The organism is Streptomyces sp. NPDC046805 (genome assembly GCF_040645355.1).
GTDB lineage: Bacteria > Actinomycetota > Actinomycetes > Streptomycetales > Streptomycetaceae > Streptomyces.
Genome location: NZ_JBEYYC010000023.1, coordinates 1 through 114509, shown reverse-complemented (window position 1 = coordinate 114509; position 114509 = coordinate 1). Strand labels below are relative to the sequence as shown.

95 protein-coding genes and 1 pseudogene (1 of these 96 running past the window's edge) are annotated in these 114509 nt (G+C 71.6%); 36 read left to right on the top strand and 60 right to left on the bottom strand.

The genetic code is table 11. From position 1 onward, the window contains the following. Window positions 1-33 carry the start of a GNAT family N-acetyltransferase gene (locus ABZ910_RS24135; RefSeq protein WP_361368695.1) on the bottom strand. It extends 822 nt beyond the left edge of the window, so only the first 33 of its 855 coding nucleotides appear in the window; it begins with the start codon at window positions 31-33; its stop codon lies beyond the left edge, outside the window. 192 nt (window positions 34-225) lie between these two features. After that, complete coding sequence (locus ABZ910_RS24130) at window positions 226-960, bottom strand: chaplin (RefSeq protein WP_361368693.1); 735 nt, start codon at window positions 958-960, stop codon at window positions 226-228. A 356-nt stretch (window positions 961-1316) separates the two neighbouring features. On the opposite strand from ABZ910_RS24130, the gene ABZ910_RS24125 reads away from it, so the two are divergent. Further along, window positions 1317-3026, top strand: a complete 1710-nt coding sequence (locus ABZ910_RS24125; RefSeq protein WP_361368692.1) for an alpha/beta fold hydrolase — start codon at window positions 1317-1319, stop codon at window positions 3024-3026. 1 nt (window position 3027) lies between these two features. Here ABZ910_RS24125 and ABZ910_RS24120 read toward each other — a convergent pair whose 3' ends face one another. The 6 genes from ABZ910_RS24120 to ABZ910_RS24095 form a co-directional block, all read right to left on the bottom strand. After that, window positions 3028-3798, bottom strand: coding sequence for an alpha/beta fold hydrolase (locus tag ABZ910_RS24120; protein WP_361368690.1), 771 nt, complete (start codon window positions 3796-3798; stop codon window positions 3028-3030). Between the two features lie 61 nt (window positions 3799-3859). Beyond that, the gene (locus ABZ910_RS24115; RefSeq protein WP_361368688.1) at window positions 3860-5026 is read right to left on the bottom strand and encodes an alpha/beta fold hydrolase; all 1167 of its coding nucleotides are present in this window, start codon (window positions 5024-5026) and stop codon (window positions 3860-3862) included. After that, entirely contained in the window at window positions 5023-7416 is a 2394-nt protein-coding gene (locus ABZ910_RS24110) for a thioester reductase domain-containing protein (protein ID WP_361368686.1), read from the bottom strand. The genes ABZ910_RS24115 and ABZ910_RS24110 overlap by 4 nt, the downstream gene beginning before the upstream one ends. Window positions 7417-7476: 60 nt before the next feature. Then, the gene (locus ABZ910_RS24105) at window positions 7477-21507 is read right to left on the bottom strand and encodes an SDR family NAD(P)-dependent oxidoreductase (protein WP_361368684.1); all 14031 of its coding nucleotides are present in this window, start codon (window positions 21505-21507) and stop codon (window positions 7477-7479) included. A gap of 235 nt (window positions 21508-21742) precedes the next feature. Then, window positions 21743-23530: a fatty acyl-AMP ligase gene (locus tag ABZ910_RS24100; protein WP_361368682.1), complete on the bottom strand. Its 1788-nt coding sequence runs from the start codon at window positions 23528-23530 to the stop codon at window positions 21743-21745. Window positions 23531-23838: 308 nt separating this feature from the next. Beyond that, window positions 23839-24198: a hypothetical protein gene (locus ABZ910_RS24095; protein WP_361368681.1), complete on the bottom strand. Its 360-nt coding sequence runs from the start codon at window positions 24196-24198 to the stop codon at window positions 23839-23841. A 454-nt stretch (window positions 24199-24652) separates the two neighbouring features. Here ABZ910_RS24095 and ABZ910_RS24090 point away from each other — a divergent pair, with 454 nt between their 5' ends. Beyond that, complete coding sequence (locus ABZ910_RS24090) at window positions 24653-26077, top strand: SpoIIE family protein phosphatase (protein WP_361368679.1); 1425 nt, start codon at window positions 24653-24655, stop codon at window positions 26075-26077. Window positions 26078-26096: 19 nt separating this feature from the next. Here ABZ910_RS24090 and ABZ910_RS24085 read toward each other — a convergent pair whose 3' ends face one another. Then, window positions 26097-27596 carry a hypothetical protein gene (locus tag ABZ910_RS24085; protein WP_361368677.1) on the bottom strand — a complete coding sequence of 500 codons (1500 nt, stop codon included), beginning with the start codon at window positions 27594-27596 and terminating at the stop codon, window positions 26097-26099. 249 nt (window positions 27597-27845) lie between these two features. Between ABZ910_RS24085 and ABZ910_RS24080 the strand changes: the two genes are divergently transcribed. Next, window positions 27846-28982 carry an aminoglycoside phosphotransferase family protein gene (locus ABZ910_RS24080; RefSeq protein WP_361368676.1) on the top strand — a complete coding sequence of 379 codons (1137 nt, stop codon included), beginning with the start codon at window positions 27846-27848 and terminating at the stop codon, window positions 28980-28982. Window positions 28983-29393: 411 nt separating this feature from the next. Further along, window positions 29394-31373 (top strand): peptidoglycan recognition family protein, encoded by a 1980-nt coding sequence (locus ABZ910_RS24075; protein ID WP_361368674.1) that lies wholly within the window; start codon window positions 29394-29396, stop codon window positions 31371-31373. A 15-nt stretch (window positions 31374-31388) separates the two neighbouring features. Here the strand turns inward: ABZ910_RS24075 and ABZ910_RS24070 are convergent, their stop codons facing one another. From ABZ910_RS24070 to ABZ910_RS24050, 5 genes are all read right to left on the bottom strand, one after another. Further along, window positions 31389-31886: a hypothetical protein gene (locus tag ABZ910_RS24070; RefSeq protein WP_361368672.1), complete on the bottom strand. Its 498-nt coding sequence runs from the start codon at window positions 31884-31886 to the stop codon at window positions 31389-31391. 65 nt (window positions 31887-31951) lie between these two features. After that, window positions 31952-34834 (bottom strand): AAA family ATPase, encoded by a 2883-nt coding sequence (locus ABZ910_RS24065; RefSeq protein WP_361368733.1) that lies wholly within the window; start codon window positions 34832-34834, stop codon window positions 31952-31954. A 154-nt stretch (window positions 34835-34988) separates the two neighbouring features. Beyond that, entirely contained in the window at window positions 34989-35231 is a 243-nt protein-coding gene (locus ABZ910_RS24060; RefSeq protein ID WP_361368671.1) for a DUF397 domain-containing protein, read from the bottom strand. 114 nt (window positions 35232-35345) lie between these two features. Continuing rightward, window positions 35346-36059: an alpha/beta hydrolase gene (locus tag ABZ910_RS24055; RefSeq protein WP_361368669.1), complete on the bottom strand. Its 714-nt coding sequence runs from the start codon at window positions 36057-36059 to the stop codon at window positions 35346-35348. A gap of 37 nt (window positions 36060-36096) precedes the next feature. Continuing rightward, window positions 36097-36969: an alpha/beta hydrolase gene (locus ABZ910_RS24050; protein WP_361368667.1), complete on the bottom strand. Its 873-nt coding sequence runs from the start codon at window positions 36967-36969 to the stop codon at window positions 36097-36099. A gap of 186 nt (window positions 36970-37155) precedes the next feature. On the opposite strand from ABZ910_RS24050, the gene paaK reads away from it, so the two are divergent. Beyond that, complete coding sequence (gene paaK / locus ABZ910_RS24045; RefSeq protein ID WP_361368665.1) at window positions 37156-38454, top strand: phenylacetate--CoA ligase PaaK; 1299 nt, start codon at window positions 37156-37158, stop codon at window positions 38452-38454. Window positions 38455-38486: 32 nt separating this feature from the next. Here the strand turns inward: paaK and ABZ910_RS24040 are convergent, their stop codons facing one another. Beyond that, window positions 38487-39983 carry an acyl-CoA synthetase gene (locus ABZ910_RS24040; protein WP_361368663.1) on the bottom strand — a complete coding sequence of 499 codons (1497 nt, stop codon included), beginning with the start codon at window positions 39981-39983 and terminating at the stop codon, window positions 38487-38489. A gap of 111 nt (window positions 39984-40094) precedes the next feature. Between ABZ910_RS24040 and ABZ910_RS24035 the strand changes: the two genes are divergently transcribed. The 3 genes from ABZ910_RS24035 to ABZ910_RS24025 all read left to right on the top strand — a co-directional run bounded on the left by ABZ910_RS24035 (window position 40095) and on the right by ABZ910_RS24025 (window position 45227). Further along, window positions 40095-42491, top strand: coding sequence for a penicillin acylase family protein (locus ABZ910_RS24035; RefSeq protein ID WP_361368662.1), 2397 nt, complete (start codon window positions 40095-40097; stop codon window positions 42489-42491). A gap of 104 nt (window positions 42492-42595) precedes the next feature. Beyond that, window positions 42596-43204 (top strand): hypothetical protein, encoded by a 609-nt coding sequence (locus ABZ910_RS24030; RefSeq protein WP_361368660.1) that lies wholly within the window; start codon window positions 42596-42598, stop codon window positions 43202-43204. Between the two features lie 226 nt (window positions 43205-43430). Further along, the gene (locus ABZ910_RS24025) at window positions 43431-45227 is read left to right on the top strand and encodes a serine hydrolase (RefSeq protein WP_361368658.1); all 1797 of its coding nucleotides are present in this window, start codon (window positions 43431-43433) and stop codon (window positions 45225-45227) included. Between the two features lie 25 nt (window positions 45228-45252). On the opposite strand, the gene ABZ910_RS24020 is transcribed toward ABZ910_RS24025, so the two are convergent. The 3 genes from ABZ910_RS24020 to ABZ910_RS24010 form a co-directional block, all read right to left on the bottom strand. Further along, a complete protein-coding gene (locus tag ABZ910_RS24020; protein WP_361368657.1) occupies window positions 45253-46035 on the bottom strand; it encodes a class I SAM-dependent methyltransferase in 783 nt (260 codons plus the stop codon). A gap of 6 nt (window positions 46036-46041) precedes the next feature. Then, on the bottom strand, window positions 46042-47634 hold the full coding sequence (locus ABZ910_RS24015) for an NAD(P)/FAD-dependent oxidoreductase (protein WP_361368655.1): 1593 nt from the start codon (window positions 47632-47634) through the stop codon (window positions 46042-46044). Window positions 47635-47788: 154 nt separating this feature from the next. Beyond that, entirely contained in the window at window positions 47789-48163 is a 375-nt protein-coding gene (locus ABZ910_RS24010; protein ID WP_361368653.1) for a ferredoxin, read from the bottom strand. A 117-nt stretch (window positions 48164-48280) separates the two neighbouring features. Between ABZ910_RS24010 and ABZ910_RS24005 the strand changes: the two genes are divergently transcribed. Continuing rightward, window positions 48281-48646 carry a DUF6479 family protein gene (locus ABZ910_RS24005; protein WP_361368651.1) on the top strand — a complete coding sequence of 122 codons (366 nt, stop codon included), beginning with the start codon at window positions 48281-48283 and terminating at the stop codon, window positions 48644-48646. A 48-nt stretch (window positions 48647-48694) separates the two neighbouring features. On the opposite strand, the gene ABZ910_RS24000 is transcribed toward ABZ910_RS24005, so the two are convergent. Beyond that, on the bottom strand, window positions 48695-49150 hold the full coding sequence (locus ABZ910_RS24000) for an RpiB/LacA/LacB family sugar-phosphate isomerase (RefSeq protein ID WP_361368649.1): 456 nt from the start codon (window positions 49148-49150) through the stop codon (window positions 48695-48697). Window positions 49151-49287: 137 nt separating this feature from the next. Between ABZ910_RS24000 and ABZ910_RS23995 the strand changes: the two genes are divergently transcribed. Further along, on the top strand, window positions 49288-50238 hold the full coding sequence (locus ABZ910_RS23995) for a GNAT family N-acetyltransferase (protein ID WP_361368647.1): 951 nt from the start codon (window positions 49288-49290) through the stop codon (window positions 50236-50238). A 78-nt stretch (window positions 50239-50316) separates the two neighbouring features. Here the strand turns inward: ABZ910_RS23995 and ABZ910_RS23990 are convergent, their stop codons facing one another. After that, window positions 50317-51105 carry a GNAT family N-acetyltransferase gene (locus ABZ910_RS23990; RefSeq protein WP_361368645.1) on the bottom strand — a complete coding sequence of 263 codons (789 nt, stop codon included), beginning with the start codon at window positions 51103-51105 and terminating at the stop codon, window positions 50317-50319. Between the two features lie 203 nt (window positions 51106-51308). Beyond that, complete coding sequence (locus ABZ910_RS23985; protein ID WP_361368643.1) at window positions 51309-52046, bottom strand: leucine zipper domain-containing protein; 738 nt, start codon at window positions 52044-52046, stop codon at window positions 51309-51311. Window positions 52047-52322: 276 nt separating this feature from the next. Between ABZ910_RS23985 and ABZ910_RS23980 the strand changes: the two genes are divergently transcribed. After that, the gene (locus tag ABZ910_RS23980) at window positions 52323-54140 is read left to right on the top strand and encodes a glycoside hydrolase family 15 protein (RefSeq protein WP_361368642.1); all 1818 of its coding nucleotides are present in this window, start codon (window positions 52323-52325) and stop codon (window positions 54138-54140) included. Between the two features lie 78 nt (window positions 54141-54218). On the opposite strand, the gene ABZ910_RS23975 is transcribed toward ABZ910_RS23980, so the two are convergent. Genes ABZ910_RS23975 through ABZ910_RS23965 form a run of 3 tightly spaced genes read right to left on the bottom strand, consistent with a single transcriptional unit; the run spans window position 54219 to window position 57071 of the window. Next, window positions 54219-55439, bottom strand: a complete 1221-nt coding sequence (locus tag ABZ910_RS23975; RefSeq protein ID WP_361368640.1) for a cytochrome P450 — start codon at window positions 55437-55439, stop codon at window positions 54219-54221. Between the two features lie 13 nt (window positions 55440-55452). Next, window positions 55453-56847: an FAD/NAD(P)-binding oxidoreductase gene (locus tag ABZ910_RS23970; protein WP_361368638.1), complete on the bottom strand. Its 1395-nt coding sequence runs from the start codon at window positions 56845-56847 to the stop codon at window positions 55453-55455. Then, complete coding sequence (locus ABZ910_RS23965; RefSeq protein WP_361368636.1) at window positions 56844-57071, bottom strand: ferredoxin; 228 nt, start codon at window positions 57069-57071, stop codon at window positions 56844-56846. Before ABZ910_RS23965 ends, ABZ910_RS23970 begins: the two co-directional genes overlap by 4 nt. A gap of 668 nt (window positions 57072-57739) precedes the next feature. Here ABZ910_RS23965 and ABZ910_RS23960 point away from each other — a divergent pair. Then, window positions 57740-58279: a manganese efflux pump gene (locus tag ABZ910_RS23960; protein WP_361368634.1), complete on the top strand. Its 540-nt coding sequence runs from the start codon at window positions 57740-57742 to the stop codon at window positions 58277-58279. Between the two features lie 87 nt (window positions 58280-58366). Here the strand turns inward: ABZ910_RS23960 and pqqE are convergent, their stop codons facing one another. From pqqE to ABZ910_RS23915, 9 genes are all read right to left on the bottom strand, one after another. Continuing rightward, the gene (pqqE, locus tag ABZ910_RS23955; RefSeq protein WP_361368632.1) at window positions 58367-59509 is read right to left on the bottom strand and encodes a pyrroloquinoline quinone biosynthesis protein PqqE; all 1143 of its coding nucleotides are present in this window, start codon (window positions 59507-59509) and stop codon (window positions 58367-58369) included. Next, a complete protein-coding gene (pqqD, locus tag ABZ910_RS23950; protein WP_361368631.1) occupies window positions 59502-59831 on the bottom strand; it encodes a pyrroloquinoline quinone biosynthesis peptide chaperone PqqD in 330 nt (109 codons plus the stop codon). The genes pqqE and pqqD overlap by 8 nt, the downstream gene beginning before the upstream one ends. 5 nt (window positions 59832-59836) lie before the next feature. Continuing rightward, window positions 59837-60535: a pyrroloquinoline-quinone synthase PqqC gene (gene pqqC / locus ABZ910_RS23945; protein WP_361368629.1), complete on the bottom strand. Its 699-nt coding sequence runs from the start codon at window positions 60533-60535 to the stop codon at window positions 59837-59839. 4 nt (window positions 60536-60539) lie between these two features. After that, the gene (gene pqqB / locus ABZ910_RS23940; RefSeq protein ID WP_361368627.1) at window positions 60540-61427 is read right to left on the bottom strand and encodes a pyrroloquinoline quinone biosynthesis protein PqqB; all 888 of its coding nucleotides are present in this window, start codon (window positions 61425-61427) and stop codon (window positions 60540-60542) included. Between the two features lie 116 nt (window positions 61428-61543). After that, a complete protein-coding gene (gene pqqA, locus ABZ910_RS23935; RefSeq protein WP_361368625.1) occupies window positions 61544-61639 on the bottom strand; it encodes a pyrroloquinoline quinone precursor peptide PqqA in 96 nt (31 codons plus the stop codon). A 46-nt stretch (window positions 61640-61685) separates the two neighbouring features. Further along, a complete protein-coding gene (locus ABZ910_RS23930; RefSeq protein ID WP_361368623.1) occupies window positions 61686-63386 on the bottom strand; it encodes a PQQ-dependent dehydrogenase, methanol/ethanol family in 1701 nt (566 codons plus the stop codon). Between the two features lie 13 nt (window positions 63387-63399). Next, complete coding sequence (locus tag ABZ910_RS23925; protein WP_361368621.1) at window positions 63400-63861, bottom strand: MSMEG_3727 family PQQ-associated protein; 462 nt, start codon at window positions 63859-63861, stop codon at window positions 63400-63402. Window positions 63862-64103: 242 nt separating this feature from the next. After that, window positions 64104-66296, bottom strand: a complete 2193-nt coding sequence (katG, locus tag ABZ910_RS23920) for a catalase/peroxidase HPI (protein ID WP_361368731.1) — start codon at window positions 66294-66296, stop codon at window positions 64104-64106. A gap of 136 nt (window positions 66297-66432) precedes the next feature. Next, complete coding sequence (locus ABZ910_RS23915; protein ID WP_361368619.1) at window positions 66433-67824, bottom strand: LytTR family transcriptional regulator DNA-binding domain-containing protein; 1392 nt, start codon at window positions 67822-67824, stop codon at window positions 66433-66435. A 215-nt stretch (window positions 67825-68039) separates the two neighbouring features. Here ABZ910_RS23915 and ABZ910_RS23910 point away from each other — a divergent pair, with 215 nt between their 5' ends. The 4 genes from ABZ910_RS23910 to ABZ910_RS23895 all read left to right on the top strand — a co-directional run bounded on the left by ABZ910_RS23910 (window position 68040) and on the right by ABZ910_RS23895 (window position 70737). Further along, on the top strand, window positions 68040-68540 hold the full coding sequence (locus ABZ910_RS23910) for a DDE-type integrase/transposase/recombinase (RefSeq protein ID WP_361368617.1): 501 nt from the start codon (window positions 68040-68042) through the stop codon (window positions 68538-68540). Window positions 68541-68692: 152 nt separating this feature from the next. Beyond that, window positions 68693-69688 (top strand): dihydroxyacetone kinase subunit DhaK, encoded by a 996-nt coding sequence (gene dhaK, locus ABZ910_RS23905; RefSeq protein WP_361368615.1) that lies wholly within the window; start codon window positions 68693-68695, stop codon window positions 69686-69688. A gap of 46 nt (window positions 69689-69734) precedes the next feature. After that, window positions 69735-70334 carry a dihydroxyacetone kinase subunit DhaL gene (dhaL, locus tag ABZ910_RS23900; RefSeq protein ID WP_361368613.1) on the top strand — a complete coding sequence of 200 codons (600 nt, stop codon included), beginning with the start codon at window positions 69735-69737 and terminating at the stop codon, window positions 70332-70334. Further along, a complete protein-coding gene (locus tag ABZ910_RS23895; RefSeq protein ID WP_361368612.1) occupies window positions 70327-70737 on the top strand; it encodes a PTS fructose transporter subunit IIA in 411 nt (136 codons plus the stop codon). Before dhaL ends, ABZ910_RS23895 begins: the two co-directional genes overlap by 8 nt. Window positions 70738-71004: 267 nt before the next feature. Here the strand turns inward: ABZ910_RS23895 and ABZ910_RS23890 are convergent, their stop codons facing one another. The 3 genes from ABZ910_RS23890 to ABZ910_RS23880 all read right to left on the bottom strand — a co-directional run bounded on the left by ABZ910_RS23890 (window position 71005) and on the right by ABZ910_RS23880 (window position 74175). Next, the gene (locus ABZ910_RS23890; RefSeq protein WP_361368610.1) at window positions 71005-71571 is read right to left on the bottom strand and encodes a PadR family transcriptional regulator; all 567 of its coding nucleotides are present in this window, start codon (window positions 71569-71571) and stop codon (window positions 71005-71007) included. 42 nt (window positions 71572-71613) lie between these two features. After that, complete coding sequence (locus ABZ910_RS23885) at window positions 71614-73629, bottom strand: NADPH-dependent 2,4-dienoyl-CoA reductase (protein WP_361368609.1); 2016 nt, start codon at window positions 73627-73629, stop codon at window positions 71614-71616. A 171-nt stretch (window positions 73630-73800) separates the two neighbouring features. Then, on the bottom strand, window positions 73801-74175 hold the full coding sequence (locus ABZ910_RS23880) for a hypothetical protein (RefSeq protein WP_361368608.1): 375 nt from the start codon (window positions 74173-74175) through the stop codon (window positions 73801-73803). Between the two features lie 394 nt (window positions 74176-74569). On the opposite strand from ABZ910_RS23880, the gene ABZ910_RS23875 reads away from it, so the two are divergent. Then, window positions 74570-76636, top strand: a complete 2067-nt coding sequence (locus ABZ910_RS23875; RefSeq protein WP_361368606.1) for a SpoIIE family protein phosphatase — start codon at window positions 74570-74572, stop codon at window positions 76634-76636. Between the two features lie 230 nt (window positions 76637-76866). After that, window positions 76867-77547: a hypothetical protein gene (locus tag ABZ910_RS23870; protein WP_361368604.1), complete on the top strand. Its 681-nt coding sequence runs from the start codon at window positions 76867-76869 to the stop codon at window positions 77545-77547. Window positions 77548-77561: 14 nt separating this feature from the next. Here ABZ910_RS23870 and ABZ910_RS23865 read toward each other — a convergent pair whose 3' ends face one another. Further along, entirely contained in the window at window positions 77562-78398 is an 837-nt protein-coding gene (locus ABZ910_RS23865) for a putative protein N(5)-glutamine methyltransferase (RefSeq protein ID WP_361368602.1), read from the bottom strand. A gap of 181 nt (window positions 78399-78579) precedes the next feature. Further along, entirely contained in the window at window positions 78580-79713 is a 1134-nt protein-coding gene (locus ABZ910_RS23860) for a hypothetical protein (RefSeq protein WP_361368600.1), read from the bottom strand. Window positions 79714-79830: 117 nt separating this feature from the next. Here ABZ910_RS23860 and ABZ910_RS23855 point away from each other — a divergent pair, with 117 nt between their 5' ends. The 5 genes from ABZ910_RS23855 to ABZ910_RS23835 all read left to right on the top strand — a co-directional run bounded on the left by ABZ910_RS23855 (window position 79831) and on the right by ABZ910_RS23835 (window position 83648). Continuing rightward, window positions 79831-80274: a MarR family transcriptional regulator gene (locus tag ABZ910_RS23855; RefSeq protein WP_361368598.1), complete on the top strand. Its 444-nt coding sequence runs from the start codon at window positions 79831-79833 to the stop codon at window positions 80272-80274. 41 nt (window positions 80275-80315) lie between these two features. Continuing rightward, window positions 80316-80921 (top strand): sulfite oxidase-like oxidoreductase, encoded by a 606-nt coding sequence (locus ABZ910_RS23850; RefSeq protein ID WP_361368596.1) that lies wholly within the window; start codon window positions 80316-80318, stop codon window positions 80919-80921. Beyond that, entirely contained in the window at window positions 80914-81669 is a 756-nt protein-coding gene (locus ABZ910_RS23845; RefSeq protein WP_361368595.1) for a ferredoxin reductase, read from the top strand. The genes ABZ910_RS23850 and ABZ910_RS23845 overlap by 8 nt, the downstream gene beginning before the upstream one ends. Before the next feature lie 246 nt (window positions 81670-81915). Next, window positions 81916-82500 carry a hypothetical protein gene (locus ABZ910_RS23840; protein WP_361368593.1) on the top strand — a complete coding sequence of 195 codons (585 nt, stop codon included), beginning with the start codon at window positions 81916-81918 and terminating at the stop codon, window positions 82498-82500. Window positions 82501-82679: 179 nt separating this feature from the next. After that, window positions 82680-83648 carry an acetylxylan esterase gene (locus ABZ910_RS23835; RefSeq protein ID WP_361368591.1) on the top strand — a complete coding sequence of 323 codons (969 nt, stop codon included), beginning with the start codon at window positions 82680-82682 and terminating at the stop codon, window positions 83646-83648. Between the two features lie 78 nt (window positions 83649-83726). Here ABZ910_RS23835 and ABZ910_RS23830 read toward each other — a convergent pair whose 3' ends face one another. Beyond that, window positions 83727-84638 carry a hypothetical protein gene (locus ABZ910_RS23830; protein WP_361368589.1) on the bottom strand — a complete coding sequence of 304 codons (912 nt, stop codon included), beginning with the start codon at window positions 84636-84638 and terminating at the stop codon, window positions 83727-83729. Window positions 84639-84943: 305 nt separating this feature from the next. Between ABZ910_RS23830 and ABZ910_RS23825 the strand changes: the two genes are divergently transcribed. Further along, the gene (locus ABZ910_RS23825; protein ID WP_361368587.1) at window positions 84944-86110 is read left to right on the top strand and encodes a serine hydrolase domain-containing protein; all 1167 of its coding nucleotides are present in this window, start codon (window positions 84944-84946) and stop codon (window positions 86108-86110) included. Window positions 86111-86190: 80 nt separating this feature from the next. Here ABZ910_RS23825 and ABZ910_RS23820 read toward each other — a convergent pair whose 3' ends face one another. After that, window positions 86191-86916 (bottom strand): class I SAM-dependent methyltransferase, encoded by a 726-nt coding sequence (locus ABZ910_RS23820; protein ID WP_361368585.1) that lies wholly within the window; start codon window positions 86914-86916, stop codon window positions 86191-86193. A 391-nt stretch (window positions 86917-87307) separates the two neighbouring features. Here ABZ910_RS23820 and rho point away from each other — a divergent pair, with 391 nt between their 5' ends. Further along, window positions 87308-88462 carry a transcription termination factor Rho gene (gene rho, locus ABZ910_RS23815; protein WP_361368583.1) on the top strand — a complete coding sequence of 385 codons (1155 nt, stop codon included), beginning with the start codon at window positions 87308-87310 and terminating at the stop codon, window positions 88460-88462. Then, window positions 88407-89498, top strand: a pseudogene (locus ABZ910_RS23810) (serine hydrolase); the annotation flags it as partial. The gene rho and the pseudogene ABZ910_RS23810, both read left to right, overlap by 56 nt. A gap of 50 nt (window positions 89499-89548) precedes the next feature. Here the strand turns inward: ABZ910_RS23810 and ABZ910_RS23805 are convergent. From ABZ910_RS23805 to ABZ910_RS23750, 12 genes are all read right to left on the bottom strand, one after another. Further along, window positions 89549-90895 (bottom strand): glycosyltransferase 87 family protein, encoded by a 1347-nt coding sequence (locus tag ABZ910_RS23805; protein WP_361368581.1) that lies wholly within the window; start codon window positions 90893-90895, stop codon window positions 89549-89551. Further along, window positions 90892-92286 carry a polyprenol phosphomannose-dependent alpha 1,6 mannosyltransferase MptB gene (mptB, locus tag ABZ910_RS23800; RefSeq protein WP_361368730.1) on the bottom strand — a complete coding sequence of 465 codons (1395 nt, stop codon included), beginning with the start codon at window positions 92284-92286 and terminating at the stop codon, window positions 90892-90894. The genes ABZ910_RS23805 and mptB overlap by 4 nt, the downstream gene beginning before the upstream one ends. Before the next feature lie 120 nt (window positions 92287-92406). After that, window positions 92407-93345: a glutaminase gene (locus ABZ910_RS23795; protein ID WP_361368579.1), complete on the bottom strand. Its 939-nt coding sequence runs from the start codon at window positions 93343-93345 to the stop codon at window positions 92407-92409. A 65-nt stretch (window positions 93346-93410) separates the two neighbouring features. Further along, entirely contained in the window at window positions 93411-94820 is a 1410-nt protein-coding gene (gene aspA, locus ABZ910_RS23790) for an aspartate ammonia-lyase (RefSeq protein ID WP_361368576.1), read from the bottom strand. Window positions 94821-94937: 117 nt separating this feature from the next. After that, a complete protein-coding gene (locus ABZ910_RS23785) occupies window positions 94938-95954 on the bottom strand; it encodes an asparaginase (RefSeq protein ID WP_361368573.1) in 1017 nt (338 codons plus the stop codon). Window positions 95955-96021: 67 nt separating this feature from the next. Continuing rightward, complete coding sequence (locus ABZ910_RS23780; RefSeq protein WP_361368728.1) at window positions 96022-96699, bottom strand: FadR/GntR family transcriptional regulator; 678 nt, start codon at window positions 96697-96699, stop codon at window positions 96022-96024. Between the two features lie 206 nt (window positions 96700-96905). Beyond that, the gene (locus ABZ910_RS23775) at window positions 96906-97742 is read right to left on the bottom strand and encodes an undecaprenyl-diphosphate phosphatase (protein WP_361368570.1); all 837 of its coding nucleotides are present in this window, start codon (window positions 97740-97742) and stop codon (window positions 96906-96908) included. 72 nt (window positions 97743-97814) lie between these two features. Further along, window positions 97815-98189 carry a fluoride efflux transporter CrcB gene (gene crcB, locus ABZ910_RS23770; RefSeq protein WP_361368568.1) on the bottom strand — a complete coding sequence of 125 codons (375 nt, stop codon included), beginning with the start codon at window positions 98187-98189 and terminating at the stop codon, window positions 97815-97817. Then, window positions 98186-98593, bottom strand: a complete 408-nt coding sequence (locus ABZ910_RS23765; RefSeq protein ID WP_361368565.1) for a DUF190 domain-containing protein — start codon at window positions 98591-98593, stop codon at window positions 98186-98188. The genes crcB (ABZ910_RS23770) and ABZ910_RS23765 overlap by 4 nt, the downstream gene beginning before the upstream one ends. Next, complete coding sequence (crcB, locus tag ABZ910_RS23760; RefSeq protein ID WP_361368563.1) at window positions 98590-99051, bottom strand: fluoride efflux transporter CrcB; 462 nt, start codon at window positions 99049-99051, stop codon at window positions 98590-98592. Before crcB (ABZ910_RS23760) ends, ABZ910_RS23765 begins: the two co-directional genes overlap by 4 nt. A gap of 169 nt (window positions 99052-99220) precedes the next feature. Beyond that, window positions 99221-100201: an SMP-30/gluconolactonase/LRE family protein gene (locus ABZ910_RS23755; RefSeq protein ID WP_361368560.1), complete on the bottom strand. Its 981-nt coding sequence runs from the start codon at window positions 100199-100201 to the stop codon at window positions 99221-99223. Between the two features lie 55 nt (window positions 100202-100256). Beyond that, window positions 100257-100544, bottom strand: a complete 288-nt coding sequence (locus ABZ910_RS23750; protein WP_361368557.1) for an ArsR family transcriptional regulator — start codon at window positions 100542-100544, stop codon at window positions 100257-100259. Window positions 100545-100894: 350 nt separating this feature from the next. Between ABZ910_RS23750 and ABZ910_RS23745 the strand changes: the two genes are divergently transcribed. Further along, on the top strand, window positions 100895-101245 hold the full coding sequence (locus ABZ910_RS23745; protein ID WP_361368554.1) for a VOC family protein: 351 nt from the start codon (window positions 100895-100897) through the stop codon (window positions 101243-101245). A gap of 73 nt (window positions 101246-101318) precedes the next feature. Next, on the top strand, window positions 101319-101732 hold the full coding sequence (locus tag ABZ910_RS23740; RefSeq protein WP_361368551.1) for a MarR family transcriptional regulator: 414 nt from the start codon (window positions 101319-101321) through the stop codon (window positions 101730-101732). A 59-nt stretch (window positions 101733-101791) separates the two neighbouring features. On the opposite strand, the gene ABZ910_RS23735 is transcribed toward ABZ910_RS23740, so the two are convergent. Beyond that, on the bottom strand, window positions 101792-102904 hold the full coding sequence (locus ABZ910_RS23735; RefSeq protein WP_361368548.1) for a hypothetical protein: 1113 nt from the start codon (window positions 102902-102904) through the stop codon (window positions 101792-101794). A gap of 43 nt (window positions 102905-102947) precedes the next feature. Then, the gene (locus tag ABZ910_RS23730; RefSeq protein ID WP_361368546.1) at window positions 102948-103355 is read right to left on the bottom strand and encodes an SseB family protein; all 408 of its coding nucleotides are present in this window, start codon (window positions 103353-103355) and stop codon (window positions 102948-102950) included. Window positions 103356-103660: 305 nt separating this feature from the next. Between ABZ910_RS23730 and ABZ910_RS23725 the strand changes: the two genes are divergently transcribed. Next, window positions 103661-105076 (top strand): family 2B encapsulin nanocompartment shell protein, encoded by a 1416-nt coding sequence (locus ABZ910_RS23725; RefSeq protein WP_361368543.1) that lies wholly within the window; start codon window positions 103661-103663, stop codon window positions 105074-105076. A 50-nt stretch (window positions 105077-105126) separates the two neighbouring features. On the opposite strand, the gene ABZ910_RS23720 is transcribed toward ABZ910_RS23725, so the two are convergent. Then, complete coding sequence (locus tag ABZ910_RS23720; protein WP_361368540.1) at window positions 105127-106104, bottom strand: pyridoxal-phosphate dependent enzyme; 978 nt, start codon at window positions 106102-106104, stop codon at window positions 105127-105129. A 60-nt stretch (window positions 106105-106164) separates the two neighbouring features. Beyond that, a complete protein-coding gene (locus ABZ910_RS23715; RefSeq protein ID WP_361368537.1) occupies window positions 106165-106605 on the bottom strand; it encodes an Lrp/AsnC family transcriptional regulator in 441 nt (146 codons plus the stop codon). Window positions 106606-106684: 79 nt separating this feature from the next. Here ABZ910_RS23715 and ABZ910_RS23710 point away from each other — a divergent pair, with 79 nt between their 5' ends. The 5 genes from ABZ910_RS23710 to ABZ910_RS23690 all read left to right on the top strand — a co-directional run bounded on the left by ABZ910_RS23710 (window position 106685) and on the right by ABZ910_RS23690 (window position 110267). Beyond that, the gene (locus ABZ910_RS23710; RefSeq protein ID WP_361368535.1) at window positions 106685-107380 is read left to right on the top strand and encodes an AzlC family ABC transporter permease; all 696 of its coding nucleotides are present in this window, start codon (window positions 106685-106687) and stop codon (window positions 107378-107380) included. After that, window positions 107373-107699 (top strand): AzlD domain-containing protein, encoded by a 327-nt coding sequence (locus ABZ910_RS23705; RefSeq protein WP_361368532.1) that lies wholly within the window; start codon window positions 107373-107375, stop codon window positions 107697-107699. Before ABZ910_RS23710 ends, ABZ910_RS23705 begins: the two co-directional genes overlap by 8 nt. A gap of 34 nt (window positions 107700-107733) precedes the next feature. Further along, on the top strand, window positions 107734-108531 hold the full coding sequence (locus tag ABZ910_RS23700; protein ID WP_361368531.1) for a thioesterase family protein: 798 nt from the start codon (window positions 107734-107736) through the stop codon (window positions 108529-108531). Between the two features lie 94 nt (window positions 108532-108625). After that, window positions 108626-108892 carry a DUF1876 domain-containing protein gene (locus ABZ910_RS23695; RefSeq protein WP_361368528.1) on the top strand — a complete coding sequence of 89 codons (267 nt, stop codon included), beginning with the start codon at window positions 108626-108628 and terminating at the stop codon, window positions 108890-108892. 61 nt (window positions 108893-108953) lie between these two features. After that, window positions 108954-110267 carry a phosphoribosyltransferase family protein gene (locus ABZ910_RS23690; RefSeq protein ID WP_361368525.1) on the top strand — a complete coding sequence of 438 codons (1314 nt, stop codon included), beginning with the start codon at window positions 108954-108956 and terminating at the stop codon, window positions 110265-110267. A 16-nt stretch (window positions 110268-110283) separates the two neighbouring features. Here the strand turns inward: ABZ910_RS23690 and ABZ910_RS23685 are convergent, their stop codons facing one another. The 4 genes from ABZ910_RS23685 to ABZ910_RS23670 form a co-directional block, all read right to left on the bottom strand. After that, the gene (locus ABZ910_RS23685; RefSeq protein ID WP_361368522.1) at window positions 110284-110913 is read right to left on the bottom strand and encodes a CBS domain-containing protein; all 630 of its coding nucleotides are present in this window, start codon (window positions 110911-110913) and stop codon (window positions 110284-110286) included. 108 nt (window positions 110914-111021) lie between these two features. After that, window positions 111022-111465: a universal stress protein gene (locus tag ABZ910_RS23680; RefSeq protein WP_361368519.1), complete on the bottom strand. Its 444-nt coding sequence runs from the start codon at window positions 111463-111465 to the stop codon at window positions 111022-111024. Between the two features lie 147 nt (window positions 111466-111612). Further along, a complete protein-coding gene (locus ABZ910_RS23675) occupies window positions 111613-111753 on the bottom strand; it encodes a hypothetical protein (RefSeq protein WP_361368516.1) in 141 nt (46 codons plus the stop codon). Window positions 111754-111924: 171 nt separating this feature from the next. Continuing rightward, window positions 111925-112611, bottom strand: coding sequence for a TetR/AcrR family transcriptional regulator (locus ABZ910_RS23670; RefSeq protein ID WP_361368513.1), 687 nt, complete (start codon window positions 112609-112611; stop codon window positions 111925-111927). Window positions 112612-112710: 99 nt separating this feature from the next. Between ABZ910_RS23670 and ABZ910_RS23665 the strand changes: the two genes are divergently transcribed. Then, window positions 112711-114297, top strand: a complete 1587-nt coding sequence (locus ABZ910_RS23665) for a methylmalonyl-CoA mutase family protein (protein WP_361368510.1) — start codon at window positions 112711-112713, stop codon at window positions 114295-114297. Window positions 114298-114327: 30 nt separating this feature from the next. Then, window positions 114328-114509: carboxyl transferase domain-containing protein (locus tag ABZ910_RS23660; protein WP_361368507.1), on the top strand; the 182-nt coding region annotated here is incomplete at its 3' end.

Here is a 114509-nt window from a genome sequence, read left to right as displayed (position 1 = left end):
GACGACGAGGTCCTGGGGGGCCGGAGAGGTCATCGGTGCGCTCCATTCCGTGGGGTGCCGAGCGGCCGCGCGGCGATCTTCAACAAGGCTCCCCAGGAGGCTACTTCACCCGTTCCTTCTCGAACGGGTTATTGCGTAAGGCCCTTGACCTGCGTCTTACGGCGAAGTCCCCACCGGTGGTGAGGTGTCCGGTGGGGACTTGCGTGTGGGGCGCGGGGCCCCGGGTCAGCGCTCGCGCCTCGGGTTGAACCGTCGGTAGAGAGCGACCCCGGTCACCAGCAGCGCGGCGCTCCCGGCGACGGCGGGCCCGGTCAGGTCGGCCCCTGTGTGGGCGAGGGAGACCCCGATCGGCGGCGCGACGGCGCGGGGCGGGGTGGGGGTCGGGTACGCCCTGGGCGGCGCGGACGGCTGCGGGGTGGGGATCGCCGGGTGGCCGCCGGAGGTGTTCACGGACTGGTTGCCCGTGACGGCATTGCCGATGCCGACCACGTTCACACCGTTGCCGCTCACGTTCACCGGCAGGTCCACCGGGAGCTGAATGCCGTTGCCGGAGAGCACGCCCGGTGAATCCGTGGTGCCGCTCTGCGCGGCCGCCCCACCGGAGGACACGGCCGCCCCACCGGAGGACGTAGCCGCCCCACCGGAGGACGCGGCCACGCCGCCAGTGGACGACGTTGCCGCCCCGCCGGAGGACGCGGCCACGCCGCTGCCGGCACCCGCGCCCTCGTTGGTGCAGCTGTTGCCCGCGGTGGGATTGAGGAGTCCCACCACGTTCACGGTGTTCCCGCACACGTTCACCGGCGCGTGCACCGGGAGCTGGACGGTGTTGCCGGAGATCACCCCGGGCGAACCGGCCGCTGAGCCGATCGCGGAGGAATCGGCCTGAGCCGGCATCGTGATGGCCATCGCGCCCGAGGCGGCGGCGACGGCGATCACACCGTTTCGGGTAACCCGTCTCATAGGTTCCCTGCCTTCCAGAACATGGTCGCGGGCACTCGCCCGCACCGGATAAAACGCAGGCCACCCATCCGAGTTATGGCCAATCTGCCTTTCACCCCATCGAGTGGCGTGGATATCGAACCGATCGCAAAGCTGTCGAACACTCGCCGCCTGCCCGGCGGCGGTCCGCCGACCTCCGGTCACATCCACCGCCCTCCGCCTCCGTCCGCCGCCTTCCGGCCGTCGGCCTCTCATCGACCGCTCTCCGAGGAGTCCCACCCGGCCCCCCCGCCTCCGGAGGCGTGCTCGCCGGGGCCCGCATAAGGTGATCGAGGGCGCTGTCCCCGGTCCGCTGCGGCGCGTCCCTGGAGGCATCGATGCTGGCCAAGCTGTCCATGCGGCCCGCTGTCCGACGCTGTGCGGCCGCCGGAGCCGTCACGCTGGCCCTGCTGGCGGCGGGCCTGCCCACGGCCGTCGCGGCTCCGGCCCAGCCCGACCTGTCCCGCTTCTACCGCCAGAAGGTCTCCTGGTCGGCCTGCGAGGGCACCGGAAAGTCCAAGGACCTGCAGTGCGGAAAGGTGACGGTCCCACTCGACTACGCCAGGCCCGCCTCGGGCACCCTCGACATCGCACTGGCCCGGTACCAGGCCACGGGGAAGTCGCAGGGCTCCGTACTGCTGAACTTCGGCGGCCCGGGCGTCGCAGGCATCAGCACGCTCGCCTCCGCCCCCAAGGACTACCTGGGTCTGACCAACGGCTACGACGTGGTCACCTTCGATCCGCGCGGCGTGGGCCGGTCCTCGCCCGTCCGATGCGGCGACAGCCCCGGCGGCGCCCCCGCCCCGCAGCAGCAGGACACCGGAAAGCTCGACACCAGGGACCCGCAGGCGGTCCTGAAGGAGCTGCGGAAGGTCGCTGCCGAGTGCACCGCGCACTCCGGGTCCGTCCTGGCCCACATAGGCACCGTGAACGTCTCCCGCGACCTGGACGTCATCCGCCAGGCCCTCGGCGACAAGAAGCTGAACTACCTCGGGTTCTCCTACGGCACCCGGCTCGGCGCGGTCTACGCGGCCCAGTTCCCCGGCAAGGTGGGCCGCATGACGCTGGACGGGGTGGACAGCCTGACCGAACCGCTGTCCGAGCAGGGACTGACGGGCGCCGAGGCGCAGCAGACCGCGCTGGACGACTTCCTGGACTGGTGCGTCAAGGACCTCGCCTGCCCGTTCGGGCAGGACCGGCGCCGCGCCGGGGAGCAGGTCGTCCACCTGGTGCACTCGCTCGACAAGGATCCGGTGTCCAGCGCGTTCGGCGGCAGCTTCACCGGTCAGGACCTGGTGGGCTCCATCGGGCAGGGTCTGTACAGCGAGAAACTGTGGCCGACGCTCGAACGGGCCGTGGCCCAGCTGATCGAGGACGGGGACACACGCGGGGTGGAGATCTTCGCGGCCAACGGCATGGCGCTGCCCGGTGGCATCGCGCCCCCCGGCGGCACGACGCCCTCGGCGACCGGCGCTCGCACACCGGCGCCCAGCCGCACAGCGCCTTCCGCCCTCACAACCGTCCCCGGTCGCACGGCGCTGCCCACCGGCCAGGGGCCCGGCGGCGGACTCGTCAGCCAGGACGACGTCCCACCCGACAACCTCGCGGCCGCGCTGATGGCGGTCAACTGCGCGGACGACCCGGACCGCGCCGGCGCCGCACGGCTCACCCAGAACATGGACCGGCTGCGTGCCGCGTACGAGCAGGCGTCGCCGGTCTTCGGGCAGTACCGGCTGACGCAGACGCTGATGTGCTACGGCCGCCCGAGAGGCACCGACTTCATCCGCGAGCAGGTCAAGAACCTCGACACGCCGAAGATCCTGCTCGTCGGGACACGCGGCGACCCCGCCACGCCGTACCGCTGGACCGAGGAGACGGCCGCGCGGCTCGGTCCGTCGGCCGTGGTGCTCGACAACAAGGGGCCCGGCCACACCGGCTACGAGTCGTCCAAGTGCGTGCACCGCAAGGTCGACGACTTCCTGCTGTACGGCTCCCTTCCGGCCAACGGAAGCTCCTGCGGGAGCGAGTCCACCGTGGGGACCGGCTGAGTCACGACACGAAGCGGTCCACCGCCTCGGTCAGCTCGGCCGGCTTCTCCACCGGCAGTTCATGGCCCGCGTCGATGATGCGGACCACCGCGTCCGGGTAGGCCTTGGCCATCCGGAGCATCTGCCGCACCGGCAGTTGGATGTCGTGGTACCCGTGGACCAGCAGAGTGGGGATGCGGATCTCGCCGACCCGGTCGAGGACGTCGAAGGCCCGCATGGCGCCGTACAGCGTCATGACGACCTCGCGCGGGGTGTCCGCCGAGGCCCGGATGTACTCCCTTATCTCCTCGCGTGGGTAGCCGGGCGCGAAGGCGCGCTGGATGTTGGCGGCGACGAACAGCTTGAAGGGGACGAGGGTCGAGGCGGCCATCAGCAGAGCCCGGCCCCGGCTGTAGGTCATGCGGCTGATGGAGTCGACCAGGACCATGCGCTCGACCCGTTCGGGGTGGGCGAGCGCGATGGTCTGGGAGATCATCCCGCCCATGGAGTGACCGACGAGGACGCAGCGGTCGATCTTCAGGTGGTCGAGCAGGGCGAGCACGTCCCGCGCCAGTTCCTCGATCGTGCGCACGCCCGCCCCGCTGCTCTCCCCGTGCCCGCGCAGGTCCAGCCTGATCACCCGGCGCGTGTCGGCGAAGTGTGCCATCTGGTGGTCCCAGCGGTGCCGGTCGGCCGTCCAGCCGTGGATGAACACCAGGGGCACCCCGCCTCCGTCGCGGGGGCCTTCGTCGTCGTACGCCAACGCTGCGCCGTCGAGATCGAGTTGCGGCATGAGGCCTCCTGAGGCGCGGTCCGGTTACTGACCGGTACGGTACCGGGTGCGCCACCCTCCGTCACCGTCGCGCACGGAGGGAGTCGAGGAAGTCGAGGATGTGGCCGAACACGTCGAGGGCGGCACCCCGGCCCAGGAACGTGTCGAGGTGTCCGTAGCCGGGGATCTCGGTGTACGTCACGTCCAACTGCGGCTGCCGGCGCGCCAGTACGTCGTGGCAGAGCCGCTGCGAGTCCAGCCACAGTCCGTTCTCGCTGCCCGCGAGGAGCAGCACGGGAGTGTCGATGCGGGCCGCCGCGTCCAGCGCGTTGGGCGGCAGCGCCCGGTAGCGGTGGTCGGTGTCGTGCCAGCGCACGACGGTGCGGGCCAGTTCGATCCGGCGCAGGTGCGGCAGGATCCACAGCGGGGCGGGGCCGAGGAGTTCGGCGAGCCGCTCGTGGGTCGCGTCGGACAGGTTCCCGTGCACGAACAGCGAAGCGCCCGTCCCCCAGGCGGAGTTGCGCAGGATCTGGCAGGTGGGGTCCGGGCAGTCGGCGTTGCGGGCGGCCAGGGCGAACAGCGGGGTGTACCGCGACCGGAGGCCCACCTTGCGGAAGTCGACCGGGATGTGGTCGATCCGGGTCCTCAGCAGCTCTCCCGCCACCGTCATGCGCAGCGAGGTCCGGCCGGCGAGTTTGGGGGTCAGGAACACGCCCTGGGACACCACGCCCGCGAGGCCGGGCACCAGTCCGGCCGTCATGCTCAGTGACAGCGCGAGCGAGCCGATGCAGTGGGCGACCACGAACAGCGGCCGGTCTGCGATGCGTTGGCGGACACGGGCAACGGCCTCGGGGATGTCGTACAGGGCCACGTCGTCGTACGTGTAGCGGTGTCCCGTCTCGTTGTACGGGAGCCGGCAGCTGCCCCGCCAGTCCAGCAGCCAGGGCTCGTAGCCGTTGTCGAGCAGGACGTCGACGAGGTTGCGGGTCTCGGGCAGCAGGAACATGTCGGCGGACGCGGTGTGCCCGTGCAGGAGCAGCACGGCGGGGCGGCCGGCGCCGTCATCAGTGCCGTTGGTGCCGACGCGGGTCAGGCCGAGTCGGACACCGTCGCTGGTACGGAACGGGATCTCCTCGACGGCCGCCGGGGCGAGCCGGTGCCGTAGGGGGCGCAGGGTCGCGGTGGTGCGGACTGCCCGGAGCGCCGAACCCTGCTTGTTCGTCCGGGAGTTGCTGGCCCTGAACATCATGGATGGCGCTCCGTGGTGGGAGTGGGCGTGGGAGTGGGCGTGGGAGTGGGCGCGCTACGGCGCAGGTCGAGGAGGTCCGCGGCCGCCCGGGCGAACGGGCCGAGCAGGCCGCGGCCGATCTCCCGCCCGAACCAGGCGAGCCACGTCAGCTTGGCGGCCCGCCGCTCCCGGTCGGTCAGGCGCGGGTCGACCTTGATGCCGTCGATCTGGTCGCGGACGTAGGAGCCGGCGGGCACGACGACCTCGCCGAACAGGCGCGCGGGCTCGCCCGCGCGGCCGATCTCGACGGTGAGGGTGCGGGTCTGCCGCCACAGGTCCCGGCGCGCACGGGCGTGCTTGCGTCCCTCCAGCCACCACCTGCCGCCGCCCACATCGCGCAACTCCAGTCGGTAGCGGAGCAGTTGATGCCGCAGACCGTGTTGCTCCGGGATGCCCTCCTCGGGCCGTACCCATACATCGCCGGACTCGACGGTCAGCGGCGCGGGATGGATCGCCGGGCACGTCACCTCGCCGGTGACGTCGATCCGCCGCTCCCTGACCAGCTGGTACATGCTCGCGATAGAGAGGGTGAGCGCCATCGAGCAGGGTGTCCGTGTGTCGGCGGCGCCGTCTGCCGGGCCCACGGCTCCCTCGGTCGTCTCGGAGAACCACAGGTAGGGCTGGTCGCCCCTGCCGGGGAGCCGGGCCAGGCCGTCGTCGGCGAGCTTCTCGAAGGTCCTCAGTTGCGCCTGGGCGTCGTAGCGGGTGGCGGGCGGCAGGCCGAGGGCCGCGACGAGGGCCGCGGTGCGCTCGCCCTCGGCCGCCGGTCCGTGCAGCGTGGCCTCGCACAGCTTGAGGGCGGTGGGGCTGCGCAGCACCCTGCCCAGGAAGGCGAGTTCGGGGACGGGGTCGGCGTCGAGACGGGACAGGGTGTCCGTGCGCCACTCGTCCCAGCCCTGCACGCGCACGGGCATGCCGCCGAGCGCCATGTCCCGTACGACGTCGTCGCGGGTGCTGGGCACTCCGGTCAGGTGGTAGTCGAAGCCCCACGCGTCGGGCTCGCGCACGACGGCGGCCGCGACCCGGCTCACCCAGTCCACCGGGGCCGCGTTCAGGTGGCGGAACGCCGGTACGGTGCGGAAGCGGCCGAAGGCCGAGATCAGGCCGCTGCCGAGGTCGAGCGGATTGTGGGCGCCGGTCCTGGTGTGGCCCGCGATGCCCCCGGGGCGCAGGGCCGTCACCACCAAACCGTGGTCGCGGGCGCGGCGCAGTGCGACTTCGGCGGCCCACTTGCTCTGGTCGTAGCCGGAGACGAGCCGGTCGACGTGGGCCAGGGGATCGTCCTCGCCCATGGAGGTGATGCCGACCTCGTTGAACACCGCGATCGAGGAGACGTGGTGCAGTGGCTTGGGGCGGCCGGTCGCCGCGAGCTCGGCCAGGGTCAGCGTGCCGAGGACGTTACTGGCGCGCAACGACTGGTAGCCGCGCAGGAAGTCCACCGCCGCCGCCACGCCGACGATGCTGTCGAGCTCGTGGGCGAGGGTGTGCCACACCTCGTCGGACAGGCCGAGACGCGGGTGGCGGATGTCGCCGGGGAGCACGGTCACCCGGCGGCGGATCTCGGACGACCACGGCAGCCGGAAGCTGCGCAACCGCTCGCCGAGCCGGGCGGTCGCCGCGTCCTCGTCGGCCGCGCGGACCAGGCAGACGACGTGCGCGTCCGTGTGCCGCAACAGGTCGAGCAGCAGGTGACCGCCCAGGAAGCCGGTCGCCCCGGTGAGCAGGATGCGGCGGGGCGGCAGCGGCTCGGGCACGTCCGTGAAGGGCAGTCGATCGGCCAGCACGAGGTCGGCGAGGATCCGGTCGAGGTCTTCCGACGTGGCCCGGGAGCGGTCCTCCTGGTGGGGCCGTTCGCGAGTCACCAGGCCCCGCGCACCATCGGATACCGCCACCGGCGGATCCGCGGCCCTCGGGCCGGCCGACCCGGCGGCCGCTGTGACGTGCGGCAGCCAGCGGCGGGCCAGGCTGAGCGGGCGGGCGTCCGCGAAGACGTCGTCCAGGTCGATCTCGATGGCCAGTTCGCCCTCCAAGTCCGCGATGAGTTCGACCGCGTGGACGGACGTGCCCCCTGCCTCGAAGAAGTCGCCGTCGACCGCCAGCTCCCCGGCGGCCAGGTGGCGGCCTGCCACGGCGGCGATGGTCCGGGCCAGCCCGTCCACGTCGTGGGCAGCCGCAGCGGGGGCCGCCGCCGTGCGCGCCGTCCGTACCTTGGCCAGCAGGCCGGTGACGCTGAGCCCGCCGCCGCCCCGCTCGATGGCCTCGGCGGCCGGACGCCGCCCACCGCCGTTGCCGTTGCCGTCGTCATTGCCGTCGACGTCGTCATTGCCGTCGACGTCGTTCAGATCAACCATGCGAGTCCTTCACGTTGTGCGCCGCCCTTGTCCGTCGCTTCCGTCGGTTGCTGCCTGTCCTCACTGCTCCCAGGATCGGAAGGCCCGTAGCTGCCGCGGTGTGACCACGGCCTCCAACCGTTCGTCGTCCTGGTCGCCACCCCCGAGCGCGGCCAGCAACCGTCGGGCGGGCACGTTGCGCGGAGTGCGCTCCGCCGTCAGCCGCACCTTCACGCAGCCCCGTTCGTCGGCACGGTCGGCGAGCCACCCCAACAGGACTTCCTCGACGCCCCGGCCGAGCGCCCGGCAGCTCATCGCCCAGGCCAGTACGTCGAGTCGGTCGCCGTCGGCGCGCATCGCGAGCACCGCGATCTGGCCGTAGTCCCCGAACCGGTCCCGGGCCGCGGCCGTCCACACCTCGCCCCGCTCCCGCCACCGGCCCAGGTCGGCACCGTCGGCGGAGCGAGCGTGCAGGGAGAACTGGTTGGTCCGGCGCACGAGTTGCTCGGCCCGCCGCACGTCGTCGTCGCCGTCCAAGGGGTGCAGGTCGACCTCCAGGTCCAACTGGGCCAGGAACTCCTCGAATCCGCCCAGGCCCTGCTCCCGAACGGCGTCCCGCTCCCGCTCCTGCTCGTAGAACCGTGCACGCAACGCGTCCTCCGCGGTCGCCGCCATCGGGACCAGTGGCCACAACCGGCTGAGGAACTCGGCGAGTTCGACCTCGGGCGGGCAAGTCACGGACAGCACCTGCGGCAGCGCCGACCGCATCCGGGCGATCTCGGCGCGGTTGTCGTCGAGGAACAGGAAGCTGTCCACACCGAGGTCGAGCGTGCGCGCCGCGTCCGCGAGGCGCTCGGGCTTCGGTCCCCAGGCGGCGGAGAGCACACTGAAGTGCTCGGGCTTGAGCAGGCTGTCGGGGCGGTCCAGCACAGCCCGGACCGTGGCCTCGTCGTTGTTGCTGACGAGCATCAGCAGCGCCCCCGCCTCCCGCCACTGCAACAGCCTGCGCGCGAACAGGGCGCGCGATCCGGCCAGTTCCACCGCCTCCGGTCCGGTCTCGCCGGCCACGCCGCCCCAGAGGGTCTCGTCGCCGTCGACGGCGATCACCTTGGGCGCGGGGCGCCGTACCGCCCGTACGACCTCGGCGAGATTCAGGGCCACGGCCGCCTGGAAGTGCGGGGTGAAGGGCAGGTGGGCCAGCCGGTCGGTCCGTTCGTCGAAGCGGTCGTCGACGGTGTGGTGCCGGGTCCAGTCGTCGGGGCCGAGCACCGCGATGCCGGGCTGTTCGGCCAGCTCGGCGGCGATGCCCTGCTCCCATCGGAGGAAGCGGTCCTCGTCCCGGCCGGTCGGCAGGAAGCCGACGACGAGTGGTGTGCGGGTGCGCTCGGCCAGGGCCTTCAGGGCGGCCGGGTAGGCGCCGCGCAACTCGGCGAGCAGCGCGTCGTCCACCGGGCCGAAGCGCTCCAGGTCCGCCGCCCGCAGCAGCACCACGCCCACCGCCGTGGCCGGGTCGGCGAAGACCCCGGCCGGATCCTTGAGGCTCGCGAACACCTGGTGGTACGGCGCCTCCGCCACGGTCGGGCCGTCCGCCTCGGCGAATGCCGCCTCGCACATCAGTGGAAGGTCGCCGAGGGCGAAGGTGGCGGCGAGGGCGACGACCGGCGAAGCAGCGGCGGGAGCGGCAGATGTCGAAGGCCCCTTCGCGGATGCAGGCACGAGCGCGGACGCAGGCGTGCGCACGGGCACGCTCGCATCCTCGGTGGTCTCCGCGAGCAGCCGCAGGAATTCCTCCCCCAGCTCGGTCGCGGTCGCCGCGTCGAGGATGTCCAGGTTGTGGTCGAGCCTGACCGTGCCCGCGTCCGGGGTCATCGTGACCATCAGGTCGAGGTCCGTGTGACCGGTGCCGGCGGGCAGTATCTCCATCTTGGTCAACTGACCAGCGAAGCGAACGAAGTTGAAGTACACCTCGACGAGTGGCGCGTTCGTCCGGTACAGCCCCTCATGGGCGAGCGTGGCCAGGACGTCGGAGAACACGGCTCCCTTCGCCAGGACCTTCTCCAGGCGACGGTCGGTCCGCCGCAGCACCTCCTCGACCGGCTCGCCCGCCGCGGCCTCGGCCGGGAAGGGCACCGGTATGCCGAAGAAGCCCACCGCGCCGTACGCGTCGGCGTGGATACGGGTGTCCACGGGCACGGCGAGCACGAACCGCTCGCGCTCCCGCTTCCGGGCCAGTAGTACGGTCAGGGTGCCGAGGCAGTAGGCGGCGGCCGTGACGCCGAGGCCGCTCGCGGCAGCCGAGATCCGTTCCATGAGGCCGTCGCGCATCGTCACGGTCACGCTGCCGGACCGGTACGAGCGGGTCTCCGGGCGCGGCCGGGCGAGCGTCAGGTCGAGTCGCTCGCTGCCCCGGAAGGTCTCGCGCCATTCGGCGCCCGGGCCGTCGCCGCCTTCCTGGGCCTCGATCAGGAGGTCGATGTCCCGGTTGGTGACGGTGTCGGCGAGCGGGGTGCCGGACAGTTCCGCGTCGATCTCGGCGGCCACGAGGAGCAGCGACTGGAGATCGCTCACCGCGTGATGTGCGCCGAACACCAGGAACTGGCCATGGGGGCCGCCGTCGACGAGCTCGAACCGCCAGAGCGGGGTGCCGGCCAGATCGAAGGGTGGTTCCAGCAGGCGGCGCAGCCGGTCGGCGGGGTCATGGTCCGGGTTCGACTGCGGTTTCGCGTCGGTCACCGCGGTCCACCGCAGCAGCGGCCGCGTCAACTCCCGGTCCACGCGAAGCTGTCGTACCCCTTCCTCGCCCGTGACGACGGCCGTACGCAGCGCCGCGTGCCGCCGTGCGAGCCGGTCGAGGATGCCGGCGAGGGTCTCGCGGGTGGTCGGCTCGGTGAGACGTACGGCGAGACCGACGCCGTGTGCGGCGGGCGGCATGTCCGGCCGGGCGCTGCGCAGCAGTCGTACGACGTCCCGGGTGGCGGGCCGTAGTTCGGTCACGGGCACACCCGCCTCCGCTGTGCGGTCGGCGTCCGACCACTGCCGGAGGCGGGTCTCCCGCCCGGGCAGCGCCGCGTCCAACACCCGGGCGAGAGCGCGGATGTCGGCCGCCGAGAACACGTCGGCGGTGGGGAGGTCGACGCCCAGTTCGCTGGCGAAGGCGTTGCGCAGGCGCACCAACATCAGGGAGTCAAGGCCGAGTTCCTTGAGGGCGGTGGTGGCGAACACGTCCACGGCACCGCCGGCCACCTCGCCGACACGGGACCGTACGTACGTCTCCAGCCATTCGGCACGGTCCCGTTCGCTCGTCGCCGCGAACACCTTCTGCACGAGGTCGTCCGGGTCCGCGCTGCCCGCCGGGACGGTGACGAGGCCGGCCAGGAGGGGGCGACCGCGCACCACGTCCGGGTCCAGGGCCAGCATGTCCCAGTCCAGGGCGAGAGGCGCGAGTTGACGGCGTGACGTTCCCAGCACCCGCTCGAACAGTTCGCCGCCGTCCTGCGGGGAGAAGGCGATCAGGCCGGACCGGCCGGTCTCGGCGGCGCGGGTGTCGGACCCGGCGACCATGCCGACGCCGGCCCAGGCTCCCCAGTCCAGGCTCAGCGCCCTCCGCTCGGCCAGGGACAGGTGGTGTGCCCAGGCGTCGAGGAACGCGTTGCCCGCGGAGTAAGGACTCTGTCCGGCCGAGCCGAGCAGACCGGCCGCCGAGGCGAACAGGACCAGGTTCCCTGCCTCCGGGACGAGTTCGGTGAGCAGGGCGGTGCCCAGGACCTTGGGGGCGAGGACCCGAAGGACACGCTCGTCGGTCAGATTCGCCACGGTCGCGTCGTCGAGTACGCCTGCCGCGTGTACGACCATGGCGATCGGCCCGGCCTCGCGTCGTACGGCATCCAGGGCGGCCGCGAGACCGGCGCGGTCGGCGACGTCGGCGCGGGCGACGTGCACGCTGACGCCGCGCCGCTCCAGGCCGGCGATCCAGGCGGCGGTGTCCGCGTCGGGCCCACGTCGGCTCATCAGCGCGAGCCGGCGGGCGCCGCGACGGACCAGCCGCTCGGCGACGACGCGTCCGAGGCCGCCCAGTCCACCGGTGACGAGGCACACGCCGTCGGAGTCCGGCCGCACGCCGCCGTCGGCGGTCGGGGTCTCACTGCCATCGCGGGCCCCAGCGTCATCGCGGGCGCCGGCGTCGTCGAAGCTGGTGCGGGTCAGGCGGGGGACCAGGCGGCCCTGCTCGCGCAGCGCGACGAGCCGTTCGTCGTCCGCGTGCCACAGCTCTGCCCACAGTGCGTCGGCTCCGCCCGTCGACGGCAGGTCGATCAGGGTGGTCGCGAACTCCGGGTACTCCTGGGCCACCGCGAGTCCGAAACCCCAGCCGAGCGCCTGCTGGGGGTGTGTCACCTGTGTGCTGCCTCCGGCGGCCTGGCTGCCGCGGACGACCACGAACAGGCGGGGGGCGCGGCCCCGCGCGCGGTCGGCGAGGGCCCGTACCAGGTGCAGAGTGCTCAGACAGCACAGCCGGGCCGCCTCCTCGGCGCTGCGGGCATCGTGGACGCGCGGGGCGTCGAGCGCGGACAGCTGGACCACCCGCTCGGGCGGCCCGTCGGCGAAGGCCTCGTCCAGCAGACGGGCCAGCTGTTCGGGATCGGCCGGATCCAGGACGTACCGGCCGGGCCCGTCATTGCCGAACTCCGCTCCCCTGCGCGCGATAACGTGCGACGCCAAGTCACCTAGTTTCGCTGTCAGTTCGTCAGCCGTACCGTCCTCGTCGGCGAGGACGAGCCAGGTGCCCTCGGCTGGCGGCTCCTGCGGCTCGGGGCGAGGCTGCCAGCACGTCTCGAACAGCGCGCCGTCCAGCGGCGACAGCGCGGCGAGCCGGAACTCACGTACTTCCAGGAGGAGTTGCTCGTCCTCGTCCCACAGTCGCAGGTCCACGGTCGCGGTGTCGCCGTCCGCGGATCGGAGTGCGCACGTCACCCACGCGGGCGTGGTGCGGCGCCCGGTGAACCGCAACTGGCCGGCCCCGGCGGGCACGAACGCCCGCCCCCGTGGGGCGTTTCCGGGCAGTGCGGCCGCGTGGAAGGCGGCGTCCAGCACGGCGGGGTGCAGAAGGTGACCGGCGGCGGGCCTGGCGGCGAGTCGGGCGAGTGCCGTGGAATCGGTGCGGTGCCCCTCCGTCAGGCCTCGGAAGGAGGGGCCGTAGTCGATACCGAGGGCCGCGAGTCCGGCGTACACCGACGCTAGGTCGACCCGCTCCGCGCAGCGCTCCCGCAGCGCGCCGAGGCCCTCGCCCGCGTCGTCCTCCGTGCCCTCGGGGTGCGGTGAGGTGACGGCGACCCGGCCGGTGGCATGCCGCTCCCAGCGTTCACCGGCTGCGGCGGCGGAGACGGTGAACGGCCGGAACCCGTCGTCCTCGGCGGGCCGCAGGACCAGTTGCAGCCGTACGGGCCGGCCTTCGGCCAGACGCAGGGGCCGCACGAAGCTCACGTCGGACAGCCGTACCACTCCGCCTTCCGTCCGTGCCGACGCGGCCTCGAGCGCCATGCCGAGGAAGGCGGCGCCGGGCAGCCACACCTCGCCGGTGACCAGGTGGTCGGCCAGATAGGCGAAGCGGTTGTCGCGGAGGTCGATCTCGGTCTGGAAGATGTCCCGCCCGGGCTCGTCGCTGGCCTCGACGTGCGTGCCGAGGAGCGGTGAGCCGCCGGTGGGGGTGGCCCGGACGGGGGCGAGCCAGTGGCGTTCACGGGCGAAGGCGTACGTCGGCAGGTCGAGCCGACGGCCGCGCGGGAACAGCGTCGACCAGTCGGGGGTGTGCCCGGACGCGTACAACTCCCCCAGCCTGTCCAGGAGTACATCATGGCCGTCCCGCCCCCGGAGCAGCGAACCGACGCCGACCGCGTCGAGGCCGGCCTCGGTGGCCACCGACTCGATGGACGAGGTGAGGGACGGGTGCGGGCTGAGCTCGACGAAGTAGCGGTACCCGTCGTCCAGCAACCGCCGGACCGTGTCCGCGAAGCGCACGGGCTGCCTGAGGTTGGCGAACCAGTACGCGGCGTCGAGCCGTTCCCCTGGCACCGGTGCGGCCAGCACCGACGAGTAGAACGGGGTCGAGGAGCGCGTGCCCCGGATGCCGGAGAAGCGGTCGAGCACGTCGTCGCGCAACGGCTCCATCAACGGGGTGTGGGAGGCGAACGGGGTCGACAGCACAAGGGCGGGAATCTCGCGTTCGGCGAGGTGCTGCCGCAGCTCGACCAGGGAGTCGACGTCGCCCGAAACGGCCGTGGTGCGGGCGCTGTTGACGGCCGCGACGTACAGCCGTCCCGCATACGGTTCGAGCAGCTCCTCGACGTCCACGTGCGGCAGTTCCACGGCCAGCATGCCGCCGCGCCCGACCAGGGGTACGACCGCCCGGGCGCGCCCGGTCACCACGGTCACCGCCTCGTCCAGGGTGAGGGCGCCCGCGCTGTAGGCGGCGGCGATCTCCCCGAGGCTGTGCCCGACGACCGCGTCCGGGGTGACACCGAGCTCCCTCCAGGCCGCGGCCAGCGATGCGTTGACCGCGAACAGCACCGGCTGGAGGTACTCCGTGCGGTCGAGCGGGGAGAACTCCTCCGGCGCGCGCAGCACGTTGAGCACCGACCAGCCGACGTGTCGCCGTACGGCCTCGTCGATGCGCGTCAGCTCCGCCCGGAACGCCGCAGACCGGGACATCAACTCCACTCCCATCCCCGCCCATTGGCCACCATGTCCGGCGTACACGAAAGCCACCTTGCCGGTCTGCTCCCCGCGAGGCGGCGTGACGGGCTTGCGCCCGCTCGCCAACGCCTGGAGGGAGGAGAGCACTTCGTGCCGGTCGGCGGCGACGACCGGCGTGCGCCACTCGAAGTGGCTGCGATGGTGGGCCAGCGTGTGGGCGACGTCCGGGAGCGAGGTGTCCGCGGTGACGTACCGGGCCAGTCGTGCGGCCTGTGCGCGCAGCGCGGTCTCGCTACGTCCGGAGAGGACGAACAGTCGTTCCACCGGGGGCAGTTCACCAGTCGGCTGGGCCTCCTTCGGCGGGGGTGGGGCCTCTTCGACGATCACATGAGCGTTGGTTCCGCTGATCCCGAAGGCGCTCACCCCGGCACGCCTGATCCGCTGCCCCGTCGGCGGCCAGTCCACGGCATCGCGCAGCAGCCGTAGCCCGCTGTCGTCCCACTCGACGTGCCGGCTGGGCGTGTCGGCGTGCAGGGTGCGCGGCAGAGTCCGATGGCGCAAGGACTGCACGACCTTGATGAGTCCGGCCACGCCCGAAGCCGCCTGCGCATGCCCGATGTTGGATTTGAGCGAACCCAGGTGGAGCGGGCGGTCCTGCGGACGTGAGTCGCCGAAGACCGCGGCAAGGGCGTTCGCCTCGATCGGGTCGCCCAGCATGGTTCCGGTGCCGTGGGCCTCCACGTGGTCGATGTCGGCGGGCTCCAGCCCGGACAGCGCCAGAGCCCGCCGGATCACCTGCTGCTGAGCCGGGCCGTTGGGCGCGGACAGCCCCTGGCTGCGGCCGTCCTGGTTGACGGCCGTGCCGCGCAACACGGCGAGGATCTCGTCGCCGTCGCGCCGGGCGTCGGCCAGCCGCTTGAGGACGAGCAGGCCTGCACCCTCGGCCCAGATCGCGCCGTCGGCGTCGTCGGAGAAGGAGCGGCAGCGGCCGGTCGGGGACAGCCCGCGCAGGCGGCTGAACTCCACGAACGTCTGCGGCGTCACCATCAGCGTCACCCCGCCGGCGAGCGCGAGGTCACACTCGCCGGTCCGCAGTGCCTGCGCCGCGAGGTGGGTGGCCACCAGCGAGGAAGAGCAGGCCGTGTCCACGGTCATGGCCGGTCCGTGCAGCCCCAGCGCGTACGCGAGCCGGCCCGAGGCCACGCTCAGCGCGGAGCCCGTGCCGACATGGCCGTCGAGCTGGTCGAGCCGGGAGCCGGCCAGGTAGTCGCTGCCGAACATGCCGACGTACACGCCGGTGGTGCTGCCGGCCAGCCGCCCCGGCACGATCCCGGCCCGCTCCAGCGCCTCCCACGCCATCTCCAGGAGGAGGCGCTGCTGCGGGTCCATGGCCGCGGCCTCCTGCGGGGTGATGCGGAAGAAGCCCGCGTCGAAGGACCCGATGTCGTCCAGGAAGCCGCCTTCACGGGCGTACGACTTGCCGAGAGCGTCCGGGTCGGGGTCGTACAGCGACTCCACGTCCCACCGTCCCGACGGGAACGGGCCCACCGCGTCCCGCCCCTCTGCGACCAGCCGCCACAGCTCCTCAGGGCCGGTCACTCCGCCGGGCAGGCGGCACGCCATGGCGACGATGGCGATCGGCTCGCCGGATGCGAGTGGGGACACGGGTGTGGAGTCGGCTGTTGTGGTGCGAGGCAGTTCGGCGGTGCGGACGTCCCGTGGCAGGGCGTGGGTGAGCAGGTGGTCGGTCAGGCGGTCCGCGGTGGGGTGGTCGAACAGGAGGGTGGCCGGGAGGCGGGCTCCGATGCGGGCGGCGAGGCGGTTGCGGAGCTCGACCGCGGTCACCGAGTCCATGCCGAGGTCGCGCAGCGGCTGGTCGGGGCGGACGGACTCGGCCGAGCGCAGCCCCAGGACGTGAGACGTCTCGTCGCGGACGAGGCCGAGGACACGTGCGGCGCGCTCGGCTTCGGGCAGCCGGGCCAGGCGGGCGGCCAAGCCGTCGCGGGAGTCCTGGGCGGCGTGGCGGGGCAGGGGCAGCAGGGAGCGCCAAAGCGCGGTCCGCGCGGCCGTGTTGTCGCGCAGGCGGGACATGTCGAGTGCCCAGGCGACGACGTGCGGGGCGTTCCGGCGCACGGCTCGTTCGACCAGGTCACGGCCTTGGTCGGCGGTGAGGGCGCGATGGCCGAGGCGGGCCATGCGGCCGAGGTCCGCGTGTGCGGCGGCGAGGCCGTCGCCCTCCCATGCGCCGAACGACACGGAGATGCCCGGCAGACCCAAGGCATCCCGGTGATGGGCCAGTTGATCCAGAAAGGCGTTCGCGGCCGCGTAGTTTCCCTGGCCCGTGTTGCCGACGACACCGGCGGCCGACGAGACCAGCAGGAACAAGTCGAGCGGAGCGTCGGCGGTGAGCCGGTGCAGATGGGCGGCGCCGTCGACCTTGGGACGCAGCACCCGCGCCATCCGCTCGGGCGTCAGCTCGGCCACCACTCCGTCGTCCAGCACCCCGGCGCAGTGCACGACGCCACGCAGCGGCAACTCCTCGCCGACACCGGCGAGTACGTCGGCCAGAGCATCGGTGTCAGCGACATCGCAGGCGGCCACTTCAACTGCCGTTCCCAACCTGGCCAGTTCAGCGGTTACGTCGGCGGTGCGCGGGTCGGCGGGGCCTCGACGTGACGTGAGGAGAAGGCGCGGGACGCCGTGTTCGGCCAGCAGGCGGGCGATGTTCCGGCCGACGGCGCCGAGTCCGCCCGTGACCAGCACGGTGCCGTCGGTGGGAATCGGCGTGGGGGCGTCGGTCGGGTCGAGGACCATCGGGTGGTCGGACGCGCCCCTGGTCCGCTTCCGAGCGTCCTCCACGGCACGCGCCCGCACCAGTCGTGGGGCAAGCAACACGCCGTCACGTAGGGCCAGTTCGGGCTCGTCCATGCGACCCACCGCTGCGGACAGGACACCCGAGGGGTCGGAGTCGTCGAGGTCGAGCAGGGTGAGTCCGAGATCCGGGTGCTCGGAGCGGGCGCTGCGAGCCAGGCCCCACAGCACGGACTGGGCGACGCCGGGTACCCGATCGCCGTCGACGGCCGCGACCGCCCCGTAGGTCACCCAGACGGTCCGGGTCGGCTTTTCGCGCTCCGACAGGGCGATCAGCGTGTGCAGCTCGGCGAGTGCGGTGACCGCCAACTCATGGGCCACGGCCTCTGGTTCGGGATCCGGCACCGTCCGCGGCCAGAACCGTACGACGACGTCCGCGCCCGTCTCCCGTACCGCCAGGCCACGCAGAGCGGCGGTGACGTGCGGGCAGGGTGAGCCTGTCCGGTCAGTCCCGTCAGTCCCGTCAGTCCCGTCAGTCCCGTCAGTCCGGTCGTCGACCACAGCCCACGTGGTCTCCGTCGCGGCCGCCCGCCCCTCAGGCGCCTCGGTCCACGCGACCTCGTACAGATGCCGCCCGTTCCCCGAGCCGCCGTCGAGGTCGTCGGCCCGGGCGGCCCGGAGACGTACGCCTTCCAGGCGTCCCGCCGGGAATCCGTCGGTGTCCCACAGCGTGACGTCCAGCGTGAGGTCCGTAGCGGAGCCACCCGTGCGCCGTACGGACGCGGTCAGCTCGGTCGCGCCGTCGGGCGGCAGGACACAGCGGCCCACGGCGACCGGCAGCAGCACCCTGCCCTCGTCGCCGGTGCCGAAGGCCGCGGCCACGTGCAGCGCGGCGTCCAGCAGCGCCGGGTGGACCGGATAGGGGTCGTCCACGTCACGGGCCACGGCCGGCAGCGACAGCCGGGCCAGCATTTCGCCGTCGCCATCGCCGTCGCTGGTCGCGACCGCCTTCCGTACGCCGCGGAAGGCGGGGCCGTAATCGAGACCACGCTCGGTGAGACGGTCGTAGGTCTGCGGGTTCCAGACCTCGTCGGCGTGCTCCGGCCACACGGGGGGCTGCCCTGCGCCCATGGTTGTGAGAGCGACGGACGGAGTGGCTGTGGCGGTGGCGTGCAGGGTCCAGTCGGTGACGTCCTGGCCGCGCGGGCGGCTGTGCACGGTGATCTCCGGTTCGGTACCGGCGGTGACCACCTCCACGGACACCTCGACCGTGCCGGACGCCGGCAGCACGAGGGGGCTGAGCAGAAGCAGATCGGTGACGTCGGCCGGGTCGTCCGGGCGAGCCACGGCGAGCGCGGCACGGCACAGCTCCAGCAGCGTGGTGCCGGACACCACGGCCCGGCCGAACACGGCGTGATCGGGCAACCAGTCGGCGGTCGCCGGAGACCACTCGTTGCGGAAGGTCCAGCGCGCCTCGTCCGCCGACTGGAGCTGGATGCCGAGGAGTGGATGTGCGGCACGGTCGAACAGGCCGCCTCCGACCGCGGCTTGGGACTCGGGCTCCCGCCAGTGCCGCCGCGCGTCCCAGGCGTAGGTCGGCAGATCGGCCGGTGCGGTGTCAGGGACGATGCGACGCCAGTCGATCTGCCGTCCGTGAACGTGGAGTTCGGCGGCCGATCGGTCCAGGCGCGCGCGGCCGTCCTCGTCGCGGTGCAGCGAGCCGACGGCGAGCAGGTCGTGGTGCGTGTCCTCGCCGACGGTGCGCACGGCCGTGAGGAGGGAGGGGTGGGGGCTGAGTTCGACGAAGTGACGGAAGCCGTCGGCCGCCATGCGGGCCACGGTGGGCGCGAAGCGGACCGGTGCGCGGAGGTTGGTGTACCAGTAGTCGGCGCCCAGTTCGCCGGTGACGGGCTCGCCGGTGACGGTGGAGTACCAGGCGACGGACGGCGGGCAGGTGGTGACTCCGTCGAGTTCGTCGAGGATCGTCGCGCGGACGGGTTCCACCTGCGCGCTGTGGGAGGCGTAGTCGACTCCGAGGTGACGGACGAAGACCCCACGCGCTTCGAGGTCGGCCGACAGCGCCCGCAGCGGCTCCACATCACCGGCGATCACCGTGGAGCGGCCGCTGTTCACGGCGGCGACGCAGAGCCGCCCGCCGTCGAGGCCCTCCAACGCGGCCTCGACCTCGGTGTGGGGCAGAGCGACGACGGCCATGGCGCCGGTGCCGGACAGCTCGGTCAGGGCGCGGCTGCGCAGGACGACCACGGCCGCCGCATCGCTCAGGCCGAGCGCCCCGGCGACGCAGGCGGCGGCGACCTCACCCTGACTGTGTCCGATCACGGCGTCAGGCCTGACGCCCCGGGCCCGCCATACGGCGGCCAGCGACACCATGACGGCGAACAGCACCGGCTGGACGACATCGACGCGCTCCAGGCCCGGGGAACCCACGTCGCCGCGCAGCACTGACGCCACCGACCACCCGGTGAACGGGCGCAGGGCGACGTCGCAGCGGTCGAGCTCGTCGGCGAACACCCGGTCGCTGTCGAGGAGTTCACGGGCCATACCGGCCCACTGGGCACCCTGGCCGGGGAAGACGAACGCCACTTTGCCCGTGGGAGCGATCTGCTGGGGGCCGATGGTGAGGTCGGGATCGGGGATCCCCTCGGCGAGTGCGCGAAGGGCGCCGAGCAGGTCGTCGCGGTGACCGGCCTGGAGCACGGCTCGCTCGTCGAAGTGGGTACGGCGACGGGCGAGCGTCGCGGCGACAGCGGGCAGGGGCAACTCGGGCCGTGCTTCGAGGTGTTCGAGGAGGCGGGCGGCCTGTCGCCGGAGGGCGGGGCGGCTGCGGGCAGACAGCGGGAAGAGGCCGTGGGGCTCTGTCGTGCCGGGCCGGTGGAGACCGGAAGCGCCTGCGATCCGCGCCGGGTTGAGGCCGGTGCCCTCCTCGCCGCTCCCCCGATCCTCGCAGCTCCCCCGAGCCGGTTCCTCCGTCGGTGCCTCCTCGAGGACCACATGCGCATTGGTCCCGCTGATCCCGAACGCGCTCACGCCGGCCCGCCGCACCCGCTCGGCGCTCCGTGGCCATGCCTGGGCGCGGGCCTGCACGCGCAGGCCGCTGCCCGCCCAGTCGATGTGTTCCGTGAGGTGCTCGGCGTGCAGTGACGCGGGTATGCGCTCGCGCCCGAGGGCCAGCACCGTCTTGATGAGGCCACCGATGCCCGCCGCGGCCTGCGTGTGGCCGATGTTGGACTTCAGGGAGCCGACGCCGAGCGGCCGGTCGGCCTGTCGGCCGGGCCCGAACACGTCGGCCAGCGCGCGGGCCTCGATCGGATCGCCGAGAGGGGTGCCCGTGCCGTGCGCCTCGACGTAGTCGAGGTCGTCCGGTGTCAGCCCCGCGGCGTCCAGGGCCGCGCGCACCACCCGTTGCTGAGCCGGGCCGCTGGGAGCGCTGAGGCCCTGGCTGCGGCCGTCCTGGTTGATCGCCGAGCCCTTGACGACGGCGAGGATCCGATCGCCGTCGCGCCGTGCGTCGCTCAGGCGCTTGAGCAGGAGGAGGCCGCATCCCTCGGCCCAGACGACACCGTCCGCGTCGGCCGAGAAGGGACTGCAGCGCCCGGACGGGGACAGCGCGCGCAGTCGGCTGAACTCGACGTGCCCGCGCGGCGTCACGAGCAGGGACGCGCCTCCCGCCAACGCGAGGTCGCACTCGCCGCTCGCCAGCGCCCGCGCCGCCAGATGCAACGCGACGAGCGAGGACGAGCATGCGGTGTCGACGGTCACCGCCGGGCCGTGCAGGCCGAGGGTGTACGCGATGCGCCCGGAGGCAACGCTGGACGCCGAACCGGTGCCGACATGCCCGTCGAGCTGGCCGAGCGGGGCCGAGGCCAGGTATCCGCTGTCGTACAGGCCGATGTAGACGCCCGTGGAGCTGCCGTGCAACGTCCTCGGGACGATTCCGGCGCGCTCGAACGTCTCCCATGCGGTGTGCAGCAGGAGCCGCTGCTGCGGGTCCATGGCCGCGGCCTCGCGCGGGGAGATCCCGAAGAAGGGGGCGTCGAAGCGGTCGATGCCGTCGAGGAAGCCGCCGCGCAGGGTGTAGGACTTGCCCGTCGCGTCGGGATCGGGATCGTGGAGCCCGTCGACTGCCCAACGGCCCGCGGGAACCTCGGAGATGACGTCCTGGCCCGCGTCCAGCAGCCGCCACAGTGCGTCGGGGGTGTCGGCACCGCCGGGAAACCGACAGGCCATGGAGACGATCGCCACGCCGTCGCCCGTCTCCTGCACGACCGCCCGTTCCGGTGTCGGATGCGGCAACGCCGGTGCGGTGGCAGGCCGTTGGACCGCCAGGGCCGCCTCGGCAATCGCCGCGATCGTAGGGTGGTCGAAGAGCAGGGCCGGTTCCAGGGCCACGCCGGTCCGCTCGGAGAGTTGGGCACCCAGCGCCACCAACTGGCGTGATCCGATGCCGTATTCGGCGATCGGCCGCTCCTCGTCGACGGCCGCCACCTCGACCCCGGCCGCGTCGGCGACGGCAGCCGCCAGCCAGGCCCGTAAGCCCTCGGAGGTCGTCGGGGACGGCTCGTGGGACTGCTTCGGGGACTCGTTCGCAGGCATGTGGGGAGGTGTCCTCGGGAACTCGGGCTGAGTCGGATGCGGTACGGCCGCTCGCGGTACCGCGGCGAAGGCGACGCGCACGGGAGGGGTGACCTCGGCACGACGGACGGGCGGCGGGGCAACGGTCGTACGGCGCGGGCATGGGACAACGGCCGTACGGCGCAAAGGCCTGTGGAAGTGAGCTACGGCCGGCCGTGAGCCGCCGACGCGCAGGTGTGCGTCGAGGGAGAGCGGGTCATCCGGATGCGGATGCGCCGGTCACGGCGAGGGGCGCGAGGGCGACGAGGGTGCCGTCGAGGTACGCCGCCCGGGTGGCGCGGCGCTGGATCTTCCCGCTGGAGGTCTTGGGGATGGTGCCGGAGTGGACCAGCACGACGTCACGGACTGCCAGGCCGTGCGCCTCACCGATCATGGCGCGGATCAGATCGATGATCTTCTCGGACTCGCCCCCGCTCTCCGCGGCCACCTCGGCGACGACGACAGGCTGTTCGCCCCCGACGCCACCGTGCCCCACGTCGCGCACGTCACCGTCCGCTCCGTCCGCTCCGCCGTTCACCGCGAACGCGGCGGTGCAGCCGGGCCGCAGTGCCGGATGGGACAGCTCGGCCGAGAGCTCCAGGTCCTGCGGGTAGTGGTTGCGACCGTCGATGACGATCAGGTCCTTCAGGCGACCGGTGACGAAGAGCTCGCCGCCGCGCAAGAATCCGAGGTCACCGGTGCGCAGGAAGCGGCTGTCGTGGCCGGGGAGGGTGGCGCGGAAGGTCTCGCGGGTGGCGAGGGCGTTGCGCCAGTAGCCCTTGGCCACGCTCGCGCCCGCGACCCAGATCTCCCCGACCTCACCCTCGGACAGCTCCTCCTGCCGCTCGGGGTCGGCGATGACGACGGTCAATCCGGTGGCGGGCCTGCCGCAGCTGACGGCCGCCGCGTCCGACTCGCCCGCGTGCGGAGTGTCCTCGGCGGCCGCCAGCAGGGTCGGCGGGGTGCCCACCGAGCCGCCGGTGACCATCAGGGTGGCCTCGGCCAGGCCGTAGCAGGGGTAGAGGGCCGCGCGGCGGAAGCCGGCCTCCCCGAAGGTCTCCGCGAAGCGCCGCAGGGTGGCGGGGCGTACCGGTTCGGCGCCGTTGAAGGCGACCTTCCAGCTGCTCAGGTCGAGTCGGTCGAGCAGTTCCGGGGTGGCGTGCCTCAGACACAGCTCGTACGCGAAGTTGGGGCCGCCGCTGGTGTGCGGGCGGTAGCGGCTGACGGCGGTCGGCCAGCGCGCGGGCCGCTCGAGGAAGTGCAGCGGCGAGAACAGGGTGGCGGTGGCACCGAGATGGAGCGTGTTGAGGGTCGGGCCGATGAGGCCCATGTCGTGGTACGCGGGCAGCCAGCTGACGAACATCTCGTGGTCGTGCTCCGCGATCGCGTCCGGGGTGTGGCCCAGCCGCTCCGTGATGATCCGCTGGTTGTCCAGCAGGTTCCCGTGGGTCACCATCACGCCGCGCGGGGCGGACGTGGAGCCGGAGGTGTACTGGAGGAAGGCGATCGAGTCGGCGGTCAGGTCGGGTTCACGCCAGGCGGAGGCCGCCTCGTCGGGGATGTCCTCGGTGGCGACACGGGCGATCCCGTCCAGTCCGGGCAGGTGCTCCGCGACGGCGTCCAGGGCGGCGATCTCCTCGCGGCCGCCCAGGATCACCTGTGCGTCCGCGTCGGCGATCAGGCGCTGCATCCGGGTCAGGGCGCGGTGGTTCCGCGCCCGGCCCTGCGGCGGCACACCCGGTACGGCGACGACTCCGGCCGACAGACAGCCCAGGTAGCCGCAGACGAACTCGAGGCCGGGCGGATAGAGCAGCACGGCGCGCGACCCGGCCGGTCCACGCTCCTGCAGCCAGGCGGCGACGGCCCGGGACCGCTCGGCGAGACGCCCGTACGTGAGGTTCCGCACCTCTCCGTCACTGTCGCCCGTGACGAGGTAGCGGTAGGCAGTGCGGCCAGGATGGTGCGCGGCGTGCTCGGTCAGTAAATCAACCAGGGAACGTGCCATGGGTCGAGTCTCACCTGTCTGCATGGGTGGACGAGAAACCGGAGTTCGAGGGCAGCGTCGCGCGCCTGCACGGAAGCCGTGACCGACCCGGCCCCCTTGCCGGGTCGTTCGCCTCGATCCCCCGTCATGGAAGGCGTCGTCATGGACGTCGCCGGTCGGGCGACGACTGCCGGTGCCCCCCGCTCTCCGTTTGCTACCGGCAAGTAGCACCATAGCAAGTCCCCCTTGATCGATACGTCGAACACGTCGAACACATGTAAATGCCGTGGATGTCATAGGGGGTTGATGAAGCCGGCAGCCCAACACGCCTACGCAGGAAGTCGGATGACCCGTACGACGCTCTCCGGGTCGGACGCGGAGAGGGTGACGCGCGCGAAGGTCGCTGACGGCTTCAGGTCGACCACCACCACGGGCCCGTGTTCACGCACGGCGACGAAGTCCCGCCCGCCGGGATGCCGCCACTCCCCCACGCAGAAGCGGTCGGGAAGCCATCGGGCGGACCGCGGCAGCCCGCGCAGCCCGCGCCACCAGTCGGGCTCGACCCTCACCTCGCGTACGGCCGACAGCGGCACGCGTACCTCGCGCCGCCGCGCAAGGAACCGCTCCGCCCAGCCCAGACGCACGACCAGGTCTCCCCCGTCGACGTCCAGCCGGGCCAACGCAACCACCTCCTCCCGCGACCACCTCCTCCCACGACGCGTGCCGATTCTCACCCGCCGGGGTGGCACGAGCGAGCGAGGCCTCGGCCCCGTTAGCCCGGATACCGCATCCCCGGCATCGCCCCGCCCCTGTACGCCACCGAACCATCGCCGGCTCGCCGGCGGCTCCAGGGCCGCCCTACGCCGATCGTCAACGCCTCGAACGAATGTGCATCGAACGCCCGACTGGGGGCCACTCCGAGCACCCCGCCAGTCGGTCAACTCGCGTACGCGGCCTACGACTTACCCCATCCGCCGCATACCGCATTCGTGCCCCGCAACCACGCCTTGAAGACTCTGGCATATGCCAAAAGCACCACCGTATCGTGTGTTGCCAAATCCCTTACAGGGCGTCGCCCGCTGTGCAACAGTCGTAACGGCCCCCCGTCCTCCTTGACCGAACCGTCCCCCATCGGAGTGCGACATGCCGTCCCATCTCTCTGCGGACCGCCCCTCCGCTCAGCCGCCGGGGCGCGGCTCGGTCGAGGCGCTCATATCGCAGACGCGGCGGCTCAGGGGCGACGTGGATGCCGTACGGCGGGACTCCAGGAGCGAAGGTTCGGGCCCGCGGGAGCGCTGGCAGCGTGCGCTGTACGACCTGGCGCTGCACCAACTAAACGACCTGGCCGCTCACTTGGCTCAGCTGCGCGACGGTCCGCCGAGCGTGCCGTCCGCACCGCAGGAGCCGGCGCCCCAGTCCACGGACAGCACGCTGCTGAGCCGGGTCGGCAGTGCAGAGTGGAATCTGCTGACGGACGCGGCCAGTTGGTCCGAGGAGCTCTACCAGATCCTCGGGCGTTCCCCGGCCACGCCCGCGCTCACCCTCGACGAACTGCCCTCCCTGGTCGACGAGGAGGACCGTCCGACGCTCACGGCGATGGTGACGGAGTGCCTCGTCGACGCCAAGCCGATCGACGGGGAGTTCCGCATCCTGTGGCCCGACGGCTCCGTACGGACCGTGCACATGATGGGCGAGCCCGTGCTCGACGCCGACGGCAGCACCGCGTCGATGTGGGCCGTGCTGCGGGACGTGAGCGACCTGCGCCGCAGCCAGCGGACGGTGCGCGAGACCCATGACTCGCTGCAGCGTCATCGGCAGCGGACCCGGACCGGGCACCGGTTCGCGGCGCAGCCGGCCGGCCCCGAACACCAAGGGCACCAAGGGGCGCGTTCCCTGGACCTCGCCGCCCGTCACCTGACCGCGGTGACGACCGCGCCGATCGGTGGCGGCTGGTACGACGCGCTCGAACTGCCCGACGGTGACATGCTGCTGAGCGTCGGCAGCCTCACCGGACACGACACCGCTGTCACGTCGGGTACGACGATGCTGCTGGGCGCCCTGCGCGGCATGGCGATGGCGGGCACCGGGCCCGGGCAGTTGCTGGCGTGGCTCAACCAGTTACTGGACACCCTCGCGCAACCGCCCCTGGAGACCGGCGTCGAGGCCACCGTGCAGCCGGTCCTGGGCAGCGCCCTCTGCTGCCGTTACCGGCCGGCGACCCACACCCTGGTGTGGGCGCATGTAGGACACCCCGCCCCGCTGCTGTTCCGCGACGGGACGGGGCACCTGCTGGACGCACCGGACGGCGTCCTGCTCGGCACGGCCTCGGGAGCCGCCTACGGTCAGGCCGAAGTGACTCTCGAGCCCGGCGACTTGCTCATGCTGCACACCGAAGGGCTGGCGCCCGGCCATGACGGTGCGGACGGCGTGCACCGTCTCCTCGGCCTGGCCCCGCGCTTCGACGCGACGCGTCCCGCACAGGACTGCATGCGGACGGTGGTGGAGGAGCTCAGCGGGATCGCTCGCGAGGACGACGCCTGCGTGCTCGTCGCCAAGGTGAGCCGGTAGGCGCAGTCTTCACAAGTCCCTATGCCGGTGCGCTGTTGCCGTGGCCGCCCGCGTCCTTGGCCTTCGGGAGCACAAGCTTGATCTCCTCTCGCAGGTCGTGGATCTTCGGGTAGCCGGCGTACTCGGCGGTGAGGCGGTACATCTCTCGCAGCCGGTCCCAGGTGCGGTGGGACGAGTTCGATCCCATCGACATCAGGGCCAAGCGAGCGTACCGGTCCGCCTGTTCGGGATCGTCCGCGATGAAGCAGGCGGATGCCATGGACAGGTAGTCGAAGATCTTCGATCGCTGGCGGCCGTCGTTCCGCAGGGCCAGGGCCTTCTGCGCGTAGTGCTGGGCGTGCACGGCCGCGCCCGGATCGTGCTCGGCCAGCGTGCGGTAGGCCAGGGCCTGCATGCCGTACAGATCCTCCTCCTTGAACGTCTGCATCCAACTCGGCGGCGGCACGTCGCCCTTGTCGGAGACGAAGAGGTCCTCCGCCTGGCCGAGGGTGCGGCGCATCGCCTGCCCCTTGCCCATCGACGCCTGTGCCCAGGCCTCGATGGTGTAGAGCATCGCCTGGGTACGCGGCAGCACTTGGTCGCCGGAGCCGGACTTGGCGAGCTTCATCAGGTCGAGTGCGTCGTCGGGCCGGCCGAGGTGCACCATCTGGCGAGCCGCTCTGGAGAGCGCCTCCCCGGCGCGGGGCCGGTCACCGCCCTCACGGGCCGAGTGGGCGGCGATGACGAAGTACTTCTGGGCCGTGGGCTCCAGGCCGACGTCGTGCGACATCCAGCCCGCGAGAACGGCGAGGTTGGCGGCGACGCCCCACAGGCGCCGCTGCAGATGGTCGGGGTGTCGGTAGGCGAGCATGCCGCCCACTTCGTTGAGCTGGCCCACCACCGCCTTGCGTTGCAGCCCGCCACCGCGGGCGGCGTCCCAGGCTCGGAACACCTCGACCGAGCACTCCAGTTCCTCGATCTCCTGCGACCCGATGGGGGCGGCCTCATAGCGGTCGAACCCAGCGGGGTCGGCGTGCAGGGGATCGTCGGAAGCAGGGGCGTCGGCCTTCAGGGCAGGGTCGGTGTGCAGCCAGTCGTACATGGCGCTGCTGAGTGTGGATCCCGTGGCGAGCGCGGCACCCGCGCCCACCAAGCCGCGTCGGTTGAGCATGAGGTCCATTCCCGTGAATTCGGTGAGGACCTCGGCAGTCCGTTCGGGCGCCCACGGCACGCCGTCGGGATGTTCCACTTTCCCGTCGTCGGTCCGCTTCCCTGTACGCCCGTGCCGCACCAGACCGAGGTCCTCGATGGTCACGACACGGCCGAGACGCTCGGTGAACAGGGCCGCCAGCACCCGCGGCACCGGATCGCGCGGGATCTCTCCCATGTCGATCCACCGCCGCACCCGCGAGGTGTCGGTCGCCAGTTGGGGGTGGCCCATGGCCGCCGCCTGCCGGTTGACCAACCGTGCGAGTTCGCCTTTGGACCAGCCGGCCAGGCCGAACAGGTCCGCGAGCCGGGTGTTGGGTTGTCCGTTCACGTCAAGCCCCCAGGTTCTCGGCTGAGTTGACAGTAGCCCGGTGCGGGTTGCCGGGCGACTATTCGCCATGGTTCGCCAGGGTGCGCCAGATGGTGTGCCACTGGGCGACTGGTGTCAGGTAGGAACGCGCCACCCCGACCCGGTCGCCGAGGGACATTCCCCAGGGTGCACCCGGACGTCCGGGCCGGGTTGGGGCACACGAGCACCGAAGGCAGGCACCGCAGGCACACGAAGGGATCTGTATCACCCATGTACGCAGCATCGTCCTCCGTGTCCGCCCCGCCGCGGCCGCCAAGACCCCGTCCGGCGGGCAGCGGCCCCTATCTCGAGCCCGCGCGCCTGGGAGGCCCCATGCGGCCGGGCCGACCGCCGGGTCCCGCGGGGCTCGGTACCCAACCGCTCAGCGGGAGACTCGACTTGTCCGGCCCCCAGGGCGCGCAGCTGCGCACGGCGATCGCCGCGGTGCACCGGATCTGTCCGGAGTTCACTCCGGTGCAGGTGCTGCGCCGGAGCGGACGGGCCGTGCTCCTCGTCGGAACGACGGGGCGCAGCACCGCCGTCGCCAAGTGTCTACTGGACCACTCCCCCGCCTGGGCGGAGCGGATCCGCCACGAAATAGCCGCATACCGTTCGTTCGTGCGGCACCGGCCGCCGATCCGGGTGCCGAGGCTGATCGCGGCGGACCCGGACAACTGCACCCTGGTCATCGAGCGCATGCCGGGCCGGGTGGCGGCACGCCAGCGGCACCCGGTGGAGGCTCCGCCGCGCGCGGACATCCGGGCGGCGCTCGGCGCGGTGTGCAGGCTGAACGCGTGGCGGCCTCCGGCGGGCACGTTCGACGCGCCGCTGGACTACGCGGCCCGCATCGCCCGGTACCACGAGCTGGGGCTGCTCACCGACCGGGACCTGGGCGACCTGCAGAAGCTGCTGCACGGCATCGCGCACGCGGCGGGGCGCCAGGGGACGGGCCAGTTCTGCCACGGGGACGCGCTTCTGTCGAACATCCTGCTCTCGCCGGCCGGTCCAGTGCTGGTGGACTGGGAGCACGCGGGCTGGTACCTGCCGGGGTACGACCTGGCGACCCTGTGGTCGGTCATCGGGGACGCCCCCGTGGCGCGGCGGCAGATCAGCCAGATCGCCCAGTCGGCCGGGCCCGCCTCGCGGGACGGCTTCCTGGTGAACCTGATGCTCGTACTCACCCGTGAGATCCGTAGGTACGAGACGGCCGTACAGCGCTCGATGCGCGACGCGACCGCGGCGGCACCGGAAGGGGCGCAGCCGGGTGCCGCTCCGTCCGGCGAGGAACAACGGCTGCTGCTCAGGCGGCTGCACGACGACTGCCAACTGGCCCGCAGGGCCGTGCGCGCGGCGGTCGGGACGCGCTGAACGGGAGGAGCGATCCGCGGTGCGCCATGGCGGCGGCGCACCGCGGATCTTCGTATGCAGGCCCATGTGTCCACGGCCCACGTGTTCATGGCCCGTGTGTTCATGGCCCGTGTGTTCATGGCCTACGTGTCTACGGTCCATGTGCTGACGGCCTATGTGCCTACGGTCCATGTGCCGACGGCCTATATGTGCAGGCCCTCCATAGCTACGCCGTCCCCGTCGGACCATTGGTGTACGCCACTGACGCCCCGCAGGCCCGCGCGCCTCCGGCACGAAACTCCCGTAACCCCGCCTTGACGTGGGAAATCGCCTTTCCCTGGGCATGATTGACGGATCGTCGGCAAGCAGGTACCACTGTGCCACGCTCAGCCCCGCACGCCCCGACGCGCTCGATCGCCCCAGGAGGCCGCATTGCGAGGATCCGCCACCGACCCCACGTCTGCCCCCGGTAACAGACACACGCGGAAGGCGGCGGGTGCCGTCGCTGCCGCGGCGCTGCTGCTCCCGCTGCTGGGCGCGGCCCCGTCCCAGGGTGCCGCCGACCCTGCCACCGACTCCGCCGGTGCCCTGCAGCGCGCGTTCGCCACCGCGTCCACCGAGTACCACGTACCGCAGAGCGTCCTGCTGGCCGTCTCCTACCTCCAGTCCCGCTGGGACACGCACGCCGGAGCACCCAGCGTGGCCGGCGGCTACGGCCCGATGCACCTGACCGACGCGCACACCGCGCTCGCCTCGGTGCCGCACCACAGTGAGGGCACCGAGGACGCTCGCGGCGACGACGCGCGTGCCGCCCTGCTCCCCGACACGAAGACGCCGGCCGAGTCAGCGCTGCCGGCCCGCCTGGAGACCCTGCCGAAGGCGGCCGAGCTGACCGGTATTCCGGCCGGGGAGCTGCGTACCGACCCGGCGGCGAACGTGGCCGGCGGGGCCGCGCTGCTCGCCGCCGCCCAGCGGGATCTGGGCGAGCCGCTCAGCGCCGACCCGGCGGACTGGTACGGCGCGGTGGCCCGCTTCTCGGGCGCCGACGACGCGGCGACCGCGGCGTCGTACGCGAACGACGTGTACGACGTGCTGCGCACCGGCGAGGAGCGCACGACGGACGCGGCACAGCGGGTCACGCTGGCCGCCCGGCCGGACCTGTCCGCGAACACCGCGCAGTTGCAGCGGGCGGGCCTGCGCAACCGCAGCGCGGACGGCACCGAGTGCCCCACGTCGGTGTCCTGCGAGTGGATTCCGGCGCCGTACGAGGAGTTCGGGGACAACGACTACGGCAACCACGACCTCGGTGACCGGCCGGCGTCGCAGAGCATCAAGTACATCGTCATCCACGACACGGAGGGTGCCTGGGACGGCGTCCTCAACCTGATCAAGGACCCGACCTATGTGTCGTGGAACTACACCATCCGCTCCACGGACGGTCTGATCGCCCAGCACGTCAAGACGAACGACGTGGCCTGGCACGCCGGCAACTGGTACGTCAACGCCAAGTCGGTCGGCATCGAGCACGAGGGCTTCCTCGCGTCCCCGGACGCCTGGTACACGGAGGCGATGTACCGGTCGTCGGCCAAACTGGTGAAGTACCTCGCCACCGAGTACGACATCCCGCTGGACCGGCAGCACATCCTCGGCCACGACACCGTGCCCGGCCCGACCACGTCGACGATCCCGGGCATGCACACCGACCCCGGCCCGTACTGGGACTGGCGGCACTACTTCGAGCTGCTGGGCCACCCCTTCACGCGCACCGCGCACAAGACGAGCGGCCTGGTCACGATCCTGCCGGACTACGAGGTGAACCAGCCCTCGTACACGGGCTGCACCAAGGCGGGTGAGCCGTGTGCGCCGCACGGCTCCAGCGAGGTGCGGCTGTACTCCGACCACGACACGAACTCGCCCCTGATCAAGGACGTCGGCCGGGGGAAGGCGCCCACCATCGATGTGAACGACCTGTCCTCGCGGGTCTCCACCGGCCAGCAGTACGCGGTCGCCGACCGCTGGGGCGACTGGACGGCCATCTGGTACCTCGGGCAGAAGGCCTGGTTCCAGAACCCGGAGGAGCAGCCGACGGCGGTCCCGGCCTCCGGCTTCGTCGTGACGCCCAAGGACGGTCTGGCGAGCGTCCCGGTGTACGGCCGCGCGTACCCGGAGAAGGCGGCGTACCCGGCGGGGGTACCCGCGCAGTCGGTGTCACCGCTGCCGTACAAGCTGCCGGCGAACCAGAAGTACGTGGTCGGTGACGAGGTGCCCGGTGAGTACTACTACGCGGTCACCTACACCACCGACTCGCACCGGGTCGTGGTCGGCAAGGACCTGTACTACGAGATCCAGTACGGCCACCGGGTGGAGTTCGTCCGGGCCGCCGACGTGAAGGTGGAGCCGGCGGTCGGATAGCCGGTGTCCCTGGCGTCAGCCCTGCTGGAAAAGCTCCGCCGGGAGCGGCTTCAGCAGGGCGTACAGGTCGTCGGTGATGGGCCGGTCCCAGGCGGCGATCGTGACCAGGACGCCGTCGCTGCGGTCGAACTGCACGCAGGAGATCCGGCTCTCGGAGAGCTTCAGGCGCCGCACGATCAGCAGGTTGTCGCCCTGGAGCACCGGCATGTCCTCGACGCCGGTGACGGTCACCTCCTCGTCGTTGTCCAGCGCCATCAGCAGCTGGGCCACCTCGAAGGGGATCTCTCCCTCGGCCACGTCGCGGGCGGGGGAGCCCTCCGGCAGATTGCCGATGATCATGGCGGGGCCGCGGCCGCCGAACAGGTCGTAGCGCAGGAAGACGCCCTGGCAGGTGCCGTCGGGGGCGGGCAGCAGGCCCGCGCCCAGATTGCCGGGCCAGTCGCCCGGGTCCATGGCCAGGACGTCGAAGTCTGGCCCGGCGGGGGTGGCGCTGCGGCGGCGGAGGAACGACATGCGGCCATGGTACGTGCCCGGGCGTGATCGGCGACGCGCGGACGCCCTCTCGGCAGGGGTGGCTCCTAGCCTCCACCCAGGGCCGCCGCCAGCCCCGTTCGGTCGGTCCCCAGCTTTCGGTACACGGCCGAGAGCAGTCGCACCACGGCCTGCCCGTCGGTGTGGAGTTCCTCGGCGATCTCGGCCTCGGTGCGGTCGCGAGCGGCGAGGACGGCGGCGGCGCGTTCGCGGCCGGTGAGGGTGTCGGTCTCCGTACTGTGCAGGCGGCGCGGGCGCAGCCCGGCGACGGCGAGCTCGTCGCGGGCCTGCGAGACGAGGCCGTCGGCACCGCACAGGACGGCCGTGTCGAGGCCCCGGTAGAGGTATTCGGCGGCCTCTTTGGTGCGTCCCGAGCGACGCAGTTCGGTGCCGAGGGCGACCAGTGCGCAGGCGAGCTCGTAGGCGGCCGGGGATCGCTCCAGGTGGGTGACGGACTCCTCCAGGTACTTGATCCGGGCGGAGCCCGAGGACACCTCGGCCGCCGTACGCAGCGCCTGGCCGATCGCGGACGGGGCACCGAACTGGCGGGCGCGGCTCACCGCGTCGAGGGCGGTGTTCAGGGCGCGTTCGGGGCTGTCGTGGCTCTCGGCACGGGCCAGATGGAGCTGCCAGGGGCACCAGGCGGGGTTGCGGATGCCGCGCGGCTCGAGGCGGCGTCCGGCGGCCGCGAGCTCGGCCGCCGCGTCCTCGGTGAGGCCGCGGGCGAGGAGCAGTTCGCCATGGACGGTCTGGGCGTCGGGGAAGACGACGGCTGCGGGGAAGGGCTCCCCGAACCGGTAGTGGTCGGCGGTCTGCGCGGCCTCCGCCACCCGGCCACGGGCCAGCAGGACCTCGATCAGGATGCCGACGGCGTACCAGTGCGCGGGGGTGCCAGGGCCGACGCGCTGGGCGAGGCGGAGCCCGGAGCGGACGAAGTCCTCCGCCTCGGCGAGCCGGCCCCGCCGGTAGCGGAGGTAGGCGAGCAGGGTGTATCCGAAGGAGAGGTGGGCGCCCCGCCAGCCCTGGCGCTCGAAGTCGGCGATCCCGGCGGCGAAGAGTTCCTCGGTACGGCCCGGCCGGTCGGCGTACATGAAGGCGAGCGCCACCAGGACGGGCACCTCGAAGCCGCGGTCGGGCTCGGCCCAGCCGAGGCCGCCGGCGAGGGCGCGTTCGGCGTGGTGCAGGGCGACGGGGGCCGGTTCGCCGCGCAGGATCGCGTCCCAGGTGCGCAGTCCGATCACATACCGCTCGGTGAGGTCGCGGCCCTTGAGGCGGTCGGCGAGCCGGGTGAGGCGGCGGGAGCGGGAGGGATGGTCGGGTTCGTCCGCGCGGAAGGCGTCCCACATGAACTGCTCGGCGACCATGCGCAGTCTGACCCGGGCGTCGCCGGTCGTGCGGGTCTCGCGGGCGAGGGTGTCGGAGGCCTCGCCGAGGCGGTCGCTGTGGGCGAGGACCTGGGAGAGGCGGTAGACGATGTGGTGACGCAACGCGGCGTCGGCGATCGGCTCTTCGAGCGCGGCGCGCAGATGGTTGACGGTGGTGGCCGGTTCGGTGAGCAGCGAGGCGGAGCCCAGCTCGTACAGGACGGCGGCCCGTTCCTCGGCGGGAGGTGGTTCGCGCAGGGCACGGGCGAGGTAGCGGCGGGCGGCGTCGGGTGCCCCGGCCCGCAGGGTCTCACCCGCGGCGGCGCGCAGTTGCTGCACGGCCCAGGGATCGCCTTCGGGGTGGGTCTCCAGGAGATGGCGGGCGGCGGCCGCGGCGCCGTGTCCTGTGTCGACGACGCACCAGGCGGCCTGACCGTGCAGGGCGACGCGGAATCCGGGTGGTATGGCCCGGTAGACGGCGGTGGCGATGAGTGGGTGGACGAACTCGAGCGTCTCGGAACCCGTGAGGACACGAGCGCCGCGCAGCGCGTCGACGGCGTCGGCCGCCGCCTCGTGGCCGAGCCCGGCGACGGCGGCGGCGAGCGACGGGAGGATCTCGGTGCCGAGGACGGCGCACGCCCAGGCGAAGCGGACGGTGGAGGGGCCGAGCCGTTCGAGGCGGGCGCTCAGGCCGCTGCCCTTGACGGCGGCGGCGAGGTCGCGCAGGAGGTGCGCGCCGTCCTCGTTCGGGGTGAGTGCGCGGTCGCGCACCTTGGCGATCAGTTCGACGGTCTCGAAGGGGTTGCCTGCGGTGACGGCCCAGCACTCATGGCAGAAGGCGTCATCGGCATGCGTCCCCAGGGCCTCGCGTACGAGGCGGGCGACGGCGGCGGCGCTGAGCGGCTCGAGGTCGAGGGGCCGTCCACCCGCGCGTCCGGGCAGCCCGCGCAACGACTCGGCGTGGTCGGGGAGTTCGTCGGGCCGGTAGGCGACGACGATCAGCAGCGGGAGTTCCTCGGCGCGGGACGCGAACGCGGCCAGCCAGCGCAGGGATTCGGGGTCGCCCCAGTGGGCGTCGTCCAGGACGAGGACCATGGGGGCACGGCGTAGGGCGAGGTGGGTGAGGACCCAGTCGAGGCCGTCGCGCAGGCCCTCCTGGTCGGGCGGCGCGCCGCCGACGGGGGCGCACAGGCCGAGGGCGGGGCCGACGATGTCGTACCAACTGCCCAGGGAGGACCTCAGTTCGGGCTCCGGGACGCCCGCGAGCCGGGGCTGGAGAAGCTGGCGGGCGACGTGGAAGGCCACGCGCTGCTCCTGGTCGCCGCCACGGGCGGACAGCACGGTGCAGCCCTGGGCGGCGGCGCGGCGGCGCACCTCGGCGAGCAGCGTCGTCTTGCCTATCCCGGCACGGCCCGCGAAGGCGAGCAGGGCACCGCGCGGTCGCTCGGCCGCTTCGGCTCCGTCCGCACGCAGGCCGGTGAGTTCGCTCAACGCCTCGTCGACGGCGGCGAGTTCACTCTCGCGCTCGATGAGAGTCTTACGGCTCCGTACGGTCCGCTGCCCCATGGTGCACCCCCCGTCACGGTGGTGCACCCGCACGGAGAGGGGGCGCATACCGTGACTGTCAGGCACCTTAGCGTACGCCCCACGGGGTGTGCGTGCCCCTGTTCGGCGGTGACTGCCCACACCTGCCTGGCGGTCCCGCGGAGCCGCACCGCGCTCAGGTCAGGTCGAACTCCCCTTCCCTCGCCCCGGACACGAACGCGCCCCACTCCGCGGGGGTGAAGATCAGGGAAGGGCTCTCCGGGCGGCCGCTGTTGCGCATCGCGATGAATCCCTCGACAAAGGCGATCTGGACATCCCCAAGGCCTCGGCTGCTGGACTGCCACTCGGCCCCGCTGAGGTCCAGTTGCGGCTTGTCCCAGCCCAGGACCGGCTTCTGCTGGGTGGTGCTCTCGGCCACGTCCGTGCTCCTCCCGATTCGTCGTCCGCGGCCAGCCTAGCGAGCGCTCCCGACGGCCAACAGGCCACCTGAAAGGGACCTTTCCGGAGTTGGGCCGATCGGACCCGTCAATCGTCACCGCCGCAGGAACGGCTCCACCACGGCGAGGAACTCCTCCGGCCGCCTCTCGTGCACACGATGCCCGGCGTCGACGGTCACCAGACGGGCGTCGGGGATCCGTCGGGCCAGCGCGGTGACCAGGTCCTGCGGGATGAGACTGGCGGGACCGCCGCCTATCAGCAGCGTGGGCATGGTGATCCGGTCCATGTGGTCCCACCACACAGGATCGGAGGCGTTGCGCTGCTCGTCGGTGGCCCGCACCATCTCCCAGTCGAACGGCAGCTCCTTGTCGGGCCGTTCGGCGGGCGGCCGAGGCGGATCGAGCGGCAGGGGCGCGGGCACGTCCTCCAGCACGAGACGTCGTACGACGCCCGGGTGCCGCTGCGCGAGCAGATACGCGACCACCCCGCCGAGCGAATGCCCCACGACGTCCGTGCGGTCGATGCCGAGGGCGGCGAGGAAGGCGCGGACGTCGTCCCGCATCGCCTCGTGCGTGTACGCGCCGGGCTCGCCGCGCGGCCAGTCACTGCGCCCGTGGCCGCGCAGGTCCGGGGCGTACACCCGGCGCGGGCCGGGCGGCGCGGCCAGCCGCTCGGCGATCTTCGTCCAGTCCGCGCCGTCGGCGCCCCGGCAGTGCAGCAGGACGACGGGCGGGGCACCCTCCGGGCCCCAGACGCGGTAGGCGAGCGTGAGGGTGTCCGTCTTGACGGTGAGCGGGTCGGTGGCCATCCCGGAGACGGTAGCCGTGGCCGCCGGTCGGCGTCCTCTACTTCGCCGACGGCCGCGAACCGGCCGCGGTCGCGGTCGCGTCGAGAAACGCGGCGACTCGGCGTACGAACCACTCCGGGTCGTCCAGCCACGGGTAGTGGCCGGCGCCGGGCTGCACCGTGAACTCGGCGTTCGGGAAGGCGTCGGCCGTGCGCCGGGCGAGGTCGGGGCGAGGGCCGCCGTCGAGTTCGCCCGCGAGGACGAGGACCGGGGCGGTCAGCCGGGACAGGGCGGCCCTGGTCCCGTCCGGCGTGAAGGCTCCGTCGGAGAAGTAGAGGTCGGCCGCCTGCTCGTTGGTCTGTTCCTCGGAGGCCGCGTGATGTGCGGCGGCGACGTCGTCCCAGCGGCCGTAGAAGAAGGGGGCGAACGCCGGGTCGAAGTCGGCCTCCCCCGCCAGCCACGCCCGCAGCGCCGTGAACCCCTCCGCGAACCATGGCTCGTCCGCCCGCAGCCCGGCCGCGGCCAGGCGGTCGTCGGCCGTGGTCCGCAGGCCGAGGGCCGACGCATTGGCGGTGATCAGCACGAGGCGTCGTACGCGCTGCGGATAGCGCGCCGCGTACAGCATCGCCAGACTCCCGCCCGCCGAGTGCGCAAGCAGATCCATGTGCTCCAGCCCCATGTGGGCCCGCAACGCCTCCACGTCCTCGACCATCCGGTCGCAGCGGTACGTCGCCTCGTCCGCCGGCACCGCGGAGGCGCCGGTCCCACGGAGATCGAGCAGGATCAGGCGGCGGTGGGCGGTCAGGCCGCCCAGGTCACCGAGGTAGGCGGAGGCCTGCATGGGCCCTCCGGGCAGGACCACGAGAGGCTCACTCTCGCCGCGGACGTGGTGGGCGAGCCGGGTGCCATCGGGCGCGGTGAACATCGGCATGCCGCCGATCATCGGGCCCCTCCGCACACGGCCGCAACGGAGTTGTCCCGGGGCGTGGCACGTCATGGCGAGAATTCCGGGTAGACCCCTTGCCTCGGCCACGGTGGCCTGAATTACTGATCCCCAGCGGGTCGACCGAATGATCGGTCGTCCGAATAGATGCGATAGGTGAGGGAGAGGTGCCCCATGGCGGAGGACGCGACGGAACGGCTGGACTCGGGCGAGCGGCTCGACGAGGAGGCGCTGCGGGCGCTGCAGCTGGAGCGGTTGCGGACCTCGCTGCGGCACGCCTACGACAACGTGCCCTTCTACCGGGCGGCCTTCGACAAGGCCGGGGTCCGTCCCGAGGACTGCCGGTCCTTGAGCGATCTGGCCCGCTTCCCCTTCACCACCAAGGCCGATCTGCGGGAGAACTACCCGTACGGGATGTTCGCCGTACCCCGTGAGCGGATCCGCCGCCTCCATGCCTCCAGTGGCACCACCGGACGCCCCACAGTGGTCGGCTACACGGAGAACGACCTTTCCATGTGGTCGGACATGGTGGCCCGTTCGATCCGCGCGGCGGGCGGACGGCCCGGCGACACGGTTCATGTGGCGTACGGCTATGGGTTGTTCACCGGTGGTCTCGGCGCACACTACGGGGCCGAGCGACTGGGCTGTACGGTCATCCCCGCGTCCGGCGGTATGACGGCCCGGCAGGTCCAGCTGATCCAGGACCTCGAACCCGGGATCATCATGGTCACCCCGTCGTACATGCTCACGCTGCTCGACGAGTTCGAGCGGCAGGGCGTGGACCCGCGCGGCACCTCACTGCGGGTCGGCATCTTCGGCGCCGAGCCGTGGACCGACGAGATGCGGCGCGAGATCGAGGAGCGGTTCGCGATCGACGCCGTGGACATCTACGGGCTCTCCGAGGTGATCGGGCCGGGTGTCGCCCAGGAGTGCGTGGAGACCAAGGACGGGCTGCACATCTGGGAGGACCACTTCTTCCCCGAGGTCGTCGACCCGATCACGGGCGAGGTACTGCCCGAGGGCGAGGAGGGTGAGCTGGTCTTCACCTCCCTCACGAAGGAGGCCATGCCGGTGATCCGTTACCGGACTCGTGATCTGACCCGGTTGCTGCCGGGCACGGCCCGGACCTTCCGCCGGATGCAGAAGATCACCGGCCGCAGCGACGACATGGTGATCCTGCGCGGGGTCAACCTGTTCCCGACGCAGATCGAGGAGATCGTGCTGCGCACACCCGGCGTGGCTCCGCACTTCCAGCTGCGCCTCGGCAGGGAGGGGCGCCTGGACACCCTGACCGTACGGGCCGAGGCGCGTCCCGGTGCCACGCCCGAGGCACGGGAGGTCGCGGCCCGGGCCATCGCGGCGGGTGTGAAGGACGGCATCGGGCTGTCGGTGACGGTCGAGATCGTGGAGCCGGAGTCGCTGGAGCGGTCGGTGGGCAAGATCCGCCGGATCGTCGACCAGCGCCCGCGCTAGCGAGCCGGCAACCTGCTGTACCTCCTGACCCCCTACTCGCTGAACCGGTCCCGCAGTTCCCGCTTGAGGATCTTCCCGCTGGCGTTGCGCGGCAGCTCGTCCACGAACAGCACGCGTTTGGGCGCCTTGAAGGGGGCGAGCTTCTCGCGCGCATGGGCGATCAGTTCGGCCTCGGTGACCTCCCCGCGGGCGACGACGACCGCCGTGACGGCCTCGATCCAACGCTCGTCGGGCAGGCCGACCACGGCGGCCTCGGCGACGCTCGCGTGCGTGTACAGGGCATCCTCGACCTGGCGTGAAGCGACCAGCACGCCACCGGAGTTGATGACGTCCTTGACCCGGTCGACGATCGTCAGGTAGCCGTCCGCGTCCCGCACGGCGAGGTCGCCGGAGTGGAACCAGCCGTCGCGGAAGGCCTCGGCGGTCTCCTCGGGCTTGTCCCAGTACCCCTCGCACAACTGCGGTGAGCGGTAGACGATTTCGCCGGGCGTGCCGGCGGCCACGTCGGCGCCGCTCTCGTCGACCACGCGCGCGTCCACGAACAGCACGGTGCGGCCGCAGGAGTCCATCCGGCCCTTGTGCTCGTCGGGGCCGAGGACCGTCGCCAGGGGGCCGATCTCGCTCTGCCCGAAACAGTTGTAGAAGCCCAGCTCGGGCAGCCGTGCACGCAACCGCTCCAGCACGGGCACCGGCATGATCGACGCTCCGTAGTAGGCCTTGCGCAGGCCGCTCAGGTCCCGCGTCGTGAAGTCGGGCCGGTTCGACAGCCCGATCCACACGGTGGGCGGCGCGAACAGGCTGTCCACACGCCCGGCCTCGACCAGATCGAAGAGCGTGTCCCCGTCCGGCGCGTCGAGGACGATGTTCGTCGCGCCGACCGCGAGGTAGGGCAGCAGGAACACGTGCATCTGGGCGGAGTGGTACAGCGGCAGCGCGTGCGCGGGCCGGTCGCCGGCACTCAGGTCGAGGGCGGTGATCGCGCTCAAGTACTCGTGCACCAGGGCCCGATGGGTCATCATCGCGCCCTTGGGCAGCGCGGTCGTGCCCGACGTGTACAGCAGCTGCACCAGATCCTCGGCGCGCGGTTCGGGACCGTCGTACGGCGGCTGCGTCGCGAGCCGGGCGAGGAGCGAGTCCTCGGTGTCCCGCAGCGCCAACACCCGTACGCCGTCCGGCAGTCGACCGGCGAGGGCCGGGTCGGCGAGGACCAGCGTGCTGCCCGACTGGCCGACGATGTACGCGAGGTCGTCGCCGGTGAGGTTCTGGTTCACCGGCACGTGCACGAGTCCCGCGCGGGCGCAGGCGAGGAAGGCGATGAGATAGGCGTCGGAGTTGTGGCCGTAGGCGCCGACCCGGTCGCCGGGAGTGAGTCCCTGGGCCAGAAGCACGCTCGCCGCGCGGGAGACGGCGTCGTCGAGTTCCTCGTACGTCCAGGCGCGTTCGCCGTACTCCAGCGCGATGCGTGCCGGAGTGCGCCGGGCGCTGCGCCGCAGCACCCCGTCAACCGTGCTGCCGTGTCCCTGCGTCATGACACGTGATCCTCTGCCCACGACCGGCGGGGGTCAAGAACCGCGGGGCCCACCACACATACCCGTTGGTACGCTCAACCGCTCCTTCCCTCACTGACGTTGGGAGGCACGATGCGCATCCCCCTGAGACGGCTGGTGATCACAGCCGTCGCCCTCCTCACCGCCACCGCACTGCCGGCGGCGGCCGGGCCGCAGCACGGAGGACAGGAACATCCGTCCCACGGCGACCTGTCCGCCGTCATCCGCTACACCGAGTACGGCATTCCGCACATCCTCGCCAAGGACTACGCCGACCTGGGCTTCGGCACCGGCTGGGCGCAGGCCGCCGACCAGGTGTGCACGCTGGCCGACGGTTTCGTGACCGTGCGCGGGGAACGGTCCCGTTACTTCGGCCCCGACGCCGCCCCCGACGGGTCGCTGTCCTCGGCCACCAGGAACCTCACCAGCGATCTGTACTTCCGCGGGGTGCGGGAGGCGGGCACGGTGGAGAAACTGCTCGCCACCCCCGCTCCGGCCGGTCCCGGACCGGAGGTCAAGGACCTCGTACGGGGCTTCGCCGCCGGATACAACGCCTGGCTGCGCCGAAACCGGATCACCGATCCGGCGTGCGCGGGCGCCGCCTGGGTGCGCCCGGTCAGCGAGGTGGACGTGGCCGCGCGCGGCTACGCGCTCGCCGTGCTCGGCGGCCAGGGCCGGGCGGTGGACAGCATCGCCACCGCGCAACCCCCTACGGCCTCCGCGCCGTCGGCTCCCGTGCCGGACGCTCGGCGGACGGCACGGGGCGCCCGCGACCTGTTCGCCGCGGGCGACGCCGACATGGGGTCCAACGCGGTCGCCTTCAGCGGCGCCACGACGGCGGGCGGACGCGGTCTGCTCCTGGGCAACCCGCACTACCCGTGGCAGGGCGGTCGCCGCTTCTGGCAGTCGCAGCAGACGATCCCCGGACAACTGAACGTGACGGGCGGCTCGCTGCTCGGCTCACCGACGATATCCATCGGCCACAACGCCCATGTGGCCTGGAGCCACACCGTCGCGACCGGCGTCACGCTCAGCCTCCACCAGCTGAGCCTGGACCCGGCCGACCCCACGGTGTACCTCGTGGACGGCACCCCGGAGCGGATGACGCGGCGCACGGTCACGATCCCGACGCAGGACGGCACCTCGGTGACCCGCACCCAGTGGTGGACGCGCTACGGCCCCGTCGTCACGTCGCTGGGCCCCTCGGTACCGCTGCCCTGGACGACCAAGACGGCGTACGCGCTGAACGACCCCAACGCCACCAACCTGCGCCTCTACGACTCCGGGCTGGGCTTCGGCAAGGCGCACAGCACGGCCGACATCCTCGACACCCTCAGGCGCACACAGGGGCTGCCCTGGGTGAACACCATCGCCGCCGACGCGAACGGCCACAGTCTCTTCACCCAGTCGCAGGTACTCCCGCGCATCACCGACGAGTTGGCCCAGCGCTGCTCCACTCCCCTCGGCAAGGTCACGTACCCCTCGGCCGGCCTGGCGGTCCTGGACGGCTCGCGCGGTGACTGCGCGCTCGGCAGCGATCCGGATGCCGTGCAGCCGGGGATGTTCGGCCCGGCGAGGATGCCGGTCCTCAAGGACGCGCCGTTCGCGGAGAACTCCAACGACAGCGCCTGGCTGGCCAACGTCGACCAGCCGCTGACCGGCTACGAGCGCGTCTTCGGCACGATCGGCACGGCACGCTCGATGCGGACCCGGGGTGCGCTGCAGGACGTGGCGGCGATGGCCCGGCGCGGCGGCCTGACCGTACGGGATCTGCAACAGCAGCAGTTCGCGAACCGGGTGCCCGCGGGCGACCTCGTCGCCGACGCCGCGGCCGCTGCATGCGCCGCACTGCCCGGCGGCACGGCAACCGGCAGCGACGGCCGGACAGTTGACGTGTCGGCGGCGTGCCCGGTGCTCAAGTCGTGGAACCACAGGGCCGACACCGACAGTCGGGGCGCGCTGCTCTTCGACCGGCTGTGGCGCAGGCTGCCCGCGAGTCAGTTGTGGAAGGTGCCGTTCTCGCCGGCCGACCCGATCGGCACCCCGAACACGCTCAACACGGACACGCCCGCCTTCACCACCGCACTGGCCGACGCGGTCGCCGAACTCCGCGCGGCGGACATCCCGCTGAACTCCCCCCTCGGAGAGCACCAGTTCGTCGTGCGAAACGGTCAGCGCATCCCCGTTCCCGGCGGCACGGAATCGCTGGGTGTGTGGAACAAGGTCGAAGCGGTGTGGGACGCGGCGCACGGCGGATACCGGGAGGTGACGACCGGCTCCAGCTACATCCAGGCCGTGGGCTGGGACGGCACGCCCTGCCCGGTCGCCCGCACGCTGCTGACGTACTCCCAGTCCTCGAACCCCGACTCGCCCCACTACAGCGACCAGACGCGTCTCTTCTCCCAGGAGAAGTGGGTGACTTCGCGCTTCTGCGAGAAGGACATCATGTCCTCACCCGCGCTGAAGGTGATCAGGGTTTCGGAGCGCTGACAAGGCGGCCCGGTGGGCGATTCGTCCGAAGGCTCCGACGACTGGCGTTCGGGTCCGGACCTGCTGTAGGACCGACCCGATCTTCCCCAGGGATCGGAGGATTCATGAATCGCCTGCTGGGCTTCGCGATGATGTGGGCGGCTCTCTACGGGTCGATCACCTTCGGGGCGGGCCAGTCCGTCGAGGACCGGCTGATGAGTGCGGTCGCGGCGCTCCCGGCGTGGTGGTACATCGGCTTTCGCATCAGGCGGGAGATCCGAGGGATCAGGGAAGACGCAAGGGCGGCACGCCGACGCCGGGAAGCGAAGAAGCTCATGGGGCGGGACGAACTGCGCACCGCCGTGACACGGTTGGTCTCGCGGAGCCGCCGGCCTGTGCAGTGCGGGGTGGCCGGGCACCCGCCCCGGCATGTGTGCCTTGCCGTGTCGCCGGAGGTCTCGCTGGCGGATCTCGTCGAGGGGATCAGTGACTGGTACGGCTCCCCGCACAACCTCGCCATGGGTGGGTGTGTCGACGCGTCGGCGGACGGGACGACGGGACTGGCCCTGCTCGAACCCTTCGGCCCGCACGTGGTGGACATGCGCGCCTGGGCGTACGGGAGTTGGTGGATCGGCGCCGGGACCGTGTCCGACGACGAGGGCGTACGGCGTGTGGCGCTGGTCGCCGAACGGCCCGCGCCGGTCGTGGACGGCCTGCCGGCCGATGCCTCATGACGGCTCCGGTTCGGCGGTTCGGCATCCGAGTTCGTCCATCGCATGCTCACCGAGCGCGCCCACCCCTTCTCGACCGCCCGCTATTTCGACACGCACCGGTTCCAGAGCTACGAGGACCGACCGGGGTGAACCTCGCGCATCCCCATTGACACGCACCCCGCCTGACAGGAAAGTTTCACCGCGCAAGGCAAGCCCCGAAAGATACTTTCAGGCGGGAGGCCTCAGGATGACCAACGGCGCGGCGGACAGAGGGACGGCGACGGACGGGCTGACCCGCCGCCAATTGGGCATTCACACAGTGGCGTTGGGCGGCGCGCTGGCACTTGCGTCCCTCCCCTCGGCGGCACACGCCGAAGCCGCACCGGCGACCGGCGGCGCCCCCACGCTCAGCCATGGCTCCCCCGAGCGCGCGGGGCTCCTCTCCGCGCACCTGGATCAACTCGTCACCGACGCCCGGGCGTTCCTCGCCCCCTCTCCCAAGCACCCCTGGTACGCAGGCGCCGTGCTGCTCGCCGGCCGCGGCGGCACCGTGGCCCTGCACCAGCCCATCGGCATGGCCGTGCGCTACTCGGCGTACGACGAAAAGACCGACACGGGCGTCGAGTTCCCTGCCGATCAGCAGATCCCCATGGCCGAGGACACCGTCTTCGACCTCGCCTCCGTCTCCAAGCTGTTCACCTCGCTGCTCGCCGTGCAGCAGATGGAGCGCGGCGCGCTGGAGCTGGAGGCGACGGTCGCCTCGTACGTCCCGGAGTTCGCGGCCGCGGGCAAGCAGGACATCACGATCCGTCAACTCCTCACGCACACCTCGGGTTTCCGCGCCTGGATCCCGCTGTACAACGCGCCGACGTACGAGGGGAAGCTCCAGCTCATCTGGGACCAGGCCCCCCTCAACCCGCCCGGCACCACGTACCTCTACTCGGATCTCAACCTGATCTCCCTCCAGCTCGTCCTGGAGCGGATCACGGGACGCAGCCTGGACACCCTCCTCCACGACGAGATCACCGCGCCGCTGGGCCTGCACCGCACCCGCTACAACCCGCCCGCCTCCTGGAAACCGAAGATCGCGGCGACGGAGGACGCGCGGCGCCCCTGGTCCGGGCTGGACAGGGGGCTGGTGTGGGGCGAGGTGCACGACGAGAACGCCTACAGTCTGGGCGGCGTCGCGGGCCACGCGGGGGTGTTCTCCCGCGCGTGGGACCTCGCGGTCCTCGGCCGTACGCTGCTCAACCGGGGCGTCTACGACCGGACGCGCATCCTCAAGCCCGAGTCCGTGGACCTGTTGTTCACCAACTTCAACACGGCCTTCCCCGGTGACGACCACGGTCTCGGCTTCGAGCTCTACCAACACTGGTACATGGGCGCGATGGCCACCCCGCGCACGGCGGGCCACACGGGCTTCACCGGCACCGCGCTGGTCCTCGACCCGACCACCGACTCCTTCCTCGTCCTGCTCGGCAACTCGGTCCACCCCGTGCGCAGTTGGCGCTCGGGTTCCGCTCCCCGGGTCGCCGCGGGCAACAACCTGGCGCGTGCCGTGGCGGTCCGCCCGGCGCAGGGCCGTACGGCCTGGTTCTCGGGGATGGCGAGCGCCACGACCGCGATGCTCGCGCTCCCCGCGCTGGACACGTCCGGCGGGGACGCCCGGCTGCGGTGCTCCCTGTGGTGGGACACCGAGCCCGAGTCGGACGTGCTCGTCCTGGAGTCCACGGCCGACGGGGGCGCCACCTGGCAGCCGGTCCCGTTCACCACCAGCCACCACGGCGACGCTCCCGAGGACCATCCGGCCGGTACGGCCACGGGATGGTCGGGCCGCGTCTGGCACCGGCTGACCGCGGCCCTCCCGGCGGGGCGGCAGGTGGCCCTGCGCTGGCGGTACACCACCGACCGGCTCTACGTCGGGCGCGGCGCGTACGTCGACGCCCTGCGCGTGGAGGCGGGCGACACCGTCCTGTTCGACGGGGCACGACCGGCGGACGCGGCCCGTGTCGTGGCGGTGGGCTGGGAGCCGTCGGCCGACTAGGGCACATACGGGAGACAGGCCGGTCCTAGGACGACGCGGTGAGCACCGGCTGGTAGAAGCCGCTGCTGCGCGGCTCGTGCCAGGTGACGTCGACGAATCCGGCGGCGCTCACCGCGTCCGTCAACCGGGCGCGCGTGAGGGCCCGGTAGGGGGAACGACGGACGCGTACCTCCCAGCCCGTCCCGTCGGGCACGAGCTGGAAGTGTTCGAGGTCGTAGTGCTCGCCGTCGTCGCGCCAGTGCCAGAGCTGGAAGGTGATCACTCGGCCGCGCCCGTCGCCGGGGTCCGAGACCTGCGGCAGTGTCGCGGTCGGGCGGGTGCGGCGGGCTTCGTCGTAGTCCCGCACGGTGACGACCAGCAGGCCGTCGTCGCGCAGGACCCGTCGCATGTCCCGCAGGGCCGCGTCGAGGTCTTCGTCCGTGGGCAGGTGCGCAAGCGCGTTGTCGACGCACAGCACCACGTCGAAGGCGGCGGGGCGGAACGGCAGAGCGCGCATGTCCGCCGCCGCGGCCGGGAGCACGGTGCCCCGGGCCGCGGCCTCGGCGGCGGCCCGCGTGACGGCGACCGCGCTCAGGTCGGTGCCGACGACGCGGTGTCCGGCGAGGGCGAGCCCGATCGCCTGGGTGCCGATGCCGCAGGCGCAGTCCAGCATCCGGTGCGGCCCCGCGCCCAACCGCCGTCCGACCAGGGCGTCCAGCATGGCGGCCTGGCGGGCCATGCTCACGTCCCAGTCGGGGAAGATCCGGTGGTAGTCGGGGGCCAGCTCGTCGTAGAAGTCACGGACACGGCGGTACGCGTCATCGGACATGATCCGTCATCCCGTCGGTCGGTCCTGTTCCAGGACCGCCATCGCCGCATTGTGTCCCGGCACACCGCTCACCCCTCCCCCGCGCACCGCGCCCGCTCCGCACAGCAGGACGTTGGCGTGCCGGGTCTCGACGCCCCAGCGGCCGGTGTCCTCCTGAGCGTAGGGCCAGGCGAGTGCGCGGTGGAAGATGTTGCCGCCGGGCAGGCGCAGGTCGCGTTCGAGGTCCAGCGGGGTCTTCGCCTCGATGCAGGGGCGGCCGTCGGCGTCGGTCGCGAGGCAGTCGGCGAGGGGTTCGGCGAGGTGGGCGTCGAGCTGGGCGACGGTCGACTTCAGGAGGTCGTCGCGTACGGCGTCGTGGTCCACGTCGTCCCCGGCGAAGAGGCGGGCAGGCGTGTGCAGGCCGAACAGGGTGAGGGTCTGGTAGCCGCGTTCGACCAGGTCCGGGCCGAGGATCGTGGGGTCGGTGAGGGAGTGGCAGTAGATCTCGGAGGGCGGGGCGCTGGGGAGTTCGCCGGACGCGGCCTGGGCGTGGGCGGCGGCCAACTGCTCGTAGCCCTCGGCGATATGGAAGGTACCGGCGAACGCCTCCCGCGGGTCGACGGAGGTGTCGCGCAGCCTCGGCAGCCGCTCGAGGAGCATGTTGACCTTCAGCTGTGCGCCCTCGGCCGGTGTCGGGGCGGCGTCGCCGGTGAGGGCCGCGAGCGCCTGAGGTGAGGCGTTCACCAGGACGTGGCGGGCGGCGGCGACGCCCTCGCCGTCGGCCGTCCGGTAGGTCACCTCGGCGGTCCGTCCGTCGGTGTCGATGCGTATCGCCTCGTGCCCGGTGGCGATCACCGCGCCCGCGGCGCGCGCGGCGCCGGCCAGCGCGTCGGTGAGGGCGCCCATACCGCCGACGGGGACGTCCCAGGCGCCGGTGCCGCCGCCGATGACGTGGTAGAGGAAGCAGCGGTTCTGTTGCAGGGAGGTGTCGTGGGCGTCGGCGAAGGTGCCGATGAGCGCGTCGGTGAGGACGACGCCGCGCACCAGGTCGTCGGCGAAGTTCTCCTCGACGGCGACGCCGATGGGCTCCTCGAACAGCGCCCGCCAGGCGGTCTCGTCGTCGACGCGGCGGCGCAGTTCGTCGCGGGTGGGCAGCGGTTCGGTCAGGGTCGGGAAGACGCGCTCGGCGACCCGGCCGGTCATGCCGTAGAAGCGCTGCCAGGACTCGTACTCCCGCTCGCCGCCCGTCAGTCGGGCGAAGGCCTCCCGGGTGCGCCGGTCGCCGGCACCGACGAGAAGCCCGGTCGGCTGTCCGTTCCGTTCGACGGGGGTGTACGAGGAGACGGTGCGGCCGCGGACCTGGAACTCGAGGCCGAGGTCGCGCACGATCTTCCGGGGCAGCAGGCTGACCAGGTAGGAGTAGCGCGAAAGGCGGGCGTCGACGCCCGCGAACGGGCGGGTCGAGACGGCCGCGCCGCCGGTGTGGTCCAGCCGCTCCAGCACCAGCACGGACCGGCCGGCCCGGGCCAGATAGGCGGCCGCGACCAGGCCGTTGTGGCCGCCGCCGACGATGACGGCGTCGTAGGTGCGGTGCGTCCCGGGTCCCTCGTTAGCAGGCATGGCTATTCGTAACACGGATGATCTACGTCGACCAGAGGCCCACGTGGTGATCCGCGTGGCCGTCCGCGGACAGCGCCGCCCGGGCCGGCGTCGGGTCACGATCCACCCTTGGCGTACGCGCCTCACCATGCGGGCGGACCACGAAGGATGGCGGTCACCCCAGCGTGTGGATGAAGTCCGTGCAGGCCTGCGCGCACGCCCGGCATGCCGCCGCGCCCTTCTCGGCGCCGGGCCGCCCGTCGAAGGCGTGGGCGCACTCCAGGCAGACCGTCCGGCACCACTCCAACTGGACACGGAGACCGATCTCGTCCTGGCATCCCTGCTCGGACAGCAGATGGCAGGTGGCGTCGCACACCTCCGCGCACATGATGCCCTGACGCCGTACGCGATCCTGTTCGTCGGTGCCGTCCGGGTCCAGAGCGCTCGCGCGCAGGGCGCACGCTCTGGCGCATTCCGCGCACGCCTGCGCACATACGAAGCGGTCCTCCAGGAACCGGTAGAGCTCCTGCTGTGAAGTCGTCGAGGTCACACCGGGCGGGTAGCCGGTGGGGGCGGAGTCAAACCCGGTTCGCCGGTCGCCGGGTGTCCACCGTCAGTCACAGACTGTGCCCTTTTCATCCGGTTCTGGGTGGGGTATCCCTGTTCTATGAGTACCGAATCGATGCAATTGGCCGCGTCGAGCGGCTTGCTGAGTCTCGTGCTCTTCCTGGTGGCAGTCGTCGTTCTGGCGTTGCTCGCCGGAAGCTTCTGGCTGGGCTCCCGCGTCAAGTTCCGCGAGCCGCCCAGGCCACGCCCCGAAGAACAACCGCACCTGCCGCCGGACGGCGCGGTCCACGAGATCCGGGAGAACCGGGAGTCCGAGGAGATCCCCCAGATCCCCAAGGGCGGCCGTGCGCTCACCCCGTACGAACTACGCAACCAACAGACCCGGCCGAGCGCATCGAAGGACCGCCCACGCTGGAGCAAGGGCTCGAGCGGCTCGTTCGGCGGCGGCGGGCTGGGCGCCCACTGACGCATCGGGACGCCCGCTGAACCACGAGGAAGTGGCCCTGCCGGACGATCAGGAGTGATCCCTTCCGGCGTCGAGGTGTCCGATGTGGGCCACGTTCTCCCGGTCCTCGGGGTCCTCGCTGGGCGCGGCCGCGAACCAGGCGTCGAGGATCTCCTTGAGGACCGGTTCAGAGGTCAGCCGCAGGCCCAGGGCCAGCACATTGGCGTCGTTCCAGCGGCGGGCGCCGTCCGCGGTGTAGGCGTCCGTGCACAGAGCCGCCCGTACGCCCGGCACCTTGTTCGCGGCGATCGAGGCACCCGTACCCGTCCAGCAGCACACGACGGCCAGATCCGCCGCCCCGGCGACCAGGTCCCGCGCGGCAGCCTCGGAACAGACCGCCCACTGCGCGTCCGCCCCGGGCTGAAGCGCGCCGTACGTACGCACCTCATGACCCCGCCGGCGCAGCTCGTCCACAAGGAAGCGCGCCACGGGTTCGTCCATGTCCGAGGAGACGGAGATCCGCATGCTCCGGAGCCTAGCCCGTCCTGGGGGTGGGGCACCGGGTCGGCGGCGGGGGTCCTTGGGACGACTGGGAGCGGGAAGAGCTCCGCCCCTGGAAAATGGCTCGATGGCTGCGCGGAGCCCTGACACAGTGGCGCACCATGGATGATGACTCCGACCTCCTGACTGCTGCGGACCTACGGCTCATGCAGGGCCTGGCGCAGCGGGTTACGGCCGTCCGTCCCGACCTGGTGAACAGCGATGCGTCGTTGGGAGAGCTGGCCTGGATCTGGGGCAAGGGGCACGTGAGCGACGGCGAGAGCTGGCTGCGTCGGCTGTGGTTCTCCGGTGATGTTCTGGTCGCGTGGGGGTGGGCCTGTCTGCCACACCGGGCGAGGCGGAGCGACGGGTCGGTGAAGGACGTCACCAGCGCCCTTCTGGGATATCAGGTTCATCCCGACCACAGCGAGCTGGTGGACGAGGTGATCGACTGGTACGACGGTGTCACGGTCGGCATCGAGCGCACCGTGATGCCGAGCGCCGCCGATGAGTTCGCCCTGGAGCGATGGGCGGCGCACGGCTATGAGACCGATCCGGCCTCACTCGGCGACACCGGCTCCTGGACACAGCTCAATGAGCGGGACCTCGATGACGTGGAACGGCCGGTGCTGCCGGACGGATTCCGATTCCGCACCGCTGACGAGGCCGGCCCGCAGGCCGCGGTCCAGGCCCATGTGGACGCCTGGGCTCCGTCAACATATACGGCCGAGAGCTACGAGGGAGTCCGGCGGACACCGCCGTACCGCGGCGACCTGCACGTCCTGGTGGAGGCGCCGGACGGAACGATGGCCGCATCGACGATCATGTGGCTCGACGAGGCGAACAAGACCGCCCAGTTCGAGCCGGTCGGAACGCATCCCGACTACCGACGGCTCGGACTGGGCAGGGCGATGCTGCTGCACGGGATGCATCTGGCACGGGAGGCCGGGGCCCATCACACGACGGTCGTCTGTCTGGGCGCACCAGGACATCCCAAGGCGCGTGGGCTGTACTACAGCGTCGGGTTCCGGGAGTTCACACGAGACGCGCCGCTCATCAAGACCGGAGGCTAAGAGCGACCGAGGGTAGGCCGCAACCACTACCGTTGGGACACCCGGCCAGAAACCCGCCGCCTGAAATGACGCCTGCCCTCAGAGGCTCTCCGGCCGGTACACGTGTGGCGTGGTGGTGCTCAGAACGGCGAACCCGAGGCGTTGCAGGATAGGGCGGCTCTGGCTGGAGGCATCGACCTGCAGATAGCGATAGCCGAGTTCGGCGGCAATACGGGCCCGGTGGGCGACCAACGCTCGGTAGATGCCCCGACCTCGCCATGCAGGGACGGTGCCCCCGCCCCAAAGGCCGGCGAAGGCGGTGCCCGGGTGGAGTTCCATCCGGGCGGCGCACACCGGCAGTTCGCCGGCCATCGCGACGACCATGCTCAAGGTTTCCGGCCTCCCGACCAGTTGCGAGAGCATGCGGTGGCGCAGCCGGACGGCACTCGTGCCGAACGCCTGCTCGTGGACGTCGACCGCGAGATCCACGCCGGACGGGCCGGTGACCGACTGCAGATGGACGCCCTCAGGTAGTTCGACGCCGATGGAAAGGTCGTCGATCTCGGCGACCATCAAGGTCTCCTCAGGCTCGGGGGAGAACCCCGCAGTCCGCAGCCGCCCGGCAAGATCACTGGGCTCGTCGTGCCCATACAGCTTCCATTCGAACTCGCGCCCCAGCGAGGCGAAGTACTGGACCTGTGCCGTGATCGCCGCGTCCGCCGTGACCTCATCCAGATCGGACCAGACGACGCCGTTCCAGTCGTCGTTGCCAGCGCCGATCTGCCGCACCACGTCACCGATCTGCTCGACCCTCGCCCCAGGGTCGTCGGCTCGCGCGCCCTGTCGCATCTGCCGGTCGAACAGGGAAAGTACCGCTTCATGGTCCATCCGCCCACTCGATCACCGAACGAACGAAGGCGGCAACTGGATTCCCCGGCCCCCGGCCCTCATGGAGCGGTCGTTCGTACGGCGGGAGGAGGCCGACCGCATCCGTGTGCCGCACCACGCCGCGTGGCGTCAGCCTGGTCGTCCCCGTCGCCATCACTGGTCGGCATCGGCCCGGGCCGCGCGGGCGGGGACGGTGTCGGACCTCAGCGCCGGGCCAACGCCAGCACACTCAGGCCGAACATCAAGACACCCAGGGGGAGATGGACCGACGGGACGTGCGCGATGCCGAGCACGACCTGGGCCGAGGCGAGTGCGAGGAAACCTGACGCGTGCCAGACAGGGCGGGCCGAGCCGCCGCCCGGCTTCCACGCCAGCACCGCCGCGAGCACGTACAGCATCGACGCCCCGTACATCACACGGGCTCCGACACTGTGCAGCGTCTCTCCGTAGTGCGAGGTCAGCAACAACCCGGCGGAGACAGTGCCCGGGGCGTCTGGCGACGATTGGCTGGGGCGCCCGCCGTTGGGGTCGATGAAGCGCCGTCGATTCAGCCCCATCTGGACCAGGTGCCGACTCACAGTGCGTCGACTGATCGGGTTCCCCTCACTGGTGAGCTCAAAGGCGATGCGGGCTGCCGAGCATTTGCGGTTGCGGCGCAGGTCTTCGATCCGCGCGATCACCTCAGCCGGTGTAGCGGTCGGCTGTCGGTGCGGTGTCGAGGAGCGGTCGAGGAAACCGAGCTCGCCGTGGCGCCGGTAGCGGTTGCCCCACTTCGACGCGCAGGCCCGGGAGATCCCCATCTCCGCGGCGACGTGGGCGATTGGTCGGGTCTGGCATCGCTCGACCAGGCGTCGGCGGCCTTCGGCCGAGAGCGGAGCATTTCGGGGCGTGCGCAGTCCCCAGCTGTTGCCGCCCCGTGGGGTGAGTGATCGAAGATCCATCGCGCTCCGACTCGGCCGAATGACCCAACTCGCCGGGCGTATCACTCGGAGATACGTTGGTGAACGGGGCGGGATGGCGGCTGGGGCGGATCTTTCCTTCATCCCAGCAGGACCGGACAAGGCTCCGAGGTTGGTGGCCGGGATGACCGAAGCGCGGCACTACGACGTCGTTGTCATCGGTACCGGTGCGGGACCACGAGGCACTCGTCGATGCCGTCCGCACGGGACGGGGCGCGGCGCCGGCAGCCTGAGCAGGGAACCAGCAAGGAGACCGTCATGGATCGCTATCCGCCCATCGCCGACCACGGGCTCATAGGGGATCTGCAGACCGCGGCTCTGGTGTCGTCACACGGCGTGATCGACTGGTTCGCGGCACCGCGCTTCGACTCGCCCAGCGTCTTCGCCGCCCTGCTCGACCACGACGGCGGCGGCCACTTCCTGCTCGCGCCGGAGCACCCCGAAGGGACCTGGAAGCAGCTCTACTACCCGGACACCGCCGTCCTGGTGACCCGCTTCATGTCGCCCGACGGAGTCGGCGAGATCATCGACTACATGCCGGTCCAGCCGGGTCCGCGAGCGACCGACCGGCACCAATTGGTGCGTGTGGCCCGCACGGTGCGCGGCACCGCCCGATTCGAGCTCGAATGCCGGCCGCGGTTCGACTATGCGCGGGCCGGTCACCAACTCGATCTGACGTCTGAGCGGGCGACGTTCCACGCTCCGGGCGCGACGGCGTATCTTGCGGGCGACATCCCGCTCCAAAGGGACGGGCAGGACGTCCGGGGCGCCATCACGCTCAACGCGGGAGGGATGGCTGTCATGGTCTTCACCATGGGCCCGCCGAGCGAGCAGGCGCCACCGACACCCACCACCGAGGGGATCACCGAAGACATCCGGGACACCATCGACTTCTGGCAGCTGTGGGTGCGCACCTCGCGCTACCGCGGCCGTTGGACGGACATGGTGTACCGCTCCGCCATCACGCTCAAGCTCCTGACCTACGCCCCCACGGGCGCTCCGGTCGCCGCCGCCACCATGGGGCTGCCCGAGCAGGTCGGGGGTGAGCGCAACTGGGACTACCGGTACACCTGGGTGCGGGACGGTTCCCTGTCGATCCGGGCCCTGCTCGATCTCGGCTTCGTCGAGGAGGCGACCCGCTTCAGCCACTGGCTCGGTGACCGCCTCGGCGCCCGTGAGGGACCGAACGGCGAACCCCTGCAGATCATGTACCGCGTCGACGGTGACCCTCATCTGACGGAGGAGATCCTGGAGCACTTCGAGGGGTACCGCGGCTCCTACCCGGTCCGGGCCGGCAACGCCGCCGCCGACCAGCTGCAGCTCGACATCTACGGCGAGGCCATGTACGGCCTCGCCGAGGGCCGCGAGGTCGGGGAGCACGCGGGCTACCACGGATGGAAGAGCCTTGCGGCCACCCTGGACTGGCTCGCGGACTCCTGGGACCGTCCCGACGAGGGAATCTGGGAGACCCGGGGCGGACGCAAGGACTTCACCTACAGCCGGGTGATGTGCTGGACCGCCTTCGACCGTGGCACGAAGCTGGCGGCCGAGTTCAGCAGGCCGGCCGACACCGCGCGCTGGACCCGCGTCCGGGACGAGATCCTGGAACAGGTCATGGAACGCGGCTGGAACGAGAAGGAGCAGGCCCTCGTCCAGTACTACGGAGGCGACGTCCTGGACGCGTCCCTCCTGCTCGCCCCCCGGGTCGGATTCATCTCCCCCCGAAGCCCCGGCTGGCTCAACACTCTGGACGCCATGGACCGCGTCCTCGTCTCCGACAGCCTGGTCTACCGCTACGACCCCCGCGCGTCTCCCGACGGACTGCGCGGCACCGAGGGAACGTTCAGTCTCTGCACGTTCCTGTACGTCGACGCCCTCACCCGCGCGGGGCGGCTCGCCGAGGCCCGCTATACCTTCGAGAAGATGCAGACCTACGCGAACCACGTCGGCCTGTTCGCCGAGGAGATCGGTCCGAGTGGAGAACAACTCGGCAATTTCCCGCAGGCCTTCACCCATCTGTCCCTCATCATGGCCGCCACGACGCTCAACGACGCGCTCGACCGGCTCTGGCGCTGAACACGGGAATCCCCGGCTTCCGTGGCCGGTCGGCCACCGGCCGGCAGGCCGACCTTCGATCGGGCAAAGACCGTCACGTCACCCGTTGCCCTGCTCGATGTGCAGGTGGATCGGCCCGCGAAGCACGGGGCTTCGCCGGTACGGCGGTGGGTCGGTGACCAGACTGGGCCGGTCGAGGCGGCGTACCAGTTCGGTCAGCGCGATCTGGGTCTCCCGCCGGGCCAGGGGACCGCCGAAGCACAGGTGGATGCCGCTGCCGAACCCAAGGTGCTCATTGTCCTGCCGGTCGGGGTCGAAGCGGTCGGGTTCATGGAAACGGTCCGGGTCGCGGCTGCCCGAGGCGAGCATGAGCATGATCTGCGAGCCCTTCGGGATGACGGTGTCGGCGACAGGGATGTCGCTGTACGCCGCCCGCCAGGGAATGATGTGCACGGGGGGCTCGTAGCGCAGCAGTTCCTCGACCAGCGGCACGACCAGGTCCGGGTCGTCGCGCAGTCGCTGCAGCACCTGCGGGTGGCGCAGCAGCGTCAGCATGCCGTTGGTGATGAGGTTGACGGTGGTCTCGTGGCCGGCGATCAGCAGCAGGTTGGCGGTGGCGACGATTTCCTCGTCCGTCATCCGCCCGTCCGGACCGTCGTCGTTGGCCAGCCGTGTCAGCAGGTCCTCGCCCGGCCGGCCGTGGCGTTGTTCCAGCAGCCCGCCGAGGTACTCACGCAGGTCCTTGCGGGCCTGCACGCCCTTGTCCAGTTTTTCCTTCGGGTCGGTCTTGGGGTTGTAGTCAATCGAGTTGATGATGTCGTTGACCCACAGGTGGAACCGTGGTTCGTCCTCGCGTGGCACGCCGAGCAGGTGGCAGATGACGGTGACGGGGAACGGGTAGGCGAAGTCGTCGACGACGTCGATCTGCTCCTTGCCCGCGAAGTCGTCGATCAGGCTGGTGACGATGGCGGTCAGGTCGCCCTCCATGCCGGCCACCAGCCCCGGGGTGTGCGGGGGACCGAAATGGCGCATTGCCATACGCCGCAGGCGGTCATGCTCAGGTGGATCCATGTTGATGAACGCCGGCGTGCTCTCGGCCTGGACTGAGGGCATCGGACGCGACAGATTGCGCACGTCGGAGCTCAGGTGCGGGTTGTGGAGGATGTCTGCCAACTCGCGATAGGTGCTGATGACATAGCTGCCGTCCTCCTGCCGGGCCACCGGCGTCCTGCGCAACTCGGCGTACAGCGGGTACGGGTCGGGCCGGGAGGAGTAGTCGAGGATCCGGCGGAGGGTGTCGGGCGTCTCGGGCGTGGTCATCTCGCTCTCCCTCCTACCGGTGGTGCTGCTGCGCGGCCGTGACGCGCCGTTCGCCCGGGTCATGGCCGGTGACGACCACGGTGGCGCCCTGGGCCAGCAGGACGGGACCGGGGAAGTCGACGGGCACCGGCTTCATATCGACGGGCTGGTCGGGCGTGGGGCAGGGCGGCGGGAAGGGCGCGGCCGTCTCGATCAACTGCCGGTAGTGGTCGAGCCACTTGGCGTTGTTGAAGCTCACCGCCGCGGTGACACGGCCCCGGTAGCCGTATGCGGCGACGAAACGACGGTCGGACACCGATCCCTGGGTGACGACGACCTCGTCGGCGAAGGTCGGCACGCCGACGGACTTGATGTTGACGCCGAACTGGATCGACCAGAACAGCGGGATGGACAGGTGAGGCCAGCGGTCCGCCTGGCCACTGACCATGTTGTGGGCCGCGACCTCTGCCTGCTCCACGGCATTGGCCCAGTGCTCCAGTGAGATGAGCCGGTACTCGTAGATCGGGTTCGGGCAACGTGCCACGTCCCCGGCGGCGAAGACGTCGTCAGTGATCAGGCCGTCGAGGGTGAGGGCGCGGCAGCCGGTGTCGCAGGCGATTCCCCAGACACCTGCCGCCAGTCCCGAGCCCTGCAGCCACTCGGTGTTGCGGATGCCCCCGAGCGCCACCACCGCCACGTCGGCGTCGACCGTACTGCCGTCGTCGAAGTGAGCACGGCGGAACCGCCCCTGGGCATCGCCCTCCAACTGGGTGACCTTGACACCGCAGCGCAGGTCGACGCCATGAGCGCGCTGCATGTCGGAGGCGACCTCACCGATCAGGGCACCGAGCGCCCCGACCAGCGGGGCCGCCGCGAGTTCGGCGACGGTCACCGGGATGTCCCGTTCGCGGCAGATGGAGGCGATCTCGGAACCGGTGAATCCCGCACCGATGACCAGGACCCGGGAGGGGCCGGCGGCGAGGGCTCGCTGCAGACCCTCGGCGTGCTCGCGCGTACGCACCACGAACACCCCGTCCAGGGCCGCCTCGCTCTCGACGAACCACGGCCGGGCCCGCACCCCGGTGGAGATCAGCACCCGGTCGAAGGGAACTTCGCGCCCGTCGGCGAGACGCACCTGGTTGGTGGCCAGGTCCAGCCCTTCGGCGGGCACGCCCAGCAGCCACTCCGCATCGATGTCACGGCGTCGCGGCAGCGTGGTGTCCTCGGCCGACACCCACCCGGTCAGCACCTGCTTGGACAGGGGAGGCCGGTCATAGGGCTCGCCCAACTCGTCACCGATCATGGTCAACGAGCCGGTGAATCCCTCGCCGCGCAGCGCCTCCGCGGCACGCAGCCCCGCCAGTGACGCCCCGACGATCACGATGCGGCCGTCGCGCTTGAACGCCTGCAGGTTGTCCGCGCTGGTCATGACGCCGACGCCTCCACCGGTACGTCCCGTCCCTCCAGCCGGTCGACCAGAATCGCCTGGACCGGACAGGCCGCCGCGGCACGCAGCACCTGGTCACGCAGGGCGTCGTCGGGCATCGGGTCGTACATCAGCGCTTCCTCGCCGTGCATCCGGAACGCGTCCGGTGCCAGGAACGCGCACTGCGCATACCCCTCGCATCGGGAAAGATCAACGACAACTCTCATCCCGGCCTCCACAGGTATTGCGAGCCGCAGACCCTGAAGTCGGTGCCACTGCGGCCCACCGAGCGCGAGACAGGCTTCGAGGGGAGGGAGTTAGGATGCCCACGCTGCGGGATACGAGAGAGCACCGCTCTCGTCGGGTCCTCGCAGAAAGAAATGGTTGTCGCGCACAAGGCGACCGGCGTCTGTCGTCTGAAAACGCCCGGGGGAACCTGACCTTGTCGTCAAAAGCCTATCCCGCAGGCACATCACCCGCACCCGGGGAACCAGTGCCACCGTGGGCACCGTACGGCAGATGGGCCTGCGGCAGGTGGGCCGCTGCCCGGCGCAGGACCTCAATCCGTTGTCCCACCCGTGCCCGATAGTCACCCGCGGAGCACGTGAAGCCGACTCCGAGCATCTCTCGGTGTCTTAAATCCCCCAACGACGTCAATGTCGGCCCGGACAACGCCACGTACGCGGTGTTCAAAATGATGCGCACACGTTCAATCAGCGAGCCGTTCCGGAAGCGACGGCCACCGTCGGACGAGTAGCGTCGGAAATCTTCCGGAAGCCGGCTTGTCAAGTTTTTTTCGCGAAGCATCTGAGATAATATGTAGAATTATGGCGAATGCTCTCCAGAGCACGGTCGTTTCTGTCGGCGTCGGTCGTCATCGGGCAGCGGCGTCGTCATGATCTGGGAAATACTGATCCTGGGTTTCGTACTCAGTCTCGACAATTTCCGGGTATCGATCGCGCTGGGCACCGTCCCATTCGGCCTGAAACGCGCAGTGCAGGTTGCGCTGACCTTCGGGCTGTGGGACGCGATTATGCCCCTGACCGGAATGTTGATCGGTCACCAGATCGGGGAGTCCGTCGGGGACGTCGCCGATTGGGTGGGCGTGGCCGCGCTCGGTGGGTACGGTCTCTACCTCGTCATCTCGGCCCTTCGGAACGGCGAGCCGGACCAGCTGGACCACCCGTGGGCGTTGTTCGGCATCCCGTTGACGCTGAGCCTGGACAACTTGCTCGCCGGGGCGAGCCTGGGGGTCCTCGGGCTCTCGCCATGGTTCTCCGCCCCCGTATTCGGCGCCATTACGGCGGTGATGTCGCTGGTCGGACTGCGGCTCGGGCGGGCCGCGGCGCGCCTCATCCGGATCCGCTCGGACCTGCTGAGCGGGGTCACCTTGATCATCGCCGCCGCGGCACTGCCGTTGTGGTCCGGCGGCTAGCCCGCGTCAACTCGAGCGGGCTCGGCCCGCTCCACCGGGAGGCAGGCCGCCGAGCACGGGATCAGCGGAAGATCATCGGCCCGCGGGTCAGCGTTGGCGGCCTCGACCGCCCACCCGACCAGGTCGGGCTCGGGCGACTGGTGGCACACCAGGTCGATGCGAGCGGGGGGCCAGCGGAAGATCATCGGCCCGCGAGTCGGCGTTGGCGGCCTCGACCGCCCGGGCGACCAGGTCGTGGTCGGGCGAGAGGTGACAGACCGGGTCGGTGCGGGCGGCGTCACCGGTGAGCAGGAACGCCTGGCAGCGGCACCCGCCGAAGTCCACGTCCCGCCGGAAGCAGCTCCGGCAGGGCTCCGGCATCCAGTCGGTCCCCCGGAACGCGGTCATCACCGGGGACTCGGCCCAGATCCGCTGCAGCGGGTCCTCCCGCACGCTGGCCCGCGGCAACGGCAGGGACTGGGCGGCCGGGCAGGGCAGAACGTCGCCGTTCGGCGTCACGGTCAGCTGCCGGGACGCCCAGCCGCCCATGCAGGGCTTCGGGTACCGGCTGTAGTAGTCGGGGATGATGTAGATGACGTCCATGCGGTCCCGCAGCCGCTCGCGGGCAACTCGCACGACGGCCTCGGCCGCCTCGAGCTGGGCCCGGCTCGGCAACAGCGCGTCACGGTTTCGCCAAGCCCAGCCGTAGTACTGGGTGTTGGCCAGCTCCACGCGGTCGGCGCCCACCTCCTCGGCCAGCCTGAGCACGTCGGCGACACGGTCGATATTGTGCCGGTGCAGCACCACGTTCATGGTGAGCGGCCAGCCCAGCTCCTTGACCACGCCCATCGCTTCGATCTTGCGTTGGAAGGACGGGATCCCTGCGATCCGGTCGGACACGGTCGGTTCGTCGGCCTGGATGCTGATCTGCACGTGATCCAGGCCGACGGCCCGCAGCTGCTCGGCCCTCGGACGCGAGAACCCGAGGGCGCTGGTGATGAGGTTGGTGTAGAGCCCCAGGTCGTGGGCATGGGCCACGAGCGCCACCAGGTCTCGCCGCAGCAGCGGTTCCCCGCCGGACAGGTGGCACTGCAGAACCCCGAGGTCGCCGGCCTCGGCGAGCACCCGCCGCCACTCGTCGGTGGCCAGCTCGTCCTGGTAGCCGGCCATGTTCAGCGGGTTGGAGCAGTATGGGCAGGCCAGCGGGCAGCGGTAGGTGAGTTCGGCGAGCAACCCGAAGGGGCTATCCATCGGTGAGCTCCACCCAGCGCCGGGCGACGAGCCGGGTCAAGAACTGCCGTACGTCGTCCTCAGGGGCGGACTGATAGCGGGCGCCGAGCTCGGCCACGATCTCGGCCACGGTGTGCCGCCCGTCGCACAGCTCGAGGATGGCCGCGCCGCTGCCGTTCAGCACCACCACCGTCTCGGGGTGCAGCAGTACCTTGCGCTGCCTGGTCCGGCAGAAGGTCAGCCGGACATGGCTCGCCAACCGGGGCCGGTCCGAGGCGGCGACCCCGGCGCCGGGTCGGGTCCTGATTCCGGTCTGCGTCGTTCCGGTATGGGTCGGGTCCATGCTGGTCACTCCGGGTAGGCCTGGTCGATGGCGTCCATGAGGCTCCACAGGACATCGCACTTGAACGACAGCGCGTCGACGGCGCGCGCCTGGGACTCGGCGGAGAGGCAGTGCGCGGTGACCACCTCGAGGGCGTGCTCGCAGTCCCGGGGAGCCTGCTCCAGGCGGGCGCGGAAGTAGGCGAGGCCCTCGGGATCGATCCACGGGTACCACCGCTCGAACGCGGCCAGCCGCGCGGCCATCAGGTCGGGCGCGAACAGCTCCGTGAGCGAGGACGCCACCGCCTCGACCCACGGCCGGGCCCGGGTGAAGTTCACGTAGGCGTCGACGGCGAACCGCACCCCGGGTACCAGGTGCCGGTGGTCCCGGATCTCCTCGCGGGTCAGCCCGGCGGCCTCGCCGAGGCGCAGCCACGCCTCGATCCCGCCCTCGCCGGCGGCGATGCCGTCGTGGTCGATGATCCGTCGGATCCAGCGGCGGCGGACCTCGAGGTCGGGGCAGTTGGAAAGGATCGCGGCGTCCTTGCGGGGGATGTTCTCCTGGTAGTAGAAGCGATTGGCCACCCAGCCCCGGATCTGCCGGCGATTCAGCCGGCCGGCGTTCATCCGGACGTGGAACGGGTGCTGGTCGTGGTATCGCCGCGAGTGGGCCCGCAACGTCTCGACGAAACCGTCGGCACCGGTTCTGGTGGTCGTTGTCGTCACGGCTCTACACCTGGACCTCGAGGCCGTCCATGGCCACTTCCATGCCGCTCTCCGCCAAGGTGCGCCGCTCGGGTGCGTCCTCCAGGAGGATCGGGTTGGTGTTGTTCATGTGCACGAAGATCGTCCGCCCCACGCCCAGCGAGGGGAGCTGTGCCAGGCTGCCGTCCGGGCCGTCGATGGGCAGGTGGCCCATCTGCCGGGACGTCCTGCGGGCCAGGCCGAGCCGTACGAGCTCGTCGTCACGCCAGCAGGTCCCGTCGATCAGCAGGCATGCGCAGCCCTCGATCTCCACGTGCAGCGCCGGTGTCAGCGATTGCACCCCTGGCAGGTACACCAGCGTCCCCCCGCTGCGCTCGTCGGTCAGCCGGTAGCCCACGACGCGGCCGTGCTCCACCCCGGCTCCGAACCGATCGTGCTTGACCGTGGGCACGTCGAACGCCTGGCAGGACAGCCCGTCCGCCAGGGCAAGGTCGACGCCGGGGACCACTGGACGCCACTCGACCGGGCAGTAGCGCTCGAGCGTACGCAGAATCCCCGAACCGTCGGACAGGGTCTTATGCACCGCCGGCGTGGCGTACAGCCGCAGGGCGCGGGCCTCGCGCAACAGAAGCAGGCCCAGCGTGTGGTCCAGCTCGGCGTCGGTGAGCAGCACCGCCTCCACCGGCGTCGTCCGGTCGTCGTGGGGGTGCAGGCCGGGGAAGGCCTCGATCTGGGTGCGGACGTCGGGCGAGGCGTTGATGAGGAACCACCGGCGGCGGTCGGCGCTGACCGCGACCGACGACTGGGTGCGCGCGAGGCCGGCCCGCGAGCGGACCGCGGCGCACACCGGGCAGCCGCAGTTCCACTGCGGGGAGCCTCCCCCCGCCGCAGAGCCCAGCACTCGCAGCAACACGCCGGCACTTCCCTTCTTCGACGATCCGGGTCCGTCGTCCACGGCCGTCCGTGGCCGTCTCGGGCCGTCGGAGGGCGCCGGACCAGGTCCGGCGCCGCCCCACGTCCGCTGGTCCTCTAGTCCTCCAACTGAGCGAGGTACATGGTCACCTCGGCCGCGACCGTGATCTCGTCGAACTCGGGTGTCTCCCACACAGCGAGCTGAGTCTCCATGGATTCACCTCCTCTCAGACCGGATGCGGCAGGCTCCGGTCACGCGCTACATCGGTTCCGGGAGGGCGAAGACGAGCAGGGCGCTGCCGTGCCCCGCGCCGAGCATGCCGGGGAGGAACCCCTCGGCCCATCCGCCCCAACCGACCGGCACGGCGACGTACTGCCTGCCGTCGACCATGTAGGTGGTCGGGCTGCTGTGGTGGCCGCTTCCGCACTGGAACTGCCACAACAGCTCCCCGGTGCGGGCGTCGAATGCGTTGAACTCCCCGGAGGGCTCACCGGCGAACACCAGGTCACCGCCGGTGACCAGCACCGAGGCGCACATCGGGAGTTCGTTGCGCCAGCGCCACTTCTCCTCACCGGTGGCGTCGAAGGCGCTGATGGACCCCGCCATGTCCTCGATGTCCACCTGAACGCCCGCGCCCCAGTACGGAATGCTCTCCTTGAACTCCCGGCGCCGCCGGGTGGCCGTGGCGCCGGTGTCCTGGACCGGGACGTAGAAGAGCCCGGTCTTCGGGCTGTAGGCCGCATGGGTCCATTCCTTGGCGCCGGCCGGACCCGGGTAGAAGTGGACCGGTTCTCCCTCCTTGTCCGGGTACACCTTGGCTGTCACCCGGCCGTCCCTCGTGATCGCCCCCCATGTGATGCGGTCCACGAAGGGGGTGATCGAGACCATCGCGCCGTTCGTGCGGTCGAGGACGAAGAAGTAGCCGTTCTTGTCGAAGTGCCCGAGCAGCTTGCGCCCGTCCTGCTCGAACAGGATGCACTCGGCGATGCTGTCGTAGTCCCACACGTCGTGCGGGGTGCACTGGTAGTGCCAGCGGATCTGACCGCTGTCGACGTCGACGGCTACGACGCTGTCGGTGAAGAGATTGTCGCCCTCGCGTACCTCTCCGTCGAAGTCGGGCGCCGGGTTGCCGGTGCCGACGTACAGCAGGTTCGTCTCCGGGTCGAAGGTGCCGGTGACCCAGCAGTTGCCGCCACCCCGTGCCCAGGCCTCGCTGTCGGCGGGCCAGGTGTCCGAGCCCGGCTCCCCGGGCTTCGGCACCATGTAGCAGCGCCACTGGTGCTCGCCGGTGTGGAGGTCGAACGCGTCGAGGTGGCCGCGTACGCCGAACTCGCCGCCGGAACTCCCGACGATGAGCATGTTCTTCACGACCAGCGGGGCGAGTGTGGCGCTCTCCCCGGCTCGGACGTCTCCGTAGGTCTTGTCCCAGACGCGCTTGCCGGTGGTGGCGTCGAGTGCGATCACACGAGCATTCGCCGTGACGAAGAAGACCTTCCCCTGAGCCACGGCGACCCCACGGTTCACGTTCCCGCAGCACAAGGACACGTCGAAGGGGACCGCATGCTTGTACCGCCAGATCTCCGCGCCCGTCTTCGCGTCCAGGGCCCAGACCCAGCCGTCCCAGCCGGAGAGGAACATGACTCCGTCGACGACGATCGGTGCGGCCTCGAACGAATAGGTCGACGCACCCGCGATCAGGCCCGTCGTGCCGGCCTGGAAGACCCAGGCGGGGACGAGGCGCTTGGCGTTCTCCGTGTTGAGCTGGTCCAGCGGGCTGTACCGCTGTCCGTTGTAGGCGCCGTAGTAGGTGAGCCAGTTCTGCGGCTCCTCGCGGGCGTTGAGTATGCGCTCGTAGTCGACGTCGGCCACTACCGGTGGCGCGATATCTCCTCCGGGGGTCTTGTAGCTCAGGGTTCCCTGATCGACAGCCTCACCCGCGTCCACGTATTGAGCGGTCATCGCCTCCTCCTCTCTACGGCCGTGGCTGTTCGGGACGGTCGAGGCGAGCCTCCGGCGGAGCGTCCCCCAGGACGACGATGGCCCCGGTCAGCCCCCGGCCCTCGTCATTGCCCGTGGGCGAGCTGAACCAGTAGTAGCCCGGTCCGTCGAGGTTGAGTTTCGCCCGTCCCCGCGACTGGTTCACCAACCAGATGAACTTCCGGTCGCCGTTGCTCGGCAGGAGCGCGCAATGCGTGTTCATGTCGTCATTGATGAGCTCGAGCTCGATATCACCTCCGTGCGGCATGACCAGAATTTCGGGATCCCAGGTCAGCTCGTCGGGGTTGATGCGAATGGTGGCATGCATGCGGCCATCTGCATCCTCGGTGGCCCGCCCGACGCTTCCGGTTCCCAGCACTTGACCCAGCGCTGCTTTGTTCTGTGCGTTCAACCCGATCTGGTCCATCAGGCCGGCTCGCTCCTGCGCGGTTGTCATCGGGGCTCAACTCCCCTCGTCCCGAATTTCTATTTCCACATCGCACCGGCCGCGCTGACGGCGGCGCGTTTTCTTTTATGCCGCCGGTGCCCGGCTGCAATCGGTGGTCAAGGAGCGCTCTGTATCGGATGAATCACACCGAAAAGGGTGACAATTTGGTAATCAATAAGCACGCTACGCCGAATGAATCACACAGCGCCAGTCCGGGCGGCTCATGCCGTTCGTCCGCGACCAGCTACCGTTCACACCCGATGTGCCACCGTCGGGAGGAGCCGGGCTGCACCGCAGGGTCGAGCGAGGTCGTACCGATCGAGGTTCATGACCTTGGCCCACGCGGCGACGAAGTCCTGCACGAACTTCTCCCGTGCGTCGTCGCTCGCGTAGACCTCCGCGACGGCACGCAGCTCGGAGTTCGAGCCGAAGACGAGGTCGACGCGGCTACCGGTCCACTTGACCTCGCCGGTGGCACGGTCGCGCCCCTCGAAGGTTTCCGCGGTCGCGGATGTCGGCTTCCATTCCGTGCCCGGGTCGAGCAGATTCACGAAGAAGTCGTTGGTCAACGCCCCGGGCGCCGACGTGAAGACGCCCAGCGGCGACTCCTGGTAGTTGGCGCCCAGCACTCGCAGGCCGCCCACGAGGACGGTCATCTCGGGCGCGCTCAGGTTCAGCAGGTTCGCGCGGTCGACCAGCAGATGCTCCGACGGCAGCCGGTTGCCCTTGCCGCGGTAGTTGCGGAACCCGTCCGCGGTCGGCTCGAGCGGGGCGAAGGACTCCGCGTCGGTCCACTCCTGCATGGCGTCCGTACGTCCCGGACTGAAGGGGACCTGGACGCCGTAGCCGACGGTCTTGGCGGCCTGCTCGACGGCGGCGGCTCCGCCGAGCACGATGAGGTCGGCCAGCGAGATCTTCTTGTCCCCGGTCTCGGAGCTGTTGAAGGACTCCTGGATCCCCTCCAGGGTGCGCAGCACCCGTGCCAGCGTGTCGGGGTCGTTGACCTCCCACCCCCGCTGCGGCTCGAGGCGGATGCGTGCGCCGTTCGCCCCGCCACGCTTGTCGCTGACGCGGAACGTCGAGGCCGACGCCCAAGCGGTCGAGACGAGTTGGGAGACGGACAGTCCGGAGGCGAGGATCCGGCTCTTGAGTGCGGCGATGTCCGCCGCCCGAACGAGCTCGTGGTCCACGGCAGGGACCGGGTCCTGCCAGATCAGCGTCTCCCGGGGGACCAGCGGTCCGAGGTAGCGCTGGATCGGGCCCATGTCGAGGTGCGTCAACTTGAACCAGGCCCGGGCGAACGCATCCGCGAGCTGGTCCGGGTTCTCCAGGAAGCGTCGCGAGATCGGCTCGTAGACCGGGTCCGACCGCAGCGCGAGGTCCGTCGTCAGAATCGTCGGGGCGTGTGTCGTCGATGGGTCGTGGGCGTCCGGCACGGTGCCGGCCCCGCCACCGTCTCTCGGGATCCACTGCCACAGACCGGCAGGGCTCAGCTCCAGGTCCCACTCGTAGCCGAACAGGGTCTCGAGGAAGCTGTTGTCCCATCTCGTCGGGGTGGGTGTCCACGTACCCTCGAGCCCGCTGGTGATGGCGTTCGTGCCCTTTCCGGTGCCGTAACTGCTCCTCCAGCCCAGGCCCTGTTCCTCAAGGGGAGCGCCCTCGGGTTCGGGGCCGAGGTAGGCGTCCGGGTCGGCCGCGCCGTGGGTCTTGCCGAACGTGTGGCCGCCCGCGATCAGTGCGACGGTCTCCTCGTCGTTCATCCCCATGCGCCGGAACGTCTCGCGGATGTCCCGGGCCGCGGTGAGCGGGTCCGGGACGGTGTTCGGTCCCTCCGGGTTGACGTAGATGAGGCCCATCTGGACGGCGGCCAGCGGGTTCTCCAGCTCCCGGACGCCGCCGTGGCGTTCGTCGCCGAGCCAGGCGTGCTCGGGACCCCAGTAGATGTCATCGTCGCTCTCCCAGACGTCTGCCCGGCCGCCGGCGAAGCCGAAGGTCGTGAAGCCCATCGTCTCCAGGGCGCGGTTGCCCGCGAAGATCATGAGGTCAGCCCAGGAAATCTTGCGGCCGTACTTCTTCTTCACCGGCCCGAGCAGGCGGCGCGCCTTGTCGAGGTTGCGATTGTCCGGCCAGCTGTTCTGCGGCGCGAAACGCTGCATGCCGGCGTGCGCGCCACCGCGGCCGTCGTCGATGCGGTACGTCCCGGCGCAATGCCACACCATCCGGATCACGAGCGGCCCGTAGTGGCCGAAATCGGCCGGCCACCATTCCTGCGACGTCGTGAGCACCTCGTCGACGTCCCGCGCCAGGGCGTCGAGGTCGAGCGTCCGGAACTCCGCGGCGTAGTCGAAGTCTTCGCCCATGGGGTCGGCCATGGCGGGGTGTTTCCGGAGGATCGTCAGGTCGAGCCGGTTCGGCCACCAGTCGTGGTTGCTCGCGCCCCCGATCGGATGACTGCGGTGCCCGGCCGCGGCAGAGAGGCCGAGGCCGCCCGCACTCCCGGCGTTCGTCTCGCCGGCAACGGCGTCCGCACTGTCAGACACGGCGTTCTTCCTTCCTGGCACACAGGTCGTGCCGGGGCACTCAGATGGCCAGCGCGCGACGCAAGGCCGGCGCGTTCCGCCGGGAGACCGGCACTCTCTCGTTCGTGCGGCCGTCCATGACCAGATACAGCTCGCCCTTGGGCCCGCGCTCGATCTCCCGGATGCGGCTGAGGTTGACCACATACCGGCGGTGCACCCGCAGGAAGCCGACATCCGCCAGCTCACTGTCGAGCTTGTCCAGGCTCAGAGAGGCGGATCGCAATCGCCCCTGATCGGTGGAGAGCCACACGTTGTTTCCCTGCGATTCGGCGAAGGAGACTTCCGGCAGCCGCAGCAGCACCATCCGGTTGTCTCGCGTCGCGACCAGTCGGTGCGGCGGCTCCGAGTGCGCGGACTTCTCCGCCTGGGGCAACTGCGCCCCGTCGGAGGCGCCGAACGAGACCAGGTTGCCGATCAGGTGTCCGGACGAGAAGACGGGCCGGATGCTGATCGATGTCGGCTCGTCGGCGAGGTGGGCGAAGATCTGCGTCGAGCCGACCCAGTCAGGATTGTGGGCTGCTTGCCTGGCGGCATACCGGGCGGCTGTGATCAGTTCCGGCAGCCCGGGGTTCCATCGCAGCGTGGGGTCGACCGCCGGGGTGTAGGCCGGGACGCCCAGGAGCACGCTCGCCATGTCGTCGGCGATCACCACCTTGCCCGCGATGTCCACCGCGGCGAGCGCCGCACCGGAGCGTGCCCTGACCTGGGTGTAGGCCGCGACCAACTCGGCGCCGCTGTCCCGGGCGCGCCTCTTCAGCGGGTACTGGGTCATGGTGGCCGCGTTCGCCAGCCAGCTTTCCGTGGACGCGGGAAGCCGGCTGCGCCAGCAGCCGATGTTCAGGACCGCGATCGGTTCCCTGGTCACCACGTCGCGCACCGCGATGCCCGCGCAGACCCAGTCGTGGAACGCCTGACACCAGTGCTCCGCCCCTCTGATCGGTACCGGGCCGTGTGTCTCGAGCGCCGTGCCCATGCCGTTCGTGCCGGCCACGCACTCGGACCAGCAGAACCAGGGCGCCAGATTGGAGTCGCCGGCTCTGGCGAGCGTGGTTTGATCACCCCACTCGGCCAGGATCCGGCCAGTGGCATCGGTGACGGTGACGACGCCACCGAGGTTGCCCACTTCATGTGCCACGGCGGCGGCACGAAAACCCAGCTCAGCGAATACGACATCGTGCTCGGGCGTATGGTCGGGCTCCGCGACAGCCACCGGAGCCTCCGTGAGGTGAGGATCGACCCGGTATTGCTCTCTGCAGCGATGCCAGGAGATCGCTACCAGAGGCCGGACCCCCGGGACCTGATCCTCGCCCTGCACGAAGCGTTCCCACGCCGCGAGCACCGTGCCGCTGCCCAGGTTAGCCGAGGTGGGCTCAAGTCGATGTGCATCCCTCATGGTTGAGACCGCCCTTGGTCCATCCCCGACGCCCGACGGCGCGCGTGGTGCGCACGGGTCGCCGCTCCTCGCGGCCCGGCCCGCTGCGGACCGGGCCCTGCGTCGCGCGTCGTCCTGCTTCGTCACCCGCTCCAGGCTGTGTCACAGGCCTCTACTCCTCACCCTAGGTACCGTTGTCGGGCTGCGCACGTCCCGCTCCGGGCCTCGCGTGCGGAATGTCGCTTCCTGGCCGGCTGCGGGTTGCTGCCGCATCGGCCGGAGTGATGCGCAGCGCCGGGCTGCGGGGCCGGCACCGCGGACGACGACAGCCGACGACGACCCCCGACCCGCGGGCCGCCTCCCGCCGCGTGGTCGGCTGGGCCACTGCCGATCACCCGCGGACGGAACTGATCGCGGACGCTCTCAGGTCCGCCTGCCGCCGGCGTCGCCCCAGCCGGCCGGTGATCTTTCGCTCGGATCGCGACTGTCAGTACACCAGTCGGCAATTCACCGCTCCGGCAGCGGAATTCGACGTTCGTCCGTCCGTCGGCCGCACCGGGCAGTGCTGGGACAACGCGCTCGCGGCGTCCTTCTCTCCCGTACACGGTGACGCCTCTGCCGTCGCCTGGCGTGACCTTCGCTGCTGCAAGGTCGATACTGCCGACGTACGAACCCCGACCCAGCTAGTTCCGAACGGCGGCAGACGCCTGACGCATCGTCATCAAGGTCAGCATTGAGTCAGCATTGAGTCAGCATCATTACCGCCGGAGCCCGTTCTCGATCGCCATGGACCGCCATGGACCGCCAAGATCGACTATCGGCCTAACCCACGCTGACCTGGACATACTCAGGTCACAGACCTAATTGCTCATCTCACCAGGAGGTATCCATGAAGATGCTGATCAACGTCCCGGAGTCCGTGGTGGCCGACGCGCTGCGGGGTTTGGCGGCCGCTCATCCGGATCTGCTGGCCGTTGACGTGGAGCACCGCGTGATCGTACGGCGGGACGCCCCCGTGGCCGGGCAGGTCGCGATCGTCTCCGGTGGCGGATCGGGGCACGAGCCGCTGCACGGCGGGTTCGTCGGTCCCGGGATGCTGTCGGCCGCGTGCCCGGGCGAGGTGTTCACCTCACCGGTGCCCGATCAGATGGCGCGGGCCGCGGCGGCCGTCGACAGCGGGGCCGGCGTGCTGTTCATCGTGAAGAACTACACGGGCGACGTGCTCAACTTCGACATGGCGGCCGAGCTCGCCGAGGACGAGGGCATCCAGGTCGCCAAGGTGCTCGTCAACGACGACGTGGCGGTCACCGACAGCCTCTTCACGGCCGGTCGGCGCGGCACGGGCGCGACCCTGTTCGTGGAGAAGATCGCCGGCGCCGCGGCCGCCGAGGGCCAGCCGCTGGAGCGGGTGGAGTCCATCGCGCGCCAGGTCAACGAGAACTCGCGTAGCTTCGGCGTCGCGCTCAGCGCCGGCACCACCCCGGCCAAGGGCAGCCCCACCTTCGATCTGCCCTCCGGCGAGCTGGAGTTGGGCATCGGTATCCACGGCGAGCCGGGCCGGGAGCGGCGGCCGATGATGACCTCCGGCGAGATCGCCGACTTCGCGGTGAACGCCATTCTGGAGGACATGCCCCCGCGCAATCCGGTCCTCGTCCTGGTCAACGGCATGGGCGCCACCCCGCTGCTGGAGCTGTACGGCTTCAACGCCGAGGTGCAGCGGGTGCTCGGCGAGCGCGGCGTGACCGTGGCCCGCACGCTCGTCGGCAACTACGTCACGTCCCTGGACATGGCGGGCGCCTCGGTCACCCTGTGCCAGGTGGACGAGGATCTGCTGCGGCTGTGGGACGCGCCGGTGAAGACGTCGGCCCTGCGCTGGGGCATGTGACACGGCGGCCGAATCGACCAACGTACCTACCACGCAAGGAGAACCAGTGCTCGACGCCGACTTCTTCCGCCGTTGGATGGCCGCGACCGCCGCGTCCGTCGACCGCGAGGCGGAACGGCTCACCGCCCTCGACTCCCCCATCGGGGACGCCGACCACGGCAGTAATCTGCAGCGGGGGTTCACGGCCGTGACCGCCACGCTGGAGAAGGACGCGCCCCAGACGCCGGGCGCCGTCCTGACGCTCGCCGGGCGCCAGCTCATCTCGACGGTCGGCGGCGCGTCCGGTCCGCTGTACGGAACGCTGCTGCGCCGTACCGGCAAGGCGCTCGGTGACGCGGCCGAGGTCGAGGAGGCGCAGTTCGCCGAGGCGTTCCGTGCCGGAGTCGACGGGGTCATGCAGCTCGGCGGCGCCGCTCCGGGCGACAAGACCATGATCGACGCCCTGGTGCCGGCCGTCGACGCGCTCACCGACGGCTTCGCCGCGGCACGGGCGGCGGCCGAGGAGGGAGCCCTGGCGACGATCCCCCTGCAGGCGCGCAAGGGCCGGGCGAGCTATCTCGGGGAGCGCAGCATCGGGCATCAGGATCCGGGGGCCACCTCCTCCGCCCTGCTCGTCGCCGCACTCGTGGAGGCCTCCGGTGAGTGACGAGAAGCTGGTCGGAATCGTGCTCGTGTCGCACAGCGCGGAGGTGGCCGCGTCGGTCGCCGCGCTGGCCAAGGGCCTGGCGGGAGGTGCCACGGCGGTGCCCGTCGCCCCGGCGGGCGGTGCGGAGGGCGGCGGGCTCGGTACGAGCGCCGAGCTGATCTCCGCCGCGGCGGCGTCCGTGGACCGCGGGGCCGGGGTCGCCGTCCTGGCCGATCTGGGCAGCGCGGTGCTGACGGTGAAGGCGCTGCTCGCGGAGGGCGACGAACTCCCCGACGGCGCCCGCCTGGTGGACGCGCCGTTCGTCGAGGGGGCGGTGGCCGCGGTCGTCACGGCGGGCACGGGGGCCGACCTCGACGCGGTGGAAGCGGCGGCCGCTGACGCGTACACGTACCGGAAGGTGTGAGGCGGCGCCCGCCGCCTCGTCGACGTCCGGTGGGACCGGGGTGTCCCGGGCCGCATGCGGCCCGGGACACCCCGGCTACTCACGTGGGCGCGGGATCAGCGACGACAGCGTCCGCGCCACGGGCATGAACTCCCCTGTTCAGCAGGGAGGTTCGGCCGAGAGAGGCTTCAGCATACGTAACCTTCCCGAGCGGTCGCCCATGTGGCCCTCTCGATGCGACGACGTCGGATGAGGCGGAGGTCGCGGGCCCCGGTCCGCACTCCCCCTTCACTCCCCCCGGCCGCCGTCGGCCTCCTCCGCGGGCAGATCCGCGAACTCGTTCAGCGCGTGCGTGAGCCACTGGGTCCAGAAGGTCTCCAGGTCGATGCCCGCACGCAGCACCAGGTGGCGCAGTCGGTCCTGGCGGCCGTCCTTGTCCGGCGGGAAGTCCCGCTTCTCGATCTCCTCGTACTCGGTCAACTGCCGCCGGTGCAGGTCCAGATGGCGCCGCAGATCGCCCTCCAGGCCGGCCGTGCCGACGACCGCCGCGGCGCGCAGCCGCAGCAGCAGCGCGTCGCGGTGCGGCTTCGGTTCCTGGGAAGCCGCCGTCCAGCGGGCCAGCTCGGCGCGGCCCGCGGGCAGGACCTCGTAACGTTTTTTCTGCCCGCGGGCCGGCTGCTCGGACGGCAGGGTGCGGATGTGTCCCTCGGCTTCCAGCTTCCCCAGCTCGCGATAGATCTGCTGATGCGTCGCCGACCAGAAGTAGCCGATCGACTTGTCGAAGCGGCGGGTCAGCTCCAGCCCCGACGACGGCTTCTCGAGCAGGGCGGTGAGGATCGCGTGCGGGAGTGACATGAGGTCATCCTAAGGACGCATCAGGGACACATCGCAGGTCACCTACAGCGCCGCCGCCAGCTCGGTGCCCTGCTTGATGGCGCGCTTGGCGTCCAGCTCGGCGGCCACGTCGGCACCGCCGATGAGGTGCACGCTGCGTCCCGCGGCGACCAGCTCCTCGTACAGGTCCCGGCGCGGTTCCTGCCCCGTGCACAGCACCACCGTGTCGACGTCGAGGACGGTGCTCTCGCCGTCGACGGTGATGTGCAGTCCGGCGTCGTCGATCCGGTCGTACTGGACGCCCGGGACCATGGTGACGCCCCGGTGCTTCAGCTCCGTGCGGTGGATCCAGCCGGTGGTCTTGCCGAGACCGGCGCCGACCTTGGAGGTCTTGCGCTGGAGCAGGTGGACGGTGCGCGGCGGGGCGGGGCGCCGGGGTTCCCCCAGGCCGCCCGGTGCCCGGTAGTCCATGTCGACGCCCCAGTTGCGGAAGTACGTCGCCGGGTCCTCGTTCGCCTTGTCGCCGCCGTCGGTGAGGTACTCGGCGACGTCGAAGCCGATGCCGCCCGCGCCGAGGATCGCGACGCGGTCGCCGACGGGGGCGCCGTCGCGCAGGACGTCGAGGTAGCCGAGGACGCGCGGGTGGTCGACGCCGGGGATCTCGGGGGTGCGCGGGGTGACGCCGGTGGCGACGACGACCTCGTCGTGGTCGACGAGGTCCTCGGCCGCCGCCCATGTGTTCAGGCGTACGTCCACGCCGTGCTCGTCGAGCTGGTGGCGGAAGTAGCGCAGCGTCTCGTCGAACTCCTGCTTGCCGGGGACCTTGCGGGCCACGTTGAGCTGGCCGCCGATCTCGCTCGCGGCGTCGTACAGCGTCACCTCGTGCCCGCGTTCCGCCGCCGACACCGCGCAGGCGAGTCCGGCCGGGCCGGCGCCGACGACGGCGACGCGCTTGCGCCGCCGGGTCGGGGAGAGGACCAGCTCGGTCTCGTGGCAGGCGCGCGGGTTGACCAGACAGGAGGTGATCTTGAGGCTGAACGTGTGGTCGAGGCAGGCCTGGTTGCAGCCGATGCAGGTGTTGATGGCCTCGGGGCGGCCCGCCGCGGCCTTGGCCACGAAGTCGGGGTCGGCCAGCATCGGGCGGGCCATGGACACCATGTCCGCGTAGCCGTCGGCGATCAACTCCTCGGCGAGTTCCGGGGTGTTGATGCGGTTGGTGGTCACCAGCGGAAGGCTCACCTCGCCCATGAGCTTCTTGGTGACCCAGGTGTACGCGCCGCGCGGCACCGATGTGGCGATGGTGGGGATGCGGGCCTCGTGCCAGCCGATGCCGGTGTTGATGATCGTCGCTCCCGCCGCCTCCACGGCCTTGGCGAGCGTGACGACCTCGTCGAACGAGGAGCCGCCCGGGACGAGGTCCAGCATGGACAGCCGGTAGATGATGATGAAGTCCTCGCCGACCTCCTCCCGTACGCGACGGACGATCTCGACGGGGAAGCGCATGCGGTTCTCGTACGAGCCGCCCCAGCGGTCGGTGCGGTGGTTGGTCTGGGCGGCGATGAACTCGTTGACGAGGTAGCCCTCGGAGCCCATGATCTCCACACCGTCGTAGCCGGCCCGGCGCGCCAGGCGGGCGGCGCGGGCGTAGTCGTCGATCGTCCGCTCGACGTCGGCGTCGGTGAGCTCGCGGGGCGGGAAGGGGCTGATCGGGGCCTGGATCGGGCTGGGCGCGACCAGGTCCTGGTGGTAGGCGTAGCGCCCGAAGTGCAGAAGCTGCATGGCGATCCTGCCGCCCTCGCGGTGCACCGCGTCCGTCACGACGGCGTGCTGCTCGGCCTCCGCCTCGGTGGTGAGCTTGGCACCCCCCTCGTACGGCCGCCCCTCGTCGTTGGGCGCGATGCCGCCGGTGACGATGAGCCCCACTCCCCCGCGCGCGCGGGCGGCGTAGAAGGCCGCCATCCGCTCGAAACCGCGCTCGGCCTCCTCCAGGCCGACGTGCATGGAGCCCATCAGCACGCGGTTGGGGAGTGTGGTGAAGCCCAGGTCGAGCGGGCTCAGCAGGTGCGGATAACGGCTCATCGGGCCCTCCGTGCGTGGTGTCGTCGCCTCTGTTGTAGAGGACCGCGACCCTCTTGTGCAACTAGTTGCACAAACCAGCGGCAGCGTGACGCAGTACGCCCCGGCCGATGGTGAGGCGGCCGGGGCGATGCGGCAGGTGCCGTAGAAGGGATCAGTACTGGGGGACCCGTGTCACCGGCTGTCGATGCGCAGGTGCAGGTCCCTCTCCTGGTCGCCGGAGGCCATGCAGGTCTCGTGGACGGAGAACAGCGAGTCCAGGGTGATACGGAGCTGGTCCACGGCCCAGTAGCCGCCCTGGACGTCCGCGATGACGGACGACGTCAGCCGGTCCGGAGGGGTGGCCGACTCGTGGGCGTCGGCGATGTCGTAGGTGCCGAGCCACACCATGGGACGGGTCTCGTGGATCTGCTGCGGTGCGTCGTCGGCGCCGCGGTCGGACGTGAAGCAGGCGCTCAGGGCGTCGAACACGATCCGGGCGTCCTCCTTGGAGCACCCGCTGATCTCCACCGAGACGGATTCCGGATGCGACCGCTCGATGCTGCTCATGATCGCTCCTCTCATGGTCGCGCTGCGGTGGAACGGGGTACCCCGCGCAGCCGCGCCCATGCCCCAGGAAAGCACCATCGCGGGCCGCGCACTACCGGTGCGGGGTTCTCCCCCGCTTCCCGGGCCGCATGCCGGTCCGATCCGGCCGGACTGTGTGTGCAGCTGGCTGTGCATGTACAGACCAATCGGGGAAGATGAGGGGACTCACGCGACTGCGGGAGGGGCTCCCGTATGGCAACGTCGTGATGAACTACGGCGTATGCCCACTGCCGTGTTGAGAGATGGTGGAGAAGCACGGCTGCGACGTCGGAGAGTCGGGTGTGAGCGCGATAGAACAAGGGGAGTCGGCACGGGGGACGGCGTGCCGTGCGAACGGTCGAAGGCGGTGCGTGGGATGAGTGCAGCCGGGGCTCCCGTGCCCGGGGACGACGGCCCGGAGCGGCCGAGCGGGCTGCTGGACGTGCTCGGCGTGGCCTCGGTGGTGCTGGACTCCGCGGGGCGCATCGTGCTGTGGAGCCCCCAGGCGGAGGAGCTGTTCGGCTACTCGGCAAAGGAGGCCCTGGGGCAGTACGCGGCCCGGCTGATGGTGCACGAACAGCACGTGCAGCTGGTCGGCAAGCTGTTCGCCGATGTGATGCAGACCGGCCACAGCTGGGCCGGCGCGTTTCCCATCCGGCCCAAGGACGGTTCCACGCGTCTGGTGGAGTTCCGCAACATGCGCCTGCTGGACGTCCGGGGCGACGTGTACGCGCTGGGGCTCGCGGCCGACCGGTCGACCGTACGCCGGCTCGAACAGGACGTGGCGCTGTCCGACCGGATGGTCACGCAGTCCCCGATCGGGCTGGCCGTGCTGGACACGGAGCTGCGGTACGTCTCGGTCAACCCGGCGCTGACCCGGATCAACGGCATCTCCGCCGAGGAGCACGTCGGGCAGACGATCGGCGAGGTGTCGCCCCGGCTGGACGCCGACGGCCTGGAGAGCGCGGCCCGGCAGGTCCTGGAGACCGGCCTGCCGCTCGTCGACCAGTCCACCGTCGGCCGCACACCGGCGGACCCGGAGCAGGACCACGCCTGGTCGGTGTCGTTCTACCGGCTCGAGGACGCCATGGGCAGGGTGCTGGGCGTCGCGGGCTCGATCGTGGACATCACCGACCAGTACCGGGCCGCGGTGGAGGCCGAGACCGCGCGTCGCCGCCTGGCCGTCATCGCCGACGCCTCCGCCCGGATCGGCACCACCCTGGACCTGGACCGCACCGCCCGCGAACTGGCCGACGTCGCCGTGCCGGAACTCGCCGACGTGGCCGCCGTGGATCTGCTCGAAACCGTGCTGGAGGGCCGCCGCAGCACGCTCGGCCCGACCGAGACCGCCGTGATCCGCGCCGTGGCCGTCCGGGCCGAGCAGGAGACGGACGCCCTCCAGGCCGCCGACCCGCCCGGAAGGCTCGCCCGGTACGCCCCCGACCGTCTGGTCACCGAGTGCGTGCGGACGGCCATGCCGGTCGTCGTGTCCCACGTGAAGGAGCAGGATCTGCCCCACATCGCCCGCTCCCCCGAGGCGGCCGTGCTGCTGGGCAAGGCGGGCGTCCACTCCTATCTGGCCGTGCCGCTCATCGCGCGCGGAGAGGTGCTCGGCGCCCTCGACCTCAAGCGCACGCGCAATCCGGCGCCGTTCGACGCGGACGACGTCCTGCTGGCCCGGGAACTGGCCTCCCGCGCGGCCGTGCAGATCGACAACGCACGCTGGTACCAGAACGCCCGCGACACCGCGCTCACCCTGCAGCGAAGTCTGCTGCCCAGTCATCCACCGGAGACCACCGGGCTCGAGGTCGCCTCCCGCTACCAGCCCGCGGGCGCCGCAAGCGAGGTCGGCGGCGACTGGTTCGACGTCATCCCGCTGGAGGACGGCAAGACGGCGCTCGTCGTGGGCGACGTGATGGGCAGCGGCATCAGCGCCGCCGCCACCATGGGCCGGCTGCGCACGGCGACCACCACCCTGGCCTCGCTCGACCTCGATCCGGCCCGGCTCCTGGAGCACCTCGACAAGATCACCTCGGGCCTGGACCACTCCATCGCGACGTGCGTGTACGCCCTCTACGACCCCGAGCTGCGCCAGTGCCGTATCGCCAACGCCGGGCACCTGCCACCGGCCCGCGTACGCCCCGGGCATCCTCCGGAGCTGCTCGACCTGCCCACCGGGGTGCCGCTGGGCGTGGGCGGCGTGGACTTCTCCACCACCACCGTCGACTTCGCGCCCGGCGACGAGCTCGTGCTCTACACGGACGGACTGGTCGAGACGCGGCGGCACTCGCTGGACGAGCGCCTGGACTCCATGCTGGCCCTGCTGGACGACCCGTCCCGCCCCCTGGAGGAGACCTGCGACCTTCTCCTGCGCGAGCTGCACCACCCTGACAACCACGACGACGTGGCCCTGCTCATCGCACGGGCGCAGGAGCTGCCGTAGGCACGCGGCGCACGAGCTGCCACACACGCAACACTGCCGTAAACACGCAACATGCGAGCACGGCCGGTTCACAGGGTCTCGTTACCGGGTCCTTATCGCCCACCTCCGAGAATCGGAGGGAGGCACGTGTACACAGTGCCGCGTGCCCTGGCGGATGGGAGCGAGCTGTGATGCACGAACCTGATCACGAGCGTGGCTCCGGCGACAGGCCCGCCGAGCCGATTCCACCGATGCCCACCTACCCGCCGCGAGCGGCCGTGGAAGGGCAGACACCTCCCGGGCCGGGCCGGGACCACGAGCCCGGCACGCCCCTGCGCGCCCGATGGCGGCGGCAGTCGGCCCGGGTCCGGGCCGTGACCGTGGCGGCCACGGTCGTGGCCCTGGCCCTCGGCGGCACGGTCGCCTACGCGGCCACCTCGCGCCCGTCGGGCGGCGGCACGGTAACAGCACCTTCCGCGGCCTCCTCCGCGTCACCGTCGCCGGGCGGACCCGGCTCCCACCACGACCACTTCGGATGGTTCGGCCCCGGTGGCATCGGCGTGCACGGCGAGACGACCGTCAAGGACCGCGACACCGGGAAGTGGGTCGTACGGATCTGGCAGCGGGGCACCGTCGAGAACGTGGACCACGACCACGTGACCCTCAAGAGCGAGGACGGCGCGCGGTGGGCCTGGACCGTCGGCTCGGACACCCCGGTGGGCGGCTTCGACAGGATGCCGCAGTCGGGGGCCGGCGCACTGAAGAAGGGCGACAAGGCCTTCCTGATCGGTACGCGGTCCGACGACGGCACGCGCACCGCGGCGTTCGCCCTGGTGGGCGACTTCGACCACAGGCGCGAACGCCGGGATGACGGCCGGGACCGGGCCCCGGACCACGACCCGTGGGGTCACCGCACGGCGCTGGGCAGCTGAGCCCGGCCCGCCCCTCACCGTGCCGGAGAGCGGGACGGCGCGCTTCCGCCGCCCTGCCGCTCTCTGACGCCGATCACCACGTTCGCGTACAGCTCCTCGGATGCCGCCAGGTGCGTCCTCAGGCCGGCGCGGGTGAACTCCTCGACGGCTGCCGGGGATTGGCGTTCGCTCGTCTCCACCAGGAGGCAGCCCCCGGGGGCCAGCCAGTCGGGCGCGGCGGCGGCGACCCGGCGCAGCACGTCGAGGCCGTCCGCACCGCCGTCGAGTGCGGTCAGCGGCTCGTGGTCGCGGGCCTCGGCGGGCAGAAGGCCCACCTCGGCGGTGGGAACGTACGGCACGTTGGCCGCGAGGATGCCGACGCGGCCGCGCAGATGGCCGGGCAGAGCGTCGAACAGGTCGCCGGTGTGGGCGTGTCCGCCGAAGGCGGCGATGTTGCGGCGGGCGCAGCGCACCGCGGCCGGGTCGACGTCCGAGGCGTGCAGTTCGACCGGCCCGAGCGCCGTGGCGATTGCCACGCCGACGGCACCCGAGCCGCAGCACAGGTCCACGACGACGGAGGCCTGCGGGGCGCGGGCGAGGGCCTGGTCGACGAGGAACTCGGTACGGCGGCGGGGCACGAAGACGCCCGGTTCCACGGCGACCCGTAGACCGTGGAACTCGGCCCAGCCGAGGACGTGTTCGAGGGGCAGGCCGGCAGCGCGCCGGTCCACCATCGCGGCGAGCTCGTCCGGCGTAGGGGCGGTGGCGAGGATCAACTCCGCCTCGTCCTCGGCGAAGACGCAGCCGGCGGCGCGCAGCGCGGCGACGACCGTGAGCGGGGAACCTGGGGAGAGCGGGGAGAGCTGGGGCATGGAAGCCTGGTGCCTTTCGGAAGCCTGGGGCCGAAGGGCGCTCCCGCGGTCACCTAGAGGCGGCGATCCGCGCTGTCCTGAGGAGTGAGCACCCGACCTGACACAGCGGTAATGGGTCTCACCTCCTCGAGAGCTCACGGCCGGGACGATCCACAGCCGGACGGCCACCCTACCCCAACCGTCAGACGCCGACGGCTTCTTCGGCCTCCTCCTCGACGGCTTCCGCGGCCTTCTCGTCGACAGCTCGCGCGGCCTTCCGCTCGACGGCTTCCGCGCTCTTCCACTCCGCCGCGTCCGCTTCCTCGTCGGCGGCGCGCTGCGGCGGGACGGCGGCCGTGGCGGGCGCCTCGGTCCGCTTGCTCGTGGCCACTTCGTACGCCCCCGCGATCACGGTCACGGCGAGGCCGAGGAGCAGCCAGACCACCAGCGTCGCCAGGTTGCGTCCCAGACCGTCGTCGCCGAAGTACAGCAGGCTGCGCATGCCCTCCACGAACCCGGCGCCGTTCCAGAAGGCGTGCAGGGCGCCGAAGAAGCCGTTCTGCAGCTCGGGGCGGAACAAGCCGCCGGAGCTGGTGAAGTTGAGCATCACGAACAGCACCATCATGGTCAGCGTGGTCCACCGCTTGAGGAAGGTGTGCAGGCCGACGCCGATGAAAAGGATGCCCGCGGAGTAGAGCCAGGCCATTCCCCACAGGCTCGCGAGATGGTGGTGCGCGAGGTGGAACACGGGGCCGGCGAGCAGCGTGCCGATACCGCCGACGGCTGCGGAGACGCCGAGCGCCAGCAGGGCCCGCATCCGCATGGGCAGCGTGGCGCCCGCGGCGCCGATGGCGGCGACCGAGGCGTAGGAGCCGATGCTCACCGCGATCAGCAGGAAGAACAGACCCTGCCCGGTGGGGTCGTCGGCGACCGTCGGGGCGACGTCGGTCACCTTCAGGGGGGCGCCCTGCTCGGCGGCGACGGGGGTGAAGACCTTCTCGACGGCCGTGGCGCCCATGTCGGACGCGGCACTGGCGACCAGGATCTGCGGCGCCTTGGCGCTCGGTACGTAGGCGCCCGTGATGTCGCGGGACTTGAGCAGGCCGACAGCTTCGCTGCGTGTGGCGACGGTGCGGACGTCGAGCTTGTCACCGGCGGTGTCCTTGACCGTCTGCGCGAACACCTTCGCCTTGGGTCCGGAGCCGACGACGGCGACGGGCATGTGATGGGGCTCCGGGGTCACGAACGCCCCCATGTAGGCGAGCCCCATACCGAGACACATCAGCAGCGGGGTTATCAGGTGCGTGAGCACATGGCGCAGGGCCGGTGACCTCATCGGGCAGGTACTCCAATGATTGGCTTATACAACTTTCTCATTAGGTTGCACTATACAACGAGATCGCCGAGGGACGGATGGGCGAGAATGCCGGAGGAGGTATGGGAGGGATTCCGCGTGACAGCAGCCGAGACGGCCATAGAGACGATCCACCGGGAGATGACGGCCTTCGCCCGCCGGGCGCGCGCCTCGTCCGGCCGCTTGCACCCCGAGCTGTCCCTGGTGTCGTACACCCTGCTCTTGCACCTGGAGGCGAGCGGCGGCTGCCGGTCCACCGACCTGGCCGCGCACTACGCCCTGGACAAGTCCACGGTCAGCCGCCAGGTGGCCGCGCTGGAACGGGCCGGGCTGGTCGAGCGGCGCAGGGACCCGGAGGACCACCGCGTCCAGGTCCTGCACCTGACCGACGCCGGCCGGGAGATCCTCGCCCAGGTCACCCGGCGCCGCCGGGCCGCCTTCCAGGAGCGGCTCGAGGAGTGGCCGACGGAGGACCTGACGCGGTTCGCGGAGTACCTGAAGCGCTACAACGCGGGGCCGGATACGGCCACCACGTCCGGCTGACCAGGGACGGACCATCCGCGGAGACCACGTACGGTTGAACCATGAACGTCACCCGAGGCTTCACCGGACGCCCGCGCGTCCACGATCCGGGGCTGCCCCCTGGCCAGTACGACGCGGGCGACGACTGGCCCGTGCTGTCCGCGGAGGTCACGCCCGACCTGACGCCCGCCGACTGGACGTTCCGCGTCGACGGCCTGGTGGCCGAGCCGCGCACCTGGGACTGGGGCGAGGCCCACGCCCTGCCCGCGTCGGCCTATGAGGGCGACATCCACTGCGTGACGAGCTGGTCGAAGTTCGGCGTGCGGTTCGGAGGCGTTTCCCTGGACGCCTTCCTGAATGTGGTGCGGCCACATGGGTCCGCCACCCATGCCGTCGCCTACTCCCACACCGGCTACACCTCGAGCCTTCCGCTCGCGGACCTCACCGGCGGACGCGCCTGGATCGCCTGGGAGTACGACGGCCGCCCCCTCGACCCCGAGCACGGCGGACCGGCACGGCTGCTGGTGCCGCACCTGTACTTCTGGAAGAGCGCCAAGTGGATCGCGGGGATCACGCTCCTCGACCACGACGAGCCCGGCTTCTGGGAGCAGAACGGCTACCACGCGCGCGGCAACCCCTGGGAGGAGCAGAGGTACTCCGGTGACTGAGACCTTCACTCCCGCCACGCGCTTCGCGGTCCCGGGGCGCATCGCGGTCGGCACCCAGACCGCGACCACGTGGCAGACGGCCACCCTCACGGAGATCCGGCGCGAGACCCCGCACGCCGCCACGTTCCGGCTCGCGGTGCCGGCCTGGGCGGGACACCTGCCCGGGCAGCACCTCATGCTGCGGCTGACCGCCGAAGACGGCTATGTGGCGCAGCGCCACTACTCGATCGCGTCCGCCCCCGACGACTCCGGGCACATCGAGCTCACCCTGGACCACGTCGAGGGCGGCGAGGTCTCGGGCTGGTTCCACACGGTGGCCAGGCCGGGCGACACCGTCGAGGTGCGCGGCCCGCTGAGCGGCTTCTTCGCCTGGCCCGGCGACCGCCCCGCACTGCTGATCGGCGCCGGCTCCGGGGTCGTACCGCTGATGTCGATGGTGCGGCACCACCGGGAGCAGGGCCTCACCGTGCCGCTGCGGCTGCTGGTGTCGGCCCGCAGCCCCGAGGAGCTGATCTACGCGCGTGAGTTGGGCGCGGAGACGACGCCCGTGTTCACCCGGAGCGCGCCGGAAGGTGTGCCGGTGGGACGTATGGCGGCAACACATGTGGCGCCCATCCTGGCCGAGCAGCCGTACGGTGGTTGGGAGGCCTATGTGTGCGGTTCCAACGGTTTCGCCGAGCACGCCTCGCGCCTGCTCGTCGCGGCGGGCCAGCCTGTGGAGCGCATCCGGATCGAACGCTTCGGCTGAGGTCATCGCGCCCTTCGTCGCGTGCCTCGGCTGGGGTCGCCGAACGACCGGATCAGCCCTATGAGCTCCCTGCCCACGAGCGCATCCTCGGAGCGCGGTGGTGCGCAAGGTGAGGGAGCAGCGCCGTACGGGGTACGAGAGCGGTGTGGACGCTCGCATGCGTGCGCGGTGCGCGGGCAGCGGCGGACCGGCCCCGACAGGGAGCCGCTCCCGCCCTCCGGCTCCGCTGACGGCGAGGAGGTCGACATGCGAACCCGGGTTCGCGGCTGGCGCTGGCGGCACAACCCGCTGCGGCGCCGGTCGGACGTCGTGGAGGCGTGGACGGCGCTGGCCGTCGCCGTCCTGCTGCTGGTGGGGGCGCCCCTGGCCGGGGCGGTGGTGGGCTGGTGGGCCCATGACGGGGCGCGCGCGGTGGCCGTGGCACAGCGGGCCGAGCGCCACCGCGTCCGCGCGCAGGTGACCGGCGGCATCCCCGAGCAACTCCCCTCGGAACAGGGCGGCCGGGAGAGCGACCTGCGGGTGATGGCGCGCTGGACGGAGCCGGGAAAGGGGCCGCGGACGGGCCCGGCGCGGGTGCCGGCGGGGACGCGTACCGGTGACGTGCTCGACGTGTGGTTCGACACGCGAGGGCGTCCCGTCTCCCCGCCGCCGGACGACGTCGCGGTCTGGCAGCACACGGTCACCATCGGCGTGTGCGCCGCGGGCGGGGCGGCCGCCGTGACCTTCGTCGGCTACGGCGTCGCACGCCGGGTCGCGCTCCACCACCGGCTGGCCGAGTGGGAGCGGGAGTGGGCGCGCACGGGCCCGGAGTGGACGCGGCGCAGGGCCTGACGGCAAAGCGGCCCCGTCCCCTACACCGGCCTCGCCTCGGCTCTCGGGGTGTCCGCGCGGGGCGGTACGCGGGGGCGTTGTGCGCGCGTCCGGCCGTCTGTCCGGCGGCCCTGGCGACTCCTCCGACCGGCCACGTACGGTGTGATCATCCGCAGACATCCTCGCAAAGGCGGTTGTTGATGGCCCTGTTCGACCTTCCTCTCGACGAGCTCCGCGAGTACCGCGGCGCGTCCGCGGAGCCGGAGGACTTCGACGCCTTCTGGTCCAAGACGCTCCGCGAGGCCCGTGAGTACGACCTCGACGCCCGCTTCGAACCGGTCGACTCGGGCCTGTCGACGGTGCGGGTGTACGACGTGACGTTCGCCGGGTTCGGCGGCCACCCCGTCAAGGGCTGGCTGCTGCTGCCCGCCGGTGCCGGGGAACCGCTGCCGCTGATGGTGGAGTTCATCGGCTACGGCGGCGGGCGTGGGCTGCCGCTCGAGCACCTGCTGTGGGCGTCGACGGGCCGGGCGCACTTCGTGATGGACACCCGCGGCCAGGGCAGCGCCTGGGGCGGCGGCGGCGCCACCGCGGACCCGGTGGGCGGGATGCCCGCGTACCCCGGGTTCATGACCCGCGGCGTCGACGCGCCGGAGAACTACTACTACCGCCGGGTGTTCACGGACGCGGTCCGCGCGGTCGAGGCGGCCCGCTCGCACCCGCTGGTCGACGCGACGCGGACCGTGGTGACCGGCGCCAGTCAGGGCGGCGGCATCTCCCTCGCCGTCGGCGCGCTGGTCCCCGATCTGGTGGCGGTCGCCCCGGACGTGCCGTTCCTGTGCGACTTCCCCCGCGCGACGACGCTGACGGACCGTCCCCCGTACCGGGAGATCGGCCTCTACCTCAAGACGCACCGCGGTCGCACCGAGGACGTGCTGCGCACCCTCTCGTACTTCGACGGCGTCCATTTCGCGGCGCGCGGGCGGGCCCCCGCGCTGTTCTCGACGGCTCTGGAGGACCAGACCTGCCCGCCGTCGACGGTCTTCGCCGCGTTCAACGCCTGGGCGCACGAGGAGAAGGCGATCGAGGTGTACGACTTCAACGACCACGAGGGCGGCGGTCCCTTCCACGCGGACGCGAAGGTGCGCTGGCTGCGGTCGTACGTCTGAGGGTCCACGGCGGTCAACGGGCCGTCGGCCGCGGGGCGTTCCCGTGGCCGACGGCCCGCCCGCAGGGGTTGCCCGGGATCATTCGGCGCAGCCGGGGACCGAGGACGGGCCGGTCAGGCAGTTGTTCGGGGTGTTGTCGGCGGCCCGGGTGGATCGCAGGGTCACGGAGCCTCCGATGTTGACGATGCCGCCGGGGTTGGTCCCCTGGGCCGTGTTGTTGCTGATGGTGCTGGCGCTCACCGAGGAGGTGCCGCCGCCGGCGTTGGGCACGCCGTTGGCGAGTCCCGCGCCGGTCGCCGCCTGATTGTTGGTGAGGCTGCTGGCGTTGACCGTCAGCGACCCGACGCTGGCGATGGCGCCGCCCGCGCCGTCGGCGCTGTTCGTGCTGAACCGGGTGGCGTCGACGGACACCGTGCCGTCGTTGACGATGCCGCCGCCGTTCTGGGTGGCGTGGTTGCCCGTGAAGGTGCTCGCGTTCACGTCCGCCGTGGAGCCGCTGAAGACGCTGATGCCACCGCCGAACTCGGCCCTGTTGCCCGTGACCACGCTGGTGTTGAGCTTCAGGGAGCCGTTGTCGTAGACGACGATGCCACCGCCGGCGCCGGCCAGGCCGGAGCCGCCCCTGACGTCCCCGCCGGTGACGAAGGTCGTCCGCAGGGTGAGGTCGCCGCCGTTGACGGTGAGGATCCGGAACGCCGACGCCCCCGTCTGGCGGGTGATGGTGGCGACACTGCCGTTGATGACGATCGGCGAGGTGATGTCGGGCAGTGCGCCGGTCAACCGGTAGACACAGCCCCCTGACAGGTTGAGGGTGTCCCTCGCGGCGGTGCCGTTGGCCGTGTCGATGGCGCTCCGCAGCGCGGCCTCGTTGCACGCCACCTGCAGCGTCGCGGCGGAGGCGGGAACGGCCGGTGCGGTGGACGCCAGCGTGGCGAGAGCGCCTACGCAGAACGCCCGGGCAGCCCGGACGAGAGACTTATGCGTGAGCATGTCACTCCTTCTGAAAGTCGCGCCCTCGCGAGCGCCCGGCCGCGCCGAAGTGCAACCGGGGCGCCGCAGACAGGGGGTCCGAACCAAGGACTTCCCGACATGCCACTACATTTCGCGCGTGTCGGGATGATTTACACCTGATGGCCCCCTGATAAGCACCCGATGGCCGAACCGGAGCCGGGAATTTGGCCGCTCCCCCGCCGGGCTCCCCTCCGGCCTTCCGTCCGGTCCGACCAGTCGGTACGTTCGGATGCCCCGGGTCGCGGCATCCTGCCCCGGGATTCCCGGCGGACGACGGAGGACCCATGTCCGAGCACGTGCCAGACGTTCACGGTCACTGCGACGCACGCTTCGCGGCGGTGCGGCAGGCGTTCGAGGAGAACTTCCGGGACCGGGACGAGCTGGGCGCCGCGGTGGCCGTGACGGTCGGCGGTGAGACGGTCGTGGACCTGTGGGGCGGGTGGGCCGACGCCGCGCACACCCGCCCGTGGGAGCGGGACACGCTGGTCAACGTGTGGTCGACGTCGAAGGGGCCGGTGGCCCTGTGCGCGCACATCCTGGCCAACCGCGGGCTGCTCGACCTCGACGCGCCGGTGGCCGCGTATTGGCCGGAGTTCACGGCGGCGGGCAAGGACGGGGTGCTCGTACGTCATCTGCTCTCGCATCGCGCCGGACTGTCCGGTCTGCGTGAGCCGCACTCGCTCCAGGAACTCTACGACTGGGAGCTGACGACCGCGCGCCTCGCCGCGACGCAGCCGTGGTGGGAGCCGGGGACGCGGTCCGGCTACCACGCGCTGACGTACGGCTTCCTGGTCGGCGAGGTGGTACGTCGGGTCTCGGGGCTGCGGCCGGCGGCGTTCCTGGAGAAGGAGGTGACCGGGCCGCTCGGGATCGACTTCACCGTCGGTCTGCCGGAGCAGGAGTCCGGCCGAGCGGCCGAGCTGGTGCATCCACCGGCCGCGGCGATCCGCGAACAGGCGTCTTCCTTCAGCCAGTTGACGCCCGCCGCCCTCGCGGCCCTGGCCAATCCGCTGGTTGGCGCCCGGGAGGCCAACACACCCGAGTGGCGGGCCGCCGAGATCCCCGCCGCCAACGGTCACGGTACGGCGCGGGCCGTCGCCGCGCTGTACGGGATCTTCGCGGGGCGGGGCGCGTACGGCGGCCGGCGCATCCTGTCCGCCGAAGCGGCCGAGCGGGTGCGCGAGGGGCAGGGGAGCTGCCGTGACCTGGTGCTCGGGGCCGGTTTCGAGAGCGAGACGGAGCTCGGCCTCGGCCTGTGGCTCAGCGGCCCGAACGGCTCGTACGGGCCGAATCCACGCGCCGTGGGGCACGACGGATTCGGGGGCTCCTGCGGGCTCGCCGACCCGGACGCGGAGGTGTCGCTGGGCTATGTGATGAACCGGATGGGACCTCATGTCGCGGACGACCCACGCAAGATGGCGCTGGTGGACGCGCTGTACAGCGTGCTGTGAGAGCGGAGGACCCAGCAGGAGGCGGTGGGGCCGTGATGGGCCGGAGGCGGTAGGGGCCGTGTCGGCCGGACAGGCGGCCGCTACGGCAGCTTCCGGGCGACGACCAGCCGCGCACGCGGGCTGCCGTCGTCGCGCCGTCCGAAGTCGGGGAGTGCGTACAGGTCCGCCGCGAAACCGGCGCGCTCCAGCTCGCTCAGCACGCGTCCGAGGCGGAACGCCCGGTAGTACATGACGAACGGCGGCCGCCACACGGCGTTGCGCACCCGCATCACGGCGTCGAAGGCGAGCAGCGCCCAGAAGCCGGGACGCGACGGGCGCGGCGGGGCGGCGACGGGGAACGCGAAGCTGCCGCCGGGCCGGAGCACGGAGCCGACCTGGCCGAACAGGCCGGGCAGTTCACGCGGCAGGAAGTGCCCGAACGCCCCGAAGCTCACCACCAGGTCGAAGACCGGCGCGAACGGCAGGGCCCGGGCGTCGCCCCGCACCCAGGCGACGCGCGGCGCCGACGGCCGGGGGTGGCGCCGGGCCACGTCGAGCATGCCCGCACTGAAGTCGAGGCCCGTGACGCTGCCACGGCACACCCGCGCCAGCACATCCATCCCGGCGCCGGTGCCGCAGCACAGGTCGAGTCCGTCCTCGAACGGACCGAGCCGGTCGAGGACCCGCGCCACGGATGCGAGCACCGACTCCGAGGTCCGGAACGGGGTGAGGTCGAACTTCGGGGCGAGCAGGTCGTAGCCGTGCTCGACGGACGACAGCGCCTGGACGGCGAGTTCGCGGAGGCTCGGGCCTTCGGGGCTGAACATCAGGTCAGCCTAGGGCCCTTGCGGCTGCCCGAGCCTCGTCTTCCTTATTCGTACGGCCTGTTGGCGAGCCGCTGAGCCGCTGAGCCGTATCCCACAGCCGCATTCCCCACCCGCACCCGCGTTCTGAGTGGTACGGTGCAGTGAGCACTTTTGTACGCCCCGTCGAGGGCGCCAGTGCCGGTTTCTTTCCAGTCCGCTGATCCGCCCGCCGTTTCCGGTCGGCGCACAGCTTTCCGCACACCTCGTGAGCAGCGGTCGTCCCGCTGCCGCACCCGAGGTGTTCCCCGCCGCCGAGGCGCGCTCGTACGCCGTCCTCCGTGGCCTCTCCCCCTTCCCTTCGCATGCCTGCTGCCAGGCGCCAGGCCGTCCGTCCACGAAAGGACCACCCTCCATGACCATCACACTCGAACGCACTGCGGTGCAGGACGAGCGCCCGCCCCAGCTCGTCACCGGTGTCCTCGACATCGACGCGCACGGGAAGGGGCATCTGCGCGCCGAGAGCTGCCTGCCCTCCCCCTCCGATCCCCAGGTCGCCCCCGCGCTGATCCGCCGCCACGGCCTGCGCAAGGGCGATCTCGTCGAAGGAGTCCGCGGGGCGCAGCGCGCGCTGACCGAGGTCGGCCGCGTCAACGGCCGTACGCCCGAGGAGATCCGGGGCCGGTGTCACTTCCGGGACCTCACTCCCCTGCATCCGACCGAGCGGATCCGCCTGGAGCATCCGGCATCCGGCCTCGCCGGACGCGTCGCCGACCTGTTCACTCCCGTCGGCAAGGGCCAGCGCGGGCTGGTCGTGGCGCCGCCGAAGACCGGCAAGACCGTCCTGCTCCAGCAGATCGCGGCGGCCGTCGCCGGGAACCATCCCGAGTGCCGGCTGATGGTGGTGCTGCTCGACGAGCGCCCCGAGGAGGTCACCGAGATGCGCCGCTCCGTGCGCGGCGAGGTGTACGCCTCGACGTTCGACCGGTCGCCCAAGCAGCACATCGCGCTCGCTGAACTCGTGATCGAACGGGCCAAGCGGCTCGTCGAGGACGGCGCGCACGTCGTGATCCTCCTCGACTCCCTGACCCGGCTGTGCCGGGCCCACAACAACGCGGCGGCGGGCAGCGGCCGTACCCTCACCGGCGGCGTGGACGCGACCGCGCTGCTCGGACCCAAGCGCTTCTTCGGTGCCGCCCGGCTCGCGGAGGAGGGTGGTTCGCTCACCATCCTGGCCACGGCCCTGGTGGAGACCGGCTCCCGGGCCGACGACTTCTACTTCGAGGAGCTCAAGAGCACCGGCAACATGGAGCTCCGCCTGGACCGGGAGCTCGCCTCCCGGCGCGTGTTCCCCGCCGTCGACCTGCCCGCCTCCGGCACCCGTCGCGAGGAACTCCTGCTGCCCCCGGCCGAGTTGACCGTCGTACGAGGCCTGCGCCGGGCCCTGCACACCAGGGACGGCGGCCAGGCCAACCTGGAAGCCCTGCTGGAGCGGATGCGCGAGAGCCCCGACAATGCGACGTTCCTGCGCCGCGTCCGGCCGACGCTGCCGCCGCCGGACCGGCCGTAACCGGCCCACTCGTTCCCGCCAACCCCGGTTCCAGCTCCGGCCCCGGTGCCGCTCCCTCGATTCCACTACGACGTGTGGCATCCGGGTTGCTGCGGACACCGTCGGCCCAGGCAGGCGCGCCGTACCGCGGCTCCGTTTTTACGTTGATCACATGACGATCGGATTTGCTTCTCGGCTGGCCGTATCGACCTGTGCCCTCTGCGTGGCGGGCGTGCTCTCCCTCACGCCCGCCGCGGCCGCCGTCCGGTCGGGGGCGACGGATCCCCCCAAACCGGCCGGGCGGACGGCGACGGTGCCGCAGCCCGCGGTCCTGTACCGCTCGGGCACCCAGGTCAGACCGCGCGCCGGGGCGCCCAAGGTTCCGCCCGTCTCCGCGCTGTCGTGGCTCGTGGCCGACGCCCACACCGGCGACGTTCTGGCCGCGTCCGACGCGCACCGCAAACTGGCACCCGCGAGCACGCTGAAGACGCTGTTCGCCCTCACCGTGCTTCCGGCGCTGCCCAACGGAATCCAGCACAAGGTGACCGCGGCCGAACTGGCGGACGTCGCGCCCGGCAGCAGCCTGGTCGGGGTCGAAGAAGGCCACACCTACCGGGTGGACGACCTGTGGCGCGGGGTGTTCCTCAGCTCCGGCAACGATGCCGTGCATGTGCTGGCCGCGCTGAACGGCGGCTGGCGCCAGACCACCGACCGGATGCAGACCAAGGCTCGTTCCCTGGGCGCACTGGACACCCATGTCGTCTCGCCGGACGGCTACGACGCCGACGGCCAGGTGTCCTCGGCCTTCGACCTGGCGGTCTTCGGCCGGGCCGGGCTGCGCAACCCGGACTTCGCGCGCTACTGCGGTACGGCCGAGGCCCGCTTCCCGGGCGACGGGGGGGCGTACGGGATCTTCAACACCAACCGGCTGCTGAGCGGCGAGGACGGGGTGAAGCGGTATCCGGGCATCATCGGCGTCAAGAACGGCTACACCAGCAACGCGGGCAACACCCTCGTCGCCGCCGCCCGCCGGGGCGGGCGCACGCTCGTGGTGACGGTGATGAACCCTCAGGCCGGCGGCGGCTTCACGGTGTACGAGGAGGCCCGTCAGCTGCTCGACTGGGGCTTCGCGGCCGCCGGGCACGTCGATCCGGTGGGCTCGCTGGACGCACTGCGCCCCGCCCCCAAGCCGGAGCCGTCCACGGCGCCGGTGGCGGCGGCCACGGCACCGGAGCCCGACGACGGCCTGTCCGGCTGGGAGGAGGCCGGCGTCATCGCGGGCGCCGCCGGTCTCGGTGTGGGAGCCGTGGCGCTGGCGCTGCGGGCCAAGGGCAGCCGTGCCGACCGCTGTTGACCGGTCGGCAGCCCCAGCAGCAGTCCCAGCGTGATCCATGTGTAGACGTTCGACCCGAGGAACCCGTCGACGCCGGAGGCGTCGTCCACCCACAGCCACACCACGCTGGTGCACAGCACGGCGTACGACGCGGCCACGACCCGCGGACGACCGGCGCGGAGCAGCACCGCGAACGAGGGCAGCAGCCACACCAGGTGGTGCACCCAGGTGATCGGGCTGACCAGACAGGCCGTCAGCCCGGTGAGGGCGAAGGCGGCCGGCCAGTTGTCGGCCGCGACGGCCCGGCGCGTGCGCCAGGCCCAGACGCACAGGACCAGCAGCGCAGCCGTCGCCCACCACGCGCGCTCCGGGGCACCGAGCCTCGCCAGCACGCCCTGCACCGACTGGTTCGACACATAGGCGAGGCGGCCCACCCGGCTGGTGTCCCACAGCGCCTCGGTCCAGTAGAAGCGCGAGGCCGCGGGGTCCACCCAGGCCGCGAGCGCGGTCGCGGCGGCGGCGACGGCCGTGGCGAGTCCGGCCGCGCGCCATCGGCGGCCGAGCAGCAGCAGCCCGATGAAGAGGGCGGGCGTGAGCTTGACCGCGGCGGCGAGACCGATCCCGGCGCCCGCCCGGCGGCCCCGCCCGGTGGCCAGCAGCCAGGAGTCGGCCAGCACGAGGGCCAGCAGCAGGACGTTCACCTGGCCGAAGCTGAACGTGTCGCGCAACGGCTCGAACAGGGCGAGCACACACACGGCCAGGGACCAGCCGTACCAGCCCGGGCGGCGCCAACGCGCTCCGGCCAGGATGCGCAGGACGACCGCCAGCGCGGCCAGGTTGAGCAGCAGGGTGACGGCGATGACGGTGGGCCGGCCCAGCAGCGCCATCGGCAGCATGGCGACCGCGGCGAACGGCGGGTAGGTGAAGCCGTACGGCGTGCCGGGGACCCGGTAGTCGTAGATCCGGCCGTCCTCGTGGACCCATGTGTGCACGGTGCCGTAGTAGACGCGCAGGTCGAACCAGTCGCGCAGCAGCGGCACGGTGGCCGTGAAGACGGTCACCGCGGTGGCGGTGGCGAGGACCAGGAGCAGCCGGCCCCGGTCGGTGCCGGGCCCCCTCATGCCGTGCGCCCCAATGCCGGGGCGAGCTGCGCCTGGCGAGCCTGCCACAGTACGACGACGCCGAGCACCGCGCCGGAGGCGGCGAGCACCAGCTGCCCGGTGTCGGCGGCGGCCCCGGAGGGCAGCACGGCCAGGGCGAGGGCACCGGTGAGGGCGGCGGCCCGGTGCCGTACCGCCGTGCTGGGCGCGGCGGCCGCGATCAGGAACAGGCCCCACAGGGCGTACCAGGGGCGGATCGCCGGGCCGAGGGCGGCCAGGGCCGCCAGGTTCAGGCCGAGCGCGTACACCGGAGCGGCGCGCAGCCGCAGCCAGATGACAAGGACGGCGACGGCGGTGGCGGCGAGGCCGAGCACGTGCCAGACCGGGATCGCCAGGGGGGCCAGCGGACTGTCGAGGCCGCCGAGCAGCGCGCTGGTGGCGCGGCCCAGCAGGGTGGTGAGGGCCCAGTTGTGCGGCGAGACGGGAGTGTCCAGGGCGCCCGCCCAGCCGTATCCCGTGTCGGCTACGGCCGTTGCCACGACCGTGGTCGCCGCGGCCGCGCCGATCGTCGTCAGGACCACCCGCGGCAGGCGACTTCCCGATCGTGCCCCGACGGCGACGACCGCGAGGAGGCCGAGGGCGGCGGGTGCCTTGACGAGGGCGGCGAGCGTGACGAGTACGGCACCCAGGATCGTCCGGCGGTCGAGCGCCGCGATCAGGCCGACGCCGAGCAGCCCGAGCATGAGCGCGTCGTTGTGGGCGCCCGCGACCAGGTGCAGCAGCACGAGCGGGTTGAGGGCGCCCAGCCACAGCGCGGCGGCCGGGTCGACGCCGCTGCGGCCGGCCAGCCGGGGCAGCGCCGCCGCCATCAGGGCCAATCCGGTCAGGGCGACGAGCCGCATGCCGAGGAGTCCGGTGGCCGGGTCGCCCCGGGTCAGGGCGGACAGCACGGAGGCGACGCCCAGGAACACCGGTCCGTACGGGGCCGCGGTGTGCCGCCACACCGGGGCGACCTCGTCGGCCAGGGGGCCGCCGAGCGCCGCGGGCCCGTGCGCGTACACGTCGAGGTGCGTGTGCACCATGGCGCCCTGCGCGAGGTAGCTGTACACGTCCCGGCTGAACAGCGGGGGCGCGAGCAGCAGCGGGGCCGCCCAGACGGCGAGGACCGGCAGCAGGGCGCGTGGGGGCGGCGGTGCGGCGCTGTGGACGAGGCGGCCGAGCAGGGCCCAGGCCGCGATGAGCAGGACGATGCCGACGTACACCGCGACCAGGCCGAGGGCGGCGGGGGCGGAGGCGGGCGACAGGAGTTCGCGGACGGGCAGCGCCCCGGTCGTCTCACCGCCCAGCGCGAGGAACACGGTGCCGGCCAGGCCCAGCACCTGGCAGCGGCGGAGATCGACGGGGAACGCCATGGCCAACACGCGCGCAGCGTGTCAACGCCGGGTGGCCGGCGGACGACGTTCCGCCCTCCGGGCGGCGGCCTGCTCGTGACCGGCGTGTGATCACATCGCGGAGCGGCCGATCGGGGGCACTCAGAACACCGACAGTCCGGTGAGCGTGGTGAAACGGTCCAGGGCGGCCACGCCCGCCACGGAGTTGCCACGCTCGTCGAGCCCGGGGCTCCACACGCACAGGGTGCACCGGCCGGGTACGACGGCGATGATGCCGCCGCCGACGCCGCTCTTGCCGGGCAGTCCGACCCGGTAGGCGAAGTCGCCCGCGGCGTCGTACGTCCCGCAGGTCAGCATCACCGCGTTCACCTGCTTGGCCTGGCTGCGGCTGAGCAGCCGGGTGCCGTCGGCCCGGATGCCGTGCCGGGCCAGGAAGCCGGTGGCGAGGGCGAGGTCGGCGCAGGAGGCGGCGATGGCGCACTGCCGGAAGTACTGGTCGAGCAGGACGGGCACCGGGTTGCGGATGTTGCCGTACGACGCCATGAAGTGGGCGAGGGCGGCGTTGCGGTCGCCGTGCGCGGTCTCGGAGGCCGCGATCTCCTTGTCGAAGTCCAGGGCCCGGTTGCCGCTCTCGGCGCGCAGGAAGGCCAGCAGCTCCCCGGCCGCGTCTCCGGTACGGCTCTGGAGGCGGTCGGTGACGACGAGGGCACCGGCGTTGATGAAGGGGTTGCGCGGGATGCCGTGCTCGTACTCCAGCTGCACCAGCGAGTTGAACGGGTTGCCGGAGGGCTCGCGGCCCACGTGTTCCCAGAGGTTGTCGCCCTCGCGGGCCAGGTCGAGGGCGAGCGTGAACACCTTGGTGATCGACTGCGTCGAGAACGGCTGCAGCCAGTCCCCCACCCCGTACACCGTCCCGTCCAGCTCGGCGACGGCCATGCCGAAGCGGCGGGGGTCGCAGGCCGCGAGGGCCGGGATGTAGTCGGCGGGACGCCCGTGGCGGGACATCCGCTCCGTCTCCTCGGCGATGCGCTCCAGGACCGGCAGGAAGGCGAGCGATGACGACGCTGTCATGATCGCCATTGTGCCTCCCGGCCGGTCCCGGCGCGTGCGGCCCGTGGGACCCGTGCGGCCGGTGCAGCCGCGGGTCAGGTGCGGGGTGCCCCGCTGCCCGCGACGACCTCGGGACGCAGCAGGTCGGCCAGCTTCTCGGCGGGCAACAGACCCTTCTCCAGGACGAGTTCGGCCACCCCTCGGCCGGTGACGAGGGCCTCCTTGGCGATCTCGGTGGCAGCCGTGTACCCGATGTGCGGGTTGAGGGCGGTGACGAGGCCGATGGAGTTCTCGACACTCGCACGGAGCGCCTCGGTGTTGGCGGTGATGCCGTCGACGCACCGCTCGGCGAGCGTGAGGCAGGCGCTGCGCAGGTGTGTGATGCTCTCGGAGAGGGAGTGCAGGATGATCGGCTCGAACGCGTTGAGCTGGAGCTGTCCCGCCTCGGCGGCCATGGTGATGGCGACGTCGTTGCCGATCACCTCGAAGGCGACCTGGTTGACGACCTCGGGGATCACCGGGTTGACCTTGCCCGGCATGATGCTCGAACCGGCCTGCACCGGCGGCAGGTTGATCTCGCCCAGTCCCGCGCGGGGTCCGGAGGACAGCAGGCGCAGGTCGTTGCAGCTCTTGGAGAGCTTGACTGCGATCCGCTTGAGCACGCCGGACATCTGGACGAAAGCGCCGCAGTCCTGGGTCGCCTCGACCAGGTTGGCGGCGGTGACCAGGGGCAGCCCGGTGATGTCGGCGAGGTGGCGGCGGGCGGACTCGGCGTAGCCGACGGGGGCGTTGAGGCCGGTGCCGATGGCGGTGGCCCCCAGGTTGATCTCGTGGATCAGCTCGACGGCCTCGGCGAGGCGGCTGCGGTCCTCGTCCAGCATCACGGCGTACGCCGAGAACTCCTGCCCGAGCGTCATCGGCACGGCGTCCTGCAGCTGCGTACGCCCCATCTTCAGGACGTCGCGGAACTCGACCGCCTTGCGGGCGAAGGCGTCCTGGAGCACGGCCATGGCCTTGAGCAGCCCGCGCACCGCGAAGACCGTCGCGATCTTGACGGCGGTCGGGTAGACGTCGTTCGTCGACTGGCCGAGGTTGACGTCCTCGTTGGGGTGCAGGTGCCGGTACTGCCCCTTCTCGTACCCCAGCAGCTCCAGCGCCCGGTTGGCGATGACCTCGTTGGCGTTCATGTTCGTCGAGGTGCCGGCGCCGCCCTGGATGACGTCGACGACGAACTGGTCGTGCAGCTTGCCCCCGCGGATCTCCTGGCAGGCCTCGACGATCGCGGCCGCCTTCTTCGGCTCCAGCAGCCCGAGTTCCTCGTTGGCGAGTGCGGCGGCCTCCTTGACGGCGGCCAGGGCGTCGATCAGGTGCGGGTAGGCGGATATCGGAGTGCCGGTGATGGGGAAGTTCTCGGTCGCGCGCAGGGTGTGGACACCCCAGTACGCGTCCGCGGGGACATCGCGGTCGCCGAGGAGGTCGTGCTCGCTTCGGGTGGCGGCGGTCATGAGCGTGCGGGTCTCTTTCGGGGGTGGGCGACGACGTGCACGTCGCCCGGTGGTGGAGGGGAAGGGGAGGTTCAAGTGCGGCGGCGGGTGGGGACCTCAAGGGAGGCCCCCGGCGTCTCAAGCGGCAGTAGCCGACGCAGCCGCGTCCAGCGCGCGCACCGGTCGTACGCTGCCCACCGGCTTTCCGCCACCGAGCAGTGCCTCGCCCGCGAAAGCGGTGAGGAGAGCCGGGTCCACGCCGGCGCGGGCGAGCGCGGCCGCGGAGACCGGGACACGGGCCCGGCCGGCACCGTCGGCGATCTTCACGGCGATGGCCCGGCCGTCCGGGAGGGCGGCCACCTGGACGCCCTCGTAGCCGTCCTTGGCCAGCAGTCCGGGCACGGCCCGCATCAGCGCGGCCACGTCCCGCGCGGAACCGGACGCCATCTCGGCGTGCTCTCGCATCGCGGCGGCCACGCGGGCCTCCGGGGTGCCGGGGGCGGCCGAGACGATGCGGGCGGCGGCGCGGGCCAGGCCGTGCAGGGAGACGGAGAACAGCGGGGCGCCGCAGCCGTCGACCGTCACGCGGGCGACACGCTGGCCGGTGAGCTCCTCGACGGTCTCGGCGATCGCCTGCTGCAAGGGGTGCGCGGGATCGAGGTAGTCGTCGAGGGACCAGCCGTTGAGCCGCGCGGTGCAGAGCATGGCGGCGTGCTTGCCGGAGCAGTTCTGGGCGAGCCGGGAGGGCGGGCGGCCCTCGCGCACCCAGACGTCCCGTACGGCGGGGTCGAGCGGCATGTCGGGCACGTTGCGCAGGTCGCCCTCGGTGAGCCCGGCCGGCTCCAGCATCCGCAGGACTCCGGCGAGGTGGGACTCCTCGCCGGAGTGGCTCGCGGCGGCCAGCGAGAGCAGGTCGCCGTCGAACGGCAGCCCCGCCCGCACCATGGCCACCGCCTGGACCGGCTTGAGGGCCGAGCGCGGGTAGAAGGCCGCCTCGATGTCGCCGAGTTGGAAGAGGACCTCGCCGTCGGCGCCGAGGACGACGACGGAACCGTAGTGGATGCCCTCGACGACCCCACCGCGTATGACGTGGGCGACGGGGGCGTGGAGGGGTTCACGGACGACGGGTGCGTCCGCGGGAGAGGTGGTGTTCATCGCTACCTGGATCACTGGTGGACGGGGTGGGGTGTGGAGAGAGCGCTCGCGTCTCGGTACCGGGCGCTCACGCCTCGGGGCCGCCGTGTGGCGGGATGTCCGCGCGGGTGGAGCGCACGATCTCCGTGAGGCTCGTCTCGACGCGGTCGAGGTGGTGGGACATGGACCGCACCGCGTCGTGCTCGTTGCCGTCGATCAGTGCCTCGACGATCGCGCGGTGCTCGCGGTTGGACTGCTCGCGGCGGCCGCCCAGCTCCGTGAGGAACGCCGACTGGCGCGCCAGTGCGTCGCGGATCTCCTCGATGACCCGGCGGAAGACCGGGTTCTGCGCGGCCTCGGCCACGGCGAGGTGGAAGAGGGTGTCCATCGCGACCCACGCGGTGGTGTCCGTCTCCCGCTCCATGCGGTCGAGCAGGTGGGCCAGGTGGTCCAGGTTCTCCGGGGTACGGCGCAGCGCCGCGTACCCGGCGACCGGGATCTCGACGTGGCGGCGCACCTCCAGCAGGTCGCTGGCCGCGTAGTCGCCGAACGTGGGGTCCTCGACGGAGTTGGCGATGACGAAGGTGCCCTTGCCGGTCTTGGACACGGTCAGGCCCATCGCCTGCAGGGCGCGCAGGGCTTCGCGGAGGACAGGCCGGGAGACCTCGAGCGTGCGGCAGAGCTCCGCCTCGGAGGGCAGCTTGTCGCCCTTGGCGTACTCGCCGCGCTCGATGGCGCCGCGGAGGTGGGTCAGCACCGCTTCCATCGCGCTGACGCGCCGCGGCCCCGCACCACCTGTCTGGCTGTCTGACAGGTTCACACGAGAGATGTTCCGGGTGACCGGCGGGCGGTGTCAAGGCGGCGGAGAAACCGACGGGCGTGAAGCCGGCCACGCCGCCTTCACGCCCGAGTGGATCGCGCTGGTGGATCGCTCGGGCAGGTCGCCCGAGCGGATCGAAACGAAGCTTCCCGTCAGCTTTCGAGGATGCCCGTGCCCAGCAGACCGAAGAGGACGAGGCCGATGATGATGCGGTAGATCACGAAGGCGTTGAAGGAGTGCTTGGCGACGAACTTCAGCAGCCAGGCGATGGAGGCGTACGCGACGACGAACGAGACGACCGTGCCGGCGATCAGCGGGGCGGAGCCCACGCCCGTGCCCAGCGCGTCCTTCAGCTCGTACAGGCCGGCGCCGGTGAGGGCCGGGATGCCGAGGAAGAAGGAGAGGCGGGTGGCGGCGACACGGTCCAGGTCGAGGATGAGACCGGTGGACATGGTGGCGCCGGAGCGGGAGAAGCCGGGGAAGAGCAGGGCGAGGATCTGCGAGGAGCCGACCAGCATCGCGTCCTTGAACGAGGTGTCGTCCTCACCGCGCTTGTGCCGGCCCATCTGGTCCGCGGCCCACATCACACCACTGCCGACGATGAGGGAGCCCGCGACCACCCAGAGCGACGCGAGGGGGCCTTCGATGAGGGGCTTGGCGGCCAGGCCCACCACGACGATCGGGATCGTGGCGAAGATCACCCACCAGGCGAACTTGTAGTCGTGGTGGTACCGCTCCTCCTTGTTGAGCAGACCGCGGAACCAGGCGGAGACGATCCGCACGATGTCCTTGAAGAAGTACAGGAGCACGGCGGCGATCGCACCGACCTGGATGACGGCGGAGAACCCGACGACGGACTTGTCGTCGACGGGAATCCCCATGAGCCCCTCGGTGATCTTGAGATGGCCGGTCGACGACACGGGAAGGAACTCGGTCACCCCCTCGACGACTCCGAGGACGACGGCTTGACCGACGGAGATGGCGCTCATGGGATCCAGTTCTGAGGAGTTGGTCGACAGTGGTGTAGACAGTCTTACTATGCCTGGGTGTACGGCTGGTAACTACGCCCACACCGCTTCGGCGATCGACGCCCCGGCGAAGGCCGCACCGAGGCCCGCCGTCACGCTCGCGACGACGTTGGCGGCAGCGTAGAGCCCCGCACCGGTCTCGGTCAGCCTGAGGGTCTCGTAGGAGAAGGTCGAGTACGTCGTCAGGGCCCCGCACAGCCCGGTGCCCAGCAGAAGCTGGAGGTGCGGGCTCGCCGCGCCCGCGGAAACGGCGCCGGTCAGCAGCCCGAGGATCAGACTGCCGGTGACGTTCACCACGAAGGTGCCCCAGGGGAAGACGGAGTCGTGCCTCGCCTGCACGGCCCGGTCCGTCAGGTAGCGCAGCGGAGCACCGACGACGGCCCCGGCAACGACCAACAGCCAGTTCACGACGACTTCTTACCCTTCACGTCCGTTTCACCGCTGCCGTCCCTGCCGTCCGTACCGCCCGGGCCGCCGGTGCGACCGACGTACCGGATGACCTCGCAGTCGTCGAGGGTCACGAGGCCTTCGGTGACCAGCTCGTCGAGCTGCGGGAGGAAGTCCCGCACCCGCTCCTCGGTGTCCACGATGACGACCGCCACCGGCAGGTCCTCGCTCAGGGACAGCAGCCGCGAGGTGTGGATCCGGGAGGAGGCCCCGAAGCCCTCGACGCCGCGGAAGACGCTCGCACCGGCCAGTCCGGCCGCGTGGGCGCGGTGCACGATCTCGGAGTAGAGGGGCTTGTGGTGCCAGGTGTCGTTCTCGCCGATGAAGACGGTCACGCGCAGGGCGCGGCCGGTCAGCCTCGTCATCGCTGCCTCCCGGTCAGGACACGACGGGCGGCCGTCGACGCGAGCCACACCGCTGCGAGGGCCGCGCACAGGGTCGCGGCGAGGTAGGCCGCCCCGCGGGCGAGGTGCCCGCCGTCGGCGAGCCTCTGGATGTCGACGGCGTACGTCGAGAAGGTGGTGAAGCCGCCCAGCACTCCGGTGCCGAAGAAGGGGCGGACGAGGCGGTGGGCCGCCCACACGTCGGTGATGATCACCATGAACACGCCGATCACGGCGCATCCGACGACGTTGGTCCAGAAGGTCGCCCAGGGGAAGCCGCCGGGCGGGGTGGGCCACCACAGGGTCAGTGCGTAGCGAGCCGTGGCGCCGATGGCACCGCCGAGGGCGACCACCGCGACGACGGGAGCCTGGGCGCGCACGGCGGGTTGCCGCGGGGAACCGGTCCGGACACGGAGGCTCTGGGCTTCCGGGGCGGTCATGGTCGTACGTCTCCTACTCGCTAAAGGCCCGGGCCTGCGGGCGCATGCCTTCAGGAAGCAGGGACCGTTGGCGGCGAACGTGCCGCGGTTCTGGTACGGCGGGCCCCACCGCCGCGCCGCGACGGTGATCGCGGCCGGGGAACAGGTTAACGCCGCGCGCCCACACCGGTCACTTCGCGCCGGGCAGCTCGCACACCGCCACGCCATGCTCCCAGATGCTGCCCAGCACCAGGTGCCCGTCCGCCTCGCAGACGCTGGTGACCATCCGGAAGCCGGAGTGGCGTCGGGTGAGGTGCTGGACGATCGTGCCGTCGTCGTCGAGAGCCAGGACGCCGATGGTGCCCGTCGGGCGGTAGGGGGCGCGTACGGCGACTCGGGCAGCGGTGCGCCGTACGCCGGCCGGGGACCGGTGCAGCAGGTCCAGCGGTGGGACGCGTGGTCCGGCCAGCGCCACCCGGATCGGACCGCCCAAGCGGTCGCGCCAGAGGTTGTCGGGCATGCCCGGGAGGTTCTCGGCGAAGGGTTCGCTCTGTCCCGCACGCGGGCCGGTGAGCCAGTAGCGGGTGAGGCGGCACGCGCCGGTCTCGGCCACCACCAGGAAGGATTCATCGGTGCTCGGGACCAGCCCGTTGGCGAACTGCAGCCCCTCCAGCAGCACTTCGGGCGTGCCGCCGTCGGGTGCGAGGCGCACCAGGCGGCCGGTTCCGGAGTGTTCCACGATCTCGCCGATCCAGTGGTCGAGGGGATGGCGGCGGCTGGAGACGGTGAAGTACACGCTCCCGTCGGACAGGGCGACCACATTGCTGCAGAACCGCAGCCGCTCCCCCGCCACCGAGTCGGCGAGCACCCGGACCTCACGGTCGGCCCCTTCGGCGGTGTCGGCCCCATCGACGCGCAGCAGACCGCGTTCGGCGTCGCACACCAACAAGGCACCGTCCGGGAGGAGTTCGAGACCGAGCGGCCGGCCGCCGGTCTCGGCGAGCACCTCCACGCGGGTCGTGTCCGGGTCCGCGAGCCCGTCCAGGCGCAGGATGCGGCCGTCCTCGACCCCGGTCAGGACGCGTCCGTGAGCGTCGGCCACGACGTCCTCCGGACCGCGGCCGCCGACGACGACGTAGCGGACGGGAACAAGTGCCGTGGATCGGTCCATGCGCACTGCCCTTCGGTGTCGGGAGGTGGCCCATCCTGGCCCGGCGACGCCCGCGTCACCACCCCTTCTCGAACATCCGGGCCACCTCCGCGATCCGCACCTCGTCGCGCCCGTAGTAGGTGCGGTACCCGATCTTCCGGCTCCGCAGCAGCCCGATGCGGGTGAGCAGCCCGAGGTGGGTCGCGGCGACCCGGCGGGACACACCGAGCTTGGCGGCGACGGCCCGCGCGGTGACGCCGTCCTCGACGCGGTCGGCGCGGCGCTGCGAGGGGAAGTGCGCGGCCGGGTCCTTCAGCCACTCCAGGATGTCCAGGCGCCTCTCACCGACGGGATTCCGCAGCATCCCGTCACCTCCGTCCGAGCGTCGTCGTACCCGGGCTCCACTGTCCCGCAACCGGCACGTCCGCGTCTTGGCCCAGGCACCCTTTGTCCGGTACCCAACGGCCTTACGGCGCTGGGTGGTTGGGCGTCGAGGGCCGGCGTTCCCCCGCCCGCACCACCCCGGTCTCGTACGCGAGCACGACAGCCTGGGCGCGGTCGCGGAGGTGCTGCACGGCGAGTGAGGGCGGCCCAGGGAGCCCGGGCGGCGCAACCGGTCAGGATCGGAGAAGCCGCCCAGGGCTCCCCCGGCCTAGCGTGAAGGCACCGACCAACCAGTCGTCGGTATGAACATCGCGAGGGAGTCAGAACGCCATGACCGCAGGCCTCAAGACGATCATCTACCCCGTCAAGGATCTCGACCGGGCGAAGGCCCTGTTCGCCGCTCTGCTCGAAGCGGAGCCCTACGCGGACACGCCCTACTACGTCGGCTTCAAGGACGCCGGGCAGGACGTCGGGCTCGACCCGAACGGCCACGCCAAGGGCATGACCGGACCGGTGCCGTACTGGCACGTCTCCGACATCCGGGGCCGGCTCGCAGCGCTGCAGGAGGCGGGCGCCGAGGTGCTGCAGGACGTGCACGACGTCGGCGGCGGCAGGCTCATCGCCTCGGTGAAGGACACGGACGGCAACCTGGTCGGGCTGCTGCAGGACTCGGCGGCCTGAACCGCTTCCTGTCGCATGCACCCGCACTAGTTGCACACTCAATGATTGGCCGAATCGGTGTTACCGTGCCGGTATGGCAGTCAACACGGCCGAGGCCCGGCTCGAGGAGCGCTGGCGGGAGATCCTCTCGGTGCACGCGCGCACCATGTGCGAGATCGACCGGGCCCTGCACCCCCACGGCCTGGGTGCGAGCGACTTCGAGGTGCTGGACATCCTCGCCTCCGAGTCGCCCCGCGAGGGCGACCAGTGCCGGGTGCAGAACCTCGTGGGACGGGTCCATCTCAGCCAGAGCGCGCTGTCCCGGTTGATCGGGCGGCTGGAGAAGGACGGTCTGGTGGAGCGCTCGGTCTGTGCGGAGGACCGGCGCGGCGTGTGGGTCGCGCTCACCGCCAAGGGCCGCGACCTGCACACGGACGTACTGCCGCTGCAGCGCGCCGTGCTGAAGCGGATGCTGACGGGCCCGGTGGACCAGAGCCCTGTGGCGTGAGCCGACCCGGATAGCCGGATGGCGTGAGCCGACCCGCACGGCTGGACGGCGCGGGCCGGTTACCCCTGGGTGGGCGGCCGTTCCGGCTGGGAGCGGTCGGGGCGCCGGTCGACGGGGCGTGCGGGTGGGATGGGGGCCGCGGCGAAGTCGCGCGGGCCGGTCCACAGGGCGGGTACGGCGTCGCAGCGGCGGCACAGGTCATAGGCGAGCGCCTCGTAGTTGACCCGCCAGCCCAGGAAGTGCGGCCACGCCCCCTCGTTGGAGCGCTCGGCCCGGAAGCCCGCCGCGGCCATCATCGACACGGCCTCGTCGAATTCGGCGAACGTCAGCTGGATCGGGGCGTCCGGGGCCGGGTCGACGTCGAACGGGATGTGCAGCACCCGCGCGATGTCCCGCATCGCCGTGAACCCGGCGCGCAGCACCAGCCGGGCCTCCGCCGGGGCGGAGCGCGGCGCGAGCGCCAGGTGCAGGGCGGCCGCGTCCATCACGGCGACGAGTCCGACCAGCCAGCTCAGGTGGGGGCGAGGGGAGCGGAACGTCAGCAGGACCGGGTACGTGGAGTGGCTCTCGCCCATGTCCGCGGCGAGCCGTTCCCAGGAGCGGTACAGCTCGGGCAGCGCGACCTCGGTGTCGACCAGCCACTGCCGGGCCAGGAGCTCCGGACCCCAGGCGGGCTCGCCGGCCCGGGACTGGAGGAGGGTCACCTCCAACTCGCGGCGGTTGTAGGCGGCGTAGAGGGTGGGCAGATAGGCGATCTGCAGGGTGATGATGATGGGGCCCGTCGCGGCGGCGATGAAATCGACCACGGAGAGCTTCAGCCGCGCGCCGCTGGCGTAGCCGAGGGTGAACAGGCTCGAGCCCGCCTCCCGGAAGGAGGCGGCCCAGGACAGCGGGGACAGCCCGTACAGCAGGAGCCCGAACGCGAGCAGGGCTCCGCCGAGCCAGGTGACGAGCACCCCGATCAGCATCAGCGGGGCGAGCCAGGTCTGCGACCGGTCGACGGCCTCGTAGCCGCCCCGGAACGCGGTGAGTCGCAGCAGCCTGCGCAGGCCCCACCACAGGCGGTACACCAGCACGGAGTACATGCCGCGGGGCACGACCAGCGTGCGCAGGACGCTGGCGAGGACCAGTGCGAGCACGAGCCCCCCGGCCACGCCGGAGATCCATTCCATGCGGCCATTCTTATCCGCACGGCGGCCGGGGGAGGCGGCGCCCTCAGCCCGTCGGGCGGGCCAGCAGCGTGCGCACCCCGTGCGAGGTGAGCGTCAGGCCGTGGGCGGAGCTGCTGTCGATGGCGAGCGAGAGGTCGTCGTCCGGCCACTGCGAGGCGAGCGCGCCGAGCGGCACCAGGCGGTAGCGGGAGACGAAGGGCAGCACCTCGGTCATCGCCCCCTCGGAGGTGAACACGGGCACGACCGGATCCCCGTCGGGCTGTTCGAGGACGGGGAGCGCCAGCACCGCGGGGTCCGCCGCGGCCGCCTCATTGGCGTCGTCCGGCACGGGAACGAGCACGTCGCTGCTCGCCAGCGTGTCGAGCGCGGCCGGGTCCTCGGCGTTCACGGCCAGCGCGTCGAGCGCCCGCCGGGCCGGCGTCGGAAGGTTGTCGTGGGCGGGTGTCGACATGGCAGATCCCCTGGTAGCGGCATGTGTGCGGCCCGCGCGGGGCCCTCGGCCCCGGACACGGTCATGGTCGCGTACCCGAACGCGGCCGAAGGAAACACACCACTGTCCGCTCACGCCCCGGTCGGGTACCGCCATCCGGGTGAGAGCGGCGGAACCGGGGGTGGTGCGGGGGCAGTTCGCGGTGGGGCGTGCCTCGGCCGCCGTCCGAATTCATCACTCGTCGTGATCGGACGCGGGTAGCTCTAGGCACGGAGGGTGATGGCACGCAGTCGTGCCGTCACCGGTGCGACAGGAGAGAAGGCAGCATGTCGGTCGATACCGGTACGTCGCCCGCGGCGGGCGTCGAGGAACGGGAGCAGCAGAGCCTCGGTACGGCCGCGGCACGGAATCTCACGACGACGACCAAGTCCGAACCCCAGATGCGGGGCATCAGTTCACGGTGGCTGACGCGCATGCTGCCGTGGGTGGACGTGCCGGGCGGCACGTATCGCGTCAACCGGCGGCTGTCGTACCGGCTCGGCGACGGCCGGGTGACGTTCGTGCAGACCGGCGCGCAGGTCGGCGTGATCCCGGCGGAGCTGGCCGAACTGCCGTTGCTGCGCGGGTTCTCGGACGGTACGGCGCTGGCGGCACTGGCCGCGCGGTTCGAGCAGCGCGAGTACGCGCCGGGCCAGGTGATCGTGACGGCCGGCCGCCCGGCCGACCATGTGTTCCTCGTCGCGCACGGCAAGGTGGAGCGGATCGGCGAGGGCCCGTACGGCGACGAGGCGGTGGTCGGCCTGCTGGCCGACGGCGACGCGTTCGGCGGCCAGGTGCTCGCGGGCCCGGAGGGGACCTGGGAGTTCACGGCCCGCGCGGCGACCACCACCATCGTGCTGGCGCTGCCGTACGCGGCGTACCGGGAGGTGCTGGACCGGCACGACGACCTGCGCGCGCACATCCGGCTGGCCGGGCAGGACGGCCACCGTGCGGTCAACGATCGGGGTGAGGCCGAGATCGCGCTCAGTTCGGGGCACGTGGGCGAGCCCGACGTCCCGGGCACGTTCGTGGACTACGAGCCGCAGCCGCGCGAGTACGAACTGAGCGTCGCGCAGACCGTCCTGCGGATGCACACGCGCGTCGCCGACCTCTACAACCAGCCGATGAACCAGACCAAGGAGCAACTCCGGCTGACCGTGCAGGCGTTGCGCGAGCGCCAGGAGCACGAGCTGGTCAACAACCGGGAGTTCGGGCTGCTGCACAACGCCGCCTACGACCAGCGGATCTCCACGCGTTCCGGGCCGCCGACCCCCGACGACCTGGACGAGCTGCTGAGCATGCGGCGCGACACACGCTTCCTGTTCGCGCATCCCCGGGCGATCGCGGCGTTCGGCCGTGAGTGCAACAGGCGCGGCCTGTACTTCGGCAGCATCGATCTGAACGGCCACCATCTGCCGGCCTGGCGCGGTGTGCCGCTGCTGCCGTGCGGCAAGATCCCGGTCTCCGCGGCGCGTACGTCCTCGATCATCGCGATGCGCACCGGCGAGAACGACCAGGGCGTGATCGGCCTGCGCCAGACGGGACTCCCGGACGAGGTCGAGCCGGGCCTCAACGTCCGCTTCATGGGCATCAACGAACAGGCGGTGATCTCCTACCTGGTGAGCGCCTACTACTCGGCGGCGGTTCTGGTGCCGGACGCGCTCGGCATCCTGGAGAACGTGGAGGTCTCGCGCCGGGACTGAGCCCCTCGGTCGCGGCGCCACCCTCCGGCGTCTCCCGGCCCCGCGCCGCCTCAGCCCCCGACGAGCTCGGCGAACCGCTCGGCGCTGATGTTGCCGCCGGAGAGGACGACCCCGATCCTGCGCGGCGCCGGGCCCGCCGGGTCGATCCGGTGGGCCAGCAGAGCGGCCAGCCCGCTCGCGCCGCTGGGTTCGAGGACGATCTTCATGCGCTCGAAGGCGAACCGCATCGCGTCCCGGATCCGGTCGTCGCCGACCAGGGCGATGCCGTCCAGCAGCCGCCGGTTGATGGAGAAGGTGAGCTCTCCGGGGATGTCCGCGGCCTGGCCGTCGGCAATGGTGCGGGGCACGGGGATCGAGACCCGTCGGCCGGCCTCCAGCGACCGCAATGTGTCGTCACCGGCCTCCGGCTCGACACCGATGACCCGAATACCGGGCAGCAGTCCCTTGGCCGCCGTCGCGCTGCCGGCGATCAGCCCGCCGCCCCCGACCGGGACGACCAGAGTGTCCAAGTCACCGACCTCCTCGATGAGTTCGAGGGCCGCCGTGCCCTGTCCGGCGATGACGTGGGGGTGTTCGTACGGCGGTACGATCGCCAGCCCGCGGTCCGCGGCGAGCGTCTCCCCGATGGCGACCCGGTCGCCGGTGTAGCGGTCGTAGGTGACGATCTCCGCGCCGTAAGCGGCGGTTGCCTCGACCTTCGAGCGGGGCGCGTCCTGCGGCATCACGATCACGGCGGTGGTGCCGAGTTCACGGGCGGCCAGGGCGACGGCCTGGGCGTGGTTGCCGGAGGAGTAGGCGGCGATGCCCTTGGCGAGCTGCTCGGCGGACAGCCGGGAGACGGCGTTGTACGCGCCGCGGAACTTGAAGGCGCCGACGCGCTGGAAGTTCTCGCACTTGACGAAGACCTGGGCACCGGCCAGCTCGTCCAGGGTGCGCGAGCGCAGCACGGGGGTGCGGTGGGCAACTCCCTCGATCCGCGCCGCGGCGTCCTGGACGTCCTGCAGGGTGACGGGCCGGCTGTCGGGCATGTCGTACTCCGTTCCGAGCGTCTGTGTATCCGCGTGCGTGCCTGTCTGCGCGCCGAGATCCTACGGAGCCGTCTTGACGGTCTTCATGGTGAAGTGCGAAGTGACGTTCTTGATACGCGGGATGGTCATGACGTGCCCGCTGAGGAAGGCCTCGTAGCCCGCCAGGTCGGCCACGGCCACGCGGACGAAATAGTCGGGGCTGCCGAACAACCGGCGCAGCTCGACGACCTCTTCGGCCCGCGCCAGGGTCTCCTCGAAGCGCTCGACGGTCTCCGCGTCCTGCGCTTCGAGGCTGAGCTCGATGAGGACTTCGAAGGAGCGGCCCACGGAGGCGGGGTCGATGACGGCCCGGTAGCCGCGGATCACCCCGTCCGCCTCCAGCCGCTGAACGCGGCGCAGACACGGCCCGGTGGTGAGGCCGACGCGCTGCGCCAGCTGGACGTTGGTGAGCCGTCCGTCCCGCTCCAGCTCGGCAATGATTGCTCTGTCGATCGCATCCACGACAAAAGATTGCACCTTGGCGTGCGAGATGAGCAATATTCGCAACCACATGGCGCGGGTTCTCCGGGACCATGGAGGCGTGCGACAAGAAATTTCCCTGGGGATACGCGACTCCTGCTCGGCCGGCCTCGGAATCTTCCCGCTCGGCATCGCCCTCGGCCTGCTGGTCCTCCAGGCCGGGCTGCCCTGGTGGCTGGCGCCGGCCCTGTCCCTGTCCGCGTTCGCCGGGTCCCTGGAATTGCTGCTGGTGGGCATGGTGGCCGGTGTCACACCGCTCGCGGCGGTCGCGGTCACCGTCCTCATGGTCAACTTCCGGCATGTGTTCTACGCCTTCTCGTTCCCGCTCCACCTGGTCAGGCATCCGGTCGCGAAGGCGTACGCGGTCTACGCGATGATCGACGAGGCGTACGCCGTCAACACCTCGCTGCCGGAGTCACAACGCTCGGCGCCCCGGCTGCTGGCCATGCAGATCGCAAGCCAGACCTACTGGGTGGGCGGCGGTCTGGTCGGTGTCGCCGTCGGCGCGGCGTTGCCCGCACCGCTCAAGGGCCTCGAGTTCGCCCTGTGCGCCTTGTTCACGGTGCTCACCCTGGACGCGTTCCGCTCCCGTAAGGAGCTCCCCTCCGTCCTGCTCGCCGGGGCCAGTGTCACGGTGGCGCTCGTACTGACGCCGGGCGTCGCCCTGTTCACCGCGCTGCTGATGTTCGTCGGCCTGCTGCTGGCCCGGCACGCGCTCACTGCCCGCCGCCCCGCCGAGGAAACCGCCCATGCCTAGCACCTCGTACCTCGTCGCCGTCCTGGCGATCGTCTTCACCGTCACGCTCGCCCTGCGCGCCCTGCCGTTCACGGTGCTGCGCACGCTGCGCGGCTCGGCGCTGGTGCGGCAGTTGTCGGTGTGGATGCCCGTGGGCATCCTCGCGATCCTCGCCGTCACCGCGCTGCACGGCACGATCACCGCCGACCCGCCCGCCCTGGGGTACGCGTTGCTCGCGGTCGCCGTCACCATCGGCGTCCACCTGGCCCTCGGCCGCCGCACGATCCTGAGCGTGGGCCTGGGCACCGCCGTCTACGTCATCCTGCTCAACGTCCTGTGAACAGCCCTGCCAACACCTCTGGGAGTAACGTCAGTTGAACCACGGCAGCTACTACGAGCGCATCGACGACCACCGGTTCAAGCCCACCCCGCACACGGGCGGCGCCTGGAATCCCGACGAGCAGCACTTCAGCCCGCTCGGCGGGCTCGTCGTCCACGCCGTCGACCGGTATCTGGCGGGGCGGCCGGACACGGGGCTGGTGCCGGCCCGGATCAGTTTCGACATCCTCGGGCGCCTCGCGCTCGACGAGTGCGAGATCCGGGTCGAGACGCTGCGGCCCGGCCGCACCATCGAGCTGCTCGAAGCCGTCGTCCTCATCGCCGGCCGCCCGGTGGTGCGGGCCCGCGTCTGGCTCCTGGCCATGCTGGACACCACGGCCGTCGCCGGCGGCCCCGACGACCGCCTCCCCGCCCCCGAGACGCTCGGCCGGTGGCGGCTGAACGACGTGTGGCCCGGCGGCTACATCGCCTCCCTCGACCTCCGCCCGGTCGCCCCGCCGCTGCCGGGTCGCACGACCGCCTGGGTCGCCACGCCGCTCGCTCTGGTCGCGGACGAGCCGTGCAGCCCGCTGGCCTCCTACGTCGCCCTCGTCGACACCGCCAACGGCATCGCCGTACGTCAGCCGCCCGGCGCCTGGATGTTCCCCAACGTGGACCTGACCGTCCACCTGCACCGCCGGCCCGAGGGCCGCTGGACCGGCCTGGACACCACCGTCACGTTCGGTCCCACCGGCCACGGCCTGACCAGCACCGTCCTGCACGATCTCCACGGCCCCGTCGGCCACGCCCAGCAGATCCTCACGGTCCGGCCCCTGCCGGGCACGGACGGCTGACGGCGTTCGACGACGGGCCGGGCAGAGCCGTTCGCCGCTGGACCCGGCCCGCGGACAGGCGCAGCCTGAGAAGGGGAAGGGCCCGCCCACGGAGGTGATCACGGTGGAAGCCAAGCAGTGGACCGTGCAGATCTACATCACCGAGGAAGGCGACGACACGCATGCGCGTGCCGTGCTGAGCCCCGGCGAGACGTCACAGGTCACCGGTCGCGGTGTCGCCCGGCGCAACCCGATCGACCGGCCGATCCCGGAGATCGGCGACGAGCTCGCCGCCAGCCGGGCGCTGGAGGACCTCGCCTCCCGGCTGCACGACGTGGCCACCGACGACATCGTCCAGATGGCCGGTCCGGTCCACCGGTGACGGCGCCCCCGAGGGCTCGGCGGCACTGCCGGGCCCGGGACGGCCCGAGGAGGTGTGCCGTATGCGATTCGAGGACCGTACGGACGCCGGGCGCCGCCTGGCCCGGCGCCTGGAGCAGCTGCGCGGCGAGGACGTGGTGGTGCTCGGGCTGCCGCGGGGCGGGATTCCGGTGGCGTACGAGGTGGCCGAGGCGTTGGAGGCACCGCTGGACGTGCTCGTGGTGCGCAAGCTGGGGGTGCCGTGGCAGCCCGAGTTGGGGTTCGGCGCGATCGGCGAGCTGGGAGTTCGCGTGCTCAACGAGGACGTGATCCGGGACGCCGGGCTCACACCCGCCCAGCTGGCGGCCGTCGAGGAGTCCGAACGGTCCGAGCTGGAGCGGCGGCTGCGCCGGTACCGCGCCGGTCGCGACTCCGTACCGCTGGCCGGGCGGACGGCCTTGATCGTGGACGACGGACTGGCCACCGGTGCCACGGCCGAGGCCGCCTGCCGTGTCGTACGCGACCAGGGCGCGGCCCGCGTCGTGCTCGCGGTGCCCGTCGGACCGGAGCGCACGCTCCCGCATCTGCGGGAGGTGGCCGACGAGGTGGTGTGCCTGCACTCCCCGCACTACCTGGGCTCGGTCGGCGCCTGGTACCGCGACTTCGAGCAGACCGACGACGAGGAGGTGGCCGAGCTGCTCGGCAGCAGCATGCACGCCACCGCCGTCGAACAGCCCCCGCCGAACCGCGAGGTCGAGGTCCCGGCCGGCCGGGCACGCCTGGTGGCACGGTTCGTCCTGCCCGAAGGGGCCCGGGGCGTGGTGGCCTTCGCGCACGGCAGCGGAAGCAGCCGCAACAGCCCCCGCAACCGGTACGTCGCGGGCGTCCTGAACCGCGCAGGGCTGGGCACCCTGCTGCTCGACCTGCTCACCGTGGAGGAGGAGCGCGACCGGTACAACGTGTTCGACATCGACCTGCTGGCCGACCGGCTGCGGGAGGCGTCCGCGTGGCTGCGCCGGGAAACCGCTCTGCCCGTCGGGTACTTCGGCGCGAGCACAGGCGCCGGCGCGGCGCTGGAGGCCGCCGCCGACGACCCGGACATCGGCGCCGTCGTCTCGCGCGGCGGCCGCCCCGACCTCGCCTCGCCGGCCGCGCTGGCCCGTGTGGAAGCCCCGACGCTACTGATCGTCGGCGGCGACGACATCCGGGTGCTGAGCCTCAACCGGCTCGCCGCCGACCAGATGCGCTGCGAACACCGGATCGCCGTCGTCCCCGGCGCGGGGCACCTGTTCGCCGAGCCCGGCACCCTGGCGACCGTCGCCTCCCTGGCCCGCGACTGGTTCACCGCCCACCTGGTACGCCCCGACGCCGGCGAACCGCCGCTGCGGTCGGCGTGACCGGCCGCGCGCCGGGTCACCGCGATGTCGTCGTGTGTGCGGCGCGGTGCTCGTTGTCGTCGAGGTCGAAGCCGAGATGCCCGGTCACGTCGACCACGCCGTCGACGCCTTCGCACAGTCGCACGACGACCGGGACGAGGCTCCGGCGGCGGACGCGGCCGCTCAGCGTCACCTTGCCGTCGGTGACGTCGACGGTCAGTGCCGAGGGCGGCAGGCCGAGCGTCCGGCCGACGACGTCCTCGCGGATCTCCTCCTGGATCGCCTGGTCCCGGCGGAGGAAGAGCTGGAGCAGATCGCTGCGGCTGATCACACCGATCAGCCGGCCCGTGCCGTCGATGACGGGCAGGCGCTTGATCTTGTGCCGCTCCATCGTCCGGGCGGCGCGGACCGCGTTCCACTCCGGCTGCGCGACCACGGCGGGGCTGGTCATGAGGTCCCCGGCGCTGCTGCCGGGCCCGGCGGACGGCCGCCGGTGCAGCAGGTCCGCCTCGGACACGACCCCGACCGGCCGCCCTTGGTCGTCGACCACCGGTACGGCGGTGATGCCGTACTCGACGAGCAGGGGCGCGATCTCCTCGGACGGCGTGCCCGTGCGCACGCTGACGGCCGTGGGCGTCATCAGGTCACTCACGCTGCGGTGTCTCATGGCCGGCGGCCTCCTCTCCGTCCCCTCGTCGCATCGTCATGTCGTTATGTCGTCACGTCGTACGGACCACGTCTTACCGACTTCCCGAGTCTTCGCCGGCCGGAACGCTCACACCGGCCGCCCGCGCACGATCACGACGGGACAGCTCGCGTGCTGCGCCACATGCTGGCTGACGGATCCCAGCAGGGCGCGGCCGAACCCGCCCCGCCCATGGCTGCCGACGACCAGGGCCTCGGCCCCCTCCCCCGCTCTGAGCAGCACGTCGACGGGATGGCCGCGCACCAGCAGCGCCCTGACGGGAACGGCCGGCTCGGCACCGAGCACGTCCTCCAGTTCCCGGGTGAGCCGCCGCCGGGCCTCCCCCTCGTCGAAGTCGGTGTCCACGGGCGGAGCCGACCAGCCCTCCTGCCCCGGCACCTCCCACACGCCGACCGCGTCCACACCCCCGCCGATGAGACCGGCGTAGCGAACGGCCCAGCGCAGTGCCGCGTGCGAGGACGGCGACCCGTCGACGCCCACCACGACCCGCGGGCCCGAGACATCCGTGTCCATGCGTCCACCTCTCCTACGGCGCTCTCGCCCGCCTCGCCCGTCGCCCTCTCCCCTCCACGCTGCGCGACTCTTCGCCGTCCCGCCAGCAATGAGCATCCGACGGCATGGCATACGGGTGGCTCGGGGCTGCCGGAAAGGCTCAGGACGTCAGGACTCCGCGGCGGCCCGCAGCGTGCGGGTCAGGTTCCGGTGGACGTGCCCGAGCACGGTGGCGGTCACGATGAGGATGACGTCGAGGATGGCGAGTGAGGCGAGCGGTGGCACCCAGACGGCGGCGAAGCCCGCCACGACGCAGACGGCGCCGGCGACGAGGCGCTGGGTTCAGGCTCCGTGGGCGGTGGTGCGGAAGAACCACGCCGTGGCGGCGTCTCGGCGCTGGTCGAGCTTCTGGTGGTGTGACGACTGGCGGAGCGACACCTCTGACGACCGCTGAACGCCGTGCGTGGCCACGCACGGCGTTCAGTGCGCGGATCCGCCCTCGACGAGCCGTTTCAGCGAGGGCAGCAGTGCGTCGAGGTCCTGCCCGGTCCGGAAGGCGACGACGGTCGTGCCGCCGTCGTCGGTCCGCCCGTGGGTGGCGGGCGCCGGGAACAGGGCGAGCACCTCACCCATCGCGTCGTCCATCTCCGCCACGGCGTCGGAGGACTCGCCCCGGAGCCAGCGGCGCAGCACGTGGTTGTGGGCGGCGACGACGGACGCCGCCATGAGCTCGGCCCGCAGCGACGCCGACTCCGTGGGATCGCCCATCCAGTCGGCGATGAACTCGCGGAACAGCCGCTGGTACCGCGCCACACTGGCGATCTCCCGGTCGCGCAGGACGGACACCTTGCTGGTCAGCGCGTAGCGGCGGCGCGCGAGGTCGCCCTCCTCGATGTAGTGCAGCAGCACCAGGCGGACCGCATCCGAGACGGCGACCAGGGCGGTGCTGTGACTGGAGGTCGCCAGCCGGTCCCGGATCAGGTCGAGGAGCCGGTCGTGGTCGGGGAAGATCACCGCTTCCTTGGACCCGTAGTGCCGGAAGAACGTCGTACGCCCCACCCCGGCCCGTTCGGCGATGTCCTCGACGGTGGTCTGCTCGTATCCGCGTTCGTCGAAGAGGGCGAAGGCGGCGTCGGCGAGTCGGATCCGCGCGGGTGGCTTGCTCATGAGTGCCCATCCTTCCCTGTCTCAGCCCCCGGAGACCACTTGCCCCGCACTGCGGTACTGAGTACCGTCAAATATAGATCCAGTACCAGGGAGGTCCGCATGGGTTCCGCGGCACAGAGCGAGTCCGGTCTGCCGATCCGGCCGCTCTACGACGGCTGGGCACTGGCGGACTTCGACGCGGACGCCAAGCTGGGCGCCCCGGGCGCGTTCCCGTTCACGCGGGGTGTGTATCCGTCGATGTACACCGGCCGCCCCTGGACGATGCGCCAGTACGCCGGCTTCGGCACGGCGAAGGAGTCCAACGAGCGCTACCACGAACTGGTCGGCGCGGGGACGGGCGGCCTGAGCGTGGCCTTCGACCTGCCGACGCAGATGGGCCACGACTCCGACGAAGCCGTGGCCCGGGGCGAGGTGGGCAAGGTCGGCGTGGCGATCGACTCGATCGAGGACATGCGGACCCTGTTCCAGGGGCTGCCGCTGGACAAGGTGTCGACGTCGATGACGATCAACGCCCCCGCCTCGACACTGCTGTTGCTCTACCAGCTCGTGGCGGCCGAACAGGGCGTCGCCGGTGGGCAGTTGACCGGCACGATCCAGAACGACGTACTCAAGGAGTACATCGCCCGCGGCACCTACATCTTCCCGCCCCAGCAGTCCCTGCGGCTGATCAGCGACACCTTCGCCTACTGCCACCGGGAACTGCCACGCTGGAACACGATCTCCATCTCCGGCTACCACATGGCGGAGGCTGGGGCCACGCCCGCGCAGGAGATCGCCTTCACCCTGGCCAACGCGAAGGAGTACGTGCGCGCCGCGATCGCCGCGGGCCTGGACGTCGACGACTTCGCGCCGCGGCTGTCGTTCTTCTTCGTCGCCCGGACGACGCTGCTGGAGGAGATCGCCAAGTTCCGTGCGGCGCGCCGCATCTGGGCACGCGTGATGCGAGACGAGTTCAAGGCCAGGAATCCCAAGTCCCAGATGCTGCGCTTCCACACGCAGACCGCGGGGGTGCAGCTCACCGCGCAGCAGCCCGAGGTCAATCTGGTCCGGGTCGCCCTGCAGGGCCTGGGCGCGGTTCTCGGCGGTACCCAGTCCCTGCACACCAACTCCTACGACGAGGCCATCGCGCTGCCCACTCAGAAGGCGGCGCGGCTGGCACTGCGTACCCAGCAGGTCATCGCCTACGAGACCGACGTGACCAAGACCGTGGACCCCTTCGCCGGGTCGTACGTCATGGAGTCCATGACCGATGACGTCGAGGCGGCCGCCCTGGAGCTGATGCAGGCCGTCGAGGACCGTGGTGGTGCGGTCGCCGCCATCGAGCAGGGCTTCCAGAAGTCCGAGATCGAGAAGTCCGCGTACCGGATCGCGCTGGAGATCGACCAGCGGGAGCGGACCGTGGTCGGGGTCAACAGCTACGCCCTCGACGAGGAAGAGCCGTACGAACCGCTGCGGGTGGACCCGCAGATCGAGATCGCCCAGCGCGAACGCCTCGCCGCCCTGCGCGAGGAGCGCGACGACGGCGCCGTCGAGCGCGCCCTGGACGCCCTGCGCGGCGCCGCGCGGGGCACCGACAACGTCCTGCCCCCGATGCGCGAGGCCCTCCGGGCGCGCGCCACGGTCGGCGAGGTCTCCCACGCCCTACGCGACGTGTGGGGCGTGTACGTCCCCCACGACACCTTCTGACCAGCGACCCACCGGGTGGAGCAGAAACCAGTGAACGACATCGACATTCACACGACCGCGGGGAAGCTCGCGGATCTCCAGCGCCGTATCCAGGAAGCGACGCACGCCGGGTCGCAGCGAGCCGTCGAAAAGCAGCACGCCAAGGGCAAGTTGACGGCCCGTGAACGCATCGAGCTGCTGATGGACGAGGAATCGTTCGTCGAACTCGACGA

Bases quoted from the DNA above. Each gene is read 5' to 3' on its own strand.
- ABZ910_RS23725 (WP_361368543.1), top strand. From the start codon at position 103,661: ATGTCGGTCGATACCGGTACGTCGCCCGCGGCGGGCGTCGAGGAACGG.
- ABZ910_RS23910 (WP_361368617.1), top strand. From the start codon at position 68,040: ATGTCGCTTCCTGGCCGGCTGCGGGTTGCTGCCGCATCGGCCGGAGTG.
- ABZ910_RS23765 (WP_361368565.1), bottom strand. From the start codon at position 98,593: ATGACGAGGCTGACCGGCCGCGCCCTGCGCGTGACCGTCTTCATCGGC.
- ABZ910_RS23690 (WP_361368525.1), top strand. From the start codon at position 108,954: ATGCGATTCGAGGACCGTACGGACGCCGGGCGCCGCCTGGCCCGGCGC.
- ABZ910_RS23975 (WP_361368640.1), bottom strand. From the start codon at position 55,439: ATGACCACGCCCGAGACGCCCGACACCCTCCGCCGGATCCTCGACTAC.
- pqqD (WP_361368631.1), bottom strand. From the start codon at position 59,831: ATGGACCCGACCCATACCGGAACGACGCAGACCGGAATCAGGACCCGA.
- paaK (WP_361368665.1), top strand. From the start codon at position 37,156: ATGGCGGAGGACGCGACGGAACGGCTGGACTCGGGCGAGCGGCTCGAC.
- ABZ910_RS23825 (WP_361368587.1), top strand. From the start codon at position 84,944: ATGTCCGAGCACGTGCCAGACGTTCACGGTCACTGCGACGCACGCTTC.
- ABZ910_RS23870 (WP_361368604.1), top strand. From the start codon at position 76,867: ATGCCCACCTACCCGCCGCGAGCGGCCGTGGAAGGGCAGACACCTCCC.
- pqqE (WP_361368632.1), bottom strand. From the start codon at position 59,509: ATGGATAGCCCCTTCGGGTTGCTCGCCGAACTCACCTACCGCTGCCCG.
- ABZ910_RS23670 (WP_361368513.1), bottom strand. From the start codon at position 112,611: ATGAGCAAGCCACCCGCGCGGATCCGACTCGCCGACGCCGCCTTCGCC.
- ABZ910_RS24035 (WP_361368662.1), top strand. From the start codon at position 40,095: ATGCGCATCCCCCTGAGACGGCTGGTGATCACAGCCGTCGCCCTCCTC.
- ABZ910_RS23755 (WP_361368560.1), bottom strand. From the start codon at position 100,201: ATGGACCGATCCACGGCACTTGTTCCCGTCCGCTACGTCGTCGTCGGC.
- pqqA (WP_361368625.1), bottom strand. From the start codon at position 61,639: ATGGAGACTCAGCTCGCTGTGTGGGAGACACCCGAGTTCGACGAGATC.
- ABZ910_RS23780 (WP_361368728.1), bottom strand. From the start codon at position 96,699: ATGGAAGCGGTGCTGACCCACCTCCGCGGCGCCATCGAGCGCGGCGAG.
- ABZ910_RS23805 (WP_361368581.1), bottom strand. From the start codon at position 90,895: ATGAGGGGGCCCGGCACCGACCGGGGCCGGCTGCTCCTGGTCCTCGCC.
- rho (WP_361368583.1), top strand. From the start codon at position 87,308: ATGACCATCACACTCGAACGCACTGCGGTGCAGGACGAGCGCCCGCCC.
- ABZ910_RS23730 (WP_361368546.1), bottom strand. From the start codon at position 103,355: ATGTCGACACCCGCCCACGACAACCTTCCGACGCCGGCCCGGCGGGCG.
- ABZ910_RS23925 (WP_361368621.1), bottom strand. From the start codon at position 63,861: ATGACAACCGCGCAGGAGCGAGCCGGCCTGATGGACCAGATCGGGTTG.
- ABZ910_RS23875 (WP_361368606.1), top strand. From the start codon at position 74,570: ATGAGTGCAGCCGGGGCTCCCGTGCCCGGGGACGACGGCCCGGAGCGG.
- ABZ910_RS23835 (WP_361368591.1), top strand. From the start codon at position 82,680: ATGGCCCTGTTCGACCTTCCTCTCGACGAGCTCCGCGAGTACCGCGGC.
- ABZ910_RS23820 (WP_361368585.1), bottom strand. From the start codon at position 86,916: ATGTTCAGCCCCGAAGGCCCGAGCCTCCGCGAACTCGCCGTCCAGGCG.
- aspA (WP_361368576.1), bottom strand. From the start codon at position 94,820: ATGACCGCCGCCACCCGAAGCGAGCACGACCTCCTCGGCGACCGCGAT.
- ABZ910_RS23785 (WP_361368573.1), bottom strand. From the start codon at position 95,954: ATGAACACCACCTCTCCCGCGGACGCACCCGTCGTCCGTGAACCCCTC.
- ABZ910_RS23885 (WP_361368609.1), bottom strand. From the start codon at position 73,629: ATGAGCCGTTATCCGCACCTGCTGAGCCCGCTCGACCTGGGCTTCACC.
- ABZ910_RS23750 (WP_361368557.1), bottom strand. From the start codon at position 100,544: ATGCTGCGGAATCCCGTCGGTGAGAGGCGCCTGGACATCCTGGAGTGG.
- ABZ910_RS23745 (WP_361368554.1), top strand. From the start codon at position 100,895: ATGACCGCAGGCCTCAAGACGATCATCTACCCCGTCAAGGATCTCGAC.
- ABZ910_RS24000 (WP_361368649.1), bottom strand. From the start codon at position 49,150: ATGCGGATCTCCGTCTCCTCGGACATGGACGAACCCGTGGCGCGCTTC.
- ABZ910_RS24015 (WP_361368655.1), bottom strand. From the start codon at position 47,634: ATGCCTGCTAACGAGGGACCCGGGACGCACCGCACCTACGACGCCGTC.
- ABZ910_RS23930 (WP_361368623.1), bottom strand. From the start codon at position 63,386: ATGACCGCTCAATACGTGGACGCGGGTGAGGCTGTCGATCAGGGAACC.
- ABZ910_RS24110 (WP_361368686.1), bottom strand. From the start codon at position 7,416: ATGGTTGATCTGAACGACGTCGACGGCAATGACGACGTCGACGGCAAT.
- ABZ910_RS24115 (WP_361368688.1), bottom strand. From the start codon at position 5,026: ATGATGTTCAGGGCCAGCAACTCCCGGACGAACAAGCAGGGTTCGGCG.
- ABZ910_RS23735 (WP_361368548.1), bottom strand. From the start codon at position 102,904: ATGGAATGGATCTCCGGCGTGGCCGGGGGGCTCGTGCTCGCACTGGTC.
- ABZ910_RS23680 (WP_361368519.1), bottom strand. From the start codon at position 111,465: ATGGACACGGATGTCTCGGGCCCGCGGGTCGTGGTGGGCGTCGACGGG.
- ABZ910_RS23960 (WP_361368634.1), top strand. From the start codon at position 57,740: ATGATCTGGGAAATACTGATCCTGGGTTTCGTACTCAGTCTCGACAAT.
- ABZ910_RS23995 (WP_361368647.1), top strand. From the start codon at position 49,288: ATGGATGATGACTCCGACCTCCTGACTGCTGCGGACCTACGGCTCATG.
- mptB (WP_361368730.1), bottom strand. From the start codon at position 92,286: ATGGCGTTCCCCGTCGATCTCCGCCGCTGCCAGGTGCTGGGCCTGGCC.
- ABZ910_RS23705 (WP_361368532.1), top strand. From the start codon at position 107,373: ATGCCTAGCACCTCGTACCTCGTCGCCGTCCTGGCGATCGTCTTCACC.
- ABZ910_RS23740 (WP_361368551.1), top strand. From the start codon at position 101,319: ATGGCAGTCAACACGGCCGAGGCCCGGCTCGAGGAGCGCTGGCGGGAG.
- ABZ910_RS23775 (WP_361368570.1), bottom strand. From the start codon at position 97,742: ATGAGCGCCATCTCCGTCGGTCAAGCCGTCGTCCTCGGAGTCGTCGAG.
- ABZ910_RS24080 (WP_361368676.1), top strand. From the start codon at position 27,846: ATGTACGCAGCATCGTCCTCCGTGTCCGCCCCGCCGCGGCCGCCAAGA.
- ABZ910_RS24030 (WP_361368660.1), top strand. From the start codon at position 42,596: ATGAATCGCCTGCTGGGCTTCGCGATGATGTGGGCGGCTCTCTACGGG.
- ABZ910_RS24050 (WP_361368667.1), bottom strand. From the start codon at position 36,969: ATGCCGATGTTCACCGCGCCCGATGGCACCCGGCTCGCCCACCACGTC.
- ABZ910_RS24025 (WP_361368658.1), top strand. From the start codon at position 43,431: ATGACCAACGGCGCGGCGGACAGAGGGACGGCGACGGACGGGCTGACC.
- ABZ910_RS23860 (WP_361368600.1), bottom strand. From the start codon at position 79,713: ATGAGGTCACCGGCCCTGCGCCATGTGCTCACGCACCTGATAACCCCG.
- ABZ910_RS24040 (WP_361368663.1), bottom strand. From the start codon at position 39,983: ATGACGCAGGGACACGGCAGCACGGTTGACGGGGTGCTGCGGCGCAGC.
- ABZ910_RS23840 (WP_361368593.1), top strand. From the start codon at position 81,916: ATGCGAACCCGGGTTCGCGGCTGGCGCTGGCGGCACAACCCGCTGCGG.
- dhaK (WP_361368615.1), top strand. From the start codon at position 68,693: ATGAAGATGCTGATCAACGTCCCGGAGTCCGTGGTGGCCGACGCGCTG.
- ABZ910_RS24055 (WP_361368669.1), bottom strand. From the start codon at position 36,059: ATGGCCACCGACCCGCTCACCGTCAAGACGGACACCCTCACGCTCGCC.
- ABZ910_RS24020 (WP_361368657.1), bottom strand. From the start codon at position 46,035: ATGTCCGATGACGCGTACCGCCGTGTCCGTGACTTCTACGACGAGCTG.
- ABZ910_RS24125 (WP_361368692.1), top strand. From the start codon at position 1,317: ATGCTGGCCAAGCTGTCCATGCGGCCCGCTGTCCGACGCTGTGCGGCC.
- ABZ910_RS23865 (WP_361368602.1), bottom strand. From the start codon at position 78,398: ATGCCCCAGCTCTCCCCGCTCTCCCCAGGTTCCCCGCTCACGGTCGTC.
- ABZ910_RS23850 (WP_361368596.1), top strand. From the start codon at position 80,316: ATGAACGTCACCCGAGGCTTCACCGGACGCCCGCGCGTCCACGATCCG.
- ABZ910_RS24105 (WP_361368684.1), bottom strand. From the start codon at position 21,507: ATGCCTGCGAACGAGTCCCCGAAGCAGTCCCACGAGCCGTCCCCGACG.
- ABZ910_RS24005 (WP_361368651.1), top strand. From the start codon at position 48,281: ATGAGTACCGAATCGATGCAATTGGCCGCGTCGAGCGGCTTGCTGAGT.
- ABZ910_RS24120 (WP_361368690.1), bottom strand. From the start codon at position 3,798: ATGCCGCAACTCGATCTCGACGGCGCAGCGTTGGCGTACGACGACGAA.
- ABZ910_RS23890 (WP_361368610.1), bottom strand. From the start codon at position 71,571: ATGTCACTCCCGCACGCGATCCTCACCGCCCTGCTCGAGAAGCCGTCG.
- ABZ910_RS23795 (WP_361368579.1), bottom strand. From the start codon at position 93,345: ATGGCGATCATGACAGCGTCGTCATCGCTCGCCTTCCTGCCGGTCCTG.
- ABZ910_RS23980 (WP_361368642.1), top strand. From the start codon at position 52,323: ATGGATCGCTATCCGCCCATCGCCGACCACGGGCTCATAGGGGATCTG.
- ABZ910_RS23720 (WP_361368540.1), bottom strand. From the start codon at position 106,104: ATGCCCGACAGCCGGCCCGTCACCCTGCAGGACGTCCAGGACGCCGCG.
- ABZ910_RS23970 (WP_361368638.1), bottom strand. From the start codon at position 56,847: ATGACCAGCGCGGACAACCTGCAGGCGTTCAAGCGCGACGGCCGCATC.
- ABZ910_RS23965 (WP_361368636.1), bottom strand. From the start codon at position 57,071: ATGAGAGTTGTCGTTGATCTTTCCCGATGCGAGGGGTATGCGCAGTGC.
- ABZ910_RS24100 (WP_361368682.1), bottom strand. From the start codon at position 23,530: ATGGCACGTTCCCTGGTTGATTTACTGACCGAGCACGCCGCGCACCAT.
- ABZ910_RS24065 (WP_361368733.1), bottom strand. From the start codon at position 34,834: ATGGGGCAGCGGACCGTACGGAGCCGTAAGACTCTCATCGAGCGCGAG.
- ABZ910_RS23915 (WP_361368619.1), bottom strand. From the start codon at position 67,824: ATGAGGGATGCACATCGACTTGAGCCCACCTCGGCTAACCTGGGCAGC.
- ABZ910_RS23985 (WP_361368643.1), bottom strand. From the start codon at position 52,046: ATGGATCTTCGATCACTCACCCCACGGGGCGGCAACAGCTGGGGACTG.
- ABZ910_RS23830 (WP_361368589.1), bottom strand. From the start codon at position 84,638: ATGCTCACGCATAAGTCTCTCGTCCGGGCTGCCCGGGCGTTCTGCGTA.
- ABZ910_RS23665 (WP_361368510.1), top strand. From the start codon at position 112,711: ATGGGTTCCGCGGCACAGAGCGAGTCCGGTCTGCCGATCCGGCCGCTC.
- ABZ910_RS24090 (WP_361368679.1), top strand. From the start codon at position 24,653: ATGCCGTCCCATCTCTCTGCGGACCGCCCCTCCGCTCAGCCGCCGGGG.
- ABZ910_RS24130 (WP_361368693.1), bottom strand. From the start codon at position 960: ATGAGACGGGTTACCCGAAACGGTGTGATCGCCGTCGCCGCCGCCTCG.
- ABZ910_RS23990 (WP_361368645.1), bottom strand. From the start codon at position 51,105: ATGGACCATGAAGCGGTACTTTCCCTGTTCGACCGGCAGATGCGACAG.
- ABZ910_RS23880 (WP_361368608.1), bottom strand. From the start codon at position 74,175: ATGAGCAGCATCGAGCGGTCGCATCCGGAATCCGTCTCGGTGGAGATC.
- crcB (WP_361368563.1), bottom strand. From the start codon at position 99,051: ATGACCGCCCCGGAAGCCCAGAGCCTCCGTGTCCGGACCGGTTCCCCG.
- ABZ910_RS24070 (WP_361368672.1), bottom strand. From the start codon at position 31,886: ATGTCGTTCCTCCGCCGCCGCAGCGCCACCCCCGCCGGGCCAGACTTC.
- ABZ910_RS23685 (WP_361368522.1), bottom strand. From the start codon at position 110,913: ATGAGACACCGCAGCGTGAGTGACCTGATGACGCCCACGGCCGTCAGC.